The organism is Nonomuraea sp. NPDC049625, from assembly GCF_040675285.1.
Lineage (GTDB): Bacteria > Actinomycetota > Actinomycetes > Streptosporangiales > Streptosporangiaceae > Nonomuraea > Nonomuraea angiospora_A.
The window spans coordinates 57672-173014 of record NZ_JBFAOQ010000008.1; the positions used below are offsets into that span (position 1 = coordinate 57672).

General features: G+C 72.0%; 101 protein-coding genes and 1 riboswitch (2 of these 102 cut by a window edge). Of the genes, 46 read left to right on the plus strand and 55 right to left on the minus strand.

Annotated features, from left to right (window positions below):
- Positions 1 to 3384: the 3' portion of an SDR family NAD(P)-dependent oxidoreductase gene (locus AB0J87_RS32255; RefSeq protein ID WP_363971166.1), read on the plus strand. The gene continues 1833 nt to the left of window position 1, outside the view; only the last 3384 of its 5217 coding nucleotides appear in the window; the start codon falls outside the window, past its left edge; it ends in the stop codon at positions 3382 to 3384.
- Here AB0J87_RS32255 and AB0J87_RS32260 read toward each other — a convergent pair.
- Positions 3365 to 4063, minus strand: a complete 699-nt coding sequence (locus AB0J87_RS32260; RefSeq protein WP_363971168.1) for an alpha/beta fold hydrolase — start codon at positions 4061 to 4063, stop codon at positions 3365 to 3367. The genes AB0J87_RS32255 and AB0J87_RS32260 overlap by 20 nt on opposite strands.
- A gap of 69 nt (positions 4064 to 4132) precedes the next feature.
- Between AB0J87_RS32260 and AB0J87_RS32265 the strand changes: the two genes are divergently transcribed.
- The 4 genes from AB0J87_RS32265 to AB0J87_RS32280 all read left to right on the plus strand — a co-directional run bounded on the left by AB0J87_RS32265 (position 4133) and on the right by AB0J87_RS32280 (position 6875).
- Positions 4133 to 4855 carry a sulfite exporter TauE/SafE family protein gene (locus tag AB0J87_RS32265; protein ID WP_350727512.1) on the plus strand — a complete coding sequence of 241 codons (723 nt, stop codon included), beginning with the start codon at positions 4133 to 4135 and terminating at the stop codon, positions 4853 to 4855.
- 156 nt (positions 4856 to 5011) lie between these two features.
- Positions 5012 to 5662 carry a molybdopterin-dependent oxidoreductase gene (locus AB0J87_RS32270; protein WP_363971969.1) on the plus strand — a complete coding sequence of 217 codons (651 nt, stop codon included), beginning with the start codon at positions 5012 to 5014 and terminating at the stop codon, positions 5660 to 5662.
- Positions 5628 to 6275: a cytochrome b/b6 domain-containing protein gene (locus AB0J87_RS32275; protein ID WP_363971171.1), complete on the plus strand. Its 648-nt coding sequence runs from the start codon at positions 5628 to 5630 to the stop codon at positions 6273 to 6275. Before AB0J87_RS32270 ends, AB0J87_RS32275 begins: the two co-directional genes overlap by 35 nt.
- 48 nt (positions 6276 to 6323) lie before the next feature.
- Entirely contained in the window at positions 6324 to 6875 is a 552-nt protein-coding gene (locus AB0J87_RS32280) for a CGNR zinc finger domain-containing protein (protein ID WP_363971173.1), read from the plus strand.
- Between the two features lie 16 nt (positions 6876 to 6891).
- On the opposite strand, the gene AB0J87_RS32285 is transcribed toward AB0J87_RS32280, so the two are convergent.
- The 5 genes from AB0J87_RS32285 to AB0J87_RS32305 all read right to left on the minus strand — a co-directional run bounded on the left by AB0J87_RS32285 (position 6892) and on the right by AB0J87_RS32305 (position 12640).
- Positions 6892 to 7425 (minus strand): hypothetical protein, encoded by a 534-nt coding sequence (locus AB0J87_RS32285; RefSeq protein WP_363971175.1) that lies wholly within the window; start codon positions 7423 to 7425, stop codon positions 6892 to 6894.
- A gap of 74 nt (positions 7426 to 7499) precedes the next feature.
- A complete protein-coding gene (locus AB0J87_RS32290) occupies positions 7500 to 8954 on the minus strand; it encodes a hypothetical protein (RefSeq protein WP_363971177.1) in 1455 nt (484 codons plus the stop codon).
- Entirely contained in the window at positions 8939 to 10351 is a 1413-nt protein-coding gene (locus AB0J87_RS32295; RefSeq protein ID WP_363971971.1) for a hypothetical protein, read from the minus strand. Before AB0J87_RS32295 ends, AB0J87_RS32290 begins: the two co-directional genes overlap by 16 nt.
- A gap of 2 nt (positions 10352 to 10353) precedes the next feature.
- Complete coding sequence (locus AB0J87_RS32300; RefSeq protein WP_363971179.1) at positions 10354 to 12264, minus strand: amidohydrolase family protein; 1911 nt, start codon at positions 12262 to 12264, stop codon at positions 10354 to 10356.
- Positions 12257 to 12640: a RidA family protein gene (locus tag AB0J87_RS32305; RefSeq protein ID WP_363971181.1), complete on the minus strand. Its 384-nt coding sequence runs from the start codon at positions 12638 to 12640 to the stop codon at positions 12257 to 12259. Before AB0J87_RS32305 ends, AB0J87_RS32300 begins: the two co-directional genes overlap by 8 nt.
- 179 nt (positions 12641 to 12819) lie before the next feature.
- On the opposite strand from AB0J87_RS32305, the gene AB0J87_RS32310 reads away from it, so the two are divergent.
- Genes AB0J87_RS32310 through AB0J87_RS32330 form a run of 5 tightly spaced genes read left to right on the plus strand, consistent with a single transcriptional unit; the run spans position 12820 to position 18819 of the window.
- The gene (locus tag AB0J87_RS32310; protein WP_363971183.1) at positions 12820 to 14451 is read left to right on the plus strand and encodes an ABC transporter substrate-binding protein; all 1632 of its coding nucleotides are present in this window, start codon (positions 12820 to 12822) and stop codon (positions 14449 to 14451) included.
- Positions 14448 to 15413 carry an ABC transporter permease gene (locus tag AB0J87_RS32315; RefSeq protein ID WP_363971185.1) on the plus strand — a complete coding sequence of 322 codons (966 nt, stop codon included), beginning with the start codon at positions 14448 to 14450 and terminating at the stop codon, positions 15411 to 15413. Before AB0J87_RS32310 ends, AB0J87_RS32315 begins: the two co-directional genes overlap by 4 nt.
- The gene (locus tag AB0J87_RS32320) at positions 15413 to 16264 is read left to right on the plus strand and encodes an ABC transporter permease (protein WP_363971187.1); all 852 of its coding nucleotides are present in this window, start codon (positions 15413 to 15415) and stop codon (positions 16262 to 16264) included. Before AB0J87_RS32315 ends, AB0J87_RS32320 begins: the two co-directional genes overlap by 1 nt.
- A complete protein-coding gene (locus tag AB0J87_RS32325; RefSeq protein ID WP_363971189.1) occupies positions 16261 to 18048 on the plus strand; it encodes an ABC transporter ATP-binding protein in 1788 nt (595 codons plus the stop codon). Before AB0J87_RS32320 ends, AB0J87_RS32325 begins: the two co-directional genes overlap by 4 nt.
- 57 nt (positions 18049 to 18105) lie before the next feature.
- Positions 18106 to 18819 carry a PAS domain-containing protein gene (locus AB0J87_RS32330; protein WP_363971191.1) on the plus strand — a complete coding sequence of 238 codons (714 nt, stop codon included), beginning with the start codon at positions 18106 to 18108 and terminating at the stop codon, positions 18817 to 18819.
- Positions 18820 to 18829: 10 nt separating this feature from the next.
- On the opposite strand, the gene AB0J87_RS32335 is transcribed toward AB0J87_RS32330, so the two are convergent.
- Genes AB0J87_RS32335 through AB0J87_RS32345 form a run of 3 tightly spaced genes read right to left on the minus strand, consistent with a single transcriptional unit; the run spans position 18830 to position 25678 of the window.
- Positions 18830 to 19345, minus strand: coding sequence for a hypothetical protein (locus AB0J87_RS32335; protein WP_363971193.1), 516 nt, complete (start codon positions 19343 to 19345; stop codon positions 18830 to 18832).
- Between the two features lie 31 nt (positions 19346 to 19376).
- Entirely contained in the window at positions 19377 to 25295 is a 5919-nt protein-coding gene (locus tag AB0J87_RS32340; protein WP_363971195.1) for an NUDIX domain-containing protein, read from the minus strand.
- The gene (locus AB0J87_RS32345) at positions 25295 to 25678 is read right to left on the minus strand and encodes a YbaB/EbfC family nucleoid-associated protein (RefSeq protein WP_363971197.1); all 384 of its coding nucleotides are present in this window, start codon (positions 25676 to 25678) and stop codon (positions 25295 to 25297) included. Before AB0J87_RS32345 ends, AB0J87_RS32340 begins: the two co-directional genes overlap by 1 nt.
- Before the next feature lie 99 nt (positions 25679 to 25777).
- On the opposite strand from AB0J87_RS32345, the gene AB0J87_RS32350 reads away from it, so the two are divergent.
- Positions 25778 to 26083: a hypothetical protein gene (locus AB0J87_RS32350; protein ID WP_363971198.1), complete on the plus strand. Its 306-nt coding sequence runs from the start codon at positions 25778 to 25780 to the stop codon at positions 26081 to 26083.
- 14 nt (positions 26084 to 26097) lie between these two features.
- Here the strand turns inward: AB0J87_RS32350 and AB0J87_RS32355 are convergent, their stop codons facing one another.
- The 5 genes from AB0J87_RS32355 to AB0J87_RS32375 form a co-directional block, all read right to left on the minus strand.
- On the minus strand, positions 26098 to 27345 hold the full coding sequence (locus AB0J87_RS32355; protein ID WP_363971200.1) for an amidohydrolase family protein: 1248 nt from the start codon (positions 27343 to 27345) through the stop codon (positions 26098 to 26100).
- Positions 27342 to 28148: an ABC transporter ATP-binding protein gene (locus AB0J87_RS32360; protein WP_363971202.1), complete on the minus strand. Its 807-nt coding sequence runs from the start codon at positions 28146 to 28148 to the stop codon at positions 27342 to 27344. Before AB0J87_RS32360 ends, AB0J87_RS32355 begins: the two co-directional genes overlap by 4 nt.
- Positions 28141 to 29823: a dipeptide/oligopeptide/nickel ABC transporter permease/ATP-binding protein gene (locus AB0J87_RS32365; protein WP_363971203.1), complete on the minus strand. Its 1683-nt coding sequence runs from the start codon at positions 29821 to 29823 to the stop codon at positions 28141 to 28143. The genes AB0J87_RS32360 and AB0J87_RS32365 overlap by 8 nt, the downstream gene beginning before the upstream one ends.
- Positions 29810 to 30757 carry an ABC transporter permease gene (locus AB0J87_RS32370; RefSeq protein WP_363971205.1) on the minus strand — a complete coding sequence of 316 codons (948 nt, stop codon included), beginning with the start codon at positions 30755 to 30757 and terminating at the stop codon, positions 29810 to 29812. Before AB0J87_RS32370 ends, AB0J87_RS32365 begins: the two co-directional genes overlap by 14 nt.
- 95 nt (positions 30758 to 30852) lie before the next feature.
- On the minus strand, positions 30853 to 32358 hold the full coding sequence (locus tag AB0J87_RS32375; protein WP_363971207.1) for an ABC transporter substrate-binding protein: 1506 nt from the start codon (positions 32356 to 32358) through the stop codon (positions 30853 to 30855).
- A gap of 290 nt (positions 32359 to 32648) precedes the next feature.
- Between AB0J87_RS32375 and AB0J87_RS32380 the strand changes: the two genes are divergently transcribed.
- On the plus strand, positions 32649 to 33743 hold the full coding sequence (locus AB0J87_RS32380; protein ID WP_363971209.1) for an Lrp/AsnC family transcriptional regulator: 1095 nt from the start codon (positions 32649 to 32651) through the stop codon (positions 33741 to 33743).
- 48 nt (positions 33744 to 33791) lie between these two features.
- A complete protein-coding gene (locus AB0J87_RS32385; RefSeq protein ID WP_363971212.1) occupies positions 33792 to 35045 on the plus strand; it encodes an amidohydrolase in 1254 nt (417 codons plus the stop codon).
- Here the strand turns inward: AB0J87_RS32385 and AB0J87_RS32390 are convergent, their stop codons facing one another.
- Positions 35046 to 36176, minus strand: a complete 1131-nt coding sequence (locus AB0J87_RS32390; RefSeq protein WP_363971214.1) for an acyl-CoA dehydrogenase family protein — start codon at positions 36174 to 36176, stop codon at positions 35046 to 35048.
- A 136-nt stretch (positions 36177 to 36312) separates the two neighbouring features.
- Between AB0J87_RS32390 and AB0J87_RS32395 the strand changes: the two genes are divergently transcribed.
- Together AB0J87_RS32395 and AB0J87_RS32400 are read left to right on the plus strand one after the other, a co-directional pair.
- Positions 36313 to 37782 (plus strand): ATP-binding protein, encoded by a 1470-nt coding sequence (locus tag AB0J87_RS32395; RefSeq protein WP_363971216.1) that lies wholly within the window; start codon positions 36313 to 36315, stop codon positions 37780 to 37782.
- Positions 37783 to 37877: 95 nt separating this feature from the next.
- Complete coding sequence (locus tag AB0J87_RS32400; protein WP_350727492.1) at positions 37878 to 38366, plus strand: flavin reductase; 489 nt, start codon at positions 37878 to 37880, stop codon at positions 38364 to 38366.
- Between the two features lie 14 nt (positions 38367 to 38380).
- Here AB0J87_RS32400 and AB0J87_RS32405 read toward each other — a convergent pair whose 3' ends face one another.
- Positions 38381 to 39013 carry a response regulator gene (locus tag AB0J87_RS32405; RefSeq protein WP_363971218.1) on the minus strand — a complete coding sequence of 211 codons (633 nt, stop codon included), beginning with the start codon at positions 39011 to 39013 and terminating at the stop codon, positions 38381 to 38383.
- Between the two features lie 135 nt (positions 39014 to 39148).
- On the opposite strand from AB0J87_RS32405, the gene AB0J87_RS32410 reads away from it, so the two are divergent.
- From AB0J87_RS32410 to AB0J87_RS32420, 3 genes are read left to right on the plus strand one after another with little or no spacing between them, the layout of a single operon-like run.
- Positions 39149 to 40234, plus strand: a complete 1086-nt coding sequence (locus tag AB0J87_RS32410) for a Gfo/Idh/MocA family oxidoreductase (protein WP_363971220.1) — start codon at positions 39149 to 39151, stop codon at positions 40232 to 40234.
- On the plus strand, positions 40231 to 40638 hold the full coding sequence (locus tag AB0J87_RS32415; RefSeq protein WP_363971222.1) for a gluconate 2-dehydrogenase subunit 3 family protein: 408 nt from the start codon (positions 40231 to 40233) through the stop codon (positions 40636 to 40638). The genes AB0J87_RS32410 and AB0J87_RS32415 overlap by 4 nt, the downstream gene beginning before the upstream one ends.
- Positions 40639 to 40672: 34 nt before the next feature.
- Positions 40673 to 42301 carry a GMC family oxidoreductase gene (locus AB0J87_RS32420; RefSeq protein WP_363971224.1) on the plus strand — a complete coding sequence of 543 codons (1629 nt, stop codon included), beginning with the start codon at positions 40673 to 40675 and terminating at the stop codon, positions 42299 to 42301.
- Between the two features lie 7 nt (positions 42302 to 42308).
- Here the strand turns inward: AB0J87_RS32420 and AB0J87_RS32425 are convergent, their stop codons facing one another.
- Positions 42309 to 43244, minus strand: a complete 936-nt coding sequence (locus AB0J87_RS32425) for an NADP-dependent oxidoreductase (RefSeq protein WP_363971226.1) — start codon at positions 43242 to 43244, stop codon at positions 42309 to 42311.
- Positions 43245 to 43456: 212 nt separating this feature from the next.
- Between AB0J87_RS32425 and AB0J87_RS32430 the strand changes: the two genes are divergently transcribed.
- From AB0J87_RS32430 to AB0J87_RS32450, 5 genes are read left to right on the plus strand one after another with little or no spacing between them, the layout of a single operon-like run.
- On the plus strand, positions 43457 to 45025 hold the full coding sequence (locus tag AB0J87_RS32430) for an ABC transporter substrate-binding protein (RefSeq protein ID WP_363971228.1): 1569 nt from the start codon (positions 43457 to 43459) through the stop codon (positions 45023 to 45025).
- Positions 45026 to 45039: 14 nt separating this feature from the next.
- Positions 45040 to 45987 (plus strand): ABC transporter permease, encoded by a 948-nt coding sequence (locus AB0J87_RS32435; protein ID WP_350727485.1) that lies wholly within the window; start codon positions 45040 to 45042, stop codon positions 45985 to 45987.
- A gap of 2 nt (positions 45988 to 45989) precedes the next feature.
- Entirely contained in the window at positions 45990 to 46859 is an 870-nt protein-coding gene (locus tag AB0J87_RS32440; RefSeq protein WP_350727484.1) for an ABC transporter permease, read from the plus strand.
- On the plus strand, positions 46856 to 48952 hold the full coding sequence (locus tag AB0J87_RS32445) for an ABC transporter ATP-binding protein (RefSeq protein WP_363971231.1): 2097 nt from the start codon (positions 46856 to 46858) through the stop codon (positions 48950 to 48952). The genes AB0J87_RS32440 and AB0J87_RS32445 overlap by 4 nt, the downstream gene beginning before the upstream one ends.
- On the plus strand, positions 48949 to 49827 hold the full coding sequence (locus AB0J87_RS32450; protein ID WP_363971233.1) for a sugar phosphate isomerase/epimerase: 879 nt from the start codon (positions 48949 to 48951) through the stop codon (positions 49825 to 49827). Before AB0J87_RS32445 ends, AB0J87_RS32450 begins: the two co-directional genes overlap by 4 nt.
- A 9-nt stretch (positions 49828 to 49836) precedes the next feature.
- Here the strand turns inward: AB0J87_RS32450 and AB0J87_RS32455 are convergent, their stop codons facing one another.
- A complete protein-coding gene (locus tag AB0J87_RS32455; protein ID WP_355200268.1) occupies positions 49837 to 50634 on the minus strand; it encodes an IclR family transcriptional regulator in 798 nt (265 codons plus the stop codon).
- 125 nt (positions 50635 to 50759) lie between these two features.
- On the opposite strand from AB0J87_RS32455, the gene AB0J87_RS32460 reads away from it, so the two are divergent.
- Entirely contained in the window at positions 50760 to 51569 is an 810-nt protein-coding gene (locus AB0J87_RS32460; RefSeq protein ID WP_363971236.1) for an alpha/beta fold hydrolase, read from the plus strand.
- On the opposite strand, the gene AB0J87_RS32465 is transcribed toward AB0J87_RS32460, so the two are convergent.
- From AB0J87_RS32465 to AB0J87_RS32500, 8 genes are all read right to left on the minus strand, one after another.
- Positions 51570 to 52394: an IclR family transcriptional regulator gene (locus AB0J87_RS32465; RefSeq protein ID WP_350727480.1), complete on the minus strand. Its 825-nt coding sequence runs from the start codon at positions 52392 to 52394 to the stop codon at positions 51570 to 51572.
- 70 nt (positions 52395 to 52464) lie between these two features.
- Positions 52465 to 53415 carry a zinc-binding dehydrogenase gene (locus AB0J87_RS32470; RefSeq protein ID WP_363971238.1) on the minus strand — a complete coding sequence of 317 codons (951 nt, stop codon included), beginning with the start codon at positions 53413 to 53415 and terminating at the stop codon, positions 52465 to 52467.
- Positions 53412 to 54305 (minus strand): alpha/beta fold hydrolase, encoded by an 894-nt coding sequence (locus AB0J87_RS32475; RefSeq protein ID WP_363971240.1) that lies wholly within the window; start codon positions 54303 to 54305, stop codon positions 53412 to 53414. Before AB0J87_RS32475 ends, AB0J87_RS32470 begins: the two co-directional genes overlap by 4 nt.
- Positions 54306 to 54318: 13 nt before the next feature.
- Positions 54319 to 54444, minus strand: a complete 126-nt coding sequence (locus AB0J87_RS32480; RefSeq protein ID WP_355200272.1) for a hypothetical protein — start codon at positions 54442 to 54444, stop codon at positions 54319 to 54321.
- Positions 54441 to 55289 (minus strand): alpha/beta hydrolase, encoded by an 849-nt coding sequence (locus AB0J87_RS32485; protein WP_363971242.1) that lies wholly within the window; start codon positions 55287 to 55289, stop codon positions 54441 to 54443. Before AB0J87_RS32485 ends, AB0J87_RS32480 begins: the two co-directional genes overlap by 4 nt.
- Positions 55290 to 55298: 9 nt before the next feature.
- Entirely contained in the window at positions 55299 to 56603 is a 1305-nt protein-coding gene (locus tag AB0J87_RS32490; RefSeq protein WP_363971244.1) for a peptidase dimerization domain-containing protein, read from the minus strand.
- Positions 56600 to 57538, minus strand: a complete 939-nt coding sequence (locus tag AB0J87_RS32495; RefSeq protein ID WP_363971246.1) for a hypothetical protein — start codon at positions 57536 to 57538, stop codon at positions 56600 to 56602. The genes AB0J87_RS32490 and AB0J87_RS32495 overlap by 4 nt, the downstream gene beginning before the upstream one ends.
- Positions 57538 to 58752 (minus strand): aromatic ring-hydroxylating dioxygenase subunit alpha, encoded by a 1215-nt coding sequence (locus AB0J87_RS32500; RefSeq protein WP_363971248.1) that lies wholly within the window; start codon positions 58750 to 58752, stop codon positions 57538 to 57540. Before AB0J87_RS32500 ends, AB0J87_RS32495 begins: the two co-directional genes overlap by 1 nt.
- A gap of 206 nt (positions 58753 to 58958) precedes the next feature.
- On the opposite strand from AB0J87_RS32500, the gene AB0J87_RS32505 reads away from it, so the two are divergent.
- Both AB0J87_RS32505 and fdxA read left to right on the plus strand, forming a co-directional pair.
- Positions 58959 to 59933 (plus strand): NAD(P)/FAD-dependent oxidoreductase, encoded by a 975-nt coding sequence (locus AB0J87_RS32505; RefSeq protein WP_350727472.1) that lies wholly within the window; start codon positions 58959 to 58961, stop codon positions 59931 to 59933.
- Positions 59934 to 59948: 15 nt separating this feature from the next.
- Positions 59949 to 60290 carry a ferredoxin gene (gene fdxA / locus AB0J87_RS32510; RefSeq protein WP_363971250.1) on the plus strand — a complete coding sequence of 114 codons (342 nt, stop codon included), beginning with the start codon at positions 59949 to 59951 and terminating at the stop codon, positions 60288 to 60290.
- On the opposite strand, the gene AB0J87_RS32515 is transcribed toward fdxA, so the two are convergent.
- The 6 genes from AB0J87_RS32515 to AB0J87_RS32540 all read right to left on the minus strand — a co-directional run bounded on the left by AB0J87_RS32515 (position 60291) and on the right by AB0J87_RS32540 (position 69423).
- Positions 60291 to 61061, minus strand: coding sequence for an enoyl-CoA hydratase-related protein (locus AB0J87_RS32515; protein WP_363971252.1), 771 nt, complete (start codon positions 61059 to 61061; stop codon positions 60291 to 60293).
- Between the two features lie 8 nt (positions 61062 to 61069).
- On the minus strand, positions 61070 to 63373 hold the full coding sequence (locus AB0J87_RS32520; RefSeq protein ID WP_363971254.1) for a CoA transferase: 2304 nt from the start codon (positions 63371 to 63373) through the stop codon (positions 61070 to 61072).
- A gap of 92 nt (positions 63374 to 63465) precedes the next feature.
- Entirely contained in the window at positions 63466 to 65046 is a 1581-nt protein-coding gene (locus tag AB0J87_RS32525) for an AMP-binding protein (RefSeq protein ID WP_363971256.1), read from the minus strand.
- A 95-nt stretch (positions 65047 to 65141) separates the two neighbouring features.
- Positions 65142 to 67094 (minus strand): ABC transporter ATP-binding protein, encoded by a 1953-nt coding sequence (locus tag AB0J87_RS32530; RefSeq protein WP_363971258.1) that lies wholly within the window; start codon positions 67092 to 67094, stop codon positions 65142 to 65144.
- A complete protein-coding gene (locus AB0J87_RS32535; RefSeq protein WP_363971260.1) occupies positions 67091 to 68827 on the minus strand; it encodes an ABC transporter ATP-binding protein in 1737 nt (578 codons plus the stop codon). Before AB0J87_RS32535 ends, AB0J87_RS32530 begins: the two co-directional genes overlap by 4 nt.
- Complete coding sequence (locus AB0J87_RS32540; protein ID WP_363971262.1) at positions 68827 to 69423, minus strand: helix-turn-helix domain-containing protein; 597 nt, start codon at positions 69421 to 69423, stop codon at positions 68827 to 68829. Before AB0J87_RS32540 ends, AB0J87_RS32535 begins: the two co-directional genes overlap by 1 nt.
- 105 nt (positions 69424 to 69528) lie before the next feature.
- Here AB0J87_RS32540 and AB0J87_RS32545 point away from each other — a divergent pair, with 105 nt between their 5' ends.
- The 5 genes from AB0J87_RS32545 to AB0J87_RS32565 all read left to right on the plus strand — a co-directional run bounded on the left by AB0J87_RS32545 (position 69529) and on the right by AB0J87_RS32565 (position 74964).
- Entirely contained in the window at positions 69529 to 70470 is a 942-nt protein-coding gene (locus AB0J87_RS32545; protein WP_363971264.1) for a DMT family transporter, read from the plus strand.
- Positions 70471 to 70574: 104 nt separating this feature from the next.
- The gene (locus tag AB0J87_RS32550) at positions 70575 to 71657 is read left to right on the plus strand and encodes a hypothetical protein (RefSeq protein WP_363971266.1); all 1083 of its coding nucleotides are present in this window, start codon (positions 70575 to 70577) and stop codon (positions 71655 to 71657) included.
- A 16-nt stretch (positions 71658 to 71673) separates the two neighbouring features.
- Positions 71674 to 72816 carry a toxic anion resistance protein gene (locus AB0J87_RS32555; RefSeq protein WP_363971268.1) on the plus strand — a complete coding sequence of 381 codons (1143 nt, stop codon included), beginning with the start codon at positions 71674 to 71676 and terminating at the stop codon, positions 72814 to 72816.
- Entirely contained in the window at positions 72813 to 74357 is a 1545-nt protein-coding gene (locus AB0J87_RS32560) for a VWA domain-containing protein (protein ID WP_363971270.1), read from the plus strand. The genes AB0J87_RS32555 and AB0J87_RS32560 overlap by 4 nt, the downstream gene beginning before the upstream one ends.
- Positions 74344 to 74964 carry a hypothetical protein gene (locus tag AB0J87_RS32565; RefSeq protein ID WP_363971272.1) on the plus strand — a complete coding sequence of 207 codons (621 nt, stop codon included), beginning with the start codon at positions 74344 to 74346 and terminating at the stop codon, positions 74962 to 74964. Before AB0J87_RS32560 ends, AB0J87_RS32565 begins: the two co-directional genes overlap by 14 nt.
- Before the next feature lie 28 nt (positions 74965 to 74992).
- Here AB0J87_RS32565 and AB0J87_RS32570 read toward each other — a convergent pair whose 3' ends face one another.
- Together AB0J87_RS32570 and AB0J87_RS32575 are read right to left on the minus strand one after the other, a co-directional pair.
- The gene (locus AB0J87_RS32570) at positions 74993 to 76042 is read right to left on the minus strand and encodes an aldo/keto reductase (protein WP_363971274.1); all 1050 of its coding nucleotides are present in this window, start codon (positions 76040 to 76042) and stop codon (positions 74993 to 74995) included.
- A 72-nt stretch (positions 76043 to 76114) separates the two neighbouring features.
- Entirely contained in the window at positions 76115 to 77341 is a 1227-nt protein-coding gene (locus AB0J87_RS32575; RefSeq protein WP_363971276.1) for a cytochrome P450, read from the minus strand.
- A 285-nt stretch (positions 77342 to 77626) separates the two neighbouring features.
- On the opposite strand from AB0J87_RS32575, the gene AB0J87_RS32580 reads away from it, so the two are divergent.
- Entirely contained in the window at positions 77627 to 78121 is a 495-nt protein-coding gene (locus AB0J87_RS32580) for a hypothetical protein (protein ID WP_363971278.1), read from the plus strand.
- Here AB0J87_RS32580 and AB0J87_RS32585 read toward each other — a convergent pair.
- Positions 78070 to 80211, minus strand: a complete 2142-nt coding sequence (locus AB0J87_RS32585; RefSeq protein ID WP_363971280.1) for an AAA family ATPase — start codon at positions 80209 to 80211, stop codon at positions 78070 to 78072. The genes AB0J87_RS32580 and AB0J87_RS32585 overlap by 52 nt on opposite strands.
- A gap of 226 nt (positions 80212 to 80437) precedes the next feature.
- Between AB0J87_RS32585 and AB0J87_RS32590 the strand changes: the two genes are divergently transcribed.
- From AB0J87_RS32590 to AB0J87_RS32600, 3 genes are all read left to right on the plus strand, one after another.
- Positions 80438 to 81667 (plus strand): MFS transporter, encoded by a 1230-nt coding sequence (locus AB0J87_RS32590; protein WP_363971282.1) that lies wholly within the window; start codon positions 80438 to 80440, stop codon positions 81665 to 81667.
- Between the two features lie 84 nt (positions 81668 to 81751).
- The gene (locus AB0J87_RS32595) at positions 81752 to 81907 is read left to right on the plus strand and encodes a hypothetical protein (protein WP_363971284.1); all 156 of its coding nucleotides are present in this window, start codon (positions 81752 to 81754) and stop codon (positions 81905 to 81907) included.
- 917 nt (positions 81908 to 82824) lie between these two features.
- The gene (locus AB0J87_RS32600) at positions 82825 to 83244 is read left to right on the plus strand and encodes a hypothetical protein (protein WP_355200292.1); all 420 of its coding nucleotides are present in this window, start codon (positions 82825 to 82827) and stop codon (positions 83242 to 83244) included.
- 514 nt (positions 83245 to 83758) lie between these two features.
- Here AB0J87_RS32600 and AB0J87_RS32605 read toward each other — a convergent pair.
- The 3 genes from AB0J87_RS32605 to AB0J87_RS32615 form a co-directional block, all read right to left on the minus strand.
- Entirely contained in the window at positions 83759 to 84121 is a 363-nt protein-coding gene (locus tag AB0J87_RS32605; protein ID WP_363971286.1) for a hypothetical protein, read from the minus strand.
- Between the two features lie 77 nt (positions 84122 to 84198).
- A complete protein-coding gene (locus tag AB0J87_RS32610) occupies positions 84199 to 84429 on the minus strand; it encodes a GntR family transcriptional regulator (RefSeq protein ID WP_363971288.1) in 231 nt (76 codons plus the stop codon).
- Positions 84430 to 84627: 198 nt separating this feature from the next.
- The gene (locus AB0J87_RS32615; RefSeq protein ID WP_363971973.1) at positions 84628 to 85311 is read right to left on the minus strand and encodes an SDR family NAD(P)-dependent oxidoreductase; all 684 of its coding nucleotides are present in this window, start codon (positions 85309 to 85311) and stop codon (positions 84628 to 84630) included.
- On the opposite strand from AB0J87_RS32615, the gene AB0J87_RS32620 reads away from it, so the two are divergent.
- Positions 85246 to 86145: a cupin domain-containing protein gene (locus tag AB0J87_RS32620; protein ID WP_363971290.1), complete on the plus strand. Its 900-nt coding sequence runs from the start codon at positions 85246 to 85248 to the stop codon at positions 86143 to 86145. The genes AB0J87_RS32615 and AB0J87_RS32620 overlap by 66 nt on opposite strands.
- Before the next feature lie 255 nt (positions 86146 to 86400).
- On the plus strand, positions 86401 to 86961 hold the full coding sequence (locus AB0J87_RS32625) for a cysteine hydrolase (RefSeq protein ID WP_363971292.1): 561 nt from the start codon (positions 86401 to 86403) through the stop codon (positions 86959 to 86961).
- 185 nt (positions 86962 to 87146) lie between these two features.
- Here AB0J87_RS32625 and AB0J87_RS32630 read toward each other — a convergent pair whose 3' ends face one another.
- From AB0J87_RS32630 to AB0J87_RS32640, 3 genes are all read right to left on the minus strand, one after another.
- Entirely contained in the window at positions 87147 to 87563 is a 417-nt protein-coding gene (locus tag AB0J87_RS32630; protein ID WP_363971294.1) for an HIT family protein, read from the minus strand.
- Between the two features lie 320 nt (positions 87564 to 87883).
- Positions 87884 to 88924, minus strand: coding sequence for a hypothetical protein (locus AB0J87_RS32635; RefSeq protein WP_363971296.1), 1041 nt, complete (start codon positions 88922 to 88924; stop codon positions 87884 to 87886).
- Positions 88925 to 88948: 24 nt separating this feature from the next.
- The gene (locus tag AB0J87_RS32640) at positions 88949 to 90121 is read right to left on the minus strand and encodes a putative sulfate exporter family transporter (RefSeq protein ID WP_363971298.1); all 1173 of its coding nucleotides are present in this window, start codon (positions 90119 to 90121) and stop codon (positions 88949 to 88951) included.
- A 70-nt stretch (positions 90122 to 90191) separates the two neighbouring features.
- Here AB0J87_RS32640 and AB0J87_RS32645 point away from each other — a divergent pair, with 70 nt between their 5' ends.
- The 3 genes from AB0J87_RS32645 to AB0J87_RS32655 all read left to right on the plus strand — a co-directional run bounded on the left by AB0J87_RS32645 (position 90192) and on the right by AB0J87_RS32655 (position 92848).
- On the plus strand, positions 90192 to 91088 hold the full coding sequence (locus AB0J87_RS32645; protein WP_350727444.1) for a LysR family transcriptional regulator: 897 nt from the start codon (positions 90192 to 90194) through the stop codon (positions 91086 to 91088).
- A gap of 45 nt (positions 91089 to 91133) precedes the next feature.
- Entirely contained in the window at positions 91134 to 91601 is a 468-nt protein-coding gene (locus AB0J87_RS32650; RefSeq protein WP_363971301.1) for a hypothetical protein, read from the plus strand.
- A 134-nt stretch (positions 91602 to 91735) separates the two neighbouring features.
- The gene (locus AB0J87_RS32655) at positions 91736 to 92848 is read left to right on the plus strand and encodes a hypothetical protein (protein ID WP_363971303.1); all 1113 of its coding nucleotides are present in this window, start codon (positions 91736 to 91738) and stop codon (positions 92846 to 92848) included.
- 54 nt (positions 92849 to 92902) lie between these two features.
- On the opposite strand, the gene AB0J87_RS32660 is transcribed toward AB0J87_RS32655, so the two are convergent.
- Complete coding sequence (locus AB0J87_RS32660; protein ID WP_363971305.1) at positions 92903 to 93700, minus strand: hypothetical protein; 798 nt, start codon at positions 93698 to 93700, stop codon at positions 92903 to 92905.
- A 219-nt stretch (positions 93701 to 93919) separates the two neighbouring features.
- Positions 93920 to 95278, minus strand: coding sequence for a hypothetical protein (locus AB0J87_RS32665; RefSeq protein WP_363971307.1), 1359 nt, complete (start codon positions 95276 to 95278; stop codon positions 93920 to 93922).
- A 320-nt stretch (positions 95279 to 95598) separates the two neighbouring features.
- Between AB0J87_RS32665 and AB0J87_RS32670 the strand changes: the two genes are divergently transcribed.
- Positions 95599 to 96660, plus strand: coding sequence for a helix-turn-helix transcriptional regulator (locus AB0J87_RS32670; protein ID WP_363971309.1), 1062 nt, complete (start codon positions 95599 to 95601; stop codon positions 96658 to 96660).
- 21 nt (positions 96661 to 96681) lie between these two features.
- On the opposite strand, the gene AB0J87_RS32675 is transcribed toward AB0J87_RS32670, so the two are convergent.
- The 4 genes from AB0J87_RS32675 to cobF form a co-directional block, all read right to left on the minus strand.
- The gene (locus AB0J87_RS32675; protein ID WP_363971311.1) at positions 96682 to 97548 is read right to left on the minus strand and encodes an SMP-30/gluconolactonase/LRE family protein; all 867 of its coding nucleotides are present in this window, start codon (positions 97546 to 97548) and stop codon (positions 96682 to 96684) included.
- 107 nt (positions 97549 to 97655) lie between these two features.
- Positions 97656 to 98258, minus strand: a complete 603-nt coding sequence (locus AB0J87_RS32680) for a superoxide dismutase (protein WP_363971313.1) — start codon at positions 98256 to 98258, stop codon at positions 97656 to 97658.
- Between the two features lie 53 nt (positions 98259 to 98311).
- Positions 98312 to 98746, minus strand: a complete 435-nt coding sequence (locus AB0J87_RS32685) for a Fur family transcriptional regulator (RefSeq protein ID WP_363971315.1) — start codon at positions 98744 to 98746, stop codon at positions 98312 to 98314.
- A 126-nt stretch (positions 98747 to 98872) separates the two neighbouring features.
- On the minus strand, positions 98873 to 99622 hold the full coding sequence (cobF, locus tag AB0J87_RS32690) for a precorrin-6A synthase (deacetylating) (protein WP_363971317.1): 750 nt from the start codon (positions 99620 to 99622) through the stop codon (positions 98873 to 98875).
- Between the two features lie 62 nt (positions 99623 to 99684).
- Here cobF and AB0J87_RS32695 point away from each other — a divergent pair, with 62 nt between their 5' ends.
- From AB0J87_RS32695 to AB0J87_RS32710, 4 genes are read left to right on the plus strand one after another with little or no spacing between them, the layout of a single operon-like run.
- Positions 99685 to 100071, plus strand: coding sequence for a pyridoxamine 5'-phosphate oxidase family protein (locus AB0J87_RS32695; RefSeq protein ID WP_363971319.1), 387 nt, complete (start codon positions 99685 to 99687; stop codon positions 100069 to 100071).
- The gene (cbiE, locus tag AB0J87_RS32700) at positions 100068 to 101282 is read left to right on the plus strand and encodes a precorrin-6y C5,15-methyltransferase (decarboxylating) subunit CbiE (RefSeq protein ID WP_363971321.1); all 1215 of its coding nucleotides are present in this window, start codon (positions 100068 to 100070) and stop codon (positions 101280 to 101282) included. The genes AB0J87_RS32695 and cbiE overlap by 4 nt, the downstream gene beginning before the upstream one ends.
- Positions 101279 to 102034, plus strand: coding sequence for a precorrin-4 C(11)-methyltransferase (gene cobM / locus AB0J87_RS32705; protein WP_363971323.1), 756 nt, complete (start codon positions 101279 to 101281; stop codon positions 102032 to 102034). Before cbiE ends, cobM begins: the two co-directional genes overlap by 4 nt.
- On the plus strand, positions 102019 to 102897 hold the full coding sequence (locus tag AB0J87_RS32710; RefSeq protein WP_363971325.1) for a cobalt-precorrin-6A reductase: 879 nt from the start codon (positions 102019 to 102021) through the stop codon (positions 102895 to 102897). Before cobM ends, AB0J87_RS32710 begins: the two co-directional genes overlap by 16 nt.
- On the opposite strand, the gene cobJ is transcribed toward AB0J87_RS32710, so the two are convergent.
- The 3 genes from cobJ to AB0J87_RS32725 are packed head-to-tail and all read right to left on the minus strand — an operon-like array spanning position 102888 to position 106380.
- Positions 102888 to 104366 carry a precorrin-3B C(17)-methyltransferase gene (gene cobJ, locus AB0J87_RS32715; protein ID WP_363971327.1) on the minus strand — a complete coding sequence of 493 codons (1479 nt, stop codon included), beginning with the start codon at positions 104364 to 104366 and terminating at the stop codon, positions 102888 to 102890. The two genes, AB0J87_RS32710 and cobJ, sit on opposite strands and share 10 nt — an antisense overlap.
- A 5-nt stretch (positions 104367 to 104371) precedes the next feature.
- Positions 104372 to 104992: a precorrin-8X methylmutase gene (locus AB0J87_RS32720; RefSeq protein ID WP_350727429.1), complete on the minus strand. Its 621-nt coding sequence runs from the start codon at positions 104990 to 104992 to the stop codon at positions 104372 to 104374.
- Positions 104989 to 106380, minus strand: a complete 1392-nt coding sequence (locus AB0J87_RS32725; RefSeq protein ID WP_363971330.1) for a precorrin-3B synthase — start codon at positions 106378 to 106380, stop codon at positions 104989 to 104991. Before AB0J87_RS32725 ends, AB0J87_RS32720 begins: the two co-directional genes overlap by 4 nt.
- A gap of 70 nt (positions 106381 to 106450) precedes the next feature.
- Positions 106451 to 106576, plus strand: a riboswitch (cobalamin riboswitch).
- A 54-nt stretch (positions 106577 to 106630) separates the two neighbouring features.
- On the opposite strand from AB0J87_RS32725, the gene cobN reads away from it, so the two are divergent.
- Positions 106631 to 110239: a cobaltochelatase subunit CobN gene (cobN, locus tag AB0J87_RS32730; protein WP_363971332.1), complete on the plus strand. Its 3609-nt coding sequence runs from the start codon at positions 106631 to 106633 to the stop codon at positions 110237 to 110239.
- Here the strand turns inward: cobN and AB0J87_RS32735 are convergent.
- The 5 genes in view from AB0J87_RS32735 to AB0J87_RS32755 are tightly spaced (at most 2 nt apart) and all read right to left on the minus strand, a layout consistent with a single transcriptional unit that may run on beyond the window.
- Entirely contained in the window at positions 110194 to 111522 is a 1329-nt protein-coding gene (locus tag AB0J87_RS32735; RefSeq protein WP_363971334.1) for a cobyrinate a,c-diamide synthase, read from the minus strand. The genes cobN and AB0J87_RS32735 overlap by 46 nt on opposite strands.
- Positions 111516 to 112118: a cob(I)yrinic acid a,c-diamide adenosyltransferase gene (cobO, locus tag AB0J87_RS32740; RefSeq protein ID WP_363971336.1), complete on the minus strand. Its 603-nt coding sequence runs from the start codon at positions 112116 to 112118 to the stop codon at positions 111516 to 111518. The genes AB0J87_RS32735 and cobO overlap by 7 nt, the downstream gene beginning before the upstream one ends.
- A gap of 2 nt (positions 112119 to 112120) precedes the next feature.
- Entirely contained in the window at positions 112121 to 114286 is a 2166-nt protein-coding gene (locus AB0J87_RS32745; protein WP_363971338.1) for a VWA domain-containing protein, read from the minus strand.
- Positions 114283 to 115002, minus strand: coding sequence for a histidine phosphatase family protein (locus AB0J87_RS32750; protein WP_363971340.1), 720 nt, complete (start codon positions 115000 to 115002; stop codon positions 114283 to 114285). Before AB0J87_RS32750 ends, AB0J87_RS32745 begins: the two co-directional genes overlap by 4 nt.
- Positions 114948 to 115343: the 3' portion of a CbtA family protein gene (locus tag AB0J87_RS32755; protein WP_350727422.1), read on the minus strand. Its footprint extends 336 nt past the window's final position; the window shows 396 of its 732 coding nt (coding positions 337-732); the start codon falls outside the window, past its right edge; it ends in the stop codon at positions 114948 to 114950. The genes AB0J87_RS32750 and AB0J87_RS32755 overlap by 55 nt, the downstream gene beginning before the upstream one ends.

The following is a 115343-nucleotide window of genomic DNA, read 5'->3' on the forward strand; positions in this document are numbered from 1 at the left end:
GAGTTCGCGGCCGCCGCGCTCGCCGAGGTGTTCACCCTCCAGGAGGCGGTACGGCTGGTGAGCGTCCGCGCCCGGGCGATGGGCGAGGCGCCCCAGGGCGCGATGGTGGCGGTCGCGGCCGACCTGGACACCGTGACGCCGCTGCTCTTCGGGAGCCTCGGCGTCGCCATGGTGAACGGCGACCGGCAGACGGTCGTCGGCGGCTCGGTGGAGGACGTGCGCCGCTTCGAGGACGAGGTCCTCGCCGGGACGGGGCTCGCCGCCTCCCGGCTGAGAGCGCGGTATGCCTTCCACACCCCGGCCATGATGGGCGCCGCCGAGCGGTTCCGATCGGCCTTCGACGGCATCCGGCCACGCGGCCCACGTTGGCAGGTCTGCTCGGCGTCCGCGGGCGGCCTGGTGGAGGCGGCGCAGCTGCGCAGCGTGGACTTCTGGGTCCGGCAGCTCACCCGGCCCGTCCTGGTCAAACAGGCGCTCGATGCCGTGTTGTCCGGCGGTGACCGGGTGCTGGTGGAGGTGGGCCCCGGACGGACGCTCACGACCCTCGTACGGTCACATCCTCAGGTGCGCGCCAAGCGGCACCTGGCGGTGCCGACGCTCCCGAACGGGCCGTCGAAGGGCGCCACCGAGCGCGCCTCGTTCCTTCACGCGCTGGCCCGGATGTGGACCCTTGGCGCGGACGTGAACTGGTCGGCGCTGAGTGCCACGGGTCCTCGGCAACGCGTGCCTCTGCCGGGCTACCCGTACCAGCGCGAGCGGCACTGGATCGAGCAGGCGTCGCCGGGCGGTTCGCCCGCTCAGGAGGCGCGGGAGCCGGCAGGCCGCGCGGTGTACCGGCTGCCCACGTGGGTGGAGGCCGCACCGGGCGGGCACCGCGACACCCCCGCCCGGGACCGGCCGCTGGTGTTCCTGCCCGACGATCCGCGACGAGCCGGCGAGCTGGCCGCCCTGCTCGGCAAGGCCGGGTGGGACGCGTTACGGGTGCGGCACGGCTCCTCGTATGCGGAGGCTGCGGACGAGTTCGTGATCCGCCCCCGGCACCCGGCGGACGTCGTCCGGCTGCTGGACGAGCTGAGAGAGTCGCGGCGATACCCGGACCTCATCGTCGACGCGACGCAGCTCGGAGACCCGGCCGAACCTGACCTGGGCAACATCGACGACCAGCTCGACGCCGGTTTCCACCGGATCGTCGAGCTGCTGCAGGAAGCGGCCCGGCGGGCGCCCGACAAGCGCGCCCGCGACGTCCTGGTCGTCACCGAGCTGTCCGCGGACGTGACGGGCGGCGAGACCGTGCACCCGGTGCGGGCCATGCTGCTCGGGCTCCTGCGGAGCTACATGCTCGAGAACCCGCGCGCCAGGTGCAAGCTCGTCGACGTCCAGGGTGGCGCGATCGACGATCGGCTGCTCGGGGAGCTGCGCGGCCCCGAGCGATCGGAGATCGTCGCCCTGCGGGGGGATCGGCGTTGGGTCCCCGGCGAGCGGGAGCTCGTCCCTGGCGGGGTGGGCCCTGCCGACCTGCGGCGCGGGGGTGCCTACGTCATCACCGGCGGGCTCGGCGGCCTCGGCCTGGCCGTGGCGCGCGGCCTGGCGGACACCGGCCTGCGACCGCGGTTGCTGCTGCTGGGTCGCCATGCGACAGGCGGGCACGACGCCGAGCTCGCCGAGATCCGGGCCCTCGGAGCCGAGTGCCGCGTCGAGGCCTGCGACGTGACCGACGTGGAGGCGCTGCGGCGCGCGATCGACCGGGCGTCGGACTCCTTCGGGGGCGTCAACGGGGTGTTCCACCTGGCCGGCGTGGCGGGAGGGGGCATGCTCCAGTTCCGGACGCGGGAGCAGGTGTCGGCGACGCTCGCGCCGAAGGTCCACGGTACGTTGGCCCTGGTCGAGGTGCTGCGAGGCCGGACGGACCTCGACTTCTTCGTGGCCTTCTCCAGCCGCGCGGCGCTCAGGGGCCTGGTCGGCAGCGCCGACTACGCCGCGGCGAACGCCTTCCTCGACGCGCTGGTGCGCCGCCAGCCCCTGGCCGGCTGCGCCTCGATGACCATCAACTGGCCGTCCTGGGCCGAGGTCGGCATGGCCGCCCGCCAGGGGCGGCAGCCGCAGGCCGGGCGCTCCGGACCGGGGGCGGAGGTGCGCCGGTGGTCGACCCCGCTGTCGGCCGAGGACTATCCGATCCTGGACGAGCACCGGATGAACGGCGTGCCGGTGCTGCCGGGCACGGCCCAGGTCGACTTCGTCCTGCGCGCCTTCCGCGAGGCGGTCGATCACCCGGACGGCCGGCCCGCGCAGCTGCGCCACATGGTCTTCCGGCAGCCGATCACCACCCCGGAGCCCGTGTCGCTCGAGGTCGGCTTCGAACCGCATGAGGACCTCTGGCGATTCACCGTCCGCTCCGCGCCGCTCTCGCCGTCCCCCGGCTCATCCGGCGACTACCGCGTCCACACGACGGGTGAGATCCGGCTGGCGGACGCCGGTGCGGGCACGGTGGACCTGGACGGGCTGCGCGCGTCGCTGCCCGAGCGGCGGGTGCCCGCGAACGATCCTGACAACCGGCTGTTCACCATCGGTCCGCGGTGGCCGGGAGAGGAGATCTGGATCTCCGGGGAGGACGCCGGCACGAAGCTCGCCGTACTCACCTTTCCCGAGGCGTTCGACCATGAGCTCGACGAGCACGCCCTGCATCCCACCCTGCTGGACGCGGCGGTGTCCCTGGCGCGGGATCCCGACCACGAGCCTCCGCACGCGCCCTTCGCGTACCAGTCGATCGTGGTGCACCGGCCGATCCCGGGGCTCGCGTACAGCCACATCCGCCGGCGCCCGAGCGGTTCGGACACGATCGTGGCCGACATCGACGTGCTGACGGCCGGCGGTGACGTCGCCGTCGAAGTCAGGGGCTTCACCATGCGCCGCGTCGACGAGTCCATGGTCGCCCCCGAGACCTACCGTGAGGAGCGGGACCCGGGGATCACGCCCGCGGCCGGGGTCGGCATGTTGCTGCGCATCCTGGGCGGGCCCGGCCACAGACAGGTGGCGATCACCTTGGCGGGCGAGGACGCGGTGCTGAAGAACCCCGAGGTCACGCCGGGCGACGATGCGGAAGAGGACGCATCGCCCGATCGCGTCACGGATGAAACGCCGTCGGACGGGGCGTCGCTGGAGGCCCGGCTGACGGAGATGTGGTGCGCCGAATTCGGTGTGGAGTCGGTCCGCCCCGACGAGGACTTCTTCGAGCTGGGCGGCGACTCCTTCGCCGCCGTGGGGCTGGTGGAGGAGATCCGCAGGGGTTTCGACGTGGACGTCGGCATCGCCGTGATCTTCGACCACCCGACGGTGGCCGAACTGTCCGCCGAGCTGCGGCGGCTGCTCAGCCGCGAACCTTCCTGACCCATTCGCGAAGGGTCTCGGCAGGCAGCTCCTCGACGATCTGGTGGCCGCCGTCGATCAGGTGGACCGAGAGCCACTCTGTCGTGTACCGGCTCCAGTCGTCGAGGCACTCGGTGTCCCAGGAGCTGGCATCGTCTCTGGCGCCGACCGCGACGATCGGCGCGTTGAGCACCGGGCGCGGGTCCGACTCCAGATAGCGGTTGAGGAGGCGGTACTCGGACCGCCAGAGACGTGCGTACTCGGGGAGGGCCACCGTGTCCAGGATGTGCGGCGGCGCCTCGATCTCCTCGGCCAGCGCCCGGTCCGGCAGGTCCGCCAGAGGCGAGACGGGCGTGCGATGCGGCGGGTACTGGCACATGACGACGATGCCGCGAAGCTGCCGCTCCAGGTGCCTGGCCGCCTCCAGGCAGACCAGGGCACCCATGCTGTGCCCCACGAGCACGACCTCCGTGGCACCGGAGTCCGCGATGAGGGACGCGAGCGCCGCGCCGCGGACGTCGACGGAGGGCACGCTCATCGGCTCGCTCCAGCCGGCCCGGCGGATGACAGGTTCCCGGCCCGGTTCGTTCCACCGGTCCACGAACTTCGTCCGGCCCCCCAGACCGGGAACGAAGATGACGGCCTGGTCGCCATCGAGTGACGGGCTGACGACGTAACTCGCAGATTCCTGACCACTCATGTAATTCGCTCCTAATTAACTCCTGACAATACTGGATCATTTAAATGGATCTATGGCAAAGTGTGATAGGTGTCCACGCTGCTTGCCGCCGCCGTGATCATCCTGATTGCTTCAACGGTGCACGCCGTGACCGGATTCGGGTACGCCCTCGTCGCCACCCCGCTGCTGGCCCTCGCGGTCGACCCCCATACAGCGGTGGTCTCCACCACGATGTCCGCCCTGGCCATGACCATCACGATCGCCGTGCGTCAGCGTCACCACGCCGAGTGGAAGGTGGCCATGATCGCCATGGCCGGCATCGTGCTCGGCCTGCCGATCGGCCTCTGGGTGTACGGAGTGACGTCCGAGCGATTGCTCACGGCGCTGATCGGGGTCGGAGTCTTAGGCTGCACGGTGATGGTGTGGCGGCGCGTGAAGGTGCCCGGAAATGTCCCCGTATTGGTGGGAGTCGGTCTCGTGTCCGGTGCGCTTTCGACGTCCACCGGCACGAATGGGCCGCCGATGGTCGCCGCCTTCCAGGGCATGGGCTATGAGCCCGCCAAGTTCCGCGCCACCCTCTCGGCGGTGTTCGCCGGCACCAGCGTGTTCAGCCTGATCGGGTTCGCCGTGGCCGGCCAGGTGAACACCCAGTCGCTCTGGATCGGGCTGGTGGGCCTGCCCGTCGTGCAGCTGGGATGGTTCGCCGGCAACGCGATCTTCAGCCGGATCGATCCGGATCGTTTCCGCAAGGTGGTGCTGGCCGCTCTCCTCGTCAGCGCGGCCGTGACCCTCGCCAGCGCGCTCAACGGCTGACGCCTTCGAGCGAAACGCGCACTCGGGGACAATAGTGACGGAAGTCTTACGGGACTCCGCCTTTCCGCGCAGCCGGGAGCCGCGGGTGCTCGAATCGCCCATGTGACTCATGAACGACATTCAGCGGAGAGCGGCCCGCCCATCGCGCGACGGGTGATGCTCTCGATGCTCGGCGCGGGCGCCGCCGGCCTCGCCGCCGCGCCTCTCGTGCGGAGCGGCTGGGAACGGCTCCTCGGAGCGGCCTCCGAGAACGACCCCACCGGGCTCAGCGGGCTGCTGCCCAACCCGGGCGGCTTCCGGTACTACAGCGTCGCGGCCTCGGTGCCCAGGAAGACCGCGGTCGACTACCGGCTGGAGATCGGCGGCCTGGTCGAGCGGCCGGGGACGTACACGCTGGACGGGCTGCGCGCGCTGCCCCAGACCCGGGTCGTCGGCGAGGCACGGTGCACCGACGGCTGGCGGGTGCCGGACGTCCCCTTCTCCGGGGTGCTGCTCTCGCACCTCCTCGACGCGGCGGGGGTGCGGCCCGAGGGCAAGGCGGTCCGCTTCACCTGCTTCGACGGCGTCTACAGCGAAAGCCTCACGCTCGAACAGGCGCGCCGGGCCGACGTGCTGGTGGCCCTGGACATGCTGGACGCGCCGGTCACGCACGCCCACGGGGGCCCGGTGCGGCTCTACGTCGCCCCGATGTACTTCTACAAGTCCGCCAAATGGCTGTCCGGCATCTCCGTCACCGACCAGGTCATCCCGGGCTACTGGGAGGAGTACGGCTATGACGTCGACGGCTGGCTCGACCCGGCGGCCTGAGGGCTCGCGGCGGCGGTTCAGCCGGGGCGAGCGGCTGGTTCACCGCGCGACCGCCGGGCTCATGCTGCTGTGCGCGGGGACGGCGGCCTGCCTGTACTTCCCGCCGCTGGCCCAGCTGGTCGGCCGCCGCCATCTGATGGTCGTCGTGCACGAGTGGTCGGGGCTGCTGCTGCCCGTGCCCGTCCTGCTCGGTCTCGCCTCGCGGGCGTTCCGGGCCGACCTGCGCAGGCTCAACCGGCTGGCGCCGTACGACAGGGAGTGGCTGCGCGGGGTACGCGGGCGGATCCCGGGCCCGCGGCCGGCCGGCAAGTTCAACGCCGGGCAGAAGGTCTACGCCGGGTGGATCGCCGGCGCCGTGCCGGTCATGACGTTCACCGGCCTGCTGATGTGGTTCACCGGCCTGCTGCCGGGGATCCCCCGCGCGAGCGCGATCTTCGTGCACGACCTGACGGCGGTGGCGATCGCCGCCGTCGTGATCGGGCACATCCGGCTGGCGTACCGGGACCCGGAGGCGCGGCGCGGGATGCGTACGGGCTGGGTGACGACCGCGTGGGCCAGGAAGCACCATCCCCGCTGGCTCGACGACGGGACGGACGGCCAGTCACCGGCTTGAGCGGTGATGGCGATTGCACGGCGAGACGTCACCTGTCAAACTGGTGATGTGAAGCATGTCTTTCTGTGCGGCAACCCCGCGCTCGACCTGGCCTGCACGCTCCGGGCGCGACGCACCACGCGCTTCGAGACGCTCGACGCCCCGGACCGGCTCGACGCCTGGTATCTGGAGTCCGGCATCGTCGACGCCGTCTCCCCCTGCCAGGAGGCGGACCTCGTCCAGGCGGTGGCGGTGCGGGAGGCCCTCTACGCGCTGGTCACCGCCCGGCTGGCCGACGACGGATATGACGACGAGGCGCTCGCCCTGGTGAACGAGACGGCGCGCAAGCCGCCGGCGACACCCCAGCTCACCGCCGAGGGGCGGTGGGTCGAGGCGACGCCGGCGCAGGCACTGTCCACCGTGGCGCGGCACGCGATCGAGCTCCTCAGCGGCCCGGAGGTGCCGCTGATGAAGGAGTGCGCCAACCCCGAGTGCACCAAGGTCTTCATCGACCGCTCGCGGGGCGGGCGGCGGGAGTGGTGCGGCATGGAGTCCTGCGGCAACAAGATCAAGGCGGCGGCCTACCGGGCCCGCAAGAAGGAGACGGCCGGGGCCCGCTGACCCCGGCCGGCGGCGATCAGGCGGGGTAGTCCTTGGGGTTGATCTGCGAGGTCTGCGCCTTGCCGCCCTTGACCGGGTGGAGGGTGATGGTCCAGATGCTGTACGAGGTGGCGGTGGTGACGAACTTCAGCCGCTGGTTGAAGCGCTGGTAGGCGGCCCCCACGGCGAACCTGCGCTTGCTGGTGCTGAAGCGGGAGCCGGTGGTGAAGTAGATCCGGTACGAGCCGTCCCTGACGTCCTTGATGCTCGCGGACGACTTCGCGCGGACGTAGATGCTGATCGCCTTGGTCCTGCCCTTGACGAGGGTGACGACGCCGTCCCTCGGCGTGCCGTTCTTGATCTTGAGGACGCCGCGGCCGCCGCTGAGGCCGTCGTAGATGATCCTGCCGTTGCCCGGGCGGGCCGCGGCGGCGTTCTGCGAGGCCAGGACGACGGACTCCGTGCCGGTCGCGGCGGTGGCGCCGGCCGGGGAAGCGGTCAGCAGGCCGGCGGTCAGCGCGACGGCGACGGCACCGGCCCGCAGGGCGGCTCCTTCGAGAGGTTTCTTCACGACGAACATCTCCTTGGGGGGCATGGTCACAGCCAGGGACAAACATAGAAGAAACCGGGCGGATCGCGTACCTGTTATGTCACAGGAGTGCTCTTCACGAAGTCGCGGAGGTCGCCGGACAGCTCCCGCAGGCTCGCCTCCACGCTGTACATCATGTGTCCCCCGGCGTAGGCGGCCGTCCTGACGCGTTCGCGGGGCCAGGCCGACTGGCGTACGGCGTGCCGGGCGGCGCCGATCGTCGTCGTGAGGTCGTACAGGCCGGTGCAGATGAGCAGCCGCATCGCCGGCGCCCGCGTCATCGCGCGGGCGATGGAGTCCATGTAGGGCCAGTCCCCGAAGGGGGACGTCGCGCCCCACCGCCAGACGTCCGCCGGGGCGCGGCCTTCGGCGTCGACGGGTGGCTCCATGCCCCGGTAGTCGCCGGGCCGGGCGGCTTCGAGGAAGTCCTTCAGGTGGGTCGCGATGGCGGGTTCGAGCGCGTCGACGATCGCCGAGACGCCGGTGGGGTTCACCGGTCCGCCGACGTGCGCGCTGAACGACCCCTCGCCGGCCGGCTCGGGCACGGCCGGCGGTCCCGCGTACCGGCCGTCGTACATGTAGAGGACGAGCCCTTCCGCGGCCAGGAGTTCGGCCCGGAAGTCGTGCTTGGACAGGCGCAGGTTCCGCTCCGTCCAGCGGCTCGCCGGGATCCCGGTGAGCGACGCCAGCCGCTCCGCCAGGCGCCCCCGCTCCCCGGCGGGCAGGTCGTCGCCCTGGAAGAGCCCGGACAGGTATTCCGTGTCGGCGAAGTGCGAGGACTCCGTGATCACGTCGTCGAGGGTGCGGCCGGCGCGGTCGATCTTGCCGTGGTACCAGGCGATCGCCGTGAGGGTGGGCAGCGAGACCGCGTAGCTGAGGATGTTGGCCGGCCGCCAGCAGGTTTCGATGATGTTGGTCGCCTGGCTCACCAGGACGACGCCCTCGACGCGGACCGGCTCGGCGAGCGCGGTCAGCAGTTCCGAGACCACCGCGACCCTGATGGATCCGTAGCTCTCGCCCACCAGGTACACCGGGGAGGCCGACCGGTCGTGGTCACGTAGCCAGCCCTCGATCCACGTCGCCATCTGGCGCGCGTCCGCGTCGACGTCGTAGTACGTCGCCGGGTCGACGCCCTCGGCCACCCTGCTGAAACCGGTGCCGGCCGGGTCGAAGAAGACGAGGTCGGCCACGTCCAGCAGGCAGTACTCGTTGTCGACGATCGGGAAGCCCGACGGGTCGGCGGCGAGGTCGTCCGGGTAGGCGATCCTGCGCGGCCCGAGCCCGCCCATGTGCAGCGGTGTGGCCGCGACGATCGGCCCGCCGTTGCAGGCGAAGATCACCGGGCGGTCCGCGGGGTCGCCCTGCCCGGCGGCCACGTACTGGGTCGACACCACGTACGCGCCCGGCTCGCCGCCCTCACGCGGGACGGCGGCCTCCCGGACGGTGGCGGCGTAGCGCAGCCGGCGGCCGTTGAACACGCCTTCATGAAACGTCGTCACTGGCTCACGCACGGGGGTTCCTCTCCAGCCGGTGCTTTCACGACCGCGCGAAGGTCGGCGGCCAGACGTTCGCGCGACTCGCGCCCGAGATAGGGCATGTGGCCGGACTCGTAGGTGCGTACGCTGACCCGTTCCGGGTCGATGGGGGCCTGCGAGAGCGCGTAGTTCGTCTCCCCCAGGGTCGTGACCAGGTCGTACATCCCCACGCACAGCAGGACGCGCAGGTCCCGGTTGCGGCGCAGGGCCACGGCGAGGTCGGCCGCGTAGTTGCCCGCGGGCAGGCGCGCGCCGTCGCCGTAGTCCCAGCGGAAGTTGACCCGGGCGAACTCGATGGTCCGGTAGTCGTCGTCCCGCTCGACGCCGAGCTCCTCGCGCAGGTAGCCGTCGATGGCGCCGGCGAAGGAGGGGACGTACTGCCCCATCGCGGGATCGTCGGCCACCGGGTCACCGCCGGCCCCGGCCAGGGGCAGGCGGTAGCGGCTGTCGTACAGGCCCACCTGCTCGCCCTGGTCGCGCAGCAGCAGGCTCGCGAACCGTTGCGGGGTGAGGCGCAGATCATGCTCGGCGATCACGCCGGGCGCGAGCCCGATGAGCTCGTGCAGCCGGGCCGCCACGGCCTCGCGGCGCCGCCGGTCGAGCCGGAAGCCGGCGAACAGGGCCGTGAGATAGTCCTCCTCGGCGAACCGGGTGGCGGCCTCGACGTGTTCCCGGACGTCGGCCGGCCGTCCGGGCAGCCGGTCGTGGTACCAGGCGGTCGCGGCCAGCGAGGGCAGCGTGGTCACGTGGGCGAGGTTCGCCCCGTTGCCGAACTGGAGGCCCGGCCCCATCAGGATCACGCCGTTGAGCGCCAGCGACTCCAGGCGGCCGGTGGTGGTGGGCCCGCCCGCGCTCAGCTTCGCGACGGTGGCCGCCCGGATCGCGCCGTAGCTCTCGCCGAGCAGGAACTTCGGGGAGTTCTCCCGCCCGTGCCGCCGGGACCACTGGGTGATGAACCGCATCGTGGCGATCGCGTCGGGGACGACTCCGTAGAAGTCGGCCTGCCGCTCCTCGTCCAGCACCCGGCTGAACCCGGTCCCGGGCGGGTCGATGAACACCAGGTCCGCGCTGTCCAGGACGCAGTCCGGATTGTCGGCGAGCCCGAAGGGCGGGGCCATCCGGGGCCGCAGCAGGTCGGCGTCCGCGACGCGCCGGGGGCCGATCCCGAGGTGCAGCCAGACCGAGGACGACCCCGGCCCGCCGTTGAAGGCGAAGATCACGGGCCGTTCGGACGCGCCGGGCACGGTGTAGCTCGTGCAGACGTAGCGCGCCCCCGGTTCGCCCGACGAATCGGGTACGACGATCTCGTCCACCCGCGCTTCGTACTTGACGTCGAGGCCGCCGAACACGGCCTCACGATGGATGCCGGGCATGGTCACCGGGGGACTCCTTTCACCGGCGGCGCGGCCGTGAACGGGGCGATGGACAGCTCGCGGTGGATGTCCGCGGGGAAGTAGAGGTCGCCGCCCTTCACGGTCATGCGGATGCGGCGGATCGCGGAGATGTCCCGGGTCGGGTCGCCGTCCACCAGGATCAGGTCGGCGCGCTTTCCGCGGGCGACGCTGCCGCTCAGGTGCTCGCGGCCCAGGTGGCGGGCGCAGTCGAGGGTGGCGATCCGGAGCACCTCGGCGGCGGGGATGCCGGCCGCGGCGTACAGCTCCAGCTCGCGGTGGACGGTGAAGCCGGAAGGGTCGTCCGTGCCCGGCCACAGCGGGACGCCGTGCGCGTGCAGCAGCGCCATGGTCTCCAGGAGCTTGGGGAAGGCCTCGTCGTAGCCGTCGTCCGGGTTGGGGACGTAGGTGCGCTTGCGGTAGCGCTGGTAGCCGACCGGCATGTGGTCCAGGTACGGCCGGTCGCCCTCCTGGATCCGCCCGGCCCGGGAGAGCATCAGGCGTTCGAGGATGACGGTCGTGGTGTCGAGACCGATCCCCCGCTCCAGCATGAGATCGAGGGTGTGGCGGACGCGGGGCGAGTCGAGGTCGAGATCCTTCGCGCGGGTCAGCGCGGTGAGCCGCAGCGGTGTCCTGGTGTCCTCCTCGGGGTCCAGGAGCCAGCCGAGGAGGAGCTGGTTGATGTGGGTGATCTCGTCGTAGCCCGCCTCGATCATCCCGTCGGGGGTGGCGAAGGCCGGGATGTGGCCGGTGACGCGCAGGCCCAGCCGGTGCGCCTCGGCGGCGAGCGGTGCCACCCAGGCCGGGTCGACGGAGTTGTAGATCTTGATCTGGTGGTAGCCGCGCTCGGCGTACCAGCGGACGGTGGCGAGCGCGTGGTCGAGGTCGCCGGGGATGACGCCGATGCGGGCGGAGTGCGGGCTGCGTCCCTCGATGAGCCCGGAGGGGACGACGGACGGCCCCGGCAGCTCGCCCGAGTCGATCCTGGGGATCAGGCCGAGCAGCATGGCGTTGTCGTTGCCCATGTCACGGGTGGTGGTGACGCCCGCGGCCAGGTAGAACAGGCCGCTGGCGGCGGTGTTGTGGGCGTGCATGTCGTGCAGCCCGGCCAGCAGGGTGCCGCCCTGGCCGTCGATCTCCACCCCGTCGCCCAGCGCGTCGGGCCCGACGGAGGTGATCACGCCGCGGAAGAACACCACCGAGCACGGCTCGGTGAGCCGGAGGGTCCCGGGGTCGAAGACCCGCACGTCACGGATGCGGACCGGCTCGTCGCAGACATGCCGGACGCTCGCGCCGACCCGGGCCACGTGCTCCGCCGACAGGACGGTGTCCAGGGCCGCGAGCTCCGCGGCGTCCGGCAGGTGGTCCTCGCGCACCATCAGGGACCCGCCGAGCCGGGCGACCAGCCGCCGCTCGTGGTCCAGCAGCACGAACTCCGGCAGCAGGCCGACGCCCCTGAGCACGTAGGCGTCCAGGTCCCGCCCCGACAGGGTCACGCGCCGCAGGAATTCGGCGGTGACGCGGCCGCCCGGCAGCGCGTCCAGCGCGCCTCCGTGATCGAGGACGGCGCGGGCGTAGATGCCCGAGGCGTAGGGGCTGGAGTCGTTGGCGAGGTACAACCGGCGCTCTCCGCCGGGTGCCCGGCCGCGATCGGCCTGGCTCTCCCAGACGCCGTCGCGGAGCCGTTCGCGTACGGCGCCGCCCATCAGCGAGGTGCCGTCGATCTCCCACGCGGCCGGGATGCCGTGCGCGTCCAGGGTCACGCGCTCGCGCAGCTTGGCGCCGCGGCCGTTGTCGTCCATGGCGGAGTCGATCAGCAGGTCGCCGCCCGAGCGCTCCACGGTGACGCGGCCGGTGACCTCGCCGCCCGAGACGACGGCGAAACGCTCAGTCATCCTTGCCGCGCCAGGCCACGCAGGTGATCTCGATGTTGGCGCCGGCGGGCATGTCGCCCACCACCACGGCGGCCCTGGCCGGGGGCTCATGGCCGAAGTAACCGCTGTAGACGTCGTTGAGCAGCGGCCAGTGCTCGATGTCGCGCAGGTAGCAGGTCGTGCTGACCACGTCCTGAAGGCGGAAGCCGGCCTGGGTGATCGTGGATTCGAGGTTCTTCATCGTCTGCCGGATCTCGGCCTCGATGCCGCCCTCGACGATCCGGGTCGTTCCCGGGACGAACCCGCCGGTCCCGGCCACGTAGCAGGTGTCGCCGGCGACGACCGCCGACGAGTACGGGCCGAGCGCGGACCCGGTGTTGACGACCTTCTTCGGCATCGACTCTCCCATCAAGTGTGACCTCTCGGCGAGATTTTCAACACACGGTAGAGGATTTCCAACAACAGTCAAGAGTTATCCGGGGCTGAGCTGCCGTTACCCGACAGAAACTTGTGGCTATTGTAGAGAACTAAAACAGGTCGTATAGTTCCCGTCACCTCGGTGAAGGGAAGCCACCTATGCAATCGGTTACTCGGCGCCGCGCCGGAGCCGCGCTCACGCTCACGGGGGGCCTCGTCCTCCTGACCGCGTGCGCCTCCGGCGCCTCCGGCGGCCCGGCCGGCCGCAACGCTCCGACGGAGCGGAAGATCGCGTCGTTCACGTACGCGATCTCGCAGATGCCCACGTCGTTGAGCGGTATCACCACCAAGACCAACACGCAGATGATCACCTCACTGGTCGCGGAGCCGCTCGAGCGGATCGGCTTCGACCAGGGCCAGATCAGGATCACGCCGGGGCTGGCCGTCTCGGCCGCCGAGCCCGACAAGAGCACGGTGGTCTACCGGCTCCGGGACGGCGTCACCTTCTCCGACGGCAAGCCGCTGACGCCGGAGGACGTCGTCTGGAGCATCGACGCCGCCGCCGCGCCCACCGCCGAGACCGCGGGCAACATGCAGGGCTTCAAGAGCGCGGAGGTCACCGGCCCCCGCGAGGTCACGGTGACGTGGAAGTACCCGACCGCCTTCCTGCGCAACGCCCTCGGCGGCCTCCCGATCCAGCAGGCCGCTTTCGCCAAGGCGCACCCCAAGGACCTCGGCACCTCGGCCGCGCTGCCGATCGGCACCGGCCCCTACGTCTTCAAGGCGCAGACCTCGCAGGACATCACGCTCGCCCGCAACCCGGGCTACTGGGGCACTCCGCCCAAGCCCGACTCGGTGAAGTTCACCGTGATCAGCGACAACTCGGCCGCCCAGCTCGCCATGCGCTCAGGATCGCTTCAGGGCGTGCAGGTCAACGACCTCAAGACCACCGCGCAGTGGAAGGGCAGCGGGGCCTCGCTGCACATGGCGGACGACTTCAACTCCGACCTCCTCTCGATGGACACCGGCAAGCCGCCCTTCGACGACCTGCACGTCCGCAAGGCGGTCGCGCACTCCATCGACCGCAAGGGCGTGCTGGCCGCCGCCTTCGGCGAGCACGCCGCACTGCTGAAGACGATCGTGCCCACCGGCGAGCTGGCCGGCGTCGCCCAGGAGGCCGAGGCGGAGGCGTTCCTCGGCCGGCTCCCGGCGTACGAGTTCGACCTGGCCAAGGCCAAGGCGGAGCTGGCGCAGTCCGCGCACGCCGGCGGGTTCGAGGTCACCGTCCCCTATCTCAACACCTCCGCGTGGGAGCGGCTGCTGCTGCTCAACCTGCAGCAGAACATGAAGCAACTGGGCGTCACCGTCACCCCCACGCCGGTGCCCCCCGGCCAGTGGTTCCAGACGTTCTTCAGCCACCAGACCACCGGCATCCAGGTGATCACCGGATTCGGCAGCACCCTGCCCGACCCCTCCGGGCTGATGTTCGGCTTCGTCGGCAAGGCCAACATGAAGCCCAACTTCCCCAACTCGGCGAACTTCACCACCCCGGTCGTCGAGAAGAACTTCCCGCTCATCGCCCCCGAGACCGCCGGGAAGTACTCCAAGGAGGAGCGCTGGGCGGCGACCAGGGCGATCATCACGGAGATCGCCGAGCAGGTCCCGTACGTGCCGCTCTACACCCAGCAGCAGGTGTACGCGCTGGCCGGCGGGCTCACGTTCACCAGGACCCCGACGCTCTTCGACAAGCAGAGCGGCGCCTGGATCGACCTGCTGCGTTCGAACAAATGACGATCATCCTCTTCCTCGCCAAGCGGCTGGGCGCCATGCTCCTGCTGCTGCTGGTGCTCAGCTTCCTGGTCTTCGGGCTGCTGGCGGCCAGCCCCGGCTCGCCGGTGCAGACCCTGCTCGGCACCCGCCCGCCGACACCGGAGGTGCTGGCGGCGCTGCAGGCCAAGTACCACCTCGACGAGCCGTTCCTGCTCCAGTACTGGTCCTGGCTCGGCGACGCGCTCCGGCTGGACTTCAGGCAGTCGATCTCCATCCAGACCGACCAGGACGTCCTGCTGCTGATGGGTGACCGGGCGGCGATCACGCTCCAGCTCGCGTTCTACGTCGTGGTGCTGGTCGTCGGCTTCGGCATCCCCCTCGGGATGGCGGCGGGCATGCGGCGCGGCCGTCCCACCGACCGGGCCGTGTCGTTCCTGGCCACGTTCGCCATCAGCGCGCCGCCGGTCGTGCTGTCGATCGCGCTGCTGTACGTGTTCGGCGTCGCCCTCGGCTGGTTCCCCGTCTACGGGATCGGCGAGGGCTTCAGCGAGCGGGTCGCCCACCTGACGCTGCCCGCGCTGGCGCTGGCCGGATTCCTGTCCGCCGTCGTCATCCGGCAGACCCGGGCCGCCACCCTCACGGTCATGCAGCAGGACTACATCACCTTCGCCCGCATCCGCGGGCTCAGCCCCGCCCGGGTGCTGGTCCGCTATGCCCTGCGCAACTCCGCCCTGCCCGTCGTGACCAGCACGGGGATGCTGGTCATCGCCGCGCTGTCCGCCGGGGTGTTCGTGGAGCAGGTCTTCTCCCTGCCCGGGATCGGCACCCTGCTGCTGCAGGCGGTGGTCGACAAGGACATCCCCGTGGTCCAGGGCCTCGCCGTGCTCCTGGGGGCGCTGGTGGTGCTGGTCAACCTGGTCGTCGACCTGCTGGGCCTGGCGCTCGACCCGCGCACCCGTACGATCGCGAAAGCAGGTGCCTGATGGCGGTGATCGCCCTTTCCGCCTCCGCGCGAAGCGTGGCCAGGGCTCCCCTCATGGTGCGCCTGGCCGCGGGCTTCCTCCTGCTGGTCGCCGTGCTCGCCGCGGCCGGGCCGTGGCTGACGCCCTACGACCCCGGCGCCCAGGACCTGATGCTGAACGTGTCGGGCTCCAGCGGCGCGCACTGGCTCGGCACCGACCAGCTCGGCAGGGACGTGCTGTCCCAGGTCATCGCGGGCACGCGCAGCGCGCTGGCCGGCCCGCTCTGCGTCGCGCTCGGCACCGTCGTGGTCGGCGCGGCCCTGGGCGTGCTGGCCGGATACCGGGGCGGCTGGATCGACTCGCTGCTCAACCGGCTGGCCGATCTGATGTACGCGCTGCCCGGGCTGCTGGTGATCATCGTGCTGGTCGGCGTCGTGGGCGGCGGCTACTGGTTCGCCGTCCTCGTCCTGGCGGTGCTGTCGCTGCCCGGCGAGATCCGGCTGTGCCGCAGCGCCACGCTCGCCCAGGCGCGCCTGCCGTACGTGGACGCGGCCCGCACCCTGGGCCTGCCCGCCGGGCGGATCATGGCCAGGCACCTCCTCCCCAACATCATGCCCACCGTGATCGCGACCTTCCTGCTGGACTTCGTCGGCGCGCTGATCAGCCTGTCCGGCCTGTCCTACCTCGGCCTGGGCGCGCCGCCCGGCAACCCGGACTGGGGCGCCCTGCTGCAGAGCGGCCAGAACCTGCTCGCCGACAACCCCTGGATCTCCCTGGCGCCCGGCGCCATGATCGCCTTCACCGCCACCAGCTTCACCCTCCTGGGCGACTGGATCTACGACCGCTACTCCATGGACGGTGACCGGCCATGACCCCTCTTCTCACCGTCAGCGGCCTGCGCGTGCACGCCGGTCCCAGAACCCTGGTCAGGGAGGTCGACTTCACCCTCGACGCCGGCCGGACGCTGGGCATCGTGGGCGAGTCGGGCAGCGGCAAGACGATGACCGCCCGCGCCGTCATGGCCGCCCTCCCCCCGGGGGTCGGCGCGTCCGGCGACATCACCTTCGACGGCGTCCCGCTCATCGGCAGGAAGGAACGCGAGCTGCGGCCGCTGCGCGGCACCCGCATCAGCATGGTCATGCAGGACCCGTTCACCGCGCTGAACCCGCTGCAGACCATCGGCGAGCACCTGCGCGAGTCGCTCCCGCGCCAGGTGCGCCGCGACCGCGGCGCCGCCCGCGCCGAGATCGTCCGCCGCCTGGCCGAGGTCGGGCTCGACGCCGCCGAGGTCGCCCGCAAGTACCCCTTCCAGCTGTCCGGCGGCATGCGCCAGCGCGTCGCCATCGCCGCCGCGCTCGCCGGGGACCCGGACCTGCTGGTCGCCGACGAGCCCACCACCGCCCTCGACGCCACCACCCAGGCCGACATCCTGCGCCTGCTGCACAAGCTCCAGCGCGACCGGGACATGGCGCTCATCCTCATCACGCACGACCTGCGCGTGGCCTTCTCCGTCTGCGACCGGATCCTGGTCATGTACGCCGGGTCGGTCCTGGAGAACGCCCCCGCGAGCGAGCTGGCGCGCACGCCCGAGCACCCCTACTCCCTCGGCCTGCTGCTCGCCGAGCCGCCGGTGACACACCTGGTCGAGAAGCTCACCGCCATCCCCGGCAGCGTCCCGCGCGCCGACGACCTGGCCGACCGGTGCGCCTTCGCCGCGCGCTGCGACTGGAGCACGCCCGACTGCACAATGTCCCGGCCACCGCTCGCGCCCGTCGGCGACGACCGCTCGTCCGCCTGCCTCCGCCTGGACGAGATCCGCGCCGACCTGCGGCTGCGCCGCCAGGAGGCCACGCAGGCCGCCGCGGTGCCCCGGCCGCGGACCGGCGCGCCCATCCTGACCGTGTCCGGGCTGAGCATGACCTACCGCACCACGTCCATGGTCTCGCGGGCGGTGACGAAGCAGGCCGTACGGGAGGTGTCCTTCGAGATCGCCGAAGGCGAGTCGCTCGGGCTCGTGGGCGAGACCGGCTCCGGCAAGACCACCATCGCGCGCTGCGTTCTCGGGCTGCAGACCGCCACCGGCGGCACGATCCGCCTCGGCGAACTGGACGTCACCGACCACAGGCGGCTCACCGCGAAGCAGCGGCGGCAGGCCGGCCGCCTGGTCCAGGTGGTGTTCCAGGACCCGTACGCCTCGCTCAACCCCGCGCTGTCCATCGGCGCGGCGCTCACGGAGGCGCTCGCCGTCGGCGGCACCGGCCAGCGGGTCGGCGACCTGCTCGACCTGGTGGGCCTGCCCGCCGTCTACGCCGCCCGCAAGCCGAGCGCGCTGTCCGGCGGCGAGCGCCAGCGCGTCGCCATCGCCAGGGCCATCGCGGTCCGGCCCCGCCTGCTGATCTGCGACGAGCCCGTGGCCGCGCTCGACGTGTCCGTCCAGGCGCAGGTGCTGGAGCTGCTGCGCGAGGTACGCCGGGAGCACGGCACCAGCATGCTCTTCATCACCCACGACCTGGCGGTGGTGCGGCAGATGACCGATCGCGCCATCGTGCTGCGGCACGGCGAGATCGCCGAGAGCGGGGACACGGGCACGATCCTGGACTCCCCCCGGCACCCGTACACGATCAGCCTGGTCGAGTCCGTGCCCCGGCACGAGTGAAAACTTCGACATACTGTTGAGATCGATCCTGCGAGACACGAGACAGGGGTACGGCCAATGACAGCCACGTCCGCGGACGGCGAGCCGACGTTCACCACGAACGAGCGGGCCCACGCCGCCCTGGTGGTCGAACTGCTGGGCCCGGTCATCCCGGCGCTCGCCCAGGCCATGGGCCCCAAGACCGAGGCGGTGCTGCACAACCTGACCACGATGCCCAACACGATCGCCGCCATCGGCGGCACGCTGACCGGCAGGGACATCGGCGGTCCGCCCACCGACCTGGGGCTGCGCACGTTCAAGGCGGGCTGGACCGAGCACCTGATCGGCTACCGGTCGGAGACCGCCGACGGGCTGGTGATGCGCTCGTCGAGCATCTTCTTCCACGCCCCGTCCGGCAAGTCGGTGGTGTGCCTGTGCGTCAACACCGACATCGGCGACCTGAAGCGGGCCGAGGAGATCCTCCATGCGATGACCGCCCTCGCACCCGGGGCGGGCCCGATGCTCGACGCCCCTCCCGGCAGGCCGGCGGAGACCTTCCCGGTGTCGCTGGAGAGCCTCGGCGAGGGGATCCTCGACAACGCGATCAACGGGGCCGGGGTGCCGGTCGACCTGATGAAGAAGTCGCACAAGGTCGCGGTGGTCGAGGACCTCAACAAACGCGGCTTCTTCACCCTGCGCGGCGCGGTGGACCAGGCGGCCCAGCGGCTCAACGTCAGCCGCTTCACGATCTACAACTACCTCAACGAGCTCCAGGCCGAGACCGTCGACTGAACGTCCGGCCTCAGGTGTCGTCCCGCGCTCCCACGACGATCACGCCGGCCGTGTGCAGGCTGGTCAGCAGGGTCCAGTCGTCGGCCGGGTCGAGCCAGACCTGGAGCTCCGCCGGCCCCGACGGCCGCGGCAGCGACCCGGCGGGCTCGTAGAAGGCCGAGACCAGCACCAGGGGCACCGGCGCCTCCCACCGGGAGGGGGCCGGTGGCTCGTGCCGGCCGCCGAGCAGGACGGCGCGCTCGGCCTCGTCGCAGGCGTCGAGCTGCGGCCCGGCCGCGAGCTGGGCCTGCACCCTGACCTGCACGTCCATCGCGAGGCCGACCCGCGCCGCGGCCCGCTCGCCGTCGGTGGCGAGCGAGGCGTAGCCGGGGATGAGCATCCCGGTCAGCTCGGCGGCGTCGTCGGCGTAGCCGCGGTAGGTCCCGTCCGCGTGGATCATTTCGTAGCGGTACGGCCGGCCGTCGCCGTTGACCGGGGCGGGCGGAGGCGGCTCCGCCGCCGAGGAGTTGCGGATGATCACGGCCACCGGCCGGCCTCCCGTTCCGTGGTGAGGTCGTTCATGCCGCGGGCGCCCAGCGAGTGGCGGCGAACAGGGCGGTGACCTGCTCCTTGTCGGCGGCCCGCCAGAACAGCTCGTCCATCAGGAGCCGGAAGGAGAGGCTTCCTCCCTCGGTGAGGTCCAGCCCGGGCTCCTGCTTGAGGAGCTCGGCGTGGGCGCCCAACTGGTCGAGCCGGCCCAGGTTGGGCAACTGACCCAGCGTCGCGGTGCGGAAGGCCGCCTCGACCTCCGCGAGCGACACCTTCACACGGGACTGGATCACGGCGGGGTCGAGCGAACCGTCCCACAGCCGCCACTCGACGTGGTCTTTCGCGGTCCCCTTCATGCTCTCCATGTTCACCGCGGACTTGCGGCCGTTGAGATTGCGCACCGGGGCTATCGACCGGTAGCCCTCCGTGGGGAGCCGGTTGGGCTGGCATTGCGCCACGCCCCGGTGGCTTTCCCGCTCCGGATTGTGCCCGAGCCTGAACAGGGTGTCGGTGTGCAGGCCCCCGTGATTCAGCAAGCTGGTGTAGTTCTCCACGATGTGGTCGAAGTCGTGCGTGCTCACGTGGACGTGCCCGCCGGTAGAGGCGCCGGCCGTGCCGCCGTGCGCGCGGATGATCTCGGTGGCGACGAGGAGGTTCTCCCACGTCGCCGGCTCGTCGTACAGGATGGGTGAGATCAGCTCGCCGTCGACCGTGCCGTCCTGCTCCAGCCTCCAGAGGCCGCGCCCGCCGTTCTTGCCCGACCGGTAACCCTCGTCCCGCATGGTGTGGTAGTTGTCCACCTTGGCATCGCCGGTCAGGCCGGCCTTCTGCAGGGCACGGGCGATGGCCTGCAGGGCCTGGCGGGCGTTGTGCTTCGGCAGCTCGAACTCGATCTCCACCCCGAAACCGCGCCCGCCGTCCCGGGCCGCCAGGGACGCGGTGGCGTTCTCCCGCATGTAGGGGATCACCGCCTCTCCCCTGACCGCGCGTTGCACCGCCTGATCATAAGCGTGCCGGTACGCCGCGAAATCCCCCGTGAAAGAGACCTCGGGGCGATCCGGCCAGCGCTGCCACGCCCGGGTGCGGGACTCCAGCGAGGCCACCATTTCCTGCTTGGCCACCACCAGCGGGTCCTGGCCGACCAGGCGCGACACGGTGCGGCGCATGGAGGACTGGCGGAAGGCCTCCTTCGCCTGCGCGTGCGCGTGCGCCGCGGCCTGCCGGGCGTCCCGGACGGCCGCGGGCGACAGGTCGTGCAGGCCCGGCGGGACCTGCTGCGGGTCCGGCCGTACGACGTGCGTAGACAAGACGTCGAGCACCTGCTGCCTGTCGAGCGGCCCGAAGGGGTCGACGCCATGCGGTAGTGCCACGGCGGCATGCCGCACCAACTGCTCGACGGAATGGTGGTGACCCGTGTCCCCCGCCAAGCGGCGCAGCGGATCGAACACCCACATCCGGGACGGCGACTCGGAGGCGGTGATCTCGGCGAGGCGGGAGAGGGCGCGCGCCTCGTCGTTGCTCAGCTGCGTGAGACCGCGCTCGGCCGCGATCCGCAACCCGTCCCAAAGGTACGGGTCGCGCGCCCGGTAGGCGGCGAGGCGGCCGACGAGATCCGCGCGGTCGGCCGCCCGCGCCAGGTCGGCGCCGTCCGCCTGCGCGTCCGCGGCCAGGCGGACGAGCTGCTCGGCGGAGCGGCCCAGCCCGAGGTCGCCGGCCAGGCCCTCCAGCGGCGGGACGGCGTCGCGGCCGGAGTGCGCGACGATCTCCTCCAGGCGCGCGGACAAACGCGCGGTCGGGTCGCGCAGCTCGGGCAAGGAGTATCTGTCGGCGAGCAGCACCCCGTTCCACAGGTACGGGTCGTCCTGCCAGAACCGGTCCATGGCCGCGCGGAACTCCGCCTCCCCGGTCGTCCCGGCCGGGAGGTAGCCCTTCTCGTGGGCGGCCCGGACGACCGGGAGCAACTCCCTGACGTCGCCGATGCCGTGGCGGTCGAGCACGGGTTTGACGAAGGTGCGGACCTTGGCGGAGGTGACGGGCTCGCCCATCATCTCGACCATGAGCCCGATCGTGCGTGCCTGCGCGGGGGTCGCCTCGGGGAGGGAGAACCGGGCTTGGTAGTGCTGCCCCGTCCAGCGGTAGGAGTCCGCCGCCATGGCCGTTCTGAGAGCGTCGACCAGGTCCGTACGGCCGGTCGCTCCGTCCGGGTTCATGCCGAACCGCCGGGCGTTCTCGTAGACCTCCACCAAGGCGTCGAGATCGAGGTTCACGCCGAGTTCGGACGCCAGGTCGTGGAGGGCCCTGCGCGGGTTCGGCCAGTTGAGGGTCCGGCTCATCGAAGCCAGTGCTCTTGCCGTCGTGTCGCTCCCGTCGATGACGGGCAGCTCTTCCACCAGGCGCCGACCCTCCGCCAGGAGGACGTCGTCCGCCGCGGCCGGGGAGTTGCTCAGCAGGTGTTCGATCCGGTTCGGCGGGCCGCCCTGGTGCGGGCCGTTCTGGTGCGCGCCGTTCTGGTGCGCGCCGTTCTGGTGCGCGCCGTTCTGGTGCGCGCCGTTCTGGTGCGCGCCGTTCTGGTGCGGGCGGTCGTTGCCGGGCGACCAGCGGTGGACGGTCGCCGCGGCTTCCGCGAAGTTCCGCGGCCGCGGATCGGCGATCGGCGAGAATCCGTCGGTGTCGGGGAGACCGGGCATCTCGTGCGTGTTCGCCGGATGCGGTGGCCGGGGGCCGGTGTCGGGAGCCGCCAGGACGCGGTCGAGTTCCGTGCGTACGTCGGGCCAGGCCCGGGCGAGGTCGGGGTGCAGGTTGAGGGCCGGCACCTCCTCCAGCGGCACCCACACGTTGTCGAGCGACTCCCGGGAGGCGGGCCAGACGTCGGCCTGGTGGGACATCTCGCCGATGACGGTGTCGTACGCCCAGCCGCCGTGGTCGTCGTGGTGGACCCCGCGCACCTTCACCTCGCTCGGGTCCAGCCGGTTCTCCTCGCCGGCTTCGCGGAAGCCGCCGTCGACCGGGTCCTCGCCGCGGTGGAGGGCGCCGCCGGGCAGCCCCATGGTCCCTCCGTGCTGCGTCTCCATGGAACGCAGCTGCATGAGGACGTGGACCTCGCCGCCGGGAGCGCGGTGGAAGAGCAGCAGACCGGCCCCGCCTTCCGTGCCCCAGTGCCGGTGGCCCTGTGCGCACTGCGTCCATCCGTCGCTGGGCTTCGAGACCTGCCAGCCGGGTGGAATGTCGGAATAAGTGGCGGGCGTCTCGGCGACGTGCGGGGGCCGCAGCACGGTGACCTCGCCGGGCGTGGCCAGCACGACGAACTCGTTGAGAGGCAGCTGGCCCATCCCCGTCCACGGGGTGGACAGCACCTGGGAGGCCGGGAAGACCCCCGCCATGACCGCCCCCTCCCCCAGGCCGGTGTACCGCTTGGCGACCCCGGGCATGGCGCTCCACGACTGCAGCGGCAGCGCCGGCGGGGCCGGCACGACGTCGCCGTTCGCGGCCTCCGCCAGGACGGGGACCGGATGCTGGTCGAGCGTGATCCCCCGGTAGAGCACCAGCTCCTCGATGCCGCGGCTTTCGAGCTCGCGCTGCGTCTGCGCGTACTGCTGCCGCAGGAAGTCGCGCAGCATGTCCCCGGAGCGGGCGTGGATCTTCGCGGCCGTCCTGGCGCGGTTGAGGTCGCCGTACGCCGACAGGTCGAGGACCCCGGTCAGGCCGAACTCGTCGCGCGCGGCCATGTGCATGGCCAGCCGCTCCGGCAGCATCTCGCTCGCGCCGTATCCCCACGTACGCAGCAGCTCCTCGACGGCCAGCCGTCGCGCCGTCCGGTGCGCTTCGGGCGAGTCGAACGGCAGTTGCTGGATGATCTGGCGTTCGCCTTCCGCGTATTTGCGGGCGCCTTCCACGAAGGCCGGGAGCTCGCTCCGTTCGACCGCCTGCCAGGTCCTGATGGTCTTTCCCATGACGCGGACCTGGCTCTGGACGAGGTCGCTGGCGGGGTCGCCGACGGCCGCCTGCAGACTTCGTTTGCGGCCCACGCCGAGCATGTCCTTCGTCGAGGACCGCATCGTGTCCGCGAGCCGCTCCACCGTGGCGGTGTGGGCGGCCTCCCAGGCGGGGCCGCTGATCGGGTCGTAGGCGCCGTCCCGGCTGAGCAGCTCCGCCACCTGCCGCGACACCGGCTCGATCCGGCGCGGGTTCTCGGGCAGCGGGCCGGACCTGGGCACGACGGTCTGGCCGCCCTGGAGGTCCGTGTGCGCGTGCTGGGGCGTCTCCGGGATCGTCGGCGCCCGCTGATCCGTCGCCGGCGGATCGCCGCCGTCGTCGCCGTCACCGCCGTCGCGCAGCACGGGCGCGGAGTCGTCCGTGTGCCGCTCCTGGACGGCCGGCGCGGTTTCGGCAGGTGGGCTGTCCTGGGTCTGGTGGTGGTTGTCCTGTTCGCCGGCGCCGGGGCTGTCGGGGGTCGGGGTGATGATCGCCGGGACCGTGGCCGGGAGCAGTGACGTGTGAGGGAGGCTGCCCGGAGTCGCGGGCTCGGCCCGCGGGACGGCAGGGGTGGTGTCGCCGATCGGGGGCCGGGCGGCGGGGAGGTTCTGCTGGGGTCGTGCGAGGGTGCCGCCCGGCTCGGCTGGGCTGTGCAGGAGCACGTCGTGGCGCCGGGTGACCTCGCCGACGATCACCTGGCCCTGGTGCGGCTGGGGGAGGTTGGTCCCCGGTTCGGACGGCTGGCGGTTGATCAGGGTGGCGACGTCGGCGTGCTGGTCGGGCCGAGGGTGGTGCTGCGCCAGTGCGGTGGTGTCGTGCCCTGCGAGCCGCGGTGCGGCGTCGTGCGCTACGGGCGCCGAGGCGGCGTCGTGCGCTAGGGGCGGCCGGGCGGCGTCGTGCGGTACGAGTCGGGGCGGGGACGGGAGCGCAGGCGAGGGTGAGGGCGGGGGTTGGCCGCCGGATGACGGCGGCGGGTCGGCATGCGGGGCCGTGGCGGACGGAGTGTCGCCGAGTTCCGCGACCGCCCGCATCGGGAAGTGGCTCACCCGTGCCGAAGCGGGGATGTCGAGGCCGCCCGCGACACCGGAGATGAAGGTGTACGCCAGGTGCTCGCCGTCGAGTTGCCCGCTGATCGCCAGCCCCGGGACGGCTCCGGCGGTGCCCGCCACTCCGCCCAGCAGGGCCTGGCCGTACATGCTCTGCGCGATGGCCGCGATCTTGTCGCGTACCGCCAGTTCGGCCTCGGAGGCGACGTACACCATCCGCCGGCTCAGCAGACGGGACAGGGCCGCGTTCGCGCCGGCGAACAGGGCACCGGTCAGCGCGCCGCTGCCCACCGACATCGCCAGCGACGCGAGGTCGAAGTCCCCCGCCTCACGGTCCCCCCAGATCTGCTGCGCCACCTGCACGCCGAAGTCCAGGCCGCCCATGATCCCGGCGAACTTCAGCATGTTGACCAGGATCAGCCGCTTCAGCGTCTGGATGTTCACCTGGGTCATCAACGTGTTGTGCTGGATCAGCCGGAGAACGGCCGGGCCGTTGACGTAGATCCACACCAGCAGCTTGACGATCATCGCGCCGAGCAGCGCGAGCGAGGCGTAGATCATCCACTCGGTGTGCTGCATCCGCACGCCGTGCTCGCGCAGGGATGCCGCCTCCTCCCGGAGCGCCTTCTCCATGAGGTCGATCAGCGTCTCGTCCGAAGGGGGGCCGTCCGCGTCCGGCTGTCCGCCGAGCACCTTGAAGACCTGCTCGAACGTTTCCTTGGCGGCGCCCTGCCATTGGTGATCCCGCAGCGACCGCACGACCGCGGCGGCGTCGTCCGACTTGATCGTGGCCAGCAGGTCCGCCAGGTTCTCCAGCACCTGCGCCTCGGCGATGACCCCGTCGACGTCGGTCTCCGGAAGCGCCCCGCCCGTCAGCGGCAGCGCCAGCGGCCGCACGATCTCGGGCACCAGACTGAGGTCGAGTCCCATCACCGCGGCTCGGGCGTACCGGGGTACGGCAGGAACGACTCGAAGTTCGTTCCCTCGCCGAACAGGTCCTCGAACGGGAGATCCGGCACGCCGAAGGGCTCCATCAGTTCCTTCATCTCGGTGGAGACCTGCCTGGTCGCCCGCCCGATCTGCTCGACGACGGAGGCGGACAGCTCCGACGGGGACAGCTTGCGGTAGACCCGGGGATCGAACTCGATCGTGCGCACCTCACCGCGGGGACCAACGGTCACGGTCACCATGCCGTCCTTGGACTTCGCCGTCGCCGACAGCTCCCGAACCCTCTCCTGCATCTTCTTGAGCTGTTCGGTCTGCTGGTTGACCTCCTGGACGAGTTGTTCCAACAGCCGCCACGGTTCGTCCATCGTCACCTCCGTCCCTCACGAGCACCAAAAACCTCAGAAGCACCATTCTTTCCCGATTCTTCCACTCATGTCTGCACATGCCAGCTAGGCTCCCGAACCGTGGAGTTCGACGGCGTCGTCTACAGCAAGACCCACCTCCACCGGCTGGCGAGCGCGGCGGACGGCATGGCCGGTGACGTGTCCGGTGCCCGCACCCGGTTCGAGGCGGCGTCGAGCGCGGCACACACCGCCGTCGGCGACGACGACTACGGCCGCGCGTACTGGCAGGCGCGCGGGCAACGGATGGAGAGCATCGGCAGAGGGCTCGACCTGCTCGCGAGCGCGCTCAGGGAGCAGGAGAACCGGCTGCACCTCGCGTCGAAGACGTACAAGGCCGGCGAGGACGCCAGCACCCTGCGCACCTGAGTCGGCCGGACTGCCTACGTGTCAGTGCGTACCGGGTCGAGGTCCTTGACGATGGCGCCCGCCTTCATGACGATCTCGATGTGCCCCGGGTCGGCCAGCGCGTGGATGTCCCGCAACGGGTCGGCGTCGGTGACCACGAGGTCGGCGAGCTTGCCCGCCTCCAGCGTGCCCACCTCGCCGGAGATGCCGAGCAGTTCGGCGGCGGTCCGGGTCCCGGCGACGATGGCGGCCATCGGGGACATGCCGAGCTCGACGAGATGCCCGAGCTCGCGCAGGTTCTGCCCGTGCGGGCAGACGCCGGCGTCCGTGCCCAGCGCGATCCTGGCTCCGCGCGCGATCGCGTGGCCGATGTTCCTCTTGGTGATCTCGGACCACTTCACCTTCTTGGCGTAGTGGTACGGCTGCATCGTCTCCTTGTTGATCGCGAACACGGTCGACAGCGTCGGGACGAGGAAGGCGCCGCGCTCCTCCAGGAGGTCGAGTCCCTCGTCGTCGATGCCGTACCCGTGCTCGACGCTGGTCACCCCGCCCCGGAGGGCGGTCAGGATCCCCTTGCGTCCCTGCGCGTGCGCGGCGATGGGCTTGCCGCCGTGCCGGTCGAGCTCGTCGGCGATGGCCCGCACCTCCTCCAGGCGCAGGCCCTCGTCGTCGGGGTGGTCGTGCCTGCTCCCCATGCCGCCGGTCGTGCAGATCTTGATGAGGTCGGCTCCCTGGCGCAACACCCGGCGCGTCGCCTTGCGGACCTCGTCGACGGTGTCGGCGATCTCGATCAGCTCGGGCACGGTGGGCGCGATCGTCCCGCCGTACAGGTGCATGTCCCCGTGCCCGGCGGTGTGGCTGATCGGGCTCACCGCGAGCTTCAGCCGCGGGCCCGGGATCAGCCCGCGCTCGATCGCCTCGCGGAAGCCCGAGGACAGCCCGCCGAGGTCGCGCGCGCTGGTGACGCCGGCCTCGAGGGTCGCCCGGAGCCGCGCGGCGGACTCGAGGACGGTCAGGGCGGGGTCGTTCTGGAGGGCGTGGAAGGGGCCGTTCCCCAGGGAGAAGCCCATATGCATGTGGCAGTCGACGAATCCGGGCAGGAGCGTCCTGCCGCGCAGATCGCGTACGTCGGCGCCGTGGACCTCCGGGGCCTCGGCCGCCGGGCCGGCGAACGCGATGGCGCCGTCCGGGGTCACGTCGAGGACGCCGTCCTCGACGGGCGGCGCGCCGGTGCCGTTGATGATCCTGACGTTGTGGAGGCGGAGCTTTCGATGGGTGGTCAAGCGGAGTCCTTCTGACGGGGTTCGATGTCGAAGCCTGGGGCGCCCGGTACGGAGTCGAGCAGGGTGCGGGTGTACTCGTGCCGCGGACTCCGGTAGAGGTCCGCGGCCGGGGCGTGCTCGACGACGTCGCCGTGGTAGAGCACCACGACCTCGTCGCTCACGTGCCGGACGACGGCGAGGTTGTGCGAGATGAAGAGCATGGTCAGGTTGAGTTCGCGGCGCAGCTTGGCGAGCAGGTGGAGGATCTCCGCCTGGACCGAGACGTCGAGCGCGGAGGTGATCTCGTCGGCGATCACCACCTCGGGCCCGATCATCAGACCTCGTGCGATCGCGATCCGCTGCCGTTGCCCGCCGGAGCACTCGTGGGGGTAGCGGTCGATGGTGTCGGCCGGCATCCTGACGGCCTCGAGCCACTGGACGATCTCGTCCCGGTGCCGCCGCACGTCCGCCCGGCGCGGGTCCACGGCCTCGGCGAGCGCCTCGCCGATCGTGCGCCTGGGGTCGAGCGACGAGTACGGGTCCTGCGGGATCATCTGGACCTTGCGCCGCAGCGCCCGGCGGCCGGCGCCCCGCGCGGAGGAGATGGGGACGCCGCCGATCCTGACGCTCCCCGCGGTCGGCCGGACGAGCCCGACCAGCGCCTTGGCCAGCGTCGACTTCCCCGATCCCGACTCGCCGACGATGCCGACCGTACGGCCCCGGGCGACGTCCAGGGTGATGCCGTGCAGGACGCGCGTCGCGTTCTTGCCCCACCCGTAGCCCACCTCGAGGTCGCGTACCTCGACGGCCGTCTCCTCATCCATGCGAGTGCTCCTTCGTGCGCGGCGGGGTCCACGACGCGTCGATGTCGGGGGTGGCCTCCAGCAGGGCCCTCGTGTACGGGTGGCGGGCGGTCTCCACGGTGAGCTCCCCGGCGGCGACCTCCTCGACGATCTCGCCGCGGTACATCACGAGGACGCGGTCGCACAGCGCGCGGACCACCCCGATGTCGTGCGAGATGAACATGATCGAGGCGCCGAACTCGCGGTTGACGCGCTTGAGCTCGCGCAGGATCTCCGCCTGGACGGTGACGTCCAGGGCCGTGGTCGGCTCGTCCGCGATGATCAGGCGCGGCTCGACGGCCAGCGCGGCGGCGATCATGGCCCGCTGCCGCATGCCTCCCGAGAGCTCGTGCGGATGCTGCTTCATGCGCTGCTCGGGCCTGGTCAGGTGGACCACCCGGAGCGCGTCGAGGATGTGCTGCGCGGCCTCTCGCCCGCCGAGGCGCTTGTGGGTACGCAGCACCTCCGTGAGCTGGGTGCCCATGCGCAGCGCGGGGTTGAACGTCGAGCCCGGGTCCTGGTAGATCAGGCTGACGGCCTCCGCCATGAGGGCCGGCGGGACGGGCCGGCGCAGGTCCAGGTCGCCGACCGCCATGCGGCTCGCCGTCGAGGTCAGGCCGTCCGGCAGCAGCCGCGCGAGCGACATCGCGGTGAGGGTCTTGCCCGATCCGCTCTCCCCCACGATGCCGACGATCTCGCCCCGCCCGATGCCGAAGGAGATGCCCTTGACCAGCGGCGTGTCGCCGGCGTGGATCCACAGGTCGCGGACGTCGGCGAGCTGGTCGCTCGTCGCCTCCCGCGCGGCCGGAGGTGTCTCGCGCCGGCCCGGCGCCGTGTGCCCCCGCGGGTTCGCCGCCGCCGCGAGGCCGTCGCCGATCAGGACCGCCCCCAGTCCGGTCAGGACGATGAGGCAGGCCGGGCCGACCATCTGGAAGGGCCGGTCGGCCAGGAGCGAGGGCAGGGCCTCGTTCAGGAGCTTGCCCCAGTCGTAGGAGGGCGACTGGACGCCGAGGCCCACGAACGACAGCGCGGAGATGGCCGTGAGCGTGGCCGCGAACGTCGAGGCCGTCAGCACGAGCAGCGGCTCGGCCATGTTCGGCAGCATGTGCCTGATCGCGATCCGGGCGCGGCTCACACCCAGGAGGCGCGCGGTCGACACGTACTCCTGCTGCGAGACCTTCGCGGCGAGGTTCGCGGTGAGGCGCGCGAAGTAGGGGATGCCGGACAGGCCGATGGCGATCACCGCCGAGGAGCCGCCCGCCCCGAGCACGGCCGCCACGACGAGCGCGAGCAGGAGCCCGGGGAAGGCCACCATCGCGTCGATGACGCGCAGGCAGACCTCCCTGACGCGGGGCCGCACGAGCCAGACGCCGGTGCCCAGGACGACGCCGAAGACGACCGACATGGCCGTCGCGCCCACGGTCATCAGCAGGGTGAGGCGGGTGGCGACCAGGCTGCGCAGCAGGACGTCGTGGCCGGCCGCGTCGGTGCCGAGCCAGTGCCCGGACGAGGGCGCGGCGAACCGCGGGCCCAGCACGGCCGCCCGCTCCGTGAACAGGATCGGGGCCGGCACGGCGATCAGCACGATGCCGCCCAGCAGGGCCAGGCCGAGCACGAGCCCGGGGTTGCGGCGGCGCGGCCGGTTACGCGGAGACATGCGACCCCCCGAGGGTCCGCTGGTCGATCAGCCCGAGCAGGACGTCGACGAGGAGGTTGACGAGTGCCGCGATCATGCCGATCACCAGCACCATGCCCTGGATGACCGGATAGTCGCGGTCGAGGATGGCCTTGATGATGCCGCTGCCCAGGCCGGGCAGCGCGAACACCGACTCGATGATGATCGCGCCGCCGATCATGCCGGTCAGGATCAGCCCGCTCAGGGTGAGCGTGGTGGTGAGCAGGTTCGGCAGCGCCCATCGGACGTGGCGCCGGAAGGCGGGCAGCCGCCAGCCGCGGGCCGTCCGCATGTAGTCGGTGTCGAGCACGACCGCCGTCTCGCGGCGGACGACCCGGGAGATGGTGCAGATCGGGCCGATCACGATCGCCGCGACCGGAAGCACGAACGACGCCGCCCCGAAGCGGGGCGCGTAGGCCGGCGGGAAGAGCGGCACCAGCCCGATGCCGAGGGCGAACATCACGACCAGGAACGACGCCATGATGTAGCCGGGGATCGAGTCGAGGAAACCGGTGACCACCCCGAAGGCGGCGTCCAGCCACCTGCGCCGGCCGCCGCGCGTGAGGACGCCTATGACCATGCCGAGCGGGACGGCGACCAGCAGGACGACGGCGATTCCTGTCACCGCGATGGTGGCGGTGAAGGGGAGACGGTTCATGATGATCGTCTCCACCGGCTGCCGGTACATGAACGACGTGCCGAGGTCCCCGGAGAAGACGCCGCCCGCGTAGACGAGGAACCGTTCCCAGATCGGCCGGTCGAGCCCCAGCTCGGTCCGGACGCGCTGGACGTCGGCGAGATCGGCGTTGGCCCCGGCGACGCCGACCGCCGGGTCACCGGGAATGAGCTGGACGATGAGGAACGACACGACCAGCAGCGCGACGAAGATCACGACAAGGCTGGTGAGCCGCCGCACGGCGAAACCGAGCCAGGCGGAGGAACCCCGCGACCGGGCACTCGGACCAGACGTGGAAAGACTCGGACCAGGCGTGGAAAGAGAGGTCATGTCGGCTACTTGAGGATGCGCAGGGTGGCGGGGTCGAGGTAGTCGTCGAAGGTCCGGATGGCGAATCCGCTGGAGACGACGGTGGTGGTGGGCAGGGTCGACAGCGGGATCGCGTCGACCCGCTGGAGGAACGACTTCTGCGCGGACTGGAGGGCGGCGCACTGTCCGCCGCTGTCGGTCACGCTCATGGCCTGGGTGACGAAGCCGTACCCCTTCTCGTTGACCGATCCCGTCTTGTTGCGGCCGCCCTTCTCGGTCACCGGGCCCATCACCCGGAGCAGGGAGGAGGTGAGAGTGCCCAGCTGGTTGTTGTCGCCCTGGACGTTGATGTCCCAGTCCGAGCCGCCGGCCGTGGTCACCGTGGCCCAGTTGGCGTTGTCGAGGGAGCTGACGGTGACGTTCGCGCCGGCGTTGCGCAGCGCCTCGCCGATGTAGTCGTTGCCGCCCTGCAGCAGGGTCGTGCCGACGATGCGGACGCGTACCCCGGCCAGGGTCTTGGCGGCGGCGCCGGAGTCCTGCGGGGTCAGCAGCGAGCGGTCGGTGTTCACGCAGGGGAGCTTGGCCGAGCCGACGGACAGGATCGTGCTGCCCCGCTTGCCGCTGATGATGTCGCTGAACGCCTGCGGATCGACGGCCTGGGCCACCGCGGCGCGCAGCTCGGGCCGGTCGGCGAAGGCCGTTCCCGGACGCTCGTTGAACAGCAGGTACGTCGTGGTGTTGGAGGCGCTCGACGTGGAGAACCGGGTGTTGCCGTCGAACCGGGCCACGTTCTCGTCGGAGACCACGCCGACGTCCAGGCTGCCGGCCAGCAGCTGGGTGGCGATGGTCGCGTAGTCGGTGATCGGCGTGAGGTTCAGCTGCTTGGCGGGCACGCCTTCCAGGGGCTTGGCGAACGCCGGCCAGCCCGCGTAGCCGTCGCGCAGCGTCAACTGGTAGGACACCGCCGCCTGGGACGAGGTCAGCGTGTACGGACCGGAGAACGCCCCGGCGGCCTTCCCGGCGGCGAGTCCCTTGAGGTCGCTCAGGCCCGCCGGGCACACGATCCCGGCCTGCGGCAGCGTCAGCCCGGTGAGGAAGTCGGACCACGGGACGGACAGGGCGGCCTTCACCGTGTTCGCCTTCTCGTCGGCGGTGAACGTCGCGGTGCCCGATCCCAGCGCCAGCGTGCGGCCCGAGGAGCCCGTCTCCTTGGCCGCGAACCGCGTCAGCGAGGCGGCCACCACCGACGGAGTGATCGGCTTGCCGTCCGAGCAGGTCAGACCGCCGCGGATGGTGAACGTGTAATGCGCGGCGTCCTCCGCCTGCCAGGCGGACGCGATGCCGCCGACGAGGGAGTTGCCCGAGTCCTTGCGCACCAGCGTGTCGAACAGCAGCCGGGCCATGCCGAAATCGTCGCCGCCCTTGGCCAGCGCCGGGTCGAAGGTCGCCGGATCGGTGTTCAGCGACATGTTGATGGTGTCGGTCGCCCCTTCGGCGACACCGCATCCGGCCAGGCCCGCCACGAGCGCCATCGCGAGAATGGAATTGCGAAACACTGATCCTCCAGCGCACTCGCGAGAATGAATGGCGCCGAGCCTAGGTGTCGCCTGCCGAATCCAGGTCTTCCGGGACGCAGAGCGCACGGAATTGAGCGATATCGCGGCCCGGGCGCACGATCCTTCCCGCGGGCTTCGCCGGAGGTTTCCCTCGCGTTACGGCTTCCTGCACGTGACCGTGTCTCTGTGAGCCGATCTTACGCGGCGGTCCGGCAGGCGATACATCCTCGTGGGCGGATGAGGCGTGTCCGTGCAGGATGAGGCGCATGGTCGACGGGCTGGACTTTCAGATCATCAACGCGCTCCAGATCCATCCCCGGGTCCCGTGGGTCCAACTCGGGAGGATCCTCCGGGTGGACCCTTCGACGATCTCGCGCCGCTGGTCGGCCCTCACCCAGCAGCGGCAGGTGTGGACGAGCTGCTTCGAGTGCGAGCCGCGCACCGGCCAGCAGGAGATCTCGGCCCTGGTCGAGATCCGATGCGCGCCCGGCCGGCGCGGCGACGTGATCGCCGAGCTCAGCCGGCAGGGACCCATCATCAGCGTGCACTGCACGTCGGGCGCCCGCGACCTCTATGTCATGATCTCGATGCGCACCCTGCTCTCCATGGACCGCTACATCGACGAGCACATCGCCGGCGTCCCCGGCATCGTCGGCACCCGTACCCACTACCTGCGCAGGATCTTCCTGGAAGGGTCGGGCTGGCGGCTCAACGCGCTCTCCGACGAGCAGGCCCGCGCGTTGCACCTGCTGCGGCCGTCCGAGCCGCCCGAGCACCGCAAGCCCGCCCACCTCGACGTCATCGCGGCGCTCAGCACGGACGTCCGCCGCACCGCCGCCGACATGCAGCGGGAGCTGGGCCGCTCGATCTCCGTCATCTCCCGGGACATCGACGCGCTGCTCGCGGCGAACTGGGTCCGATGGCGCGTGGACCTCGCGCACACCCTCCTGGGCTGGTCGGCGGCGGCGGTGCTGTGGCTCGACGTCAAACACCCCGATCTGGAACGCCTCATCTCCTCGCTGCGGCTGCTCTGCCACGTGCGGATGTGCGCCTCGGTGACCGGTGAGGCCAACCTCGCGGTCTTCCTGTGGCTGCGCAACCTGCAGGAGCTGGACGAGATCGAGGGCAGGCTGTCGTCGATGTTCCCGAAGCTGCTGGTCAAGGACAGATGGATCGTGCCGAGGATCGCCAAGCGCACGGGCTACATTCTCGATCTCGACAGCCGGCGCCTGCGTTACGTGCCCGTCGGCGGCCAGCCGGTGTTCGACGACCAGCTTCGTGCGGGCCCGGCTCGAAAATCCGATGTTTCATGCGGGATCAACGCCGATCGACGCCCATTCGCGGCGCCTTTCCTAGCCTGAGCGAAACGACCGCCCGGCCGTTGATCAGTGCGCAGAGAAAGAGGTCGTGTGGACATCGAGGAGCTCAGGGCATTCCGGCGAGAACTGCACCGCAATCCGGAACCGGCATTCGTGGAGATCGGGACGGCGGCCCGGATAGCGCGGGCCGTCGAAGACCTGCCGGTGACCGTCCTGACCGGCAAGGACGCCCACGACCTCTCCCCCGTCGTGAACTACCCGTCGCCGCGCACGCTCGCCGAATGGGCGGCCCGCGCCGTCGATTCCGGCATCCCGCCGGAGAAGGCCCGGTACTTCCAGGAGAACGGCACGGCGCTCGTCGTCGACCTGGACGGCGTCCGGCCGGGGCCGCGATGGGGTCTGCGCGCCGACATCGACGCGCTGCCGATCCGGGAGTCCGCCGATCCGGCCCATTTCCCGGCCGCGAACGGCTTCGCGGCGGCGAACGGCGCGATGCACGCCTGCGGCCACGACGCGAACGCCACCATCGGCGTGGGCCTGCTGCACCGCCTCGCCGACCGCGACTTCGCGGGCTCGCTGAGGGTGCTGTTCCAGCCCGCCGAGGAGGGGGTACGCGGAGCGCAGACGATGATCGACGCCGGGGTGGCCGACGACATCGACATCATGCTCGCCGTGCACATGGCGGGCGAGCTGGGCGTCGGCCACGTCGTGGGCAGCTTCACCGGCGGCATGGCCACCCGCAAGCTGAAGGTCGACTTCACGGGCCGGGCCTCCCATGCCGCCGGCTCGCCCGAGTCGGGGCGCAACGCGCTGCTCGCCGCCGCCATGGCCACACTGGCGATCATGGCGCTCCCCCGCTACGGGTCCGCGGACACCAGGCTCAACGTCGGCACGCTCGTCGCCGGTGACGGCGTGAACATCGTCCCGGCCTCGGCGGTGATGACCTGCGAGGCACGCGCCACCGATGACGAGGTCGTGGACGAGCTGGTCGACCGGATCCGGTCCATCGTGGACGGCGCCGCCCGCACGCAGGACGTCGAGGCGGCGCTGGTCGTGACGGGCCGCTCCGCCACCGTGGCACCCGACGACGACCTGGTCGACCGCATCGTGGACGTGGCCGGAGCGCACCCCGGCGTCGTGGAGGTGATCAGGACCCAGGCGTTCGCCGGCAGCGACGACGCCAACCTGCTCATCCGGCACGTCCAGCGGCGCGACGGCAAGGGCGCGTACCTGATGATCGGAGGCGGCAGCCCGGGCCCGCACCACAGCGCGGGCTTCGACGTGGCGGAGGAGTCGATCCCGCTCGGGATCGACCTCCTCGAATCGCTGATCCGCCAGGGCTGATCACCGGAAGGCGGGGACGGTGGGCGGCAGGCCCATGAGTACGGCGCCCGCGGCGTCGTACATCGCCGGGCTGAGGAAGGCGTGCTCCTGCGGCACCAGCGCGTCGCCCAGCAGGGCGGGCAGCGGGTGGTCCTGGTAGATCGCGGCGGTGCCGGACAGCGAGACGACCTTGTGGACCACCTCCGACGCGGTCCGGGCGAGGTGCGCGGCGGACAGCCGCAGGTGCGCGTTCTGCTCGTCGCTGACCAGGCTGCCGGCGACGAGCGTCTCCCAGGCCTCGTCGGCGGCCTCGTAGAAGTAGGCGCGGGCGGAGCGCAGCGTGGCCTCGGCCTCGGCGATGCCGGCGCGGTAGTAGGCGCGGTCGGCGAGCCTGGGTGCGCCGGTGATGCTGCCCCGGCCGCTGCCGACCCCCTCGGCGAAGTCGAGGGCGGCCCTGGCGACGCCGGCGGAGACCACGGAGAGCGACTGGGCGACGTACGTGATCGCGGGGTAGCGATAGAGCGGCTCGTCGACCACCGGCTCCCCGCCGCGGATGAAGGTCCACTCCCGGTCGACCTCGACGTCCTCGGCGATCAGGTCGAAGGAGCCGGTGCCGCGCATGCCGACGACGTCCCAGTCCCGCACGATCTCCAGGCGTTCCGGACGTACCAGCGCTCCGCGCGGCTTGCCCGAGGTCAGGTCGTCGCCGGGGATGCCGACGCAGATGATGTCGGCGGCCATGCAGCCGCTGGCGAACTTCCACCGGCCGTTGACGAGGAAGCCGCGCTCCGTCGGGGTGGCCTGCTGGATCGGGAACAGCGCCCCGGCGAAGACGACGTCGGGGCCGCCGGCGTACAGCTTGGCCTGGGTCTCCAGCGGCAGCGAGCCCAGGTAGACCAGCTGGGAGCCGAAGCTCGCGACCCAGCCGGTGGAGCCGTCGACGGCCGAGATCCGCTCGATCTTCTTCAGGAACTCGGCGGGCGCCATCGTCTCGCCGCCGAACCGCTCCGGCGTCGCGCAACGGTACAGGCCGAGCCGCTTGAGCCGCTCGACGAAGTCTCCGGGGACGTAGCGCTGCTCGCGGAACTCCTGGCGACGCTCGGCCAGCTCGGCCAGCATCGCGTCGAACGCGGCGGGATCGTCCTGCGCCATCCTTGCTCCTCATGGGTCTGACGGTGTGCTCCGAGGTTAGGAAGAACGCTTGCGCCCGTCAGTCGTCATTTCCTCACCTTGACGTAGGGGATATCTTCATCCCCGGCCCCCACACCGGGTGACCTACCCTGTGTCGGTGCGAGTAGATCCGCGGGCTCCCGAGCTCGTCGCCGCGGACTTCGTCGCGATGATGAACGCCTCCCGGATGTGCGTCCTCATCCACGACGCGGCGACCAAGAACATCCTGTGGGCCAACCCGGCCGCCTGCGAGCTGCTGGAGTTCGGCCTGAGCGAGATCCGGCCGCTCAAGGCCGATCACATGAGCAGCTCGGCGCAGCAGTACGACCGGGTGATCGGCCGGGCCTGGCTGCAGGACGCCGTCGAGAAGGGCGCCAGCCGGATCGAGTGGCACTACCGCTCCAGGTCCGGCCGGGTGATCCCGACGGACGCGCTCGCGGTGCGGGTCGAGCTCGCGCAGGGGCCGGCGGTGATGGTGCAGTTCCGCGACATCGAGCGGGAGCAGCGGGTGGAGCGCGAGCTGCGGCTCACCACGTCGTACGTGGACGCGCTGGCCCACTACACCTCCACCCTCGCCCTGATGCTGGACGAGACCGGCACGATCAGGTTCGCGACCGACACCGCGCTCACCGCGATCGGCGCTCCGGTGGACGGGCCGATGCGGCCCTTGACGGCGTTCGCCCGGCTGCGGCTCGACGGCCGCGACGCGAGCTGGGCCGACGTCCTCGCCCGCGCCACTCCGGTCACCCCCGTCCAGCTGGAGGCGGGCCGCGTGTGGCTGGAGGGCTCGCTGGAGCGGCTGCGGGAGGAGGACGCCACCGCGCTGCTGATGATCCTGCACGACGTCTCCGACCGGGTCCAGGACCAGGTCCGCCGGGCCAGGGAGCTGCACCGGGAGAACTACCTGGCCCGCTACAACGCGATGGGCGACATGGCGATGGCGATCGCCCACGAGCTCGGGCAGCCGCTGGCCGCCGCCGCCAACTTCCTGGCCGGCGTGCACACCCGGGCCGCCCGGCTGCCGGAGGCCGGCGGGCTGGCCCAGGGCGTCGCCAGCGCGGTCAGCCAGATCGAACGCGCCGCGGCGATCGTGAGCTCGGTGCGTGCCTTCGTCGGCCATCTGGAGCAGGTGGAGCAGGTGGCCGACCTCAACGACGTCGTCGAGGAGTGCCTCTACTTCGTGCGGCTGCGGGCGGCGCCGCTCGGGGTCGAGGTCCGGGTCCGGCTCGCCCCCGAGCCGGTCCTGGTGCGCTGCGAACGGGTGCTGACCGGCCAGGTGGTGCTCAACCTCTGCTTCAACGCCGTCGACGAGATGGGGCAGTCGCCTGCGGCTCCGAAGCGGATCGACGTGGCCACCGCCCCCGACGGCACCTTCACCGTCGACGACCGGGGCCGGGGGCTGCCGCGCGACCCGTTCGCGGAGTCGTTCACATCCAAGGAGCACGGCAGCGGGATCGGCCTGGCGCTCAGCCACCGGATCATCACCCGCCAGCACGGCACGATCCGGGCCGAGAAAAGGGCGGAGGGCGGGTCGCGGTTCGGGTTCACGCTACCGCTCGCCGAGCCCGAGCAGCCTGCCGGCGCGTAGGGGAAATCCTCAGTCGGCGCGGATAAAGTCTCGATTTCGATGCCGGCGGTCGCGGCCTAGCTTCGGAGGCAGCCGATCACTTTCAGGAGGCAGCCGTGACCGAGGCGCAGCGCCGTTTCCGTGCCGCGATGGCGAACCTGTCCGCCGCCGTCAACGTCGTCACCACCGATGGCCGTCACGGCCGGGCCGGGGTGACCGTGAGCGCGGCGTGCTCGGTCACCGACTCCCCGCCGACCATGCTGATCTGCGTCAACCGCTCCAGCAGCTCGCACGACATCGTCATGGCCAACGGGCGCGTCTGCGTCAACGTGCTCGGCACCGACCAGGAGGAGCTGGCGATGCACTTCGCCGGTGCGACGAACGTGCCGACCTCCGAACGGTTCGGCGCGGGCTCCTGGGACTTCGGCACCTACGGCGTGCCGGTGCTGCGCGACGCGCTGGCCTCGGTCGTCGGGCGGATCGTCACCAGGCGCCGGCAGGGCTCGCACACGGTGGCCTTCGTCGAGATCGACGCGGTCACCTCACGCCTGGACAGCGGCGCCCTGGTCTACTTCCAGCGGCGCTTCCACAGCCTCACCGCCTGACGCCGCCGGGCTCGTCAGAGCTCGATCCGGCACTGGAGGACGTCGCGGACCAGCGCGCCCAGGCTGTCCGCGCCGGTCTTGGCCTTGATCCGGGCCCGGTGCACGTCGACGGTCTTGACGCTGGTGCCGAGCCGGCGGGCGATGAGCTGGCTGGGCAGGCCGTCCACGACCAGCCTGAGCACCTCGCGCTCCCGCGTGGTGAGCGACTCGACCCGCTCGCCGACGGCCCGCCGGTCGGCGTGCTCGCGGAAGCGTCGCTCGGCCTCCCGCAGCTGTTCCTGGACGACGTCGAGCATCTGCTGCGGCTTGTACGGCTTCTCCAGGAAGTTGACCGCGCCCTGCCGAAGGGCCCGTACCGACATCGCGATGTCACCATGGGCGGAGCAGAAGATGATCGGGGCGGGATAGCCGAGCCCGAGCAGCCGCTCCTGCAGCTCGAACCCGCTCAGGCCGGGCATCCGCACGTCCACGATCAGCACGGCGGGCTCGGCGGCGTCGTACTCGGCCAGGAACGTCGCGGCGTCGGGATAGGTGAGCGCCTGGACCCCGACGCTCTCGAAGAGGAAGACGAGCGAGCGCCTCAGGTCGTGGTCGTCGTCGACGATGTGCACCACCGGGCCGGCCACGGCCGATTCGGTACCGCTCATCCCCGTACTATGCGCAGCCCGCCGGATCGGGGCAATCCCCCCGGTTCGGCCAGCGGACTGGCGAGCTTGGTGAGCGGGCCGGGCCGGACATTGACTTCCATCGGTCCCCTACGCAACCAGAAGGACGGAAAACACGTGCACCACCGCATCGGCATCCTCGGCACCGGCAACATCTTCGGCCGCTACGTCACCGGCATGGCCCGCTACCCGGAGCTGGAGATCGTCCGCGTCGGCGACATCGACGTCGACAGGGCCAAGCGGGCCGCGGAAGAGCACGGCATCCCCGCCTGGGGGGACGGCGACGAGCTCTACGCCGACGACTCGATCGACATCCTGGTGAACCTGACCCCGCCGGCCCACCACGCGAGCACCGTCATCCGGGCCCTGGAGTCCGGCAAGCACGTCTATGTCGAGAAGCCGCTCGCCGCGACCGTCGCCGAAGCGCGGGAGGTGCTGGCGGCGGCCGGGACGAGCGGCCGCGTGCTGGGCTCCGCGCCGGACACGTTCCTGGGCAGCGCCTCCCAGACCGCGCGCAAGGCGCTCGACGACGGGCTGATCGGGGAGCCCATCGGCGTGTCGGCGTTCATCCGGCACAGCAAGGCCGAGACCTGGCATCCGGACCCGCGGTTCCTCTTCCAGCGCGGGGGCGGGCCCGTCCTGGACATGGGGCCGTACTATCTGGCCATACTGGTGAACCTGCTCGGCCCGGTCAGGTCCGTGGCGGGGGCCGCTCGCGTCGGGGCGCCGGTGCGCGCGGTGACCGCGCCGGACCGCGTCGTGGACCGGATCGACGTCGAGGTGGCGACCCATGCCTCCGCCGTCCTCGTCTTCGATTCCGGGGTCATCGGCACCACGCTGATGAGCTTCGACGTCTGGGACAGCGACCTGCCCGCCATCGAGGTCTACGGCACCGAAGGGACCCTCACCTTGCCCAACCCCAACCACTTCGACGGCGACGTACGGGTGCGGCGGCACGGGGACGCGGACTGGTCGGTCCTGCCGCCCGTCGTCGGCCTGTTCGGCGCGGTCGGCACCAAGGAGCAGGCCCGCCGCGGGCTCGGCGTCCGGGATCTGGCCGACGCGATCGAGGGCGGCCCCCACCGCGCGAACGCCACGTTCGCCTTCCACGTGCTCGAGGCCCTTTCCGCGATCGACGGGCCCGGCCAGGTCGTCCGCCTGGAGAGCACGTGCGAGCGCCCGGCCCCCCGCTTCGCGGAGTGACCCCGGGGCAGGCCGCGACGCTGGGCGCGGTGGTCGACACGATCGTCCCCGCCGACGATCATCCGAGCGGCACCGAGGCGGGGGTCCTGGACTATCTCGCCGGGCAGTTCGGCCGTGACCTGGCCGGTCTGCGCGCCTACTACGAGGCGGGGCTCGACGCCGTCGAGGCAGAGGCGCGCGAGCGGCACGGCGCCGGCTTCCCCGAGCTCCCGCCCGGGCGGCGCGAGGAGCTGCTGCGGGCGCTGGAGGCGGGCGACACCCGCGTGCCGTGGCCGTTCGACGCGGCGGCGTTCGTGGAGACGGTGGTCGGGCACGTCATGGAGGGCTTCTACGGCGACCCGGGCAACGGCGGCAATCGCGACGCCGCCTCCTGGCGGATGATCGGATTCGAGGTACGGGACTGATGCGGGCCGTGACCGGATGCGAGGTACGGGGCTGATGCGGGTGGACGCGGTCGTGATCGGGTCGGGCGCCGGGGGCGGGGTCGCCGCCGCGGTCCTGGCCGAGGCGGGCAAGCGCGTGCTCGTGCTGGAACGCGGCCGCGACCTCACCTTCGAGGAGATCGGCCGCGACCATCTGCGCAACCACCGCCTCACCCGCTATCCGCACCGCTCCGGGCCCGACTACGAGGACGGCCCGCGCGTCGTCGTCGACGCCACCGGCGGCGAGCACGTGGTACGCCCGCACGAGCCGGGCTTCCACGGCAACGCCACGCTGGTCGGCGGCGGCACCCGGCTCTACGGGGCGCAGGCGTGGCGGTTCCTGCCCGCCGACTTCACCATGGCGAGCACGTACGGCGTGCCCGCGGGCAGCAGCCTCGCCGACTGGCCCATCGGCTACGACGACCTGGAGCCCTACTACGAGCGCGCCGAGTGGGAGATCGGCGTCTGCGGCGACCACGCGGCCGGCAGCCGCCACTGGAGGCGCGCCAAGCCGTACCCGATGTCCCCGCTCCCGGAGGGCCTGCAGGCCGCCGCCCTGCGCAGGGGCGCGGCCGCCCTCGGCTGGGACGTCCTGCCGGTGCCGCTGCTGATCAACTCGGAGCCGTACGGCGGACGGGCCGCCTGCACCCGCTGCCAGCACTGCGTCGGCTTCGCCTGCCCGGCGGACGCCAAGAACGGCTCCCACAACACCGTGCTGAGCCGCGCGCTCGCCACCGGCCGTGCCCGGCTGCTGCCGGAGGCCGTCGCCGAACGCGTCGAATGCGACCCCTCGGGCCGCGTCACCGGCGTGCGCTGGGTGGATCGCTCGGGGGCCCGCCACGTCGTCGAGGCCGAGGTCGTGATCTGCGCGGCCGGCGCGATCGAGACGGCCCGGCTGCTGCAGAACTCCCCGACCCGGCGCGAGCCGCACGGGCTGGGCAACAACCACGACCAGGTGGGACGGCACCTGCAGGGCCACGCCTACGCGTGGGCGCTGGGCGAGATGGACGAGCCCGTGCACGACGGGCTGGGCCCCGGCGTCTCGCTCGCGACGCTCGACTTCGTCCACCACAACGACGGCCTGGTCGGCGGGGCGATGCTGGCGGACGAGTTCACCGTGCTGCCCCTGGCCTTCTGGGCCCGGAACCTGCCGCCGGACCTGCCCCGCTGGGGCGCGCGCAACAAGCAGTACATGCGTGACAACTACCGCCGCGTCATGCGGGTGGGCGGGCCGGTCCAGGAGATCCCCGGCCCGGAGGCGAGGACGCGGCCCGACCCCCGCGTGCGCGACCGGTGGGGCATCCCGGTCGCCCGCCTGTCCGGCACGACCCATCCGGAGACCCTGCGTACCGGGGACTTCATCGCCGAGCGCGCCCGTGAATGGCTGCTCGCCTCGGGCGCGCGCCGGGCGTGGGCGGCACGGGCGCCCCTGGGCCTGCACGCCGGGCAGCACCAGTCGGGGACGTGCCGGATGGGCGACGACGAGCGGACGTCGGTCGTGGACCGGTGGGGCAGGATCCACGGGCACGACAACCTCTATGTCGCCGACGCCTCCGTGCACGTCACCAACGGCGGGGTCAACCCCGTACTGACGATCATGGCGCTGGCGTTCCGGACGGCCGAGCGGCTGTGCGCGGAGTGGTGACGCCTGCTCAGGATGATCGCGTGGTGACGTCGAGCACCACCTTGCCGGTGGCGTGGCCGTCCTCCACGAGCGCGAGCGCGTCGGCCGCCGCGGCGAACGGGAACACCCGGCCCACGCGCGGATCCAGCTTGCCCGCGACCACCAGCCCGGCCAGGGCCGACAGCGTCTCCGGGCCGCCGACGCGCGAGAGCGGGCGGGCGCCGAAGCGGGCGGCGGTCTCCTCGCCGGCCACGGTGAGCACGCGCGTCCCGGCGGTGAGGACCTCCGCGACTCCCTGGAGGGCGTCGCCGCCGACCAGGTCGAGAACGGTGCCGGCGCCTTCGGGAAGGAGCTCCCGCAACCGGCCCGCGACGTCCTCGCGATCGTAGGCGACCGCCGTGGCGCCGAGTGATTCGACGAACGCGCTCTTCGCCCCGCTCGCCGTGCCCACGACGCGTACCCCGTCCATGACCGCGAGCTGGGCCGCGACCGTGCCGACTCCCCCGCCGGCGCCCAGGATCAGCAGCGTCCGACCGGGGGCCGGGGCGAGGGCGGCGAGCCCCTCGTAGGCGGTCCCCGCCGCGATCGGCAGCGCCGCCGCGTCGGTGAAGCTCAGCCCGTCCGGCATGCGCGCGGCCCGGTCCACCGGCAGCACCGCCAGCTCGGCGTACCCGCCGCTCCCGCCGGCCGTGCTGCCGAAGACCGCGTCCCCGACGGCCAGGCGGGTGACTCCGGGGCCGGTCCGCACCACGGTCCCGGCCACCTCGCGCCCGAGGATCGCGGGCAGGCTCAGCGGCAGGAAGGCCCGATGTATGCCGGCGCGGACCTTCCAGTCCACCGGGTTGACGCCGGCCGCGCGCACCTCGACGAGCACCTCGCCCGGTTGCGGCTCGGGCGCGGGAACGTCGAGGTAGCGCTGGACATCCGGACCGCCGTAGTCGATGAACCCGTAAGCGAGAGGCATGGTCAGGGACGCTACCGACCGGGTGCGGACCGGGGTGAAGGCCTGTTCCGGTCAGCGAACCGGCGCGGGAGCCGCCCGAATCGTCCGGCTCTAGGGTTTGAGCCCACCACCTGAAGAACGGTGACTCCGCGTCCGGCAACAATTCGGGCAATTAGTACGATGCCCGACACCTCGTTACACCGCACGCCCCCAGATTGTCTCGAGGAGTACCTATGTCACTGACGAAGTCAGTATGGCGCCGGCGTCTCGCCGCGGGCGCCGCCGGCGCGGCCATGCTCGCCTCCGCCGCGTGCAGCGCCGCCAACCAGGGCGCCATCGGGAACTCCGCGAGCGCGAGTACAGGCCCGGTGCGCGGGGGCGGCACCCTCATCGTCGCCCAGACGAGCGACGCCGACCCGGGTTCGTTCCTCAAGACCTCCTTCGGCAACGTCGTGGCGGAGTACGCGGTCTTCGAGACGCTGACCCTCATCGACGGCAAGACCGGGCAGCCCAAGGGCGTCCTGGCCGAGTCGTGGACCCTGGCCCCCGACGGCAAGAGCCTGGACCTCAAGCTCCGCGACGACGTGACCTTCCACAGCGGCCGCAAGCTGACCGCGGACGACGTCGCCTTCGCCATCCAGAAGGTCCAGGACCCGGCCACCGGCGCGGCCAACCAGTCGATCGCCGCCCAGATCTCCGACATGAAGACCAAGGGCGAGCACGAGCTGACGCTGACGTTCAAGCAGCCGCTGCCGAACATCTTCGACCTCTTCGAGACGATGCCCATCCTCAACAAGGACTCCTTCGGCGACTACGCCGCGGGCACGAAGGTCGACGGCACCGGGCGCTTCACGTGGAAGTCGTGGACTCCCGGCGGCAAGCTGGTGCTCGGCAAGTACGCGGGCTACCGCGACGCGGCGGGCACCCAGCTCGACACCATCGAGATCAACCTGATCAAGGACCCGACGGCCATGGTCGCGGCCATCCGCAGCGGCCGCGTCCAGTACGGCGTCGGCATGGCGGCCCTGGACGCCAGGACCCTGAGCCAGCAGCCGGGCTTCTCCCTCGTGACCTCGGGCGGCGCGGCCATCCCGCTGGCGTTCGACGTGACCAAGCCGCCGTTCGACAACAAGGCCGTGCGCCAGGCGGTCCACTACGCGATCGACCGCGACCGCATCGTGCAGCAGGTCATGGGCGGCCAGGCCGACCCCACCAACGTGCCATGGCGGGCCTCGACGGTCGGCTACGACGCCGCCCAGGCCAAGCAGTACACCTACCAGCCGGACAAGGCCAAGCAGCTGCTGGCCGAGGCGGGGGTGAAGAACGTCTCGTTCGACGTGCTCACGCTGAACTCGCCCGAGGCCACCGGCGTCTTCCAGATCGTCAAGAACAACCTGGCCGCCGTGGGGCTGAACGCCAACCCGGTCGTCGTGCCCGTGGCCGACTACGACGCCAGGATCGCCAAGAAGGACCTGGGCGCCCCCGCCTTCCTCATGCAGAACAGCAACGGCCTGTCCCCCGCGACCGCCGTCGTGAGCCGGCCGGAGCTGCTGGCGGACGGCAACGTCTCGCACTTCAAGAGCCCCGAGTACACGAAGCTGGTCAAGGCGGTCACCAGCGCCAGCACCACGGAGGACCAGCAGAAGGCCCTGCGCGACTACGACGCCTACTTCATCGACCAGGCGTTCGTGCTCCCGCTGGTCACTCGCCCCACCCTCACCCTGCGCGCGAACTCCGTGAACGGCATCAAGTCCACGCAGATGGGCTTCCTCGACCTCAGCCAGGCCTGGCTGTCCAAGTAACCGGAGGCAGGACGATGGTCCGGTTCCTGATACGCAAGCTCCCTTCGCTGGTGTTCGTGCTGCTGGCCAGCTCGATCGTGGCCTTCGCCCTGCCCCGCCTGGCGCCGGGCGACGTGGCGGTCACGCTCGCCGGAGCCGACCCGACCGCGGCCAACATCGCCGCGATCAGGCAGCAGCTCGGCCTGGACCGCCCCCTGGTGATCCAGTACGCGGACTGGATGGCCGGGCTGCTCCAGGGCGACCTCGGCCAGTCCTACCTGCTGCGCCGCAGCGTCGCGAGCCTCATCGGCGACCGGCTGGGGAGCACGGTCGAGCTGGCCGCCCTGGCCACGCTGCTGGTCATCGCGATCGGCACGGCCCTGGGCGTCGTGGTCGGCTCGGTCCGCAGCCGCTGGGCGCGGGCCGGCCTCGACCTGGTCAACAGCGTCCTCGTGGCCGTCCCGTCGTTCGTCACGGGGCTGGGGCTGATCCTCGTCTTCGGCGTGCTGAACCGCTGGCTGCCCGTCAGCGGCGAGGTCGCCTTCCTCGACAACCCGGTGATCGGCTTCCAGTTCCTGATCCTGCCGGCGATCGCGCTGGCGCTGCCGCCCGCGGCGGTCGTGGCCCGGCTGCTGCAGGCGGAGATGCTGGTCGCCAGGAACGAGGACTACGTGGACCTGGCGCTCAGCAAGGGAGCCTCGGGCGCCCGGATCACGATCCGGCACGTGCTGCGCAACAGCGTGGGCACCGCGGTCGTCGCGGTGGGCCTGCAGGTCGGCAACCTGCTCGCCGGCGCGGTCATCATCGAGGCGATCTTCAACCGCAACGGCCTCGGCCAGCTCGCCGTCTCCAGCGTGCAGACCCGCGACTTCACCGTGCTGCAGGTGCTGATCCTGGCCGTCGTCTTCGTGGCGGTGATCTGCCAGATCCTCACCGAGATGATCCTGGCAGCACTCGACCCCCGGATCACGTTGGGAGCGTAGGCATGGCAGACATTCCACTCGAAGGGGGAATCCCGCGCGCACGCCGGCTGAACCCGACGCTGGCGCGCTACCTGTCGGCGTTCCGCACGCCGAAGGGCGTCATCGGGCTGTCGATCCTCGCCGTCATGAGCCTGGCCGCCCTGCTCGCCCCCGTGCTCTTCCCCGGCGGGTACGACGAGCAGGGCCGCGAGGCGCTGACCGGGATCTCGGCCGGGCACATCTTCGGCGTGGACGAGTTCGGCCGCGACATCTTCGTCCGCAGCATCTACGGCCTGCGCATCGACCTCAGCCTGATCTTCACGGCGGTGCCGCTCAGCATGGCGATCGGGGTCCTGCTCGGGCTGAGCGGCGCGCTGTCGGAGCACCTGGGGTCGGCGGTGCAGCGGCTGCTCGACGTGATCATCGGCTTCCCGGGCCTGATCCTGGGGATCTGCCTGGTGGCCATCCTGGGGCCGGGCTGGCCGGCGCTGTTCCTGACCATCCTGATCAGCGGGCTGCCCACCGCGGGCCGGCTGGCCCGCGGCGCCTGGCTGGCCCAGCAGAGCAGGGAGTACGTCCTCGCCGCCCGGGTGCTCGGCGTCTCCCGCCCGCAACTCCTGGTCCGGCACGTCCTGCCGAACGCCATGGACTCGGCCGTCGTCAACGCGGCCGTGTGGATGGTCGTCGGCGTCTACATCGAGGCCGGGCTGAGCATCGTCGGCCTCGGCGTGCAGCCGCCGACGCCCTCGCTCGGCGTGCTCCTGAACAACGGGCTGCGGTTCGTCACCCAGTCCCCCACCTACATCGTCGGCCCCGCCCTCCTGCTGCTCCTGGTGGCGGTGGGCTTCAGCCTGGTGTCCGACGCGCTCAACGAGGCGGTGAACCGCCGGTGACCTCCACCGAACCCCTGGCCCCCGTGACGGCGAAGGACGTGCCGTTGCTGCGGGTCGAAGGCCTGCGCACCGAGTTCCGGCTGAGGAACGGCGGCGTCAAGGCCGTCAACGACGTCAGCTTCGACATCTACCCGGGCGACGTGCTCGGCATCGTCGGCGAGTCCGGCTCGGGCAAGTCCGTGACGGCGCGCTCCATCATGCGCATGCTGCGCCCGCCGGGCGAGGTCGTGGCCGGCTCCGTACGGCTCGGCGGCGAGGACCTGCTCGCCCTGCCCGAACGCGAGATGCGGCGCCGCCGCGGCAGCAAGGTCGCGATGGTCTTCCAGGACCCGCAGGCCGCGCTCAACCCCGTCATGAAGGTGGGCGACCAGATCGCCGAGGCCATGACGCTGCACGGGGTCGACAGGCGGACCGCGCGCAGGCGCGCGATCGAGCTGCTCGACCAGGTCGGCATCCCCGACGTCCGGACGAAGATCGACCATTACCCGCACCAGTTCTCCGGAGGCATGCGCCAGCGCGTCGTCATCGCGATCGCCCTGGCCAACGACCCCGCGCTGCTGATCGCGGACGAGCCCACGACCGCCCTCGACGTGACCATCCAGGCGCAGATCCTGCGCCTGCTCGCCCGGCTGCGCACCGAGCTCGGCATCGCCATCGCGATCATCACCCATGACATGGGGGTCGTGGCCGAGCTCTGCACCGACGTCGTCGTCATGTACGGCGGCCGCACGGTCGAGAAGGGCACCGTCGAGCAGGTCTTCGAACAGCCGCGGCACCCCTACACCGCGGCGCTGCTGGCGGCCATGCCCCGTCTCGACGACGACCGGATCGGACAGCCGCTGCCCGCGATCCCGGGAGCGCCGCCCGACCCGGCCGCGCCGCCGCCCGGCTGCCCGTTCGCCCCCCGGTGCCGCTTCACCGAGGACGTCTGCGAGCACGAACCGCCGGAGCTGCTCCAGATCGGCACCGACGGCCAGTCGGCGGCCTGCTTCGTCGCGCAGCGCGCCACCACCGACGTCTCGGTCCGCGCCCCCGAGCCGCCCCCGGCCGACATCTCGGTCCACGTCCCCGAGGCGGCCGCCCAGGCCGCCACGACGCCCGTCCTCGAGGTGCGCGACCTGCGGATCGACGTCGGGTCCCGGCGGCGCGGCCTGTTCCACCGCGACCCGCCCGTGTACGCGGTCGACTCCGTGAGCCTGTCGGTGCACGCCGGTCGCACGCTCGGGCTGGTGGGCGAGAGCGGCTGCGGCAAGTCGACGCTGTCCAGGAGCATCGTCGGGATCAACCGGGTCTCCGGCGGATCGGTCCTCGTCGACGGCGCCGACGTGAGCACGATGAGGCAGGTGGATCTCGGGCGGGTCAGGTCCTCGGTGCAGTACCTGTTCCAGGACCCGTACGCGTCGCTGAACCCGCGCCGCACCATCAGGCAGTCGCTGTCCGAGGCGCTCGCGTTCAGAGGCGTCGGCCGGCGGGAGCGCGAGGAGATGGCGCGGTCGCTGATGGCGCAGGTCGGACTGCGCGCCGAGCACCTCGACCGCTACCCCCACGCGTTCTCGGGCGGCCAGCGCCAGCGGATCGGCATCGCCCGCGCGCTGGCCAGGCAGCCGCGCGCGCTCATCCTCGACGAGCCGGTCTCCGCTCTGGACATGTCGATCCAGGCGCAGATCATCAACCTGCTGGAGCAGCTGCAGAACGAACTCGGGCTCGGCTACCTGTTCATCGCCCACGACCTGTCGGTGGTGCGGCACCTCAGCGACACCGTCGCGGTCATGTACCTGGGCCGGATCGTGGAGTACGGCGACGCCGCCGACGTCTACGGCAACCCGCAGCACCCCTACACCGCCGCCCTGATGTCGTCCTCACCCGTCCCGTCGGTCTCCGCGCGCACGCGCGAGCGCATCGTCCTCCCCGGCGACCTGCCCAGCCCCGCGAACCCGCCCTCGGGCTGCCGGTTCCGCACCAGGTGCCCGATCGGCCCGCTGGTCAACCCGGAACGGACGATCTGCACGGAGATCGACCCTCAGCTCACCCTCACGGCCACCGGCCAGCGGGCCGCCTGCCACTTTGCCGACAACGGAAAGGAAACCGAATGACCGCGAAGATCGCGCTCAACCCGATCCAGTGGATGGCCAGCGCCGACGGCTGGCTGGACCCGTCGCTGGCCCCCGCGCCGAAGGAGCTGCTGACCCAGATCAAGCGGGCCGGGTTCGACCACGTCATGTCGGAGGTGCCCGCCGGCCTCGACGTCGAGCAGTACCAAGCGCTGCTGGACGAGGTCGGCCTGGCGCTCGCGCCCGGCTACTTCCCCTGCCGCTCGGACGGCAGGGACGGCAACGAGGACACCGTCGTGGCCGCCGCCGCCGAGGTCGCCCGCACGCAGGCCCGGCTCGGCCTGACCGAGATCGGCCTGGGCCTGGGCATGGGCAAGGAGGCGCCGCGCGTCCTGAACCCCGCGCAGGGGCACGACGCCGACCCCTCGCGCGTCGAGGCGGTGACGGAGCTGATCGGGCGGATCTGCGACGCCATGGTGGCCGAGGGTGTCCGGCCGTGCCTGCACCCGCACGTCGGCACGTGGGTCGAGACCGAGGAGGAGGGCCGGGCGGTGCTCGAGGCCCTGCCGGAGTCCCGGCTCGGCTTCCTGCCCGACACGGGCCACCTGGCGTGGGCGGGCGCCGACGTCGCCCGGCTCGTGAAGGACCACGCCGAGCGGATCCCCTTCGTGCACGTGAAGGACTGCCGGCTCAGCGTCGCCGCCGAGGGCCGCGAGAAGGGCTGGGACTACCGGCAGACCGTGCTCGCGGGGCTCTGGGTCGAGCCCGGGCGGGGTGAGCTCGACCTGACCGGCATCATCGGCAACCTGCCCGACGCGTTCGACGGGTGGCTGATGGTGGAGGTGGACCGGCCCGACATCGCCGACCCGTACGAGAGCGCGCAGGCGTCGGCCGGCTGGATGCGCAGCGCCTTCTGAAGATGATCGTCAGCACTCCCGCTCGACGGCGCGGGAGATGCCGTCGGCCGCCGCGAACAGCCCCGGCAGCAGCCGCTTCGCCACCAGGCGCGACAGCGGCGCGGCGGCCGACACGGACGCGAGGACCGTTCCATCGGCCCCCGCGACGGGCACGGCGATGCTGCCGAAGCCCAGCAGGATCTCCTGCCTCTCGATCGCGTAACCCCGTTCCCTGACGACCGCGAGCTGCCGGCGCAGGTCCTCCACGGACGCGACGGTGCGCGGCGTCAGGCGCGGCAGGCCGGTCCGGGCGAGGCGGCGCAGCCGTTCCTCGAGGTCGGGGAGGTTCGCGAGCAGGGCCTTCCCCGTCGCCGTGCACGCCGCGGGCAGGCGCCCGCCCACCCGGGAGTGGGTGTTCACGTTCTGCTCCCCGGCCACCTTCTCCACGTAGAGCACGTGACCTCGGTCGAGGACCGCCAGGTGGATGGTCGCCCTGGTGGCGGCGAACAGGTCGGTGAGGAGGGGCCGGGCCACGCGGCGCAGCACGGCGGAGACCGGCACCCGCTGGCCCAGCTCGAACATGCGCATGCCGAGCTGGTAGGAGTCCCCCTTGCGCTCCAGCAGCCCCCATTGCACCAGCTCCTGCGCCAGCCGGTACGCCGACGCCTTCGGCACCCCCGAGCGCCGGCTGAGCTCGGTGAGCCGGAGCTGGACCGCCCCCGACTCGAACGCGCCGAAGATCAACTGGGCCTTGCCGAGCACCGAATTGGGGTATTCCTCCTCATCGTCGGGGCCGGCCGGCGCCGCCACGAACACCTGTGAGGACATCGGAACTCCCCTCGCGACCACTTTCCATTTGTCCCATGAATAGTGCAGAACGTCTGGAATGTATAGGTTTCGCCGGGCGGACCGATGTAAAGATCAGATGACGACCCGGCATGAGGGAGGACCCCTTGGACATCACGGCGCCGCCGCGTTTCGGGTACGCCGACTCGCCCTTCGGCCAGCTCCACTACGCCGAGCAGGGCACAGGGCGGCCCCTGCTGCTCCTGCATCAGACCCCCCGATCGTGGGACGAGTTCCGCGAGCTGATGCCCCTGCTGGCGCCCCACCGGCGCGTCCTGGCCATGGACATGGTCGGCTTCGGGGCCAGCGCGAAGCCCCCGGCGCCCCACACGATCGAGCTGTTCGCGGCCGGTGCGCTGGCGCTGCTGGACGGCCTCGGCATCGAGCGGGCCGACGTGCTCGGCCACCACACCGGCGGCGCGGTGGCCGTCGAGCTGGCGGCGTCCGCGCCGGAGCGGGTGGGCCTGCTGGTCCTGTCGTCGGCCCCGTGGGCGGACGCCCGCTACCGCGCCTCCCACGCGCACGGCCCGGGGGTGGACGAGGCCGAGCCGTCCCCGGAGGGTGACCACCTGGTCAAGTTGTGGCGGCTGCGGCAGCCGTACTATCCCGAACCGGTCACCGGCCTCCTCGACCGGTTCGTCCGTGACGCCCTCGCGCCGGGGGTCGATCCGGCCGAAGGCCACCGGGCGTGCGCGCGCTACGTCATGGAGGAAAGGATCGGCCTGGTGACCGCTCCCGTGCTGCTGCTGACGGGCGCCGCGGACCCGTTCGCGCTGCCGAACATGACCCCGCTCCGGGAGCATCTCACCGGGGCGGCGAGCGTGACGTCGGCCGTCGTCGAGGGCGGCACGATCCCGCTCATGGAGCATAAGCCCGCCGAGGTCGCGGCGGCCGTGGCGGCGTTCCTGACGGCCTGATCAGGTCCGGCCGCCGTCGGCGGCCATGATCGACTTCGTGATGCGCCTGCTCACCATGCTGAGCAGGCCCACGTACTTGTTGACGTCGGCGCGGAAGGTCGGCGCCGTCACCGACAGCGCGGCGACCATGGTCCCGGTGGCCCCGGTGAGCGGGATCGCCACGCTGAGGTAGCCGACCCGGGTCTGCTCCCGTTCGACGGCGTACCCCGCCTTCCTGGCCTGCTGGATCTCCTGGGCGAGCAGCTTCGGGGCGGTGACCGTGCGCGGCGTCACGCGGGCCAGCGGGGTGGCCACGACGTCGCCGAAGAGGGCCGCCGGGCCGAACGCCAGCAGGGCCTTGCCGGTCGCCGTGCAGTGCAGCGGCATGCGCCCGGCGACGCGCGACGGCCTGGACACCTGGCCGTGGCCGGAGACCTTCTCCAGGTAGATGACCTCCAGCCCGTCCAGCACCGCCAGGTGGATGGTCTCCCCCGTCGCCTGGTAGAGGTCCTCCATGAAGGGCCGCGCCGCCTCCCGCAGGATCCGCTGGCGCGGCACGCGCTGCCCGATCTCGAACAGGCGCATGCCCAGCCAGTATTCGGACCCGCGCCGCTCCAGCAGGCCCCACTGCAGCAGCTCCTGGGCCAGCCGGTGGACCGACGCCTTGGCCACGCCGGTGCGGCGGACGATCTCGGACAGGCCCAGGCTCTCGTCGTCGGGGCCGAAGGCCTCCAGGATCAGCCGCACCTTGCCCAGTACGCTGTTCGCCGCCGCGTCGTGCTCGGGTGAAGGGACGATGGCCAGGGGCTTGACGTCAGGTGACGACGGGGAGTGCATAAGAGCCATTGCCCGATAATCGGGCCCCTGTCCGTTCCGGACAACGGCCCTGTCCCGCTGAGCGGAACGGGCCCGGCGGCTATCCGAACGTGACGACCGCACGCCCGCGTACCCGGCCCTCGCGCAACAGCTCCAGGGCCTTGGCGATCTCGGCCAGGTCGAACCGCTCGACCTCCACGCCGAGCTCGCCGGAGGCCAGGCGGCCGACCAGCGACGGGGCCACCTCGCGTGCCCGGCGCTCGTGCCGGACCATGTTCACGGGCAGCAGCGCCACGTCGTCGAGCAGCCACGACGGGAGATCGACCGTCACGGACGCGCCCAGCACGTACCCGATGACGACGGCCCGGCCGCCGGGTCGGACCCAGCGCGTGCGTTCGACCAGGCCGGCGCCTCCGAGCGTGTCGACCAGCAGGGACGCCGAGCGCGCCGAGGCCAGCTCCGCGACCGCCGCGGCGTCGTCGGCCGCCACGCCGCGCACCCCCTCGGGCACCCGATCGAGCTGGTCGGACCGCCCGACCAGCCCGGTCACCGTGGCCCCGGCCAGCCGCGCCTGCTGGGCGACCATCGCGCCGACCGCCCCGGTGGCGCCGGTCACGACGACCTCCTCCCCCGGCTCCAGGCGGGCGACGTCGTGCAGGGCGACGTACGCCGTGGTGGCCGGGACGAAGAACGACGCGGCGACCTCATGGGGCAGCGGCTCCGCCAGCGGGCTGACGGCCTTGGGGCTGACGCTGACCCGTTCGGTCCAGCAGCCGTCGCGCAGCAGGCCCAGCCCGCCCCCGCGAAGGAGCACCTGCGTGCCGGGGGCCAGCTCGTCGGCCTCCAGGACTACTCCGCTGGCCTCGACCCCGCCCACGTACGGGAGGGCCGGCTTCATCGCGAAGGACCCGGTGGCGACGGTCAGGTCCAGATGGCCCAGCGCCGCCGCCTTGACCTCGACCAGCACCCGGCCCGGCTCGTACGCGGGTTCGGGGACGTCCTCCACGACGGGGGCCGCGCCCCACGCGTGGAAGCGCGCCGCGCGCGTCATCGGCCCGACACCCGACCAGTGATCCGGCCCGAGAAGCCCGCCGCCGAGCTCTTGGCCAGGAAGGACAGGCTGAGCGGGTTGTAGCGCGCGGCCTGCTCGTGCTGGGGCCAGTGGCCGCACTCCTCGAACAGCTCCAGCTGCGAGCCCGCGATGGCCTCGTGCATGGCGGTCGCCTCCGGCACGTCGCCGAACGGGTTCTTGCGGCCCCAGACGATCAGCGTCGGCTGGGAGATCCCGGCCAGGTCGCCGGGGCGCAGGATGTTGCGCTGCCGGGTCTCCATGTCCTGCAGGCAGAGCAGGTTGTCGACGCCTGCCACGAACGCGGGCTCGTGGTAGATGGCGTGGCGCACCTCCACCAGCTCCTCGGTGGCGTCGGCCGGGTCGGCCATCAGCAGCCGCAGCCGCTTGCGGGTGAGCTCCACGTCGTCGCTGAGCACGGCCTCGCGCGTGCTCGTCCTGATGCGCGCCATGACCTGCGGGTTGGCGACGGTGCCGCCCGCGCAGAGCAGCTGCAGGCTCGCCACGCGGTCGGGGTGGTCGATCGCGGCGCGACCGCCTACCCAGCCGCCCAGCGACTCCCCCACGATGTGCGCGCGCTCGATGCCCACCGCGTCGAAGTACGCCAGCAGGTGCTCGACATAGCGCGGGATCTCATACGGATAGTTCGGCTTGCCGGTGTAGCCGTGGCCCAGCATGTCGATGGCGTGGCACTCGTACTGCTCCGCGTGCGCGGCCAGGTTGCGGGTGAACGCCTCCAGGTGCCCGCTGGTGCCGTGCAGGAACACCACGGGCTCGCCCGATCCGGCCCGCAGGCTGCGGGTCGGCACTCCCCCCGCGTCCACGTACGAGACGCTCAGGCTCAACGGGCTCAGCTCGGTCCATATGGTCATCGTCACGTCACCTTCAGCGGTCGAGAGCGGGTTTGTCCTGGTTGATGCGGTGCACCTGGGTGTTGCTGCGGGCCGCGAGCAGGCGGGCGAGGAGCACGGCCAGCACGACGGCGGGCGCGGCGATCAGCAGTCTCTTCATCGGCCCGCCCCCGTCAGGAATCCGGTGACCACGGCGTGGTACGCCTCGGGACGCTCCTCCTGGAGGTGGTGTCCCGCGTGGTCCATGACGTACAGGTTGCCCCGGGGCACCATGCGCGCCAGCATGAGCGGATAGTCCGGCGTCAGGAACGCGTCCTGCATGCCCCACATGAACAGCGCCGGCGCCCGGATCTCGGCCAGCTCGGCGGTGAGGTCCTGCCATTCGCCGCGCGGAGAGTCGGACATGGCGGCCAGCGCCCGCTCCTCCGGGTCCAGGCTCTGCTCGTAACGCAGGTCCAGCGTGGACTCCGGCAGCCGGTCGCCGTCGTACCACTCCAGCCGGGTGATGAGGTCGCGCATCTTCTGCCGCGTGGGCCCCTCGCCGCCGTAGTAGACGTCCCGCGCGTTCCGGCCGCGCCGGCCGCCCTCGGGCAGGGGCGCGAGCGGGCCGTAGAAGACCGGCATGCTGCCGGTGATCACCAGCGAGCGCACCCGGTCGGGGTAGCGCGCGGCCAGGCACAGCGCGATGGTGCCGCCCCAGGAGTTGCAGACGAAGTCGGCCCGCTCCACACCCAGCGCGTCCATGAGCGCGACGGTTCTGGCCGCGTGGAAGTCCCACATCGGGCCGGTGATGACGCACTTCTCCGACTTGCCGTACTGCAGGATGTCCACGATCAGGCAGCGGCGCTCGGCGGCGAACAGCGGCGCCACCGGGCCGAAGTCGCTCCATCCGGTGCAGCCGGGGCCGCCGCCGTGCAGGAAGATCGTGTCCGGTCCCGACCCCAGGTCGAGGTAGTGATATTTGACGCCGTCGGCGTCGGCGTACGAACCGCTGGGCGGTTCCATGGCGCCTCCTCAGTCGTTGGTCTCGTCGATCTCGGCGCGCGTGCGCGTGACGGTGTCGGCCGCCACCCGCAGGAGCACCTCGCACAGGCGGCGCATGGCCCTGACGTCGACGGTGTTCATGCCGAGGGCGAAGTCGACGTCGACGTCCTCTGGCGCGGCCTTCGGCATGCCCACGCGGGCCGTCGGGATCCCGCGCGCCCGCAGGATGTTGGCGTCGGTGGCGCCGCTGTTGCCGTCGATGGGCTCGTGCGGGCGCCCGTTCACGCCCTCCCAGGCGCGTACGGCGCTGCGCACCACCCAGCTCTCCGGCGGCGTGCGCGTGCCCGGGACGGCCAGCACCATCTCGACCGCGAGCTCCGTGCCCAGCTCCGCCGACACCTGCCGGACGTACGCCGCCAGCTCCCGCTTGGCCTCCAGCGGCGTCGTGCCGGGCGCGATGCGCAGGTCGAGGCGGATGCGGCAGGCCGCGGGGGTGACCGCGAGCATGCGCTCCCAGCCGCCCGCGATCGACCCGACGATCCCCTGCGGGGCGGCGGTCGCGGTGCGGTGCCGCTCGGGGTAGTCCGCCAGCCACCGTTCCAGCCGCGTCACGACCTCGGCGGCGGTCACGATCGGGTTCCGGTACGGCAGGCGGTGCCGGCTCCCCGCGTACGTGTGGGTCCCCGGGACGACGATCTCGAACCAGCACAGGCCCACCTCGTCGTGCGCGACGAAGTCCCCCGGCTTGGCGATCACCGCGTGGTCGGGCTGCCAGCCGCGTTCGAGCAGGAACGAGCAGCCGACCCCGTGCCCCGTGTTCGCCCGGCCCCTGCCGTCGATCGCGTTGGTCGGCATGCCACCGGCCCCGAAAGCCACCAAGAGATCTCCGGCCAGCCGGGGGCGCAGGGCGGCCAGGGCCTCGCCCACGATCAGGACGCACGCGGCATGGCCCTTGGGGTTGCTCGCGCCGAGTCCGCTGACGTAGGGGCCCTCGCAGCGGGCCTCGGCCCGCATGTCGGGGCGCAGCTCCGGGCCGATCCAGGGCACGTCCAGGTCCGGGTCGCCGGTGGTCAGGGTGTCGATCGGGGCGTACAGCATGAGGTCGGCGCCCGTGCCGTCGCCCCTCAGCCGGCCGACCGCGTTGGCCTGGCCGTCGTCGATGCGCTGCGCGTGCGCCTCCAGGCCCGCGGCGGCGAGCCGGTCGGCCAGCCACCGGGCCAGCGGCGCCTCGCCGCCCGTGGGGCTGGCGATGGAGGTGACGTCCACCGCCGCCGCGCGCAGGCGGTCCTCGGTGATCGACGCGAGGGCCTGCCGCACCAGCTCGTCGCGGGTCATGACGCCGGCTCGATGACGGCGACCCCCATGCCGGTCAGCCACTCCGGCATCGGCTCGTACGCCAGCCTCCGCCCGGGCGCGAAGCCCAGCGCCGCCGCCATGGCCAGCCACGACCGCAGCTCCTGGCCGCCGTTGCCGGCCGCCTCCTCGATCTCCGCCGTGGACAGGCCGGCGTAACGCTCCAGCTCGCCCCGCTCCAGCGCGGCCAGGAACTCCTCGTCGAACTCGGGGAAGATGACCGGCCGCGCGGCGGTGATGATCTGCCGGCGGCGCGCGTCGTAGCGCTCCCAGTCGCCCCGGCCCTCCCGCCAGGCCTCCACCAGGAACTCCTCGTCCGGCCCGTGCGGGTCCTGCCAGCGGCTCGGCCACGGCAGCCGGTGCGAGAGCCCGCCCGAGGCGATGACCGCCACCCGCGGTCCCTCGGGCAGCGCCGCCACCGCGGCGGCGAGGTTGCGCCCCAGCTCGACGCAGCGCCGCATCAGGGGCAGCGGCGTGGCGAACACGTTCACCACCAGCGGGATCACGGGCACGTCGAGGTCGCGCAGCAGGTACTGGACGGCGTGGCTCTGGCCGTGGTCGATCTGCAGCTTCGCCGAGATCGCCACCTCGGTGCCCGCCGCCACCAGCGATTCCGCGATGCTCTGGGCGAGGTCGGGGCGGGTGCGCTGCGGGCCCGACGGCGTGCCGGACTCGCCGGACGCGATGACCTCGTCCACGCCGAGGGTGAAGGCGGGGATCAGGTCCAGCCAGAAGCCGCGGAAGTGGTTCGACCCGATGATGACCGCCACGTCGGGACGGGCCGCGGCGAGGGCGTCGCGGGCCGTGCCGAGCGCGTCGCGGAAGCGTTCCGCGCGGTCCTTGTGCTCGACCTGGTCCCAGTGGGTGTTCATGAGCGTCGAGTGGGACGCGCCCACGCCCAGGACGATCCGGCCCATCAGCCGAGGTCCCCGGCGCTCTTGAGGCGTTCGGCGCGCTCCTCCGTGATCTCCTCGGCCAGCTTGCGCCACTGCAGGAGCGAGTCGTCGGGACGGTAGAGCCGCTCCGGCGGCGCGTCGGTCACCTCGACCATCCACTTGTCCTGGCCGGAGAACTGGCCGTGGAAGAGCCAGCGGACGGCGCCGAGGTATTTGGCGTAGAAGGGCAGCGTCCTGATGCCCTTCTCGAAGTTGGCCATCACGCCGACGTAGAGGTGGTTGTCCGCGTCGACCGGCACGTAGAACTCGTAGTGGATGAAGGTCGGGTAGACGATGCGCAGGACCCCCGGCATGCTGACCGAGGCGAACCCGGGGAAGTCCTCGGCGGCGATGGCCGGGTTCACCTTGCGGTGGCTGCCCGTGTTGCCGATGTTGGCGACCTGCTTCGGCGGCTTGAGCTTGAACCACGCCTGGTTGCTCCATCTGCCCAGGCCGGGGAAGTCGGCGTCCCAGTGCTGGGCGTCCTGGACCCGGTAGATCCACCGGCCGCGGCGGACGATCCGGGTCTCGTTCCACACCGGCATGGCCTTGAACAGCCGCCACAGCGCCGTGCGGTGCAGGTATTTCGCGTGTCCCTCGTCGTAGCCGTTCTCGCAGGCGAAGCGCCAGTTGCCCACGCGGGACTGGATGCGCGCGCCGATCACGGCGGGGTTGTCGCGCAGTTCCTCGGGGAGCTGGTCGTCGATGGGCGGGGCGTCCTCGCCGTCCCCCACGAAGATCCACACCATGCCGAGGCGCTCCTCGACCTCGTAGGTGGGCTGGGTCACCTTCCCGCAGATCGGCGACTGCGGCCCGTCGGTGATCACCGCCTTGAGCGCGCCGGTCTCCAGGTCGAACGTCCAGCCGTGGTACGGGCAGGAGATCGTGCCGGGGAACTGCTGGTTGCCGTAGCTCAGCGGCACGCCCCGGTGCGGGCAGCGGTCCTTCAGCGCGTAGACCTTCCCGTCGTCCCTGATGACGACGATCCGCTCGCCGAGCAGGGTGATCGCCTTCGGCTTCCCGGTGATGTGCGAGGAGAACGCCACCGGGTACCAGTAGCCGCGGAACCCGCTGGCCGCCGCCTGGTAATGGGGCCAGCTCGACCAGTCCTGCCGGCCCGGCAGGCGGCCCCGCCGCGATGGCCGGCGCCTGGCGTCTCCCCCGATCGCAGCCGGCGTACCCGCCTCCGCACTCATTCTCGCCTCCGCTTCCATGGCTTGTCCGCGGCTCCCGATGCGCCGCGACACGCAGTTCACCACCCCCGGGGCCGAGCGGCCCAGTGCGGCATCCCGCCCAGCGGACCGTGTCCCGCTGAGCGAGCCGTGTTCCGGTCAGCGGGCCGCGACCCGCGGGCAGGCGCCCGGGCCCTGTGTAGCTTCCGTGGCCGGAAAGGAGAGCGACGTTGGAGATCGAAACCGATATCGCGATCATCGGAGCGGGGCCGACCGGGCTCTACGGCGCCTACTGCGCCGGGTTCCGCGGTCTGCGCACCGTACTCGTCGACGCGCTGCCCCAGGTCGGCGGGCAGATCTCGGCCCTGTACCCGGAGAAGGAGATCCGGGACGTGGCCGGCGTCCCCGGCGTCCTCGGGCGTTCGCTGGTGGCGGCGCTCTCGGCCCAGGCGGCCGCGTACGACCCGGTCCACCTGCTCGGGCGGCAGGCGGTCGAGCTGCGCCGCGACGCGGACCCGAGGCCGGTCGTGGTGCTTTCCGACGGCACGGCGGTCCGCGCCGGGGCCGTCGTGCTCACCTCGGGCATCGGGACGTTCACCCCGCGGCCGCTGCCGGCCGGCGAGGAATGGCTCGGGCGGGGGCTGACGTACTTCGTGCCGGACCCGTCCGCGCACGCCGGCCACCACGTCGTGGTCGTGGGCGGCGGGGACAGCGCGGTCGACTGGTCGCTGGCCCTGGCCCCGCTGGCCAGGTCGGTCACGCTGGTGCACCGCCGGGCCGCGTTCCGCGCGCACGCCGGCGGCGTCGCGGCCGCCCGCGCGGCGGGGGTCCGCATCGTCGTCGACAGCCAGGTCGTCGGCCTGTCCGGCGCCGAGCGGGTCGAGCGGGCGCACCTGCGCACGCGCGGCGAGGCCGACAGGACGGTGCCCGCCGACTCGGTCATCGCCGCGCTCGGGTTCATCAGCGACCTGGGGCCGCTCGCCGGCTGGGGGCTGTCGCTGCGCGGCAGGTCCGTCCTGGTCGACCAGCGCATGCGTACGGGCCTGCCCCGGGTGTACGCGGCCGGCGACCTCGCCGAGTACGACGGCAAGGTCCGCCTCATGTCGGTGGGCTTCGGCGAGGTCGCCACCGCGGTGAACAACGCCGCCGTCGAACTGGACCCCGAGCTGTCCCTCTTCCCGGGGCACTCCACGGAAAGCGTCTGAGCACAGGAGAGATTCATGAGCTACGTCATCGGCCCCGCGTGCGTCGACGTCAACGACCGCGCGTGCGTGGACGTGTGTCCCGTCGACTGCATCTACGTCGGCGACCGCAAGAGCTACATCAACCCCGCCGAGTGCATCGACTGCGGGGCGTGCGAGCCGGAGTGCCCGGTGGACGCGATCTTCGTCGACCGGACCGCCCGGGGCGACGAGACGCGCACGCTCTTCCTCGACGACGCCAAGGCGTTCTTCGCCGAGGTGCTGCCCGGCCGCGACGCGCCTCTCGGCACCCCGGGAGGCGCCCGCAAGGTCGGCGACCTCAACGCCGACACCGCACTGGTGACCGGCTACGGCGCGTGATCAGCGGCCGGTGAACCGCGGAGGGCGCTTGTCCAGGAACGCCTGGAGGCCCTCCGCGGCGTCCTGGGTGTGGATCAGCTTCAGGACCGCCTGCCACTCCAGCTCCAGCGCGTCGTCGAGAGGCAGGTCGTACCCGGCCTCCACAACGCGCTTGAGCAGGCCGATCGTCGTGGTCGGCCGGGCCGCCAGGTCCTCGGCGTGCCCGGCCACCACGCGGTCGAAGTCGTCGTCGTCCGCCACCACGTCCACCAGCCCCAGGTCGAGGGCCTCGGCGGCGGACAGGCGGGCGCCGTCGATCATCAGGCGCTTGGCGCGATGCGGGCCGAGCAGGCGCGGCAGCCGCTGGCTGCCGCCCGCTCCGGGGAAGAGGCCCAGGCTCGTCTCGGGGAAGCCGATGGTCGCCGAAGCCGCCAGGATACGCAGGTCGCAGGCGAGCGACAGCTCGGCCCCGCCGCCCAGAGCGTGGCCGTTCATCGCCGCGATCACCGGCTTGGGCGCGCGTTCGAGCAGGCGCTGGACCTCGACCCAGCGGCGCATCTTGACGTGGTTGGCCACGGACAGGTCTCGCATCACGGCGATGTCGGCCCCCGCGACGAAGAAGCGGCCGGTCCCGCGGATGACCAGGCAGCGAACCGAGGTGTCCTCGGCCAGCGGGGGGATCACCTCCAGGAACTCCTCGATCAACGCCGGGTCGACGGCGTTGGCGGGCGGCCGGTCGATGACGATCGTCGCCGTCCCCCCGTCCCTCCGCACATCCAGATATTTCGTCATCTGCGCTCCTATTCCAGTGCGCCGGCGTCACGCAGCCGGGCGAGCTCTTCGTCGTCCAGATCGAGCAGGCCCTTCAGCACGCGGTCGGTGTGCTCGCCCAGCAGCGGCGCGGGCGCCGTCAGCGCTCCGGGGGTGCCGGACATGCGCACCACGATGCCCTCGTGCCGTACCGGGCCGATGAGCGGGTGCTCCAGCACCGGGTAGAAGCCGCGCGCGGCCAGGTGCTCGTCCGCCTCCACCAGGTCCCGGCCGGTGGCGACGACGGCGGCGGCGACGCCGAGCCCCTGCAGCTCGGCCGCCAGCGCCTCGCCGTCGCGCTCCGCGCACCAGGCCGCGAGCGCGGCGTCGATCTCGTCCTCGTGGCGGCGCCGCTCCTCCAGGTCCGCCAAGGCCGGCTGCGGCAGCCCGGCGTGCGCGGCCAGCCGCCGCCACTCCTCGTCACCCTGTACGGCCAGCGCGATCCAGCGGTCGTCGCCCCTGACCGGGTAGACGCCGTGCGGGACCATGCGCGGGTGCCGGTTGGGCCGGGACACCGCGTGGCGTTCGCCGAGCTCCGCCTCCAGGACGGCCGGTCCCATCGACGCGGCCATCGCCTCCAGCTGGGAGAGGTCCACGTGTCCGCCGCGCCCGCCCGCGACCAGGTCCAGGACGGCGAGCACGGCAGAGTTGGCCGCCACCATGTCGCCCAGCCCGAACGTCAGCCCCTCCGGCGCCTCGCCGGGATCGGCGGTCTCGCTGGTGAGGCCGGACATCGCGGCGAGCGTGTCGGCGAAGGTCACCGCGCTCCGCCAGGGGCCGCTCTGCCCGACCCCGGCCATCGACACCAGGATGACGCCCGGCCGCAGCTCCGCCAGCCGGTCGTAGGACAGCCCCCACCTGGCCAGGACGCCGGGGCTGAAGTTCTCGATGACCACGTCGCACTCGGCGGCCAGGCGCCGCAGCACCTCGAGGCCGGGTTCGGTACGCAGGTTGAGGGCGACGCTGCGCTTGCCGCGGTTGAAGTTGACGAAGTAGCCGCCGTCGTCGATCCCGGCATCCGGACGCAGCCGCATGGACGGGGCGAAGCGCGTGGGATCGCGCCGGTGCCGGGATTCGATCTTGATGATGTCCGCGCCGTGCTCGGCCAGCGTCTTGGTGGCGTACGGGCCGGCCAGCACCCAGGTCAGGTCCAGGACGCGGAGCCCTTCGAGCGGGCGCGCGCCGGGCCCGCGGACGCCGTCACGACGGCCCCGGGGGCGTTCGCTCCGCCAGGGCGCCTCGGCGGGGGCGGGTCGCGGCTCGGTGAGGCGCACCGGACGGGGCAGGGCCGCGAAGGGGAACCCGACGTCCGTGACGCCGTCCTCGGGCAGGCCCGCGCCCAGGACGCGGGCGAAGAACCCGCGCTCGGCGAGCTGCGGGTTGCCGGTCAGGCTCGTGGCCGTGGAGACCTCCGCCCACGGCAGCGCCCGGGCCCGTCCCTGCTCCGCGAGGGAGGCGGCGGAGCGCCCGGCGACGAACCTGGCCACGACCTCGTCCACGTGCTCGCGCCCCCGCCAGCGGAAGACGGGGTCGGACCACTTCTCCTCCGTCAGGTCCTCCGCCTCGCCGGATTCCGCCATCCAGGCGAGCAGGTCGGTCCACATCCGGTCGCTGCCGGAGTAGCCGCCCGCGACGTGGCCGTCGGCGGCGCGGAAGACCCGGTGGGCCACGTGTTCGTACACGCCGCCGGTGCGGGACGGGTACCGTCCCGCGTGGATCCAGGCGATGGCGCCCGTCTCCAGCGTGGCGGCCACCGCCTCCTGCGCGGAGACGTCGATGAGCTGGCCCTGCCCGATGCGGTCGCGGGCGATGAGGCCGAGCAGCGCGGCGATGGCCGCGTGCGCCCCCGCGAGCTGCGTGGCCTGCTCGCGGGGAGGGGGCTTGGGCGGCCCGCCGGGCTTCCCGCCCAGCCAGGCCATGCCGCCGGCGGCCGCGGCCACGAGATCGTCGGCCCGCCAGTCACGCCGGGGGCCGGTCGTGCCGAACGGCGTGACCACGACGTGGACGGCCCGCGGCCAGCGCGACGTGACCGTGCCGGAGTTTGTACGGACGCCGCGGAGCTCGCCGAACGGGCCGCTCTCCATGATCACGTCCGCCTGCTCGGCGAGCCGGTCGAGCGCGGCGGGGCTCACCGGCGCGCTCACGACCCGCTTTCCCGCGTGCCAGTGCAGAGCCTCCGCCCGCGACAGCCCCGGGCTCCGTGGACGCTCCACGCGTACGACGTCGGCGCCGAGGCCGACCAGCAGCCTCGCCCCGTTGAAGGCCAGATCGTCGGTGAGGTCGAGAACCCGCAACCTCGTCTCCTCCCGTGTGTGCCGGAGGCTCGACGCTAGAGCGCGCGATCGCCGGGGCGCGACCCTGCCGGTCTGTCCAGCGGTCCGCGCGATCAGGCCGTACGGGCGTCCCACGCGTCCGGCGGCACCCCCTGGTCGCGCAGGTCGCCCTTGACCACCTTCGTCGAGGCGTTCCTCGGCAGGGCGTCGAGCACGCGCACGTACCGGGGGACGGCGTGGCGCGGGAGCCGGTCCAGGCACCAAGCGTGCACCTGCGGCGGGCTGAGCGTGGCCCCGGGCGCCGCGGTCACCGCCACCAGCACCTCCTCCTCGGTCAGCTCCGACGGCACGCCCACCGCGGCCACGTCGAGCACGCCCGGCATCGCGGCCACCGCCTGCTCGACGTCCCAGGTCGGGATGTTCTCGCCGCGCCGCCTGATGACGTCGGCGCGGCGGCCGGCGAAATGGAGGAAGCCGTCGTCGTCGAGCCGGCCGCGGTCCCCGGTCACGAACCAGCCGTCACGCAGGGCCTTCCCGGTGGCGGCGGGGTCGCCCGCGTACCCACTGAAGATCATCGACTCCGCTCGGGGCCGGACGGTGATCTGCCCGATCCGGCCCGCCGGCACCGGCAGGCCGTCGTCGTCCCTGATCACCACCTCGTACTCCGGGACGGGCCGCCCGGCCGCGCCCGGCCGCCGGGTGCCGGGCGTGCTCGCCGCCACGTCGCCGAGCTCGGTGCACGCGTACGCCTCCAGCAGCAGCACGCCGAACCGCTCCAGGAACCGCCTCGACAGGCCCTCCGGCGCCGGTCCCCCGTAGGCGCGGCGCACCTGGTGAAGGGTGTCGGAGCCGGTGGCGGGCGCCCGTTCCAGGATGGCCGCCACGGCGCCCATGAAGTTGAACGCGGTGACCCCCTCCCGCCGGCAGATCTCCCAGAACCGGGAGGCGGAGAAGCGCTGGTGGGCCACCAGCGTGGCGCCGGAGATCAGCGCGGGCAGCAGGCCCGCGTGCCGGACGTTGATGTGGTTCCAGGGGAAGACGTTGAGCAGCACGTCCCCCGCCTCGTAGCCCATGGTGCGGGCCACCCGCCGGGCGTGCCGGACCCCGGCGAAGTGCGGCAGCAGCGCTCCCTTGGACCGGCCCGTGGTCCCCGAGGTGGCCATGACGACGGCGGGGTCCGCCGGCCCCGGCCGCCGCGCCGGAAGACCGTGCGGCGCGGCGAGCAGGTCGTCCAGATCGGCCGAGCCCGGCAGCTCGGCCGCCTCACTCCCGGTCACGAGCACCACGCGGTCCATCCCCGCGGCCAGCTCGACCAGGCCGGGGTTGGCGCGCACGGCGTCCGTGCCGGCGATGAGCACGCGCGCCCCGGCGGCCCCGGCCAGCCGCCGCGCCGCGTCGAGCCGTACGTCCAGGGCCAGCGGCACCTCCACGGCGCCGAGCCTGGCCAGGGCGAACATCACCTCGACCAGCCGCGGCCCCGGCGGCAGGCACGTGAGGACCCGGTCTCCGCCCGTCACCAGGCCGGCGAGCCCGCCCGCGACGGCGGTCGCCCGCTCCAGGCACTCGCCGACCCGCAGCGAGGCGCCGCCCTCGAACCGCACGAGCTCCGCCTCCGGAGCGCCGGCCGCCCGGCGCTCCAGAAGGTCGAGCATCGTCTCCGGCGATGCCGTGACATCGTCCGTGGCACCGTCCATGTTCTCCCTCACGAGATGACAGGATGTCCCACCGCCGTCACGGGGACCACGGCGGGTGGATCGATGTACGGACCGCGAGCCGCCGGGGAACGCGTCTAGTCCACCTCCACGACGGCCTCGGCGAACTGGGCCGAGTACAGGCGGGCGTAGGCCCCGCCCTCGGCCAGCAGCGACTCGTGCGTGCCCTGCTCCACGATCCGGCCGTCCTCCATGACGAGGATCAGGCTGGCGTCGCGGATCGTGGACAGCCGGTGGGCGATCACGAAGCTGGTGCGCCCCTCGCGCAGCGAGCTCATCGCCCGCTGGATGAGCACCTCGGTGCGGGTGTCGACCGAGCTGGTGGCCTCGTCCAGGATCAGGATCGCCGGCTCGGACAGGAACGCCCGGGCGATCGTGATCAGCTGCTTCTCGCCAGCGCTGACCGTCCCGCCCTCCTCGTCGATCATCGTGTCGTAGCCGTCGGGCAGCGTGTGCGCGATGCGGTCCACGTGGGCGGCCTCCGCGGCTGCCTCGATCCGCTCGCGGGTGGCGCCTTCCGCCCCGTAGCCGATGTTCTCCGCCATGGTGCCGCCGAACAGCCAGGTGTCCTGCAGCACCATGCCGATGTTGGCGCGCAGCTCCTCCCTGGACATCTCGGCGACGTCGACGCCGTCGAGCGTGATGCGGCCGCCGGTCACCTCGTAGAAGCGCATGATGAGGTTGACCAGCGTCGTCTTGCCCGCTCCCGTGGGGCCGACGATGGCCACGGTCTGGCCGGGCTCCACGGTCAGCGACAGGTTCTCGATCAGCGGCCGGTCCGGCGCGTACCGGAAGGACACGTTCTCGAACGCCACCCGGCCCCTGACCTGCGCCGGCCGCTCCGGCTTGGCCGGCTCCGGCGACTGCTCGGGAGCCTCCAGCAGCTCGAAGACCCGCTCGGCCGAGGCGACGCCCGACTGCACCAGGTTCGCCATGCCGGCCACCTGGGTGAGCGGCTGGCTGAACTGCCGCGAGTACTGGATGAAGGCCTGCACGTCGCCCAGCGAGATCGAGCCCGAGGCCACCTTGAACCCGCCCACCACGGCGACCAGCACGTAGTTGAGGTTGCCGATGAACATCATCGCCGGCTGGATGATCCCGGAGATGAACTGGGCGCGGAAGCTGGAGGTGTACAGGGCGTCGTTGTGCTGCTCGAAGATCTCGGCGGCCTCCTTCTGCCTGCCGAACACCTTGACCAGCGTGTGGCCGCCGTACATCTCCTCGATGTGGCCGTTGAGCTTGCCCGTCGAGGACCACTGCTTGATGAACTGCGGCTGCGAGCGCTTGCCGATGACGGTGGTGACGTAGACCGACACCGGCACGCTGACCAGCGCGATGAGGGCCAGGACGGGCGAGATCCAGAACATGACCACGAGCACCGCCACGACCGTCAGCACCGAGGAGATGAGCTGGCTCATCGTCTGCTGCAGCGTCTGGGCGATGTTGTCGGTGTCGTTGGTGGCGCGGCTGAGGATCTCGCCGCGCGGCTGGCCGTCGAAGTAGCTCAGCGGCAGCCGCGCCAGCTTGGCCTCGATCCGCTCGCGCAGCCGGAACGCCGCCCGCTGCACGACGGTCGTGGTCAGCCGGAACTGCACGATGCCGAGCAGCGCCGCCAGCACGTAGATCGCCAGCACCCAGGCCAGCACCTGGGCCAGCGCGGTGAAGTCGATGCCCTGGCCGGGCACCACGTTCATCGACGAGACCAGGTCGGCGAACGTGCCCTGGCCGTTGGCGCGCAGCCCCGCCACGGCCTGTTCCTTGGTGGCCCCGGCGGGCAGCTGGGCCCCGATGATACCGGCGAAGATCAGGTCAGTGGCGTGGCCGAGGATCTTGGGGCCCGTCACGGTCAGCGCGACGCTGGCCGTGCCGAGGGCCAGGACGACGGCCAGCAGCGTGCGCTCGGGGCGCAGCAGCCGCAGCAGGCTGCGGAGCGTGCCGCCGAAGTCGAGGGCCTTCTCGGCGGGCCCGGACATCATCCTGCCCGGCCCGAAACTGGGCTGGGGCCGGCGCGCGGGCGCTTGGGTCGTCATGCCGCGGCCTCCTGTTCGGTGAGCTGGGACAGCACGATCTCCCGATAGGTCGGGCAGGTCGTCATGAGTTCGGCGTGGGTGCCGCTGCCGACCACGCGGCCGTCGTCGAGGACGAGGATGCGGTCGGCGTCGCGGATGGTGTTCACCCGCTGGGCCACGATGACGATCGTGGCGTCGGCGATCTCCTCGGCCAGCGCCGCGCGCAGCCGGGCGTCGGTGGCGTAGTCGAGGGCGGAGAAGGAGTCGTCGAACAGGAAGATCTCGGGCCGGTGCACCAGGGTCCTGGCGATGGCCAGGCGCTGGCGCTGGCCGCCGGAGACGTTCGTGCCGCCCTGGGAGATCGGCTCGTCGAGGCCGCCGGGCATCGCCTCGACGAACTCGCGGGCCTGGGCCACCTCCAGGGCCTTCCACAGCTCCTCGTCGGTCGCGTCCGGCTTGCCGTACCTCAGGTTGGAGGCGACGGTGCCGGAGAAGAGGTAGGGCGACTGCGGCACCAGGCCGACCGCCCGGGAGAGCGCGGCCGCGTCGAGCTCGCGCACGTCGACGCCGTCCACCAGCACCTCGCCGGCGCTCGCGTCGAACAGGCGCGGGATGAGGTTGAGCAGCGTCGTCTTGCCGCTGCCCGTGCTGCCGATGATCGCGGTGGTACGGCCGGGCCGCGCCTCGAAGCTCACGCCGCAGAGCACCGGCTCCTCCGCGCCCGGATAGCGGAAGTCCACGGACCGCAGCTCCAGCTCGCCGAGATGTCTGTCCGGGGTGACGGGGGCCTTCGGCGGGTGCACGGTCGGCTCGGTGTCGAGCACCTCCTCGATGCGCTCGGCGCAGACCTCCGCCCGCGGGATCATCATGAACATGAACATCGCCATCATCACCGACATGAGGATCTGCATCAGGTAGGAGATGACCGCGGTCAGCGCGCCCACCTGCATGCTCCCGTCGGCGATGCGGTGCCCGCCGAACCACACCACGGCGACGCTGGAGACGTTCACCACCAGCATCACGGAGGGGAACATCAGCGCCATCAGCCGCCCGACCCGCAGCGACACGTCGGTCAGCTGGTCGTTGGCCTCGCCGAAGCGCTCGCGCTCGTGCTTGTCGCGGACGAAGGCCCTGATGACCCGGATGCCGGTGATCTGCTCGCGCAGCACCTGGTTGATCCGGTCGATGCGCTCCTGCATCGTGCGGAAGAGCGGGCGCATCAGCACCACGATCACGCCCACGATGACGATCATCACGGGCAGCACGACGAGCAGCAGCGACGACAGCGCCGCGTCCTGGCGCAGCGCCAGCACGATGCCGCCGACGCACATGATCGGCGCCGCCACCATCATCGTGAACGTCATCAGCACGAGCAGCTGGATCTGCTGCACGTCATTGGTGGTCCGGGTGATCAGGGACGGGGCGCCGAACCTGTTGACCTCCTGGGCGGAGAAGTCCTGCACCCGGCGGAAGATCGCGGCCCGCAGGTCCCGGCCCAGGGCCATCGAGGTCCGGGCACCGTAGTAGACGGCCACGATCGAGCAGACGATCTGGATGAGGGTCACACCGAGCATCACCAGCCCGATGCGCATGATGGTTGCGGTGTCGCCCTTGACGACGCCGTCGTCGATGATGTCGGCGTTCAGGGTGGGGAGATAGAGCGTGGCCAGGGTCTGCACGAACTGGAAGAGGACCACGAGTGTGATCTCTTTCCCGTACGGCCTGAGCTGGACCCGCAGGAGACGGAGCAGCATCAAGAGGCGCTTTCTGTCGATGGGGTGGGGGAGGGCCGCACGAGCAGCCCGTCGAGCAGAACGGAGACGATCTCCTCGTCGTCCAGGTCGCCGAACTCGCCGATCCGGCCGAAGCCGCGGTGCTCGCTCGACGCGATCAGCACGAGCAGCAGTTGCGCCGTGGCCTCGGGCGAGCGGCGCAGCCGGTCGCGGTCGGGCTCGATCAGGGCGGCGAGCCCGTCCACGATCAGGCGCCGGCCCTCCATGATCTGCTTGAAGAACTCGGCGTCGTCGGCCATCAGCTCCTTGGGCACGGCCATGAGGTTGATGTTGGCCCTCATCCCCGTCCGCAGCATCGCGACCGCCTCGCTCAGCCGCGTGCGCAGCTCGGCCCGCGTGCCGATGCCCGCCAGCGCCTGCGCCGCCGGCCGCGAGTCGAACGCGACCATGAGCGTCGCCCGCAGCAGCGAGGCCTTGTCGGGGAAGACGCCGAAGATCGTGCCCTCGGCCACGCCCGCGGCCTCGGCGATCTGACGGGTGCTCACCGCTGCGCCGTACTCGCGCAGCAGCGGGAGCGTGGCGGCGATGAGCGCGGCACGGCGGTCTTCCGGCGCCATGGCCGGCACTCTTCGTCTCCTCCTGTTCATAGCGGGCAATCCTAATGAGCGAGTACTCACTCGTTCAAATGGTTATACGTCAGGACCAACCGCTACGCTCCATCCGTGCTCAAACCTTGGTTGCCCGGTTTCCTGCTGCTCGCCGCCATCTGGGGCAACAGCTTCTTCTTCATCAAGGTCGCGGTGGAGGCTCTCCACCCGCTCCAGGTCTCCTTCGGCCGGATGGTCATCGGAGCGCTGGTGCTCCTGCTGGCGGTGCTGCTCGGCGGGAAGCGGCTGCCGCGCGACCCGCGCCTGTGGGGCCACTTCCAGGTCGCCTCGATCGTGCTCACCACGCTGCCGTTCACCCTCTTCGCGTACGGCGAGCAGTACGTCTCCTCCGTGGTCGCCGCCATCTGGAACGCCACCACCCCGCTCTGCACGCTCGCCTTCACCCTGCTGCTGCGCACCGAGAAGGCGACCGCCGGCCGGGTGGCGGGCCTCGGCCTCGGCTTCGCGGGCGTCATGGTCGTGCTCGGGATCTGGCAGCCGATGGGCGGCGGGCAGCTCGGCGGCAGCCTGGCCTGCTTCGCCGCCGCGGCCTGCTACGGGATCGGCGGCGCCTACATGGGCCGCTTCATCACCGGCCGGCGCCCCGAGCCGCCGGTCGTGCTGGCCGCCGGGCAGCTGCTCAGCGGCGCGGTCCAGCTGGCCGTGATCACGCTGCTGGCCGGGGTGCCGCTGGTGGACCCGCACGCGCCCGCCGCGGTCTGGTGGAGCCTGGCCGGGCTCGGCGGGCTGGGCACCGGGCTGGCGTACCTGCTGCTCTACTGGGTGCAGGTCCGCGCGGGGGTCACCACGACCTCCACGGTCACCTACCTGCTGCCGGTCTTCGCGGCGATCTCCGGCGTGGCCATCCTGGGCGAGGGGCTCAGCTGGAACCAGCCGGTCGGCGCCGTCGTCATCCTCGCCGCCATCGCCCTCACCCAGCGCGCCGCGCCCCGTCCCGTTCCCGCTCCGCCCGAGCAGGCCCCCGGCGCGGTGGATCACCCCGCGCCCCAGCCGTGAACGGGGGATGAATTCTGCCGTAAGGTCGCCTTTCTGACCGCGCGGACCCGGCAATCGCCATCCCATAATTCCGCCATGGGGGTTATTTCTAGAAACAGGATGCGATGAAGCGCTGGATCGGTGTCATTCTGGCGGCGGTTCTGGCCGGGGTGGCGGTCGTGGCGATCCTCTTGGGGAATCGGGCGGACGAGGCCCCGGAGGCGCTGGTGGTGCGGGGGGTCATCGGGTCGGAGAAGAAGCCGTTCTTCGACGACCCCCGGGTCAAGGCGGCCTTCGCCAAGCACGGGCTGCGGGTCGAGGTGGACACCGCGGGGTCGCGGCAGATCGTCACCGACGTGGACCTGAGCCGCTACGCCTTCGCCTTCCCCTCCAGCGTTCCCGCCGCCGAGCGGATCAAGCGCGACCGCAAGGCGGTCACCACCTATTCGCCGTTCTACTCGCCGATGGCGGTGGCCACGTTCGAGCCGATCGCGAAGCTGCTGGCAGGGGCGGGCGTGGTCCGCAATTCCGGCAAAGGTTACCAAATCCTCGATATTAGGAAATATCTGGATTTAATAGGCAAAGGCACTCGCTGGGATCAGCTTCCCGGCAATTCTGCTTACCCGGCTCGTAAGCGGGTCCTCCTCACCACCACCGACATCCGTACCTCCAACTCGGCCGCCATGTACCTGTCGGCCATCGGCTATGTCGCCAACGGCGAGGACGTGCCCACCTCCGACGCCCAGATCGCCAAGATCGCCCCGATGATCGCCCCCGCCGTGCTCGACCAGGGCTTCTCCGAGTCCACCAGCGAGGCGTCGTTCGACGACTACCTGGCGCTCGGCGCGGGCAAGACGCCGCTGCTGGTCGTCTACGAGGCGCAGTACCTGGCGCACGTCTTCGCCGGCGACGGCGCGATCAAGCCCGAGATGCGGCTGATCTATCCCTCGCCGACCGTGCTCAGCAAGCACACGCTGGTCCCGCTGACCCAGCCGGGCGACCGGGTGGGTCAGCTGCTCACGAAGGACGCCGAGCTGCAGGGCCTGGCGGCCGCGTACGGCTTCCGCACCACCGACCCTCAGGCGTTCGCCGGCCTGGTCGCCAAGACCGGCGCGCCCGCGGCGGCCGAGCTGGTGGACGTCGTCGAACCGCCCACGTACGAGCGGCTGGACCAGCTCATCACCACCATCGACTCAGCCCGGCCCTAGCAAGGAGATCCCGCACGTGTCCGATCTGGTGCTCACGCCGCCCGAGCCGGTCGCCCCGGTCCCGGCCGAGACGGCGGCCACCATGCTGCCGATCGCCGGCGAGCGCGCCGCCGAGCTGGCCGCCAAGGCCCGCGACTTCGCCGGCGAGCTGAGCGGGCTCGACCACCGCTCCCCCGAGTTCTCCCGCAAGGTGCACGACATCTCCTCGATGGGCGACACCGAGATCAAGTCGGCCTCCCAGGTGGCCAACCGCATGCTCAAGCGGCCGGTCGCCGCCCTGGACGCGGCCCGGGGAGAGGGCGCCGACGCCCAGGGCAGGGTCGCCAAGGAGCTGGTGGCGCTGCGCCGTACCGTCGTGGACCTGGACCCGAAGCAGGCGGCGAGCGGGACGCGCAAGCTCCTGGGCCTCATCCCGTTCGGCGACCGGCTGCGCGACTACTTCGCCAAGTACCAGTCCGCGCAGAAGCACATCGACGACATCATCCGCGCGCTGAAGTCCGGCCAGGACGAGCTGCTGCGCGACAACGCCGCCATCGAGGGCGAGAAGGCGAACCTGTGGGAGACGATGACCCGGCTGCAGGAGTACGCGGTCCTGGCCCAGGCGATGGACGCCGCTCTTGAGGAGCGCATCGCGCTGGCCGACGAGGAGCGGGCCACGGCGCTGCGGTCCGACGCCCTGTTCACCGTGCGCCAGCGCCATCAGGACCTGCTCACCCAGCTCGCCGTGTCGGCCCAGGGCTACCTGGCGCTCGACCTCGTACGCAAGAACAACCTGGAGCTGAGCAAGGGCGTGGACCGCGCCACCACGACCACGGTCGCGGCGCTGCGCACGGCGGTGACGGTCGCGCAGGCGCTGGCGAACCAGAAGCTGGTGCTCGACCAGATCACCGCGCTGAACGCCACGACCGGTGACCTGATCCTGGCCACCAGCGAGATGCTGCGCACCCAGGCGGGCGCGATCCAGAACCAGGCGGCCTCGACGACCGTGGACCTGGACACGCTGCGGCAGGCGTTCGACAACGTCTACGCCACGATGGACATGATCGACGCGTTCCGGTCGAAGGCCGTGGACAACATGGCGGTCACCGTCGACAGCCTGTCCGCCGAGCTGGGGCACGCCAAGGCGTACCTGGAGCGGGCCCGGGAGGGCGAGCGATGAGACGGGCGCTGTCTCTCGTCCTGCTCGCCGGCCTGCTGGCGGGCTGCGGCGGGGGCGAGGAGCCCGCCGACGCGCCCGACGTGCTCCGCGTGCTGGCCGGCAGCGAGATCAAGGACCTCGAGCCGCTGCTGCGGCGGGCCGAGGCGGAGGCCGGCGTCAAGGTGCGGCTCACCTACACCGGCACGCTCGACGGCGCCGAGCAGGTCGCGAGCGGCCGCGCCGACGGCCGGCTGGACGCGGTCTGGTTCTCCTCCAACCGCTACCTGTCCCTGATCGACGGCGCGCAGGCCAGGCTGTCCACCCAGTCCAAGATCATGATCTCCCCCGTCGTGCTGGGGCTGAAGCCCGCCAAGGCCCGCGAGCTCGGCTGGGACGGCAAGCAGGTCACCTGGGCCGGCATCGCGCGGGCGGCCAAGGAGGGCAGGTTCGGCTTCGCCATGACGAACCCCGCCTCCTCCAACTCCGGCTTCTCCGCCCTGGTCGGGGTGGCCGCGGCGCTGTCGGACGCGGACGGCGCGCTCAGCGCCGAGCAGGTGGCGTCGGTGACGCCGCGGCTGAAGGAGTTCTTCTCGGCGCAGCGCCTGACGGCCGGCTCGTCGGGGTGGCTGGCCGACGCCTACGCCCGCGACCGGCGCGTGGACGGCATGGTCAACTACGAGTCGGTCCTGCTGGGGATGCGCGAGCCGCTGACGCTCGTCTACCCGTCCGACGGCGTGGTGACCGCCGACTACCCGCTCACGCTGCTCGCCTCGGCCCCCGAACCCAAGAAGGCCCTGTACGGCAAGCTCACCGCCTGGCTGCGCAGCCCCGCCGTGCAGAAGGACATCATGACCGGCACCCACCGCCGGCCGATCACGCCGGGCGTGGCCCCGGACCCGCGCTTCGGCGGCAGGCAGCTGATCGAGCTGCCGTTCCCCAACCGGCGCAGCACCGCCGACGAGCTGATCGCCACCTACCTCAACCAGGTGCGGGTCCCGGCGGAGACGCGGTTCGTGCTGGACACCTCGGGCTCGATGGCGGGCGAGCGGATCGACGCGCTGCGGCAGGCGCTGGTCGCCCTGACCGGCGCCGACACCTCCGCCTCCGGCGCGTTCTCGCGCTTCAGCAACCGCGAGGCCGTCACGATGATCCCGTTCAGCAACGCGCCGATGCGGCCGGTCCCGTTCACCGTGCCCGAACGCGACCCGCAGCCGGTGCTCGCCCAGATCAAGGCGTTCGCGGAAGGGCTGTCCGCGGGCGGCGGCACCGCGATCTACGACAGCCTGACCGCCGCCTACGAGCGTCCGGTGACGCCCGGGCACTACACCTCGGTCGTGCTCATGACCGACGGCGACAACACCGACGGCTCCGACTACGCCGCCTTCGAGGCCCGTTACCGGGCGCTGCCGGAGGACCGGCGGGCGCCGGCGTTCGTGGTGCTGTTCGGCGAGAGCGACGTCGAGGAGATGCGCAAGGTCGCCGAGCTGACCGGCGGCGCTGTGTTCGACGCCCGCAAGACGTCGCTGAGCAGCGCGTTCAAGGAGATCCGTGGCTATCAGTGAGCGCGTCCTGCGCTACCTGGGCTCGAACCGGAACATCGCCGGCTCCTGTCTTGCGCTGCTCGGCCTGGTGGCCCACTTCCTGGGTGTGGCGGGCGCGTTCTGGCCGGTGGTCGTGGTGGCGCTGTACGGGGTGGGCGCGCTGCTGGCCCCGCCGGACCGGGTCCGGCTGACGATCTCGCACGCCGAGGTGGAGACGCGGGCGCTCAGGGCCGACCTGGACGAGCTGCTGCGGCGGATCGGCGGGCGCTTCCCCGGCGACGTGCACGCGGCCGTGGACGCGCTGGCCGAGGTCCTGAGGGGCGTGCTGGACCGCGCCGAGCAGCTCACCGCCTCCCCCGACCAGCTGCACGTGGTGTCGCAGACGATCCGGCTGTACCTGCCCGCCAGCCTGGAGGCGTACGCGAACCTGCCGCGCGGTTACGCCCTCACCCGCCGCGGCGGGCGGGAGCGCAGCGCGCACGAGGAGCTGCTCGCCCAGCTCGGCCTGCTCGACGTCCAGCTGCGCAAGGTGGCCGAGGCCATCCACCGGGGGGACGAGCAGGCGCTGCGCGATCAGGGCCGGTTCCTGCGGGACAAGTTCGGCGGCTCAGAGCTGGACCTGAGCTGAGCGCTTGTGGGCTCCTGGGCTCGTGGGTTCAGCCTGCGGACCGGTCGGCGGGCAGGCGGCGCCGGCGGGCGGTGTCCGTCAGCGCCGGGCGGCGCCAGGCGCCGTCGGCGCGGTAGAGGTCGGTGCCCGGCGGGATGATCTCGTCGATGCGGTCGAGGGTCCGGTCGTCGAGGGTGAGCGCGGCTCCCTTGAGCGTCGCCTCCAGCTGCTCCATGGTGCGGGGGCCGATGATGACCGAGGTGACGGCCGGGTGCGCCGCGGGGAAGGCGACCGCGAGCTCGGGCAGCGAGCAGCCGAGGTCCGTCGCGAGCTCGATCAGCTCCTCCACCACCTCGAGCTTGGTGGCGTTCTCGGGGATGGAGGGGTCGAAGCGGTTCGGGCTGAGCGAGGCACGGCCGGTGGTCAGGTCGATGGGCTGCCCCTTCCTGAACCGGCCGGTCAAAAAGCCGGACGCGAGCGGGCTCCAGGTCAGCACGCCCATGCCGTACCGCCGGCACACGGGCAGCACGTCGGCCTCGACGCCGCGGGCGAGCAGCGAGTACGGCGGCTGCTCGGTCCTGAAGCGCCGCAGGCCGCGGCGCTCGGACACGTGGTGCGCCTCGACGATGTCCTCCGCGGGGAACGTCGAGCAGCCGAACGCCCGGATCTTGCCCTGCCCGACGAGGTCGCCCAGCACGTCGAGCGTCTCCTCGATGTCGGTCGTGTGGTCGGGCCGGTGCACCTGGTAGAGGTCGATCCAGTCGGTCTGGAGCCGCTTGAGGCTCTCCTCGACCTCCTTGAGGATCCAGCGCCGCGAGTTGCCGCCCCGGTTCGGCCCCTCCCCCATCGGGAAGTGCACCTTCGTGGCGAGCACGACGTCGTCACGGCGGCCCCGCAGCGCCTTGCCCACGATCTCCTCGGACTCGCCCGCCGAGTACATGTCGGCCGTGTCGATGAAGTTGATGCCCTGGTCGAGGGCGTGGTGGATGATGCGGGCGCAGTCGTCGTGGTCGGGGTTGCCGACCGCGCCGAACATCATGGCGCCGAGACAGTGGACGCTCACCTCGATGCCCGTGCCGCCGAGGACGCGGTAACGCATGATCAGACTCCTAGCGATGTGGATGGGGTGCTGGGCGCGCGTCGGAGCCTACGGGCTAGAGCCGACTCTAGATCAAGCGGCCGCCGGGAGCCGCAGGTGGACGGGGAGGGCGGACAGGCCGTTCATGAGCAGTGACGGCGTCCGGGTCAGGCTCTCCGCGGGCACCGCCAGGCGAAGGTCGGGGAAGCGGTCGAGCAGCGTGCGGAACGCGATGCGGGCCTCGACCCGGGCGAGCGGCGCGCCGACGCAGTAGTGGATGCCGTGCCCGAAGGCGACGTGCTTCGGGGCCTCCCGGGTGACGTCCAGCGCGGCCCCCATGGGGAAGACCCGCGGGTCGCGGTTGGCGGCGACCAGGGCGAAGTACACGACCGAGCCCGCCGGGAGCCTCACCCCGCCGGCCTCGACGGGCTCCACGGTGCGGTACGACAGGGTGGTCTGCACGGGCCCGTCATGGCGCAGGAGCTCCTCGATCGCCGGGTCGAGGAGCTCGGGGCGCTTGCGGAGCAGGGCGAGCTGGCCGGGGTGGGTGAGCAGGGAGCGCATGCCGTTCCCGATGAGGTTCACCGTCGTCTCGTGGCCGGCGATCACCAGCAGGAAGATCATCGACGTCAGCTCGTCCTGGCTGAGTCCCTCGCCGTCGTCGCGGGCCGCGATCAGGTCGGACAGCAGGTCGTCCTGCGGGTCGCGGCGCTTCTTCCCGATCAGTTCGCGGCTGTAGGCGAGCAGCGAGGCGACTGCCGCGTGGAATTCCTCGTAGCTGTAGATGCCGGGGGAAACGGCCGGCAGGGTCCATTCGCGGAAATCGGCCCGCTCCGCCTCGGGGATGCCGATCAGCTCGCAGATCACGCCGATCGCCAGCGGGTAGGCCAGCGCCGAGATGAGATCGACGGTCCCCCGGCCGTCGGCCTCGGCGAGCAGGTCGTCGGTGAGCTGCTGGATCCGCGGGACGAGCTTCTCGACCCTGCGGCGGGTGAACGTCGAGGTCACCAGCCTGCGCAGCCGCGGGTGGTCCGGCGGGTCGCTGTTGAGCATGGTCGTGTGGATGCCGCGCGCGACGTCCTGGGGCAGTTGGTGCGCGTACGCGCCCGACGTCCAGCCGCCCTTGACCAGCCGCGGGTCGGACAGCAGCGCCCTGGTCTCGGCGTAGCCGGTCACCAGCCACGCCTGCGTGCCGGCCGGCGTCGTGATCGGGTGGACGGGCCCCCTGGCGGCGAGATCCGCGTAAATGTGGTGCCGCTCGTTACCGCGAATCGCGGTGAACGGCGCCGGCCCGGATTCTCTGGGCGCGGAATCAGACAAGGCAATCCCCCATTGCTTCGATCAGTGAATTCGCGGGGGGAAACGTTACTCATGGGCGATATGCGGGCCGTTGACAGAACGTAGACACCCGGGACTACGTACTTACGTTCGACGGCTAGGTAGTCATCCGGGTATCCCTCCCGTGCCGCTCGCGGCGCCGCCGTACGCACGCTGGATCCATCGACAACACCATCGAGGAACGAGGACAACATCAACCATGTGCAAGCACCGGCCACGGTGCCCATCCGCATACGCCGCCCATCGACTCGCATGTGGGAGTCCCGCATGAACGACCACGCCTTCATGAACCACGGCGCCGGACACCATCTCGACCTGAGCGTCCTGAGCCGGGCCTGGGACTGGATCAAGTCCAGGGCCCTGGGCTCCGACGAGAGCGAGGTTCCGGGTGAGCGGGTCGCCACCTGGTCGCTGTCACCGGACACGCGGGCGCGGCCTCTCATCCACGCCCGGCTGGCCTCATGGGGGCTCGACGGGCTGGCAGAGGCCGCCGAGCTGCTGGTGGAACAGCTGGTCGCCGACGTCGAGGAGCACGCTCCCGGGCCGTACCGGCTGACCGTCTGGGCCACCGACGGCGTGCTGCGCTGCGAGGTCGAGGCGGAGGCCGCGGACGACGCGCCGGTGCCGCATGATCTGCGGGTGTTCCGGCGGCTGGCCTGCTGCTGGGGCGCCGCGGGCCATGCCTTCTGGTTCGAGATCCCGATGAACGCTCAGGACAGGTGCCGCAACTCCGGTTGGGCCTCGGGAGGCCGGATCGCGTAGGTGACGGCGCGGTCGACCCCGAGCTTCGTCCCGTGGCGGAAGGCGGATGTGAACGCCGGTTTCCCGAGGGCGTGGCGGGCCTGCCGCGTGCAGCGTTCGTGCCAGGCCGCGTGGTAGCAGAGCCGTTCGGGTGAGGCGCCCGCCGCCTGCCACAACGCGTGCGCCGCGCCGAGGAGTTCGGCGGCCCTCTCGTGCTCGTCCCGGGCTCCGGCGATCCAGGCCAGCACTTCCAGGCACTGGGTGAGGCACCACCGGTCGTCGATCTCTCCGGTGAACCGCGCGGCCGACGTCAGGAGCGCCTCGGCCTGCTCGTAGTCGCCCAGGTTCCACCGCGCGACGCCGAGCGCGAACTGGGCGTACCCGCGTGACACCAGCGCATGGTGGGACTCGCTCAGGGCCAGCAGTTCCTCGCCGAACTCCGCGGCCAGGCCGGGATCCTCGGTCGATCCGTACGCGGCCGCGAAGTAGAGGTTGAACATGAGCCCGTCCATGTCGTTCAGGGACCGGTGGAGCGCGAGCGACTCGCGCAGCAGCGCGAGGCCGCGCCGGGTGTCGCCGGCGGTGCAGGCGGCCACGCCCGCGGTCCGGACGGCGTACGGCACGAGGTCCTCGTTCCCCGATCTGCCGGCGAGGGCCCGGCAGTCCTCCAGCAGCGGCATCGCCGCGTCGAGGTCTCCCTGGCGCAGGGCGAGCATGCTGTCCGCCCAGAGTGCCGTCGCCCTGGCCCGGCCGGGCTCCGGCACCAGCTCCAGGCCGCGCTCGATCCAGTAGCGGCCCTCCGTGAGCGCGCCGGCGAGCACCCAGAAGCACCACATCGCGGACGCGGTGCCCAGGCCCAGGGGCGCCAGCGCGGGCTCGTTCAGGCACGCCTGGAGCGCGACGCGGATGTTGGGCAGCTCCTGGCGCAGGGCCAGGTACCGATCCAGCTGGTCGGACACCAACTGGTCGGTCCGGTGCGTCTCCGTCAGCTCGCGGTAGTGGCCGACGAAGCGCCTGCGCAGCCATTGCCGCTCGGCGGGCGTCAGCTGCTCGCAGCCGTACGCGCGCAGGCTCTCCAGCATGCGGAAGCCGAGCCCGCCCCGGTACAGGACCGACTTGTCCACCAGCCCGGCCAGAAGGTCGAGCACGTCGGCCGGATCGATGCCCTCGCCCGCGCACACCGTCTCCGCGGTGTCCAGATCGACCCCTCCGGCGAACATCGACAGCCGGGCCCACAGCCGCCGCTCCTCGGGCGAACACAGCCGGAAGCTCCATTGGATGGTCGCCCGCAGCGTCTGGTGCCGCGGCAGGGCCATGGGGCCGCCGGTGGCCAGCACGTCGAAGCGCTGGTCCAGCTCGTACGCGAGCTCCTCCAGCGACAGGGTGCGCAGCCGGGCCGCGGCCAGCTCGATCGCCAGCGGGATCCCCTCCAGCCGCCGCACCAGCCGCACCACGCAGGCGAGGTTGCCCGCGTTCAGGGAGAAGCCCGGCACGACGTGCGCCGCGCGCTCCACGAACAGGCGCACCGAGTCGTGTCTGGCGGCCTCCCGTACGGTGCGGCTGGGCGTCTGCGGGCCGGCCGGCGCCTCCTCGTGGGGCGCCGGGCCGGCCTGGCTCCCGTGGAGTACCTGGACGGGATCGGGTACGGACAGCGGCGGGACCGGGAGCACCTGCTCGCCGAGCACGCCCAGCGAGTGCCTGCTGGTCACCAGGACCCGCAGGCGGGGTGTGGCGTGCAGCAGCCGTTCCACGAAGTGCGCGCAGAGCATGTCCAGGTGCTCGCAGTTGTCCAGGACCAGCAGCATCCGCCTGTTGGACAGGTGCTCCACCAGCAGCCCCATGGGATCCGGGTGAACTCCGCGCAACCCCAGGGCCTCCGCCACCGCCGGCTCCAGCAGCTCGCCGGTCTCCAGGGTGGCGAGCTCGATCACCTCGACGCCGTCCCGGTACTTGTTCCGCAGGTTGTCCGCGAGCCTGAGCGCCAGCCGGGTCTTGCCGACCCCGCCGGGGCCGGTCAGGGTGAGCAGCCGCGTCCTCGCCAGCGCCTTGCGCGCCGCCGACAGTTCCCACCTTCGCCCAATGAAGGTGGATTTATCCAACAAAAATGTCATGAGGGCCCTGCCACTCCCGTGAGACACCGAACGGCGCCAAGCCTCCACACCCCAGAGTATTCCTGGCCCGTTTCCCGGCACAGCCGTCCGGAGCCGCCGGAGTCGCATATTCTCATTTCCCCGGCAAAAGCCCGTCCTGACACCATTTTGCCAATGCGAACCCACAAATTTGCCGGACACTTGATTTCGATGAATCGCATCGGCTCCATGTGATTCCTTATTCATCATGAACCTCACCGCGGAGCCGGCCGTCGCCCGTCGCCCGTATCGCTGGGTCGTGCTGGCGCTGGCGTGGGCCGCCTTCACGATGACCGCCGTGGACCGGTCCACCTGGGGTCCCGCCTCGGTGGCGGTGGGCGAGCACCTCGGCGTGTCGCTGGCCGGGCTCGGCGTCTTCGCCACCGGCTACTACGTCGGCTACGTCGTCTCCAATGCCGCGGGCGGCGTGCTGACCGACTGGCTGGGCCCCCGGGTGGTCGTCGGCTGCTCGCTCTTCCTCGCCGGCGGGTTCATGATCCTGTTCGGCGGGACGGACTCCGTGGCGATGGGCATCGCGTTCCAGGCCGGGGTCGGGGTGTTCGCCGGGTGCGACTACTCGGCCGGGGTCAAGCTCATCTCCCAGTGGTTCCCGTCCAAGGACCGCGGGTTCGCCATGGGCGTGTTCATGACCGCCACCTCGCTGGGCACGGTGATCGCGAACGCGGTCGTCCCGAGCCTCATCGCCGCCTCCGGGTGGCGTACGTCCTACCACGTGTTCGGCGCCGCCTCGATGGTCGTCGCGGTGCTGTGCCTGCTGCTGCTGCGCGACGGCAAGGCCACGTCCGCCGCCCGCGCGGTGCCGGACCTGCGCCCGCTGGCCCGCGACCGGGACCTGTGGCTGCTCGGCCTGGCCGGGTTCGGCGCGCTGTGGGGCACCTACGGCTTCATCACCTGGTCCAACGCACTGATGATCAAGGGCGGTCACCTGACCCCCGTGCAGGCCGGCACCGTGGTCGCGATCTTCGGCGCCACCGCCATCGCGGCGAAGCCGTGCATGGGCATGGTGTCCGACCTGTTCGGCGGCCGGCGCAAGCTCCCGGCCGTCGCCGTGCTCGCCGCCTTCGTCGTGACGCTGCTGGTGTTCGGGACCCGCGACAGCCTGACCGGGTTCCTGTGGGTGGCGCCGTTCCTGGGGATCGCGGCGTACGTGTACAGCCCGCTGATGATCGCGCTGATCCCTGAGCTCGCCGGGGTCCGGCTCGCCGGGTCGGCGGCAGGGGCGACGAACGCGTTCTGGCAGCTCGGCAGCACGATCGTGCCGGTGGTGCTCGGGGCGGTGTTCCAGGCGACCCACTCGTTCTTCTGGGCCTTCGCCACGCTCGCCGCGGGGCCGCTGCTCGGCCTGGTCCTCCTGCTGGGGGTCCGGGAGCACAGGGCCGACGCGCGCGTCCCCGCCGTGACGGCTCTCACGGGGTGAGACCACGCGGCCGAGCAGATCGCCCGGCGGCCCGACCGGTTCCCCTCCTTCGCCGCCCTGCCCATGCGGGGCCACGACGCGGCCGTGACCGAGCTGGAGCTGGTGTGCGCGCTGATCAACGGGTTCTCGCAAGTCGGCGCATGTTCTCGGCCGACTGCGCGAGGCCGCCGCCTGGAGCCGAACGAGAACGGCCTCGTCAAGATCGGCCGTACGAACGCGCGGCGGCTCCTGCGGCTGTGAGCTCCGGTCAGCACATCGAGGGAATGCAGGTGAAGGGCTTCTGGAACGTGGGCGCCGGCTGCGTCGGGGCGGGGGCGGCTGTAACAGCCGAGCCCACGACGCCGGCGCAGACCTAGAAGGCGGAATGGCGGACGACGCCACCCCGGCACCCAGGCGGACGCCCCGCCGAAAACCTCGACGCCCGCCCCCAAGCCGACCCGCGCCAAGAAGCCCGCGAGCGCCGCGGTGAGCAACGATTCAGGGGTGGGCCCGACTCAGGCCCGACCCCGGCCCGACCTCCGGCTCGACCTCCGAAGATCCACCGGAGCGGCTCGCGGAGACCAGTGACGGAGGGCACGAGAGGCTGTGAGGTCACGCTCTGCTCGGGGGCGATCCCACCGGCCGGCCACCCCCGTTGATCAACAGGCCGCCCGCGACGAGCAGCGCCGCCGCCGGGACACCGGCCGACGCCAGGATCGTCGTACGGCGGAGCCCGAACGCCGGAGGGCGCGCGGACACCGGAGGGCCCGCGGACAAGGGCCGCGCGGTCGGCGACGGCAGCGCGGTCGGAGAGGTCAGCCGGGCGACCAGGTCGTCGGCGCTCGGCCGCTGGGCGGGATCCTTGGACAGACTGGCGGTGACGAGTTCGAGCAGCGTTCCGGCCGGCCCGGAGATCTCCGGCTCGTACGGCCCTCGTCCTCCACCAACGGCTGATTCACCGAGTCCCCCGACAGCACCAACAGACCGGGCAAAAAGCTGCCAGCGCGACAGTCGGGATGTCCCACACTCGCGATCAAGAAGCACTTGTTTTCCACGGAGATCACAATCTCCGTACAAATGCGGACAAATGTTGACCGTTCCACTTTCCTGATGGTTAATCGGAAGGGAGTGCGCCGCTTTCAACGGGGGAAGCGGCTCTTCATGGCCATGGGGGAAACATGACCAGGAGTCTTGTCGGCATGCTCTTAGCCGCCACCGTCGCGACCGGGGTCATCGCGGTGACGCCGACGGCGGCCTCGGCATCCGAGCTAGGGCAGAGCGCCGCTCGTCCACACCTGCTCGACTACAAGATCTACTTCGGTAAGTGCGAGGACACCTGCCGCATCAAGGTGCGGATCAAGAGCGTCACTCGCCTGAAGCTCTACGACGTCAGCCTGAACGCCCGGCTCTGGGTCAACGGCAAGAAGGTCGGATCCTGCTACGACTACGTCGGCAGCATCCGCCCCAAGGGAGTCCGCTGGGCCGGGTGCACCGTACGGTCGTCGAAGCTGTCCACCATGTGGAACCGCTACCTCGACGGCGAAATCGACTTCAACACCGAGACCAAGACCAACGTCCACTACGAGTGGTATTCGTGACCGGCGACCCAGGGGCCCTCTGCCCTGCTTCAACGTAGGTGGCAGGCCGTTCAGTAGCCTGAACATTCCGTACGGATTCCGCAGCGAGCGTTGGGGGATCATGATTCCCCAACGCTCGCTCAATGCGTTGGTTGGCCGCCTCGCGCTCGCCGCAGCCGGTCATCCCTACATAGTGGATGTCCGGCTGCGTGCACCATTTGGAGGACGACTCATCATGGAGAGGGAAAGCGGCCATTCAAGGGAAATCTCGCGGCACACAACCGGAAAGCCGCCCTAGACGAAAGTTCTGATCGCGTCGCGGAGATTCCGGGCTCAGCCCGAAGGTCCCGATCCTCTGTGGAATGTAGGAGCAATGCAGGCCCCCCTCCACCAGTGCGGTGACCGGAAAGGTTCGCCGGGTTGCTCATTGGCACGCGTGCCAACGTAAGGGCAGGCCGCCCCGGCGAAGCTTCCGATCACAGCACCAGCGTCGGGCTTTCGCCCCGGGCGATAGATGATCTGGCGTTCATAGAGGCTAGAAGCAGTCTTTTTGGGGCGTGCGTCCCGAGGCCTCGATCTCGACGGTCTTGCTCTTGGAGCTGCCGGAGGCCGTGAGGATCATCGCGATATGCAGCTTCTTGCCGGCGTGGCTGCCGCTGCCGCTGCCGCAGACCGAGCGCGCCTGCTTGGTGAGGTGGTGGAAGCGGTAGATGACCTTCTTCCAGTTCTTCTCCGGCGTCATGACCATCCACTCCTCACCGTCGGTCTTCTCGTCCGTGCAGTGGCTGACGCCCTGGCAGGGGTGGGTGTACTGCTTGACGGACGCCTCGGCGGGGTGGCTCAGCAGCGCTCCCGTGGCTGCCGCGGCCACCAGGCCCAGGGCAAAGGTCTTCATCATGTGCACTTAGATGTTCGCGGCAACCTCAAGGTTCGCGGCTGTCCGGGCTTACTTGCCATCGCTCTGCGCTCAGTTGACTACGTCGACCGGCGAGCAATGCGGTGAACCTTTCCGGTCACCGCACCAGCTGTCCCTGCTCGGCGCGGCGATCCCAGGCCGGGGCGGTGCTGGATGAGCCGTTCCTGACGGAGTTTCCGCAGCGTGATGGCGGCCAGCCCGTACGTATCCATCAGCTCCTGCTCGGACGGGAGCGGCTCGCCCGGCTTGAGCCGACCGGAGGTGATCGCGTCGCGCAGGTCCTCGGTCACGTACGTGCTCTTCGCGTGCACCGTCTCGACGCGGCCCTGCTCGGCGGCATGACGAGCGCCCCCGTACCGCCGTCGCGGCGCCTGGTTGAGTTCGTATTGCTCGGGTTCGCATCAACCCGGCCAGTGCTTCCACGAGCCGGCGTGTAAGTGCTCGGCACAGGTGCCTGAACGAGATTCGACGGGCTGAAGTCCTGAAGGTCACCAGTCCACGGGACCGTTCACGTCGAAGAAGCTGCCGCTGGGACCGTCCGCCGGGAGCGTGGCGGCGCGCACGACGACCTTCGCGCCCTGTGATGGATGCAGCGTTCCGAGGTTGCTGTTCAGATCGGTCGCGTTGTACCCCGGGCACGCCGAGTTGATCTTGATCGGCGTGTCGTTGAGTTCGACGGCGAGCCATCCGGTGAGCCCGTTGAGGAGGGTCTTCGACGTGGGGTAGGCGAAGGACGGGAACGCTCCCAGCGGGTTGCCTGGAGATACGGGCGTGGTGATCGACCCCACCGTGCTGCTCACGTTCACGATGCGCCCGGCCTGCGCCATCTGCACGAGCGGCAAGAACGCCTGCGTGACCCGCAGTGCCCCGTAGAAGTTCACGTCGAACGTGTGCTGGATCGTTTCCAGCCGCACGGTGCTGGGAAGGCCTTCACCTTCCCCGATCGCAACCCCCGCGTTGTTGACCAGCACGTCCAGTGCGCCGGTCTCGTCGCCGACGCGCACCGCAGCAGCCCTGACGCTTTCTGCGTCGGTCACGTCGAGGCTGACGAAGCGAACGTCTCCGTCATTGGCAAGTTCCTTTGCCGCGGCTTCGCCACGCCCCTGGTGGCGGCATCCCAGCCAGACGGTGAAGCCCTGCTGCGCGAGCTGACGTGCGGTCTCAAATCCAATGCCCTATTCGCGCCGGTGACGAGCGCCGTTTGCTTCGTGATGTTCATGAACTCAATGCTGCAGCGCCAGGGCGGTACGATCCGTCATGTTAAGTCCCCGATACTTTACGCATCGTCCAGGAAGGGATCAGTGCTCGGCTCCAACGATCCGATCGCTGACGCCATCGGTCTTCTGCGGCCCCACATCGTGGTCGAAGCCGGCCTCCACGCCGCGGGGTCGTGGGCGGTGCGTTTCGATCCGTTCCCGCACGTGAAACTCGGCGTCGTCGTGCGGGGCGAATGCTGGCTGGCCCTCGAAGGGCACGAACCCGTGCTCCTCAGAGGGGGCGACTTCTTCCTCCTGGGCAACCCTCCGCCCTACGTGCTGGCCAGCGAGCTCACCGCGACACCGCGCGCCGCGAAGTCGTTGTGGGACAACGCTACGAACGGCGCCGTGCGTATCGGTCCCGAGGCCGAGGAAGACACATTCCTGTGCAGTGCGCACTTCTCGTTCGACGACACGAATGCCTCGATCCTGATCGATGTTCTACCGCCGCTCGTGCACGTCCATGCCGCAGATCCGCGAGGCAAGCTGCTCGCACACCTGAGCGAACTGCTGGTCACCGAGGTCGAGACCACCGCCGCCGGGGGCTCTTTGGTCCTGGACCATCTCGCACAGATCCTGTTCGTCCATATGCTGCGCGCCCACGCCGACCAAGCCGGTCGGCCCACCGGCTGGCTGGGAGCGCTCCGCGACGGCGGCATCGGTGCCGCACTGCATCGCGCTGTTTCGTGGCAGGGCGATGGATCAGGCACCCGGCGGGTCGGCGCGGTCGGACGGAAGGAGGTCGAGTGAGCGGGCCTTCTGCAGCGTGTGGGATGCGAAAACTCGGATGTGGCCTCGGGTCTGCGGTTATCCGCCCCGTCCATGCGGCCGGCTGTGGTGGACATGGAGCCTGATAGCCCGGTCTACGACCCAGGCCGCCTACGCCGCGGCCGATGGCCCTTACGCGAATCTGTCCCACTATCGTCGTACTAGATCGACGACAACAGTGCCAAGGATACGACCGTGAGGATGGCCGATGGCGCGCCGTACAGACAAGGAAAGCGTATGACCAGCACCGCGCTCATCGTCGGCGACCTGCAGGCGGGCATCGTGGACAACTACCCCTTCGCCGCCGGCGTGCTCCCCGTCGTGGAAGAGGTTCTCCCCGCGGCCAGAGCCGCCGGAATCCCCGTGATCTTCATCCGTTTCGGGCTCCGGGCCTCAGGCCTTGATGTGGCAGCGGGAAACCAGCTGATCACCGGCCTGCACGGGGCGGGGACGCGGTTTCACGAAGAATCCCCCGAGACGCTCGTGCACCCACGCATCGAGCCGTTGCCTGGCGAGGCCGTCGTCCTCAAGCGCCGCGCCAGCGCGTTCGCGGCGACCGACCTCGATCGACTCCTGCGGGCCCAGCACATCGACTCGATCGTGCTGACCGGTGTCGCGACCGGGGCGATGATCGCCGCTACCCTCTACGACGCCTCCGACCGCGACTACCACGTGACCGTGCTCAGCGACGCCTGCGCCGACGGGGAACCGGACGTGCACGACTTCCTGATCAACCGCGTCTTCCCGGCCAGGGGCGCCGACGTCCTCACAGGCCGAGAGTGGGCCGCCCGCCTGTGACCAGCCGTCAGCACCGCGCCCGCCGCTCCTCCCCTCAGGTTCCGCCTTGGCGAGAGGTACGCAGCACCAGCGTGTCGGTCTGGAATCTCCCCTGGTACTGAGCATTGGGTCACGGAATGGCGGCGAGCACGGAGGGTAGAGGCGCCACTTCAGGACCCAGGGACTTCATCCTCAGGCGGGCCGGTTCAGAGATGAGGGCTCAGGCGCTTGGCGATCCCGTCGGTCTCATCGAGGTGCAGACGAGGGACCTCGCCTGACAGCGTGCCGCCGTCGGGCAGAGTGCCGGCGACATGGAAGTGAACATGGGGGACGGTCTGGTGCGCGGGCACTCCGTTGTTCTGCCAGACGGCGATGCCCCCGGGGTCGTAGGCGGCTGTGATGGCCCGGGCCGCCCGCCGCAGGGCGTTCATCAATTGCTGCTCCTCCGCCGGGACGACGTCCATGACCGTCGGGCGGTGGGCGACCGGGATCACCAGCACGTGCCCCTGCCCACGCTGCCAACGGGTGACCAGCATGGCGACCTGCTCCCCCTGTTCCAGGATGGTGACGGGGTGCAGCCCGGCGAGGTAGTCGCAGAAGGGGCACGGGTCCGCGGATGGCATGGATATCGGCATATTCCGATCTTCCCGCATATCCCGTAGGTGGCGTCAAAACTCATTGACATCACTTCTCGGCTACATGGGGTGGCGCCACGGCTGATGTCCTGGGACAGCGAATCTTGAGCGTGGCTGCCGCTGCACCGCGACCGGGTGTGCTCGGCATGCTGAGCACACCCGGCGCAAACCGTACAGCTGCCACCAGAAGAACGGCTGATCCTGCGAGAACAGCCCATCGTCGCGGAACTCCACTGTGCACGTAACGAGACCCGCTTGCTCGTGGCCCGGCGGGCCAGGAGCCGGATCTCCTCGGCCCCTGGCGTCAGCTATCTGAGGGCGAAGACCGCGGAGGTGGAGTCGCTCTCGCTCTGCCGTACGGTGCCCGCGGCCCAGACCTCCGTGGTTCCGGGGACGAGCGCCAGGTCCCACAGCTTGATCACCTTGCCGGCGACCTGAGGGGCGCTCACCGACCACTGACCCGTGGCCGAGCGGGACAGCACGCGGGAGCTCGTGTCATCCGGTGGATCCGCGATCACCCGGATGCCGCCCCGGCCGTCCGCGACCGCGTCACCGAGGCGCCACGCGGGTGTCACCGGGGCCGGGAGAGCGACGTCGACCGGCGACCAGGCGCGGCCGTCGAAATGCGCGGCGAACAGCTTCTCGTCGCGGTCGCCGAAGACCCAGACGTCATTCTTGGCCACCGCGAGAATGCCGGTCAGGCTGACGGTCTCCTTGTCGCGGCCGGCGGGAAAGGCGGCTTTCTTCCAGGCTTTGCCGTCGAAGTGGGCGACCCTGCAACAACCGATCGCCCAGACGTCCTTCTGCGACACGGCGCTGGCCCGGACGACGTCCCTCGGCGCCCGCCGCTGCCAGGTGCGGCCGTTCCAGAACCAGGACGCCGAATGGCCGTCCGAGCCGAAGGCCCAGACGTGGTGGCGGCCGAGCACCAGGCCGCGGCTGAGGTTGGGGTGGGGTCCCATGGCGGATCTGCCCGCGTCCGTCCAGCGACGGCCGTCATAGCGGAGGGCGGCGGACTCGCCGGTGTCGCTCGTGGTGAAGGCCCACACGTTGCCGGGCGAGGACGCGCCCGCCGAGCCGATGGCGCCGTAGTGGCGGCCGGGCAGCTCTGCGGCCCGCCAGGCTCGGCCGTCCCAGTGCTGCGCCACCGGACGGGCGGTTCCCGCGCATTCGTCGTCGATGGGCTCGCTCTGGCCGAAGACCCAGACGTCGCTGCGGCTCAGCGGAACGACCGCCGACATCGAGTCGCAGCCGCCGAAACTGTGCATCCGGATCGCTTCCCAGACCGGCTGGTTCACCGGGGGCGGGACCGCGACCAGACCGACCGTCAACAACATTCGTGTCAGCACAGCACCCATCATGCTGTCCGCGCGTCACCCGAGCAGCCAGACCCCCGCCAGCGAGATCGTTCCGATGAGCCCGGTGGCGATGCCGCCGAGCAGCATGACCCGGCCGCCCTTGAGCAGCTTCCGCAGGTCGATCCCCGTGCCGAGGGCGAACAGGGCGGCGGCCATCAGCGCGTTCGTGACCGCCGGGACGTTCCCGGTCACCACCGGGGGCAGCAGCCCCGTGCTCCGTACGGCCACCATCGCCAGGAACCCGGCCACGAACAGCGGCACGATCGGCGGCCTCCTCCCGGGTGCGGCGGCAGGCGGCGCCACCGGACGGGTGAGGGTGGCACCGCGCCCGGCGGACCCGGCCACCACCGCCCGAGCGGCCCCGGCCACCGCCGGGTGGGCGGGCCCGGCCAGCCCCGGCCGAGCAGGCGCGGCCACCAGCGGCCGGGAGGGCACGGCCGCCGCCGACTGAGCAGGCACGGCCACCGTCGGATGGGCGGAGGCGCTGCGCGGGCGGCGCAGGGACGTGGTGACCGCGACGATGGGGGCGAGCAGCACGACTCGGGCCAGCTTGACCGTCACCGCCGTCGCCAGCACGCCCGTGGCCGCGCCGATCGCCGCCACCTGGGCGACCTCGTGCACGGCCGCTCCCGCCCACACCCCGAGCTGCTCGTACGACAGCCCCAGCCAGGACGCCAGCAGCGGCAGCACCACGATGGCCGCGCTGCCGTAGAGGACCACCACGCTCAGCGCGCCCGCGGCGTCCTCGTCCGAGCTGTCGGCACTGTCGTGCATGGCCGCGATCGCCGCCGCCCCGCAGATCGACACGCCGGTGGCGACCAGCAGCGACGTACCGGGGGAAAGGCCGAGGCGGCGGCCGGCCAGTGGCGTGAGCACGAACGTAAGCCCCGTGGCGGCGGCCACGACCGCGAGCGCCTGCCACCCGAGCGCGAGCACCTGCGGCACCGCGATCTGCAGCCCGAGCAGCACGATCGCCGCGCGCAGCACCCGCCTGGAGACGAACATCAGCCCGGGACGCAGCGGCGCGCGGATCACCCCGGCGGTGGCCAGCGCCGCCCCCAGGACCACCGCGGCGGTGGCGGGGCTGAGCCCCGGCACGAACCGGTTGACGGCCAGGGCGGCCACCGTCGCCAGCGCGCACGCCACGATGCCCGGCAGGCAGGACGTCTTGGAGGGGGTGGGAAGCATGATCCCAGTCTTCGGGGCCTTCGACAGGCCCGGTAGCCGCGCATTGCCTGGGAGGTCATAGCCTGTGGCTATGACTGCGCTGCCCGATCTCGACTCCCTCAAGCTCCTCGTGGACGTGGGCGAGCTCGGCAGCCTCGGGCAGGCGGCCAAGCTGGCGGGCATCGCGCAGCCGTCGGCGAGCAAGCGCATCGCCCAGCTAGAACGGCGGCTCGGCCTGCCGCTGCTGGAGCGGACGCCGCGCGGCTCCACGCTCACCGCCGAGGGCAAGATGGTGGCGGGCTGGGCCGCGCAGGTGCTCGCGGCGGCGCAGGAGCTCATGCGGGCCGCCGAGGCCGTCCGGCACGGCGAGGCGGCGCACCTGCGGGTGGCCTCCAGCATGACGGTCGCCGAATATCTGGTGCCGCGCTGGCTCGGGGAGTTCCAGAGCCGGGAGGCCGGGGTCCAGATCGGCCTGGACGTGCTGAACTCCGCCGACGTGGCGGCGCTGGTGCTGTCGGGGGCCGGGGGCGTGGAGCTGGGGTTCGTGGAGGGGCCGACCGTGCCGGACGGGCTGGCCAGCCGGGTGGTCGGCACCGACAGGCTGGTCGTCGTGGTCGCCCCGGGCCACCCGTGGGCGCGCCGCCGCACGGTGCTCAGGGGCGCCGAGCTGGCCGCTACCCCGCTGGTCGTACGCGAGCGCGGCTCGGGCACCCGCGAGACCCTGGACGTCGCCTTCACCGGGCTCCACCAGGCCAGCCCGCGCCTGGAGCTCGGGTCGAACTCGGCCGTCAAGGGCGCCGCCCAGGCGGGCGCGGCCCCGGCGGTGCTCAGCGGGTACGCGGTCGAGGCCGAGCTGGCCACCGGCCGCCTCGTCGAGGTGCCGCTGGCGGGCCTCAACCTGGTCAGGAATCTGCGCGCGGTCTGGCGCCGGGGCCGCTCCCTCACGGGCCCCGCCGCGACCCTCCTGACCATCGCCAGCCGCCCCTGACGGGGTCTGCGCGCTTACCGAACAAACAGGGGAGAATCCTCAGCGATGAACATTACTCCCGCCCAGTTGCGCGACCTGGCCGGCCGCGCCGACGCACTCCAGGCCGAGGCACGTGCCCTGTACGCCGGTCTGCCCGCCGATTCACCCGAACGCGCCCATCTCCAGGCGGCGCACCACGCCGCCGAATGGCTGAAGCGAGCGGGCGAGGACCTGCTGCGCGCGGCCGGAGACCTGGCCCAGTATCGGGCCCTGGCCGAGTCGACGTGCGCCTTCCCGTGGGGCGTCTGTCCCGAGCACGGCAACACGCTCTCCTCCATGGCCAACGTGTCCACCTGCCGGGTGTGCCGCCGTACGTGGGACTACAACCGGCGCGGCCAGAAGTGCGGCGAGCCGGTGACGTGGAAGGTGACCGACCGGGTGGGGACGGAGTCGCTGATGTGCGACGGGCACGTCCTCGGCGCTCGCGCGGCCATGCAAGGCGCCACCTTCATGCGCCTCGACGCAGGGACGTAACCAGGAAATTACCCCCTCATCTCGCCACAAAAGCGCTGATCAGCGACCTGCAACAGCCGTAAACAGCCCCCAGATCAGCGATGCATCCTGCATCCTGGGCATGCATTCGCGTTTTCCCCCTTCAAGGAGCTGCCGTGACCCGGTATGCCGTCGATCACGCCCGAAACGCGCTCGTCGCCCACTGGAGCACCGGCATCGGGGACGTCGCGGTCACCGTGGCCACTCTTCCCCCGGCCCGCGCCTCGGACGCCCTGCGTCTGGCCGCCCGCCTGACCGAGCTGTCGCAGGCCTGCTGGCGCTGCTACACCCACCCGGCGAGCATCTCCGACCAGCATGGACCGGGCAGCCTCGGCTGGCACCGGCAGCGCGAACGCGACGCCTTCACCGGCGTCGTCCCGATCCTGACCGCCGCCACGCACGTCCCCGTACCCGCCAAGATCGGGGAGATAGCCCAGCGCACCGGCCGCGCCCTGCGAGCCCTCGACAGCCCGGAGCTCACCGTTCAGGTCGTCGCCGACGTCGCCGCCGAGCTGTCGGCCGTCGAACAGGCCGAACGCGGCGACCTGTCCGGACGCGCCCAGCAGGCCGTCACCCTCAGCCGCGAGGACGCCTCACCCCTGCAGGTCGCCCAGGCGGACGCCTTCCTCAACCGCCAGCCCTTCGGCTGCGAGGAGCTGATCACGCAGATCGACCCCGCCGCGGCCGCCATCGCCGCCGCGCACTGGCTGCACGCGGCGGCCGCCGCGACGGGCCGCCGCGTCCGGCAGCATCCGGTGCAGGTCGTGGCCGAGGGCGACCACCTCAGGCCCCTCGCCGTCGAAAGCCTCGTCGAGATCGTGAGCGCCATCAGCTTCGGCGCCACACCGCGCCAGACGGTCATGCCGCTCATCCGCCACACCCTGCACGTCGCCGAGGGCCACCTCTGCGGCGTGACCGACGCCAAGCGGCGCATCGCCGCCGCCGAACGCCTCGTGGCCAGGACCCGGATCGACCACCCCCACTCCGGCTCCGACTCCGTCTGTCTGCCCATCACCTCGCTCGACCCCGCCCGGCCGGCCCTCGACCTGCTCGACAACCTCATGGCCGGCATCCACGGCTGCTGGCTGCACTACGCCGGCCATGCGCGCACGCAGGACGCCTCCTCCTGGCACGATCCGGACGACGACCGGCGGCGGGAACGCCAAACCGAGCTGTTCCTCACCGAGGTCCGGCAAGAAGCGGCCACCCGCCACCAACACCTGCTCTGACGCGCCTGCGCCCTCAGCGAGGCGCGGCCGGCCCATCGAGTCGTGGGGCCTCCTTCACGCCCGGCCGAGGTGTTCGTCCAACCGGCGGGCCGCGTGGATGAGCCCGCTCGACCCGTCACGCGCGGCGATGCCGGCGACCTCGGGGATCGTGCCGCGCGCCCCGGCCCAGCCGGCCACTTCGGCGGCGAACTCCAGCGCCCGGGTGTGGGCGGCGTTGGCCCGCTCCCCGGGCCGCGGCAGGAAGACGGGCAGCAGGCCGCTCATGATCTGCCAGACCTCCCGGTGCGCGCCCTGCCGCGCGCACTCGTCGAGCGCCTGCAGCACCGGGCCGAGCTTGACGTCGAGCAGGCGCAGGCAGCGCCCCAGCTGCCGTCCGCACTCCGCGGCGGGCAGGGCCTCGGTGGCGACCGCCCGCAGCAGCAACTCCCGGCAGTGCTCGGCGTTCCAGCCGCGCTCGCCCAGCATGATGCCCGCAAGCAGCGCCATCCCTTCGCCCGCGGGCCCGTCCTGGTGGCAGAGCCGGGTCGCGGGCGGGCGCAGGTGGCCTGGCCCCTCCCAGCTGTCGTACAGGTGCGGGATGAGGTGCATGGCCACGACCTCCCGGTCCGAGGGCAGCACGAGCCACCACGACGACTCGTAGGAGCCGTGGTGGCTCGGCCTGTGGAGGGGCGGGTCACAGAACAGCGCGTCCACGAACGCCACCCCCGTCGGCTCCTGCCGGATGCGCGGGCGCGGACGGCCGCCGGGCGCGGTGGGCCATTCGACGCTCGTCACGGGTTCCGGCCGTGCCTTGAGCCAGCGCACCAGCGTGGCACCCGCCTCGGAGGTCACCCGGCCGGCGCGGGCCACCACGCCGGAGTCCGCCTCGCGCGGCAGTCTCAGCAGCGCCTGCCCCAGGTCGGCGGGCAGGGGCCGGACGCCGTTCCGCGCCGCCTCGGGGTCGTCAGGGTAGCGGGCGGCGGGGGCGCGCGGGTGAGAGGCGGGCGACCTCGCCCAGGAGGGAGCCGGGCGCGAGCGCGTACGGGCGCGGGCCGAGGATGCGCTTCCCCGGCCCGCCCTGCCGGCCCCCTCCTATGACGTCATCCGGGTGAACTGGCTGATCGCCCCACGCGCGTGAACACCCAAGCTGTAGACGACCTGCGAACTGGCGGGAGCGAGCACCGGGCCGGCGTGGTTCATCACCCCTGTCGGCCCGATCGGGCGGCACCATTGCGGCAGGCCCTCCCCGATGCACCCGGCGTACGTCAAGTCGCCTTGGGGGGAACGGCGCAGGTGGGTGACTGCTCCCCACGCGAAGGCCTGGCCTTGGACGCTCCCGTAGACGCTCGTGCCGTCGGCGCTGACCGCCACGTCGACGTACTGGCCCTGGGGACCGGCGGCACGGCACCCTGCGACGTAACCGATGCAGCCCCAATAGGCGATATCGCCGGTGGCGGTGTCGCGGTGCAGATGAGTGACGCCACTCGGTCCCGACACATAGAGGCTGTCGCCGGCCTGGGTGATCGCGCCCTGGGTGATGCCGAGCAGGCCGTCGGTGACGGGGATCGCGCAGCCACCGACCCCGAACTCACCCACACAGCCCGCCTCCGTGAGCGAGCCCGTGGTGAGGTCGCGCCGGAAGTGCGTCACCGAGCCGGGCCGCTGGGCCACGACGTAGAGGCTGCGCCCGTCGGCGCTCACGACGACGTCGCCCGAGGAGGTCATGACGCCGGTACGGCCGATCGAGGTGCAGCCCGGCATCGCCTCCCCGATGCAGCCGCTGTAAGCGAGGCGACCGGTGACACCGTCGCGCCGCAGGTGGTAAACCGCGCCTTTGCCGCCACCTGCCGCGTACAGGTACAGGTCGCGGCCGTCCGCGGTCGCCGTCAGCGCGTTCTGCGACGTCGCCCAGGGAGCGAGCCCGGGCAGGGCCGCCACGCTGCCGCACGACGGGTCCCAAACGCAGAAATCCGTCACGAGGTCACCGTTGGCCGCCGTGTTGAAGCCGACCACGGCGGCGGGAGTGGACACGTACGCGTGGACGCCCGCGGTCACCACAGAGCCGGCGGCGTACAGGCGGCCCGGGGTCTCCACGTTGTCCACCTTCGTCGGGCGGCACCCCGCAAGCCCACCCATGCAGCCGGTGAGGGACAGCGTGTCGTTCGCGGCCCGGCGGAACGTGGAAATCGCCGGCTGCGCCGTGCCCGACCCGCCATCGCCGCCGGCCACGACGTAGACGGTGCTTCCGTTGCCCGACAGCGTCGCCGCCGACGCCCAGTCCAGCGGATTGACCGGGCCGATGTCCACGGCACCGGGAACGTTCTGCGCGATCGTCCGGACGAAGACGAGGTCGCCCACCGCTGCCTGCGCGCTGGTGGGCAACCCCACGATCAATGCCAGTGCCGCGGCGATCCCCGCGGCACACCTTGTTGTACGGCCAAGTGCCGGCACGTTGCGCTCCTTTCGTCAGATCGACGATCGGAGATGGCCTTGCTGTTGGGAACGCGCTCCGAATTATCCGTACAAGACCGTACAGGAGCCGGCCGCAGGGAGGGCGCGGCAGCGTCGCGGTGATGGCGCGTAAGTCGATACGGCCGGACACCCTGGGGGACATAACAAACACATCGACAAGAGAAATATAAAATAAAGAGCCCGGCACACAGTAAGCGAGCCGCGCCGATCCCCTATTAGCGACAATTTGGTCAAATACAGCAGCCGAACAAAAACACAGGAAAGGCCCGAAACGCAATGGTCGACACTCGCAGCATCAGGTGACGGATTGTGAGGGGCGAATCGCCCGTGAGCTGCGCGCGGCGCTCGGTCCGCCCGCCACTCCGGCCGACGTGGGCGCGGCGATCTCGCAGATCGTCGGACGCCAGGTGCCGCACGACGCGCTCCGGCTGGTCGCCCTGAACCCGGCGATCGGCATGGGCCTGGGCGCGTTCAGCTTCTGGCACGAATACCAGCCCGCGCTGATCAGCGCCCTGGTGCTCAACGGATATCTGCACGGCGACCCGTGCCCGCTGCCGGCCCTCGCCCGGCAGAGCATGCCGGTGTGCGTCGTCGGAGCGGGCGCCGGCGACGGCCGGCGCAACACTCTGATCCGGCAGGTCCTGGCCGCCCACGGAGCCGGCAGCGAACTGCGCCTGGTGATACGGGACCGCCACGGGGTGTGGGGCCTGCTCGGCCTGCTTCGCGCCGAGGGCGCCAGGCCCTTCGGCGAGCGGGACTTCCACCGGATCCAGCGACTCGCCCCTGCCCTGCCGGCGGCGTTGCGCGGGTATGTGACGGCCGGCCCGCTGACACCCACCGTCCCGGCGCTGCCGACGGGGGTCATCACGATCAGCCCTGACCACACGGTCCGATCCATCTCGCCCCAGGCAGGGGCATGGGTGCGGCAGATGTGGCCCGCTGCCGGGAGCGGGGTGCCGGACTGGATCGCCGACGCGTTCTGGGTCGGCCTGTCGCTGCACGTACGGGCGCATACTCGCGATCCGCGCGCCTGGACGCCGCTGGTCTGCGCGCCGGCGGCGAATTTCGGGCGCTGGATATTGATCCATGGCCAGCCGCTGGACGAGAACGGCGACAGCGACGTGGCCGTTCTCATCCAGGCGGCAGGCGGCAAACTGCTGCTGCCGTCATTCTGCGATTGGTACGGCATCACCACCGGCGAACGCCGCGTCATCGAATACCTGTACGCCGGGGCGTCGGCGAAACAGATCGCCCGAATTCTGGACCTGTCCACGTACACCATCAACGACCACTTGAAATCGGTGTACCGCAAGACCCGGGCACAGAGCCGGGACGAACTCATCGCGGCGATCGCCGGCTGACCGCCCGTTCCGGGACGCACATCACGGCCACCCGGCTCCAGGCACCTCGACCTCGACCGTGAGCACCTGGCCGGAGCCGGGCACGACCAGGTCGGACGACGTCATGCCCTGCCACTCCGCCGCCACGACGAACAGCGTCCTCCCGTCCGGCCCGCCCAGGGCGCAGGCGAAGCCGCCCCGGTCGAGCTCGACGGTCTGCAGCGCCTTGCCGCCTTCGGCCACGCGTACGCAGCGCCGGTTGGGCACGTCGGCGTACCAGACCGCGTTCTCCTCATCGACGCAGATGCCGTCCGGGGTGCCCTCGCCGAGCTCGGCCCAGACCCGGCGGCCGGACAGCGAGCCGTCCTCCGCGATGTCGAAGCCCACCAACTGGTGGCGGTAGGAGTCGGCGACGATGAGGGTGGAGTTGTCGGCGAGCACCGCCATCCCGTTCGGGAACGCGATGTCGTCGGCCACCTGCCGCACCGCCCCGTCGGGCGTGACCTGGTAGACGTAGCCGGGCTTGAACGGCTCCCCCGCCATCGGGTCGAAACCGCAGCGGTTGACGTAGGCGTTGCCGCGGCCGTCCACCACGATGTCGTTCCACCCGGTCCGGCCGAGATCCGCGTGGGTGACCGGCGACCCGTCGGGCTCCAGGCGCAGCAGCCGGCCGTCCGGGGACGACACGATCAGGAGTCTGCCTTCCGGCGACCACGCGGTGCACAGCGGCAACGACGCGACGCGCGCCACGACCTCGCTGTGACCGCCCAGATCGACGGCGATGACCTCACCCGCCGACCAGTCGGAGAAGTACAACCGGTCACCGTGCCACCGCGGCGACTCCACCAGCCCTCGACCCGTCAGCAGCGTCCTTGTCCCGCTCATGATCACCGCGTCCTTCTTCGTCATGAGACGTCGTCCTGTCGTCTTCCATACGAACGGCCGCCGATCAGATCGACAGATTCCTCCGATTGTGGCGAATGCCGAGATGATCGGCGCCGCCGACATCAGGGACGTCAGGCGCCGCGGGCGGCGTCGTAGCGGGCGATGACGTCGTTCCAGTTGATCAGGCCCCAGAGCTTCTCGACGTAGTCCGGGCGCACGTTGCGGTACTGCAGGTAGTAGGCGTGCTCCCAGGCGTCGAACACCAGCAGCGGGACGGTGTTCATGCCGACGTTGCCGTGGTGGTCGTAGACCTGCTCGACCACCAGGCGGCGGCCGAGCGGCTCCCAGGCCAGCACGCCCCAGCCGGAGCCCTGCACGGTGGCGGTGGCGGCGGTGAGCTGCTTCCTGAACGCGTCGAAGGAGCCGAAGTGCTCGGTGATCGCGTCGCCCAGCTCGCCGTCGGGGCGGTCGCCGCCGTCCGGGGACAGGTTCTGCCAGAAGATCGTGTGCAGGACGTGCCCGGACAGGTTGAACGCGAACGTCTTCTCCAGCCCGACCAGGCCGCCGAACTCGCCCTTGTCGCGGGCCTCGGCCAGCCGCTCCAGGGTGTCGTTGGCGCCCTTGACGTAGGCGGCGTGGTGCTTGGCGTGGTGCAGCTCCAGGATCTCCCCGGTGATCGCGGGCTCCAGGGCCGCGTAGTCGTACGGCATGTCCGGAAGGGTGTATTCGCCCATCGGCGTTCTCTCCTCGATAGGTGCTACTTGCAAATATCTTGCAAGAACAATAGTCATGCAAGTAGCGCGCGTCGACATCGGCGGCAGTGGCCGCGCAGCACCTGGCCGACGGGGTCCATCGCGAAGCCGGTGCTCTCCATGACCGTCGCCTCCGCCGTGGCGAGGTGGTCCGCGGGGAGCTCGACGAGCACGTCGCAGCGGCGGCAGATCAGGTGGTGGTGAGGCGTCGTCGAGAGGCCGAAGAGCGTCTCACCGGCGTGGTCGACGCTGTGCAGGACGCCGCGGGCGGTCATCACCGTCACGTTCCGGTAGACGGTGGACACGCTGATCGTCTCGTACGTGGAGATCACCAGCCGGTGCAGGCGCGGCACGCTGAGGTGGGTCGCCGCGTCGCGCAGAGCGGTCAGGATCGTCAGCCTCGGCACGGTCTTACGCAGGCCGAGCCGGGTCAGCGTCTCCCCCAGGTCCGCTTCCTCGCTCCTGCCCACCCGGCCACGGTCGCGAACCCGCCTCGCCCCGATGTGCGCCCCCTCCCCGTTACGCCTTCAGATGATCAGTTTGCAGTGAATATGCTCTTGCAAACAACGGGCGATTAAGCGACCGGGGACGGACCGTCAGTGCTCCAGGCGACGCAGCAGGTACGTGTCCATGATCCAGCCCTTGCGGGCCCGCGCCTCGGCGCGCAGTTCGCGGATGCGGTCGCCGACCTCGGCCACCGGCCCGGAGACCAGGATCTCGTCGGCTGTGCCCAGGTAGGCGCCCCAGTGGATGTGGAAGTCGTCGAGCCCGGCGAACGAGCAGTGGGCGTCGAGCATGACCACCACGTCGTCGGCGGTGGGGCCGTGCTCGGCCAGGCGCCGCCCGGTGGTGAGGTGCACGGGCCGCCCGACCTGGGTGAGGCCGGTGCGGTGGCGGGCGGTGAGCGCGGCCACGCTGCTGATCCCGGGGATGACCTCGTACTCGAATGTCACGTTGCCTCGCAGGAGGATCTCCTCGACGATGGCAAGCGTGCTGTCGTACACGCCGGGGTCGCCCCACACCAGGAACGCCCCGGTCTGGCCGTCGCGCAGCTCGTCGCGGATGAGCGCCTCGCAGGCGAGCGCGCGGCGCGAGCGCCAGTCCTCCACTGCGGCGGTGTACGCCGGGGTGGTCCGGTCGCGCTCGGGGTCGCGGGCCTCGGCGATCCGGTACGGCGCGCGGCCGTGCTCGGCGATGAGATCCAGCCGGAGCTGGACCAGTTCATGCTTGACCTCACCCTTGTCCACGATGAGGAACACGTCCGTGGCGCCGATGGCCTTGACCGCCTGCAGGGTGAGATGGTCGGGATCGCCGGCGCCGATACCGATGACGAGTAGCCGCTTCACCCGCAAGATTCTGCCAGAACGGCAGATATACGATATGCCTCGCAAATCACCCAAGGAGGGCCGTGAATCTCGTCGAACAGGGCGACGCCTTCGCCGCGTTCTGGCAGGAGCGGCACCTGTGCACGCTCTCCACCACGCGCCCCGACGGCCCGCCGCACGTGGTGCCGGTGGGCGCGACGCTGGACCTGGCCACCGGCATCGCCCGGGTCATCACCTCGGGCACCTCGGTCAAGGCCGGGCTCATCGGGACCGACGGCGCGCCGGTGGCGCTCTGCCAGGTGGACGGCCGCCGCTGGTCGACGCTGGAGGGCCGGGCGGTGCTGCGTACCGAGCCTGAACAGGTGGCCGACGCCGAGCACCGCTACGCCGCCCGCTACAAGCCGCCGCGCCCCAACCCGGCGCGGGTGGTCGTGGAGATCCACGTGACGCGCGTCCTGGGCAACGTGTGATCACGATCGTCGGCGTCGGCGCGAACGGCTGGGACGGGTTGTCCCCGGACGCGCGGCGCTCGCTGGAGGCCGCCGAGGTGCTCATGGGCGGGCGCAGGCAGCTCGACCTCGTGCCCGTCCCGACCGCCGAACGCGTGGCCTGGCCCTCCCCGCTGCTGCCCGCGCTGCCCTCCCTCATGGAGACGTACGCCGGGCGCGAGGTGTGCGTGCTGGCCAGCGGCGATCCCATGTTCTACGGCATCGGCGCCACGCTGGTGCGCTTGCTGGGCTCGGCGAACATCCGCGTGCTGCCGCACGTCTCGTCGCTGTCGCTGGCGTGTGCCCGGCTCGGCTGGCCGGTGGAGCAGGTGGACGTGGTCAGCCTCGTGGGCCGCCCCCCGGCCGCGCTGAACGCCGCGATCCTGCCGGGGCGGCGGCTCCTCGTGCTCGGCGCCGGCCGCGACTCCCCGTCCCTGGTGGCCGGGCTCGCGACCGGGCTCGGGTACGGCCCCAGCCCCATGACCGTCCTGTCGGACCTGGGCGCGGGCTCGGAGAGCGTACTGACGGGGACGGCGGAGACCTGGGAATCGCGGGAAGCCGCCCCCTCCGCGCTGAACGTGATCGCCCTCGAGTGCGTCCCCACCCCCGGCGCCGAACCCCTCCCCCGCGTGCCCGGCCTGCCCGATGCCGCGTTCGAGCACGACGGGCAGCTCACCAAGCGGGAGGTCCGCGCCGTCAGCCTGTCGCGGCTCGCCCCGCTGCCCGGGCAGACGCTGTGGGACGTGGGCGCGGGCGCGGGCAGCATCGCCGTCGAGTGGATGCGCAGCCATCCGGCGTGCGCGGCCGTGGCGATCGAGAGCAGGGCCGACCGCGCCGCCGCCATCGCGCGCAACGCCGACCGGCTCGGCGTGCCGGCGCTGCGGATCGTCGAAGGCCGGGCGCCGGCCGCGCTGAAGGGCCTGCCGGCGCCGGACGCGGTGTTCGTCGGCGGCGGCCTGACCGTGCCCGGGCTGCTGGAGACCTGCTGGGCGGCGCTGCGGCCCGGCGGCCGGCTGGTGGCGAACGCCGTCACCCTGGAATCCGAGTCCGTCATGGCCCAGTGGTACGCCCGGCTCGGCGGCGATCTGGTCCGCCTGGCCGTACAGCGGGCCTCACCCGTCGGCTCCTTCACGGGCTGGCGGGCCGCGATGCCGGTGACCGTGTGGTCGGTCACCAGGAAGGACGTGCCGTGACCGTGTACTTCATCGGGGCGGGCCCCGGCGCCGCCGATCTGATCACGCTGCGCGGCCTGCGGCGGCTGCAGTCGTCGCCGGTCTGCCTGTATGCGGGTTCGCTCGTGCCCCGCGAGCTCCTGGACGCCTGCGTCGTGGGAACCAGGCTCGTCGACACCGCGAACCTCACTCTCGACGAGATCGTGGTGGAGCTGCTGGCCGCTCACCGCGCGGGCCTGGACGTGGCGCGGCTGCACTCCGGCGACCCGTCGGTGTTCAGCGCGGTGGCCGAGCAGATGCGCAGGCTGGACGAGCTCGGCGTGCCGTACGAGGTGGTCCCCGGCGTGCCGGCGTTCGCGGCGGCGGCGGCCGCGCTGGGCAGGGAGCTGACCGTGCCCGGCGTCGGGCAGACCGTCATCCTGACCCGCACCTCGGCGCGGGCCACGCCGATGCCCGAAGGGGAGGACCTGAAGACCCTGGGCGCGAGCGGCGCCACGATCGTGCTGCACCTGGCCGTGCAGCGGATCGAGGCGGTGGTGGAGGAGTTGCTGCCCTCGTACGGGCCGGACTGCCCGGTGGCGGTGGTGGCCCGGGCCAGCAGGCCGGACGAGGTGATCCTGCGCGGCACGCTGGCGGACATCGCCGGGCAGGTCCAGGCGGCCGGGATCCGGCGTACGGCGGTGATCGTCGTCGGCCGGGTGCTGTCGGCCACGCAGTTCCCCGACAGCCACCTCTACAGCGCGGAGCGGGAACGGCCGTGCGACGGGTCCTGATCCTGGGCGGCACGGCCGAGGCCCGGGCGCTGGCCGCCGAGCTGTCCGGCGGGCTGTCCAGTGGGCTGGCCGGCGAGCTGTCCGGCCGGGGCGTTCACGTGGTGTCGTCGCTGGCCGGGCGGGTGAGCAACCCGCGCTTGCCGGTCGGGGAGGTGCGCGAGGGCGGGTTCGGCGGGCCGGACGGGCTGGCCGCCTGGCTGGCGGCCGAGCGGATCGACGCCCTGGTGGACGCCACGCACCCGTTCGCGGCGCGGATGACGGCCTCGGCGGCCGAGGCGTCGGCGCGGACGGGCGTGCCGCTGCTCGTCCTGCGCCGCCCGGGCTGGCGGGAGGGACCGGGCGACACCTGGCAGCGCGTGCCCTCCCTGCACGCGGCCGCCGCACGACTGTCCGAGACGGCCACACAACTGTCCGAGGCGGCCGCACGACTGTCCGAGGCCGCCGCACGGCTCAGCGACGACCCGGCAGGCGCGTTCCTTCCCGAGGCCGCCGCACCGCCGGGCGGCGGCCCGCTGCGGGTGTTCCTGACCACCGGCCGCCGGAGCCTGCCGGTCTTCACCGGTCTGGCCGGGATGTGGCTGCTGGCCAGGTCCGTCGATCCGCCCGAACCGCCGGTCCCGGACCACGTGCACGTCCTGCTGGACCGGGGGCCGTACACGGTCGATGGCGAACGCGCCCTCATCCGCGAGCACCGGTTGGACGTGCTGGTCACCAAGGACAGCGGCGGGCCGATGACCACCGCCAAGCTGGTCGCGGCCCGCGAGCTCGGACTGCCGGTGATCATGGTGGACCGGCCGCCACTGCCCCCCGGCGTCCGGCTGGTGGAGACCGCCACGGAGGCGGCCGCCTGGGCTCAGGGATAGCGGCGCGGCGTGTAGACGACGCCGCGCTCGGTGACCCGGGTCGTCGAGGAGCCGACGATCAGCAGGCAGCGCATGTCCACCTGCGCGGGATCGAGCTCCCCGAGCGTGGTGACGGTGACGCTCTCCCGCTCGCCGCCGACATTACGCCCGATCACCACCGGGGTGGCGGCGTCGCGGTGCTCCAGCAGCAGGTCACGGGCGGCGGCGACCTGCCACGTACGGCTGCGCGAGGCCGGGTTGTAGATCGCCAGCACCAGGTCCGCCTTCGCGGCGGCGCTCAGCCGGCCGGCCACCACCTCCCACGGCTTGAGCAGGTCCGACAGCGACAGCACGCAGTAGTCGTGGCCCAGCGGCGCGCCGACCCGGCTGGCCACGGCCTGGGCGGCAGTCAGCCCGGGGACGATCCGCACCGGCACGTCCGGGAAGCCGGCCGCGGCCTCCAGCACGGCGCTGGCCATCGCGAACACGCCCGGGTCGCCGGAGGACACCACGGCCACCCGCGCGCCGTCGCGGGCCAACTCCAGCGCGTGCCGGGCGCGCTCGGCCTCCACCCGGTTGTCGGTGCGGTGGCGGCGCTGGCGCGGGTTCGGGGCGACGCGGTCCACGTACGGGCCGTACCCGACGAGGTCGGTCGCGGCCGCCAGCGCCTCCTGGGCCTCGGGCGTGAGCCACGGTCGCCCGGCGGGCCCGAGGCCCACCACGACCACCTCGCCCCGGGTCTCGGTCTGGGGCGGTTCGGGGACGAAGGTCCGCTCGGCGGGGCTGGCGAGCAGGGCCAGCGAGAAGTACGGAACGCCGTCGGCGTCCACGTCCTTGAGCGGCGCGACGCGTTCGGCTCCCATGGTGGCGCGCTCGACGTACCAGGCGTCGTCCAGCCGCCCGGCCTCGGCCAGCGCGTCGCGGACCTTCTCGAACGTCCGGCCCAGCTTGAGCACCGCCGCCGAGTCGGTGCCGCGGAGCCTGTCCGCCAGCACCTCGGCGGGCAGCGTGCCGGGCAGCACGGTCAGCACCTCGTCCCGCTCCACCAGCGGCCGGCCCAGCACGGCCGAGGCGGCGCTGACGGAGGTGACGCCGGGCACCACCTCGGTCGGATAGCGGTGGGCGAGCCGCTTGTGCATGTGCATGTACGAGCCGTAGAACAGCGGGTCTCCCTCGGACAGCACGACCACGGTCCGGCCCGCGTCCAGGTGGGCGGCCAGCCGCTCGGCGCAGTCGGCGTAGAAGTCGTCGAGCGCGCCCTGGTAGCCGCCGGGGTGGTCGGTGGTCTCCGTGGTCAGCGGGTAGAGCAGCAGCTCCTCGATCTGGCCTTCCGTCATGTACGGCAGCGCGATCGAGCGGGCGATGCTGCGGCCGTGCCTGGCGGCGTGGTAGGCGATCACGTCGGCCTCGCCGATCAGCCGGGCCGTCTTGACCGTGACCAGCTCGGGATCCCCGGGACCGAGCCCGACCCCGTACAGCCGTCCCGTCATCGCCATCACTCCGTCTCGTTCGCGATGGCGTTGACCGCCGCCGCCGTCATCGCACTGCCGCCGCGGCGGCCGTGCACCACCAGATATTCCAGGTCGCTGTCCGCCAGTGCCCGCTTGGACTCGGCCGCGCCGATGAACCCCACCGGGATGCCGAGCACGGCGGCGGGCCTGCCCGCGCCCTCGGCGACCAGTTCGAGCAGCCGGAACAGCGCGGTCGGCGCGTTGCCGATCGCCACCACCGCGCCGTCGAGGCGGTCGCGCCACAGCTCCAGCGCGGCGGCGCTGCGCGTGGTGCCGAGCCGTTCGGCCAGCTCCGGGACGCCGGGGTCGCCCAGCGTGCACACCACCGCGTTGTCCGCGGGCAGCCGGCGCCTGGTCACGCCGGAGGCGACCATCTGCGCGTCGCACAGCACGGGCGCGCCCCTTCGCAGCGCCGCGCGCGCCCGGACGACCACGGCAGGCGACCAGTCCAGGTCGGTCACGAGGTCGGTCATGCCGCAGGCGTGGATCATCCGCACCGCCACCTGCGCGACCTCGGGCGGCATTCCGGTGAGGTCGGTCTCGGCACGGATGGTCGCGAACGAGCGCCGGTAGATCTCGGCCCCGTCGCGGATGTAGTCGCTCACTGATGCCTTTCCTGGTATCCGTCGCCGGTGGCGACCATCTGGACGACCCGGCCGCGCGGCAGCCCGCAGCGCCGCTCGCAACCGGCCCAATGCACGGGCGTCGCCGGACGGCCGTCCAGGGTCGCCACCCAGCGCCGCGCGTCCTCCTGGACGTCGGCCAGGGACTTGGCGCAGCCCGGACGGCCGGTGCAGGCGCTCACCCCGGCCCACGGCGACGCCGGGTCCGTCACCAGCCCGGCCGCCTCCAGCATTCGCGCCGCCCGGCCGGCGGCGGGCGGCAGGTCGAGGAGTACGACGGTCCGCCACGGCGTCAGCCGGACCGGCACGCCGGTGGCGTCTCCCGGGTCGGACGCGGTGGCGTCTCCCGGATCGGGCACGCCGGTGGCGCCTCCCGGACCAGGCGCGCCGGTGGTGCCGGCCGGGCCGTTCACCTCGGCCGCTGCGGCGATGGCGCTTGCCTGGGCGGCGGACAGCCGTCCGAGCGGCACCACGACCTCCAGCGCCACCCGCCCGTCCCGCTGCTCGACCCGCCCGGCACGCGGCGCCGAGACCGTATCCCGGACGACCGGAGCGGGCGGTGCCCACATCTCGGCGTCCGGGGCCGGCCCGGCGTGCGGCTGGTGCCCGGAGCGGGCCTCGGCGGCGCGGTCGGCAGTGCCGGTGCGATCGCGGGGGGCGGTGGTGGTGTGGTCGTGGGGGGCGATGCGGTCGTGGGGGGCGGTGGTGGTGCGGAGTCGGGTGGCGATGCGGGCGGGGCCGTTGTCCAGCTCCGCGATCCGCCACGCGCCCCGATCCCCTTCCGGCCGTTCGTCGAGGAACGCCTCGGCGGCGGCGATCATGAGTTCGGCGGCCACGTCCGCCCCCACGGCGAGCCCGGCGTCCACGCCCGCCAGCAGCAGCCGCCCGTCGAAGAACGTGACGTCGGCCCCCAGCGCGAGCATGTCGCCGCTGCCCTCGTCCACCGCGAACAGGAACCGTCCCGGCAGCCCGGCCAGCCGGGGCCGCGAGCACAGCGCCCGGTCCAGCGCCGCCACCAGGGGCTGCGGGTCCAGCAGGCCGGGGCCCGTGCGACCGCCGAGCGGCGAGGCCACGATGTTGCGTACGCGCTCGTGCGCCTGCGACGGCAGCAGTCCGGCGGCGGCGATCCGCTCGGCGAAGGCGGCGGGTGAGCGCAGGCCGCGCACCTGGACGTTCGCCCGGGAGGTCAGCTCGATCACGTCCGAGCCGAGGTCGGCCGCGCAGGCGGCCAGCTCACGCAGCCGGGCGGGTGAGATCGCGCCGCCGGGCAGGCGGACGCGGGCCAGCGGGCCGTCGGCGGCCTCGTGCACCTGTAGCGCCCCCGGACAGGCGTCGGGGCGCATACGTCCGGAAAAGTCGGCTATGGACACGATCAGGATGGTAACGCCACTTCTGGCGGGGGTCGCTCTTGTCGTAGGCTCCCTGTAGGCGATGGCTAGGGAGGAAGCCGGTGCGAATCCGGCGCGGTCCCGCCACTGTGACCGGGGAGCGAACCCCACCGCAGGCCACTGCCCGGCGACGGGTGGGAAGGCCGGGGTGAGCGCTGATCCGGGAGCCAGGAGACTCCGGCCGCCGCGACACCCGCGACCCGGGGCGAGGACCCCGAGGGAGGATTGCGCCGTGCCTGGCGACAGCCGTACCGTCCTGCTGCTCTCGACCTCCGACACCGACCTGCTCAGCGCTCGCGCGAGCGGTGCCGCCTACCGGTTGGGCAACCCGGCCCGGCTGGCGGCCGAGGACCTGCCCGCCCTGCTGGAAGGCGCCGACGTGGTCGTGGTGCGCCTGCTCGGCGGGCGGCGCGCCTGGGAGGAGGGCCTGGACGCGCTGCTGGCCGGCCCTCTGCCGGTGGTGGTGCTGGGCGGCGAGCAGGCCCCGGACGCCGAGCTGATGGAGCTGTCCACGGTCAGCGGCGGCGTCTGCGCCGAGGCCCACGCGTACCTGGCCCACGGCGGGCCGCCGAACCTGGCCGAGCTGCACGCGTTCCTGTCGGACACGGTGCTGCTGACCGGGCACGGGTTCGCGCCGCCGGAGGCCACGCCCTCCTGGGGGCTGCTGGAACGCGACGCGCGGCCCGGGCCGGGACCCGTGATCGGGGTGCTCTACTACCGGGCGCATCACCTGGCGGGCAACACCGCGTTCGTGGAGACGCTCTGCGCGGCCGTGGAGGAGGCGGGCGGCCGGGCGCTGCCGGTGTTCTGCTCCTCGCTGCGCACCGCCGAACCCGAGCTGCTCGACACGCTGCGCGCCGCCGACGCGCTGGTGGTGACCGTGCTGGCGGCGGGCGGCTCGCGCCCCGCGACGGCGGGCGCGGGCGGCGACGACGAGGCGTGGGACGTGGGCGCGCTGGCCGCGCTCGACGTGCCGATCCTGCAGGGACTCTGCCTGACCACCGGCAGGCAGGCGTGGGAGGAGAACGACGACGGGCTGTCGCCGCTGGACGCCGCCTCGCAGGTGGCCATCCCGGAGTTCGACGGGCGGATCATCACGGTGCCGTTCTCGTTCAAGGAGATCGACCCCGAGGGGCTGACCGTCTACGTCGCCGACCCCGAGCGGGCCGCCCGGGTGGCGGGCATCGCGGTACGGCACGGGCTGCTCCGGCACACCCCGCCCGCCGAGCGCCGCCTGGTCGTGATGTTGTCGGCGTACCCGACCAAGCACTCCCGGGTGGGCAACGCGGTCGGCCTGGACACCCCGGCCAGCACGGTCAGGCTGCTGGCCAGGCTCGCCGAGGCCGGCTACGACCTCGGCGAGGGCTTCCCGGGCGTGGCCGAGCAGGACGGCGACGCGCTCATCCACGCGCTGATCGCCGCCGGCGGCCAGGACCAGGACTGGCTGACCGAGGAGCACCTGGCGGGCAATCCGGTACGCATCTCCGCCGCGTCCTACGAGCGCTGGTACCGCACCCTGCCCGAGGAGCTGCGGACTGAGATGGAGCGGCACTGGGGGCCGCCGCCGGGCGAGCTGTTCGTGCACGAGGGTGACATCGTCCTCGCGGCGCTGCGGGCGGGGAACCTGGTGGTGATGGTGCAGCCGCCGCGCGGCTTCGGCGAGAACCCGATCGCCATCTACCACGACCCCGACCTGCCGCCCAGCCACCACTACCTGGCCGCCTACCGCTGGCTGTCGGCCGAGTTCGCGGGCTCCGGCGCGCACGCGATGGTGCACGTGGGCAAGCACGGCAACCTGGAGTGGCTGCCCGGCAAGTCGGCCGGCATGTCCGCCGCGTGCGGCACCGACGCGGCCATCGGCGACCTGCCGCTGGTCTACCCGTTCCTGGTGAACGACCCCGGCGAGGGCACGCAGGCCAAGCGGCGGGCGCACGCCGTGCTGGTGGACCACCTGGTGCCGCCCATGGCGCGGGCGGAGACGTACGGCGACATCGCCCGGCTGGAGCAGCTCCTGGACGAGCACGCCACGATCGCGGCCATGGACCCGGCCAAGCTGCCCGCCATCCGGGCGCAGATCTGGACGCTCATCCAGGCCGCCCGGCTCGACCACGACCTGGGGCTGGCGGACCGGCCGCACGACAGCGAGTTCGACGACTTCATCCTGCACGTGGACGGCTGGCTGTGCGAGGTCAAGGACGCGCAGATCCGCGACGGCCTGCACGTGCTCGGGCAGGCTCCGGCCGGGCAGGTGCGCGTGGACCTGGTCCTGGCGATGCTGCGCGCCCGGCAGATGTGGTCGGGCCGCGAGACGCTGCCCGGCCTGCGTGAGGCGCTGGGCCTGGCCGAGGACGGCACGGCGGGGCTCGGCAGCGTGGACCGGGCCGAGGCGACCGCCCGGGCGCTGGTGGAGGCCATGGAGGAACGCGGCTGGGCGACGGAGGCGGCGGAGGAGGTCACGCGGGAGGTCACGCGCGAGCTGCCCGGCGAGCGGCGCGACCTGGTGACGCGGGTCCTCGAGTTCGCCGCCACCGAGGTGGTGCCACGCCTGGCCCGCACCACCGACGAGCTCGACCACGTCCTGCACGCCCTGGACGGCGGCTACGTTCCCGCCGGGCCGAGCGGCTCGCCGCTGCGCGGCCTGGTCAACGTGCTGCCGACAGGCCGCAACTTCTACTCCGTCGATCCCCGCGCGGTCCCGAGCCGGCTCGCCTGGGAGACCGGCCAGGCCATGGCCGAGTCGCTGCTGGAGCGCTACCGGTCGGACACCGGCGAGTGGCCGCGTTCGGTGGGGCTGTCGGTCTGGGGCACCAGCGCCATGCGCACGGCGGGCGACGACGTGGCCGAGGTGCTGGCCCTGCTCGGCATCCGCCCCGAATGGGACGAGGCCTCACGCCGGGTCACGTCCCTGGAGCCGATCCCGCTCGCCGAGCTGGGCCGTCCCAGGATCGACGTGACGGTCCGGATCAGCGGTTTCTTCCGCGACGCGTTCCCGCACGTGGTGGCCATGCTCGACGACGCCGTACGGCTGGCCGCCGGGCTGGACGAGCCGTACGAGGACAACTACGTGCGCGCCCACGTCGCCGCGACCGGGGGCGACGAGCGCCAGGCGACCATGCGTGTCTTCGGGTCGGCGCCGGGCGCGTACGGGGCCGGGCTGCTGCCCCTGATCGACAGCCGCAACTGGCGCGACGACGCCGACCTGGCCGAGGTGTACGCGGTGTGGGGCGGCTTCGCCTACGGCCGCGACCTCGACGGCGTGGCGGCCCGCCCGCAGATGGAGGACGCCTACCGCAGGATCGCGGTGGCCGCCAAGAACGTCGACACCCGCGAGCACGACATCGCCGACTCCGACGACTACTTCCAGTACCACGGCGGGATGGTCGCCACCGTCCGCGCGCTGACCGGCAGGGCCCCGGCCGCGTACGTCGGCGACAGCACCCGCCCCGACGCCGTCCGCACCCGCACCCTGTCGGAGGAGACCTCTCGCATCTTCCGGGCCAGGGTCGTCAACCCGCGCTGGCTGGCCGCGATGCGCCGCCACGGCTACAAGGGGGCCTTCGAGCTGGCCGCCACGGTCGACTACCTGTTCGGCTACGACGCCACGACCGGGGTGGTCGCCGACTGGATGTACGACAAGCTCACCGAGACGTACGTGCTCGACCCGGAGAACCAGGCGTTCATGGCGCAGTCCAACCCCTGGGCCCTGCACGGCATCGCCGAACGCCTGCTGGAGGCCGCCGAGCGGGGCATGTGGCAGCACCCCGACCCGGAGGTCCTGCGCGGCCTGCAGGAGGTCTACCTCAAGACCGAGGGCGACCTGGAGGACGACACCAGCCGCTGAGCCGTCATCGGCTGCCCGGCCCAGTGCAGGTGCAGGTAGGACGCGGTCACCTGGGCGTCGCCGAATCCGTCGGCGCCGCCTTCCCAGCGGAACAACGGCTCGCCGGCGTACTCGACGGCGGTGCGGTGGAATTCGTGCCCGCGAAAGCGCTCGCCCGGCTCCGTCAGCGGCGAACGCCTGAGCGCGACCGCGTCCCGGTAGCCGAGCGTCAGCCTCGGCGTCATCCGTGCCCGGCCCGGCACCCGCCCGCACATCCGCTGCCCGTCCAGCTCCTCGCACAGGTAGAGCAGCCCGGCGCACTCGGCGGCGATCGGGCCGCGGAAGGCCGCCACCTGCGCGCGCAGCGGCTCGTTGGCGGCCAGCTCGGCGGCGTACACCTCGGGGAAGCCGCCGCCGATGACGAGCGCCGCGGTCCCGTCCGGCAGCCGCTCGTCCCGCAGCGGGTCGAACACCGCGACGTCCGCCCCGGCCGCCCGCAGCAGCTCGACGTGCTCGGCGTAGCCGAACGTGAACGCAGCCCCGCCCGCCACCGCCACCACCGGCCGGTTCGTCCGCTCCCCCCGCGCGGGCTCCCAGGGGACGGCGTCCAGCGGCGGGGCCGACGCCGCCAGCCGGAGCAGCGCGTCGAGGTCGCACGAGCGGGTCACCAGCGCGGCCAGCCGGTCCACCGCGGCCAGCGCCTCGGCCTCCCGTTCGGCGGCGGGCACCAGCCCCAGATGCCGCGACGGCGTGGAGACGGCGTCGTCGCGGCGGATCGCGCCCAGCACCGGCATCCCCGCCGCGGCCAGCGCGGAGCGGCACAGCTCCTCGTGCCGGTCCGAGCCCACCCGGTTCAGCACCACCCCGCCCACCCGCACCCGGGGGTCGAACGTGGCGAACCCGTGCACCACCGCCGCCACCGACCTGCTCTGCCGCGCCGCGTCCACCACCAGCACGACGGGAGCGTCCAGCAGCCTGGCCACGTGAGCGGTCGAGGCGAAGTCGGTGTCCCCCTTGCCGTCGAACAGCCCCATCACGCCCTCGACCACCGCCACGTCGCACCCCGCCGCCCCGTGCCGGAACAGCGGCCGTACGCGCTCCTCACCCACCAGCCACGGATCCAGGTTGCGGCCGGGACGCCCGGTGGCCAGCGCGTGATAGCCCGGGTCGATGTAGTCGGGGCCCACCTTGTGCGGCGAGACGCGCAGCCCGCGCGCCCGCAGCGCCGCCATCAGCCCCGTGGCCACCGTCGTCTTGCCGCTGCCCGACGACGGCGCGGCGATGACGAGCCGGGGAACTACCACTCGATGCCCTTCTGCCCCTTCTGCCCAGAATCCATGGGGTGGCGGACCTTGCCCATCTCCGTCACCAGGTCCGCCACTTCGATCAGCCGCTCGGGCGCGTCCCTGCCGGTGATCACCACGTGCTGGTTGCCGGGCCGTCCGGCGAGCGCGGCCACCACGTCGTCCAGTTCCAGCCAGCCCCACTTCAGCGGGTACGTGAACTCGTCCAGCACGTAGAACCGGTACGTCTCGGCCGCCAGATCCCGCTTGATCTGCTCCCACCCTTCACGGGCGTCGGCCGCGTGATCCTCCTCGGCGCCCGGCCGCTGGATCCACGACCAGCCCTCGCCCATCTTGTGCCAGGTCACCGAGCCGCCCTCGCCCGTCTCCCCGAGCACCTTCAGCGCCCGCTCCTCGCCGATGCGCCACTTGGCCGACTTCACGAACTGGAACACCCCGACCGGCCAGCCCTGGTTCCAGGCCCGCAACGCCATCCCGAACGCCGCCGTCGACTTGCCCTTGCCGGGACCGGTGTGCACGATCAGCAGCGGCCGGTTGCGGCGCTGCCGGGTGGTGAGGCCGTCGTCGGGGACGACGGCGGGCTTTCCCTGCGGCATGCTCAGACCGCCTTCCTGTGATCGCGCACCACCGAGCCGAGATCGGCCAGGGAGTCGAGGGAGACGAGACGGGCCCGCAACCGGGCCGCCAGCCGGACCGCCAGGCCCAGCCGTACCGGGCCGCTCTCGCAGTCCACGACCACCGCCGCCGTACCCTCCAGCAGCGCCGCCGCCCGGTCCACGTCGCCGCCCGCCGTGGCGCGCCCGTCCGTCACCAGCACCAGAAGGGGCCGCCGCGCGGGGTCGCGCAGCCGTTCCACGCGCAGCACCTCGGCGGCCCGCGCCAGACCGGCCGCCAGCGGGGTGCGCCCGCCGGTCGGCAGCGAACGCAACCGCGCCGCGCCCGCCTCCACCGACGAGGTCGGCGGCAGCGCAACCGCCGCGCCCCGGCCGCGGAAGGTGACCAGGCCGACCTTGTCGCGCCGCTGGTAGGCGTCGAGCAGCAGGCTGAGGACCGCCGTCTTGACCGCGGTCATCCGCTTGCGCGCCGCCATCGAGCCGCTCGCGTCCACCACGAACAGCACGAGGTTGCCCTCTCTGCCCTCGCGCACCACCTCGCGCAGGTCGTCCTCGCGCAGCACCAGCCCGGGGCCGCGGCGCCCGCGCCGCAACTGGTGGGGGGCGGCGGCCAGCACCGTCGCCGTCACGTGCAGGTCGCGCACGCGTCCGGCGGGGCGGCGCGAGCCGGTGGCCCGGCCGTGCGGGGTGCGCGAGCGCGACCGCCGCCCCGCCGCGCCCTCGCCGACCCCGGGCACCTCCAGCAACGGCACCCGGTACGGCGCCGCCACCCCGGCCACCCGCCCGGCCGCTTCCTTCTCCGGCCCTCCGGTGTGCTCCGGCGCCGCACCATCGGGCGCTGTGCCCTCGACGCCCGGCGGCATTTCCCTGCTCCCGGCCGCCTGGGCGGCATCGTCGGCAGCCGTCGGGTAGCTCCCGTCAAACGCGCGGTCCTGCCGGTGCCCGCCATCCAGCCCGGGCCTGCTTTGGGGACCACCGCCCTCGGGTTCGCCACCGTCAGGACCGCCTTCAGAACCGCCTTCCGAGCCGCCGGATGGCGGGGTGCCCTCTCCGGCCGTCGTCGGCGAGCCCTCCGGCCCACCAGGTCCGGAAATATCAGGACCTCCGCCGTCGGGATCGTCCGGATCCTCCTCATCCCCCGACGTCCTCGCCAGCAGCTCGTCCAGCAGGGCCTCGTCCAGCCCGGGCGCGTCGAACGGATCGCGCCGCCGCCGGTGCGGCAGCGACAGCCGGGCCGCGGCGCGCACGTCCTCGGTGGTCACCACGTCCCTGCCCTGCCAGGCCGCGTGGGCGATGGCGGTGCTCGCCGTCACCAGGTCGGCCCGCAGGCCGTCCACCTCGAACGCCGCGCACACGGTCGCGATCTGCCGCAGCCGCGCGTCGGGCAGCCGCACACCCGGCACCCGGGCGCGGGCCCGCGCGATCCGGCTCGCCAGCGCCATTTCCTCGGCCGCCCACCGGGCCGCGAACGCGCCGGGGTCCGCGTCGAAGGCGAGCCGCCTGCGCACCACCTCGGCGCGCTCCTCCGGGTTCCTGGACGCCTTGACCTCGACGGTCAGCCCGAACCTGTCCAGCAACTGCGGCCGGAGCTCTCCCTCCTCCGGGTTCATGGTCCCGACCAGCAGGAACCTGGCGGCGTGCCGTACCGACACCGACTCGCGCTCCACGTAGCACGTGCCCAGGGCCGCCGCGTCGAGCAGCAGGTCGACGAGGTGGTCGTGGAGGAGGTTCACCTCGTCCACGTAGAGGACGCCGCGGTGGGCGGCGGCCAGCAGGCCCGGCTCGAACGCCTTCACCCCCTCCGTCAGCGCCCGCTCCACGTCCAGCGAGCCGACCAGCCGGTCCTCCGAGGCGCCGACCGGCAGCTCCACCAGCGCGGCCGGGCGCTCCAGCCCCTGGCCCCCGGGTTCGTGCGGCCCGTCCGGGCATCCGGCGTCGGGCGCGGCCGGGTCGCAGGCGAACCGGCATCCGGGCACCACGTTCACGGCGGGCAGCTGGGCGGCCAGCGCGCGCACGATGGTCGACTTGGCGGTGCCCTTCTCCCCGCGTACGAGCACGCCGCCCGCCCTCGGCGAGACCGCGTTGAGCACCAGCGCCAGCTTCAGGTCGTCGAGCCCGACGACCGCGCTGAACGGATATGTGACGATCAAATCAGAACCTTCCGGTTGACATGGGCGACCCGCCAGCCGGCGCGCGTGACGGTCAGCTCGGTGACGGACAGCGGCGCGAGATCGAAACGGGCGGCGCTCAGCGGGTCCAGCCCGAGCGCGTGGCCGAGCGCCGCCCGGATGGCGCCCGCGTCGCAGACGGCGACGACGCCGGGCTCCGCGCGTACGGACTCGAGCCAGGCGGCGACCCGCTCGGCGTGCGCGGCCAGGCTCTCACCGCCGTGCGGGGACGCGTGCGGGTCGGTCAGCCAGCTCGCCAGCGCGTCCGGCTCCTCCCGGGCGACCCGCTCGTACGGCAGGCCCTGCCACCGGCCGCAATCCACCTCCGCCAGCGCCGGGACCGCCCGCGCCTCCAGCCCGAGCGCGGCGACGGTCTGGCAAGCGGCAACACTGGGAGCCGCCCACGCCACCACCCCGAGCGCAGCCACGACCGCCGACTCGACCACGGGCCCAGCCACGGCCGCCGACCCCGGCGCCGCCCCGGTCCCCGGCCCCACCGCTGACCCGGCCGCCGCCCCGGCCACCGTCTGGGTCAGGGCGGTGGCCCTGGCCAGGCTCGCCGCGTCGGCGTGCGCGTCGGACGCGGGGAAGCAGGCGGCCCGCATCCCCGGCGTGCTCGCGTGCCGTACGAACAGCACCCCGCTCAGCCCGGCGACGCGGCGGTCACCGGGCGGCGGGACGCCCGGTCGCAGGCCCACCCGAACAGCACGCCGAAGGCCGCCCAGAAGACGAGCTGCGTCCCCAGCGACGCGAGCCTGAACTGCCACAACAGCGTGGCGGGGAAACCGTCGGGCACCTCGTTCACGGTCGGCAGCAGGGTCCACGCCGCGATCACCGGAACCAGGAACGCCGCCACCGCCGCGCCCCACCGCGCCCACGGCCCGGCGGTGACCCGGCGCGCCGTGGCCACCGCGATCGCCGTCGCGGCCAGCCCGACGAGAATCGTGACCACGTAGAGCAGGGTGCGGCTGTTGATCGTCTCCGGGTCGCCCACGGCCGGTGGGTTGGCCGGATACTTCACGAACGGCACAAGGATCAC

Coding starts and splice junctions, on each gene's coding strand:
- AB0J87_RS32260 (WP_363971168.1), bottom strand. CDS start 4,063: ATGAGTGGTCAGGAATCTGCGAGTTACGTCGTCAGCCCGTCACTCGAT.
- AB0J87_RS32270 (WP_363971969.1), top strand. CDS start 5,012: ATGCTCTCGATGCTCGGCGCGGGCGCCGCCGGCCTCGCCGCCGCGCCT.
- AB0J87_RS32275 (WP_363971171.1), top strand. CDS start 5,628: ATGACGTCGACGGCTGGCTCGACCCGGCGGCCTGAGGGCTCGCGGCGG.
- AB0J87_RS32295 (WP_363971971.1), bottom strand. CDS start 10,351: ATGCCCGGCATCCATCGTGAGGCCGTGTTCGGCGGCCTCGACGTCAAG.
- AB0J87_RS32300 (WP_363971179.1), bottom strand. CDS start 12,264: ATGACTGAGCGTTTCGCCGTCGTCTCGGGCGGCGAGGTCACCGGCCGC.
- AB0J87_RS32305 (WP_363971181.1), bottom strand. CDS start 12,640: ATGCCGAAGAAGGTCGTCAACACCGGGTCCGCGCTCGGCCCGTACTCG.
- AB0J87_RS32310 (WP_363971183.1), top strand. CDS start 12,820: ATGCAATCGGTTACTCGGCGCCGCGCCGGAGCCGCGCTCACGCTCACG.
- AB0J87_RS32315 (WP_363971185.1), top strand. CDS start 14,448: ATGACGATCATCCTCTTCCTCGCCAAGCGGCTGGGCGCCATGCTCCTG.
- AB0J87_RS32320 (WP_363971187.1), top strand. CDS start 15,413: ATGGCGGTGATCGCCCTTTCCGCCTCCGCGCGAAGCGTGGCCAGGGCT.
- AB0J87_RS32325 (WP_363971189.1), top strand. CDS start 16,261: ATGACCCCTCTTCTCACCGTCAGCGGCCTGCGCGTGCACGCCGGTCCC.
- AB0J87_RS32330 (WP_363971191.1), top strand. CDS start 18,106: ATGACAGCCACGTCCGCGGACGGCGAGCCGACGTTCACCACGAACGAG.
- AB0J87_RS32340 (WP_363971195.1), bottom strand. CDS start 25,295: ATGGGACTCGACCTCAGTCTGGTGCCCGAGATCGTGCGGCCGCTGGCG.
- AB0J87_RS32345 (WP_363971197.1), bottom strand. CDS start 25,678: ATGGACGAACCGTGGCGGCTGTTGGAACAACTCGTCCAGGAGGTCAAC.
- AB0J87_RS32360 (WP_363971202.1), bottom strand. CDS start 28,148: ATGGATGAGGAGACGGCCGTCGAGGTACGCGACCTCGAGGTGGGCTAC.
- AB0J87_RS32365 (WP_363971203.1), bottom strand. CDS start 29,823: ATGTCTCCGCGTAACCGGCCGCGCCGCCGCAACCCCGGGCTCGTGCTC.
- AB0J87_RS32375 (WP_363971207.1), bottom strand. CDS start 32,358: ATGGCGCTCGTGGCGGGCCTGGCCGGATGCGGTGTCGCCGAAGGGGCG.
- AB0J87_RS32380 (WP_363971209.1), top strand. CDS start 32,649: ATGGTCGACGGGCTGGACTTTCAGATCATCAACGCGCTCCAGATCCAT.
- AB0J87_RS32390 (WP_363971214.1), bottom strand. CDS start 36,176: ATGGCGCAGGACGATCCCGCCGCGTTCGACGCGATGCTGGCCGAGCTG.
- AB0J87_RS32405 (WP_363971218.1), bottom strand. CDS start 39,013: ATGAGCGGTACCGAATCGGCCGTGGCCGGCCCGGTGGTGCACATCGTC.
- AB0J87_RS32420 (WP_363971224.1), top strand. CDS start 40,673: ATGCGGGTGGACGCGGTCGTGATCGGGTCGGGCGCCGGGGGCGGGGTC.
- AB0J87_RS32425 (WP_363971226.1), bottom strand. CDS start 43,244: ATGCCTCTCGCTTACGGGTTCATCGACTACGGCGGTCCGGATGTCCAG.
- AB0J87_RS32430 (WP_363971228.1), top strand. CDS start 43,457: ATGTCACTGACGAAGTCAGTATGGCGCCGGCGTCTCGCCGCGGGCGCC.
- AB0J87_RS32435 (WP_350727485.1), top strand. CDS start 45,040: ATGGTCCGGTTCCTGATACGCAAGCTCCCTTCGCTGGTGTTCGTGCTG.
- AB0J87_RS32440 (WP_350727484.1), top strand. CDS start 45,990: ATGGCAGACATTCCACTCGAAGGGGGAATCCCGCGCGCACGCCGGCTG.
- AB0J87_RS32450 (WP_363971233.1), top strand. CDS start 48,949: ATGACCGCGAAGATCGCGCTCAACCCGATCCAGTGGATGGCCAGCGCC.
- AB0J87_RS32455 (WP_355200268.1), bottom strand. CDS start 50,634: ATGTCCTCACAGGTGTTCGTGGCGGCGCCGGCCGGCCCCGACGATGAG.
- AB0J87_RS32465 (WP_350727480.1), bottom strand. CDS start 52,394: ATGGCTCTTATGCACTCCCCGTCGTCACCTGACGTCAAGCCCCTGGCC.
- AB0J87_RS32470 (WP_363971238.1), bottom strand. CDS start 53,415: ATGACGCGCGCGGCGCGCTTCCACGCGTGGGGCGCGGCCCCCGTCGTG.
- AB0J87_RS32475 (WP_363971240.1), bottom strand. CDS start 54,305: ATGACCATATGGACCGAGCTGAGCCCGTTGAGCCTGAGCGTCTCGTAC.
- AB0J87_RS32480 (WP_355200272.1), bottom strand. CDS start 54,444: ATGAAGAGACTGCTGATCGCCGCGCCCGCCGTCGTGCTGGCCGTGCTC.
- AB0J87_RS32485 (WP_363971242.1), bottom strand. CDS start 55,289: ATGGAACCGCCCAGCGGTTCGTACGCCGACGCCGACGGCGTCAAATAT.
- AB0J87_RS32490 (WP_363971244.1), bottom strand. CDS start 56,603: ATGACCCGCGACGAGCTGGTGCGGCAGGCCCTCGCGTCGATCACCGAG.
- AB0J87_RS32495 (WP_363971246.1), bottom strand. CDS start 57,538: ATGGGCCGGATCGTCCTGGGCGTGGGCGCGTCCCACTCGACGCTCATG.
- AB0J87_RS32500 (WP_363971248.1), bottom strand. CDS start 58,752: ATGAGTGCGGAGGCGGGTACGCCGGCTGCGATCGGGGGAGACGCCAGG.
- fdxA (WP_363971250.1), top strand. CDS start 59,949: ATGAGCTACGTCATCGGCCCCGCGTGCGTCGACGTCAACGACCGCGCG.
- AB0J87_RS32515 (WP_363971252.1), bottom strand. CDS start 61,061: ATGACGAAATATCTGGATGTGCGGAGGGACGGGGGGACGGCGACGATC.
- AB0J87_RS32525 (WP_363971256.1), bottom strand. CDS start 65,046: ATGGACGGTGCCACGGACGATGTCACGGCATCGCCGGAGACGATGCTC.
- AB0J87_RS32530 (WP_363971258.1), bottom strand. CDS start 67,094: ATGACGACCCAAGCGCCCGCGCGCCGGCCCCAGCCCAGTTTCGGGCCG.
- AB0J87_RS32535 (WP_363971260.1), bottom strand. CDS start 68,827: ATGCTGCTCCGTCTCCTGCGGGTCCAGCTCAGGCCGTACGGGAAAGAG.
- AB0J87_RS32540 (WP_363971262.1), bottom strand. CDS start 69,423: ATGGCGCCGGAAGACCGCCGTGCCGCGCTCATCGCCGCCACGCTCCCG.
- AB0J87_RS32550 (WP_363971266.1), top strand. CDS start 70,575: ATGAAGCGCTGGATCGGTGTCATTCTGGCGGCGGTTCTGGCCGGGGTG.
- AB0J87_RS32560 (WP_363971270.1), top strand. CDS start 72,813: ATGAGACGGGCGCTGTCTCTCGTCCTGCTCGCCGGCCTGCTGGCGGGC.
- AB0J87_RS32570 (WP_363971274.1), bottom strand. CDS start 76,042: ATGCGTTACCGCGTCCTCGGCGGCACGGGCATCGAGGTGAGCGTCCAC.
- AB0J87_RS32580 (WP_363971278.1), top strand. CDS start 77,627: ATGAACGACCACGCCTTCATGAACCACGGCGCCGGACACCATCTCGAC.
- AB0J87_RS32585 (WP_363971280.1), bottom strand. CDS start 80,211: ATGACATTTTTGTTGGATAAATCCACCTTCATTGGGCGAAGGTGGGAA.
- AB0J87_RS32590 (WP_363971282.1), top strand. CDS start 80,438: ATGAACCTCACCGCGGAGCCGGCCGTCGCCCGTCGCCCGTATCGCTGG.
- AB0J87_RS32600 (WP_355200292.1), top strand. CDS start 82,825: ATGACCAGGAGTCTTGTCGGCATGCTCTTAGCCGCCACCGTCGCGACC.
- AB0J87_RS32605 (WP_363971286.1), bottom strand. CDS start 84,121: ATGATGAAGACCTTTGCCCTGGGCCTGGTGGCCGCGGCAGCCACGGGA.
- AB0J87_RS32625 (WP_363971292.1), top strand. CDS start 86,401: ATGACCAGCACCGCGCTCATCGTCGGCGACCTGCAGGCGGGCATCGTG.
- AB0J87_RS32630 (WP_363971294.1), bottom strand. CDS start 87,563: ATGCCATCCGCGGACCCGTGCCCCTTCTGCGACTACCTCGCCGGGCTG.
- AB0J87_RS32640 (WP_363971298.1), bottom strand. CDS start 90,121: ATGCTTCCCACCCCCTCCAAGACGTCCTGCCTGCCGGGCATCGTGGCG.
- AB0J87_RS32645 (WP_350727444.1), top strand. CDS start 90,192: ATGACTGCGCTGCCCGATCTCGACTCCCTCAAGCTCCTCGTGGACGTG.
- AB0J87_RS32650 (WP_363971301.1), top strand. CDS start 91,134: ATGAACATTACTCCCGCCCAGTTGCGCGACCTGGCCGGCCGCGCCGAC.
- AB0J87_RS32675 (WP_363971311.1), bottom strand. CDS start 97,548: ATGACGAAGAAGGACGCGGTGATCATGAGCGGGACAAGGACGCTGCTG.
- AB0J87_RS32680 (WP_363971313.1), bottom strand. CDS start 98,258: ATGGGCGAATACACCCTTCCGGACATGCCGTACGACTACGCGGCCCTG.
- cobJ (WP_363971327.1), bottom strand. CDS start 104,366: ATGACGGGACGGCTGTACGGGGTCGGGCTCGGTCCCGGGGATCCCGAG.
- cobO (WP_363971336.1), bottom strand. CDS start 112,118: ATGCCGCAGGGAAAGCCCGCCGTCGTCCCCGACGACGGCCTCACCACC.